The organism is Flagellimonas chongwuensis (assembly GCF_013376415.1).
Classification (GTDB): Bacteria; Bacteroidota; Bacteroidia; order Flavobacteriales; family Flavobacteriaceae; genus Flagellimonas; species Flagellimonas chongwuensis.
This window is the reverse complement of sequence record NZ_WYET01000007.1, coordinates 288,358-399,076: the sequence shown is the minus strand read 5'-3', so window position 1 is coordinate 399,076 and position 110,719 is coordinate 288,358. Positions and strand designations below refer to the sequence as shown.

Genomic DNA, 110,719 nt, shown 5'->3' with positions numbered 1-110,719 from the left:
GGGCGACATGGGCCTGGTGTTGCCCGTTCTTATTTCTTCGCTTCCGATGTAAAGCGGAACGTCCACTTCACTGTCGTAAAACGCCTTGTATTGTTTGAGTACTTCTTCTCGTTCGGGAGTGCCCGGTGCGTAGCTTTTGACCGGCTCATTTATAGCGGTCGGAACATGAAAAAATCCTTTTCCCATACTTGATTAAATTAATTTTTGAATATTTATTTTACAGTTGAAGCAAAGTTACTAAAAGGGATATGCATTTTAAACTTTATGGAGTATCAATTGAAGGTCAAAGTCTTTATTTTTAAGGGAAAATCGGGGATGAAATGAATTTATTTTGTAATTTGTTGGTGTAATGAATTATGACTGTAAAAACCTTTCAATTGATTGGCCTCAATTGGTTTTTTAGTCAGGGTAAATCGAAATCAAACTAAATATGACACTACAGAAAAACACCACCTAAGAATAGTCTTTTACTTAGGGTATTCAAATTTTAAAAAATAAAGGTTTAGATGTCACAATACTTATGTATTGATGAATCATTATCTATTGCTTTGTACCTCCGTATTGCATCAATTTTGCAATGCCGATGTTCGGTACTTGGTAACTTGTGAAAATTTTAAAAAAACCAACCAAAATTCAACCTTATCAAATGAAAAATCAGTTTTTTATATTGCTCTGTATGGCAATATCCTTTTCGACCTTTGGACAACGAAAAAAGCCGGGCAGCGGTATAAATGAGCGGCTCTACGAGTCGATGGAATATAGAAATATTGGGCCCTTCCGTGGAGGAAGAGCAACAACGATAGAAGGCATTCCCGATGATATTTTCACCTATTACATGGGGGCCACTGGAGGGGGCGTATGGAAAACCGAGGATGGCGGCGAAACTTGGAACAATATCTCCGATGGCTATTTTAATACCACAGGAATCGGGGATATCACCATAGCTCCATCTGACCATAACATTATCTACGTGGGAACCGGTGAATCCTGTATTCGTGGTGTAAAAACATCTCATGGGGATGGTATGTACAAATCCTTGGATGCGGGAAAAACGTGGGAACATATCGGCCTTAAAGAGACACGACATATTGGTGAAATTTATGTTCACCCTACCGATCCGGACAAAGTTTATGTTGCGGCACAAGGTAATCCATGGGGAACGGACGAATATCGGGGATTGTACCTATCAGAAGATGGAGGGAAAACCTGGGAAAAAATACTGTATGTAAACGATCACTCAGGAATCGTGGATATGACGGTTAGTGAATCCGACCCCAATTTTATGATGGTAACCTCTTGGGATTTCCAAAGAAAACCTTGGGTTGTACAGAGTGGTGGCCCTGGAAGTAAGGTTTTCAAGACCACAGATGGTGGTAAAACCTGGAAGGAAATCAACAAAGGTCTTCCAAAGCTAAAGGGAAAAATGGGCATCGATATTAGTCCGGCCAATCCAAACGTGGTATACATGGCCATTGAGGCAAAAGAACGTGAAGGAGGGGTGTATCGTTCCAATGATGCAGGTGAAACATTTTCTCAAAGCACTAATGATGCAACAACCTATGCAAGGGCTTGGTACTACATGCACATTATTGCCGATCCTAATGATGAGGACGAGCTGTGGGTAATGAACAGTCATGCCATGAAATCCATTGATGGTGGCAAAACCTTTACCGGTAACCCGGGAAGCCATGTAGATCATCACGATATGTGGATCAACCCAAATAATAGTGCCATTATGGCAAATGCGAATGATGGAGGTGCTTCCATCACCTATAACGGAGGTAAGACTTGGTCTACCGTAATGAATCAGCCCACAGGACAATTTTACAGGGCCATAACCGATAATGGTCATCCCTACAGAGTGTATTCCGGCCAGCAGGACAACAGTACCATCGCAATAGATAGCCGGGTTATGGACAGTGGAATTGGGGAAATGCACTGGGATATTATGCGTGCAGGGGAGTCCTCGACTGTGGCTCTGGACCCGAACAACCCACGTTACGTGTACTCAACCTATTTTGCAAGTAATTTTGTGGAATGGGACCGTGATATCGATAATACACGGATGGTTCGCCCGTATCCAGAACGAATAAGTGGGGAACAACCAAAAAATCTTAAGCTGAGGGCGAATTGGAACGGGCCGGTAATGGTTTCTCCCCACAATCCAAATGTAATTTATTATGGTTCCCAATACATTATGAAATCCACCGATAGGGGGGTAACATGGGAAACAGTAAGTGAAGATCTTACCAGAAACAATAAGGACCATCAAGGAAAAGGTGGAATACCCATTTCCAACGAACAGATTACCGCGGAGAGCTACAATAATATATTCAATATTGAAGAATCTCCTGTTAAGGAAGGTGTGGTCTGGGCAGGTTCCGATTGTGGCCTGGTGCACGTTACCCAAGATGGGGGCGCTACATGGACCAATGTCACGCCAAAAGGTTTGGAGGAAGGTATCATAAATGTAGTGGAACCCTCCCCACACGATGCAGGTACAGCTTATTTTGCCATGGCCGGCTATAAGATGAACAATTTTACCCCACAGATATATAAAACTACTGACTACGGAGCATCCTGGGAAAAAATTGTAAATGGAATCCCGGAGGACACTTTTGCCAGAACGGTTAGAGAGGATCCGGACAGAAAAGGATTGCTGTATGCTGGTACGGAAACGGGAATGTTCGTTTCTTTTGATAACGGTAAACAATGGCATTCGCTACAGAACAACCTCCCCGAGGTACCTATAACCGATTTGAGGGTACAACGTAAGGATTTGGTGGTCACCACACAAGGTAGAGCCATTTGGATTTTGGATAATCTTACCCCTTTGCACCAAATTTCGGATGAGGTGGCAAAATCGGACTATTTCTTGTACCAACCCAATAATGCCCATGCGGAATTATCAGTCGCTTATAGTTCCGATGGCAGTGGTCAAAACCCTCCAAAAGGAGTTCAAATCCATTACGTGAACAACAAAGAAGTTTCTGCGGATACAAAAATGTCCTTGGAGATACTGGACAGCGAAGGTGGGGTAATCCATGCTGAATTCACCAATGTTGAAAGAACTGAATGCGATAGCTTGATTAAGCCACAATTAAAAAAGTCAATCGGAACACACCGATATAAGTGGAACATGCGGAAAGGAATGTTTGATTGCCTAACTGAACTGTATACCACCAATCGAGATTTAAGTGCTTATGATGCGGCTCCCGGTGATTATAAAGTAAGATTGACCATAGGTGATGTTGTTATGACCCAAGATTTTGCCATCACTATTGATCCAAGAATCAAGATGAGTGTCAATAATGTGGAAGAAGCATATGTGGAACGAGATGGAATTTTCAGATCAATTTATAGAGCAGGTACCGAAATGACCCAAGGGGTAAGGGACCTAAGAAAGGTAAAGCAACAGTTGAAATTTGTGATGGAAGAATCGGATTCGCCGGAATTAAATGCCAAAGGAAAACTCCTCGAAGAGCGCATTGATGACTGGATAGCGAAAATCTTGCAAAAGGAAATGCGGACCTATCAAAGCAATTATATGTTCGAGGCCAGATTGTTGATCAAATACAAAGACTTTCTAAACCGTATTGGGAAAGGAAACCTGCCCGTTACCGAAGGGGTTAGAGAGGTGACTAAAGATTATCTTGATCAATGGAACAAACTAAAAACTGATTTACAGTTCATAAAGAGCAAAGAAGTTGCTGAATTCAACCAGCTTATTGCGAATACGGAGCTTCCCCAGATTTATACCCCTTAATCATTTTTTGCTTCATAGTTGTGTGTTTAGTCGAGAAGGCCTCTTTATTGGGCCTTCTTTTTTGTTTTGTATACATTCTGATGATTGTTTTGGATAGAATGGAATGTTTTGATGAGGTTATTAAACCAGTTTAAGTAAAATCTGTTGCGATAACCGTAATTTTGAATAAAAGGTTATTGGAATGGAAAACAAGCAAAAAGTTGTGGTCGTAGGAGGGGGATTTGCAGGTCTTGAACTTATCAAGGGATTGGGCAATTCCAAAAAATACGATGTCATTTTGGTGGACGTAAACAACTACAATTTTTTTCCTCCATTGATTTATCAAGTATCTACAGGTTTCATGGAACCTTCCGCAATAAGTTATCCGTTTCGAAGAATCCTTCGAGATAAAAAAAATGTTCGTTTTCGATTGGGCAGTTTGGAAAAAGTGGTGCCTTTGGAAAACAAAATAATCTTGAGCAATGGCGAGTTGCATTATGATATTCTGGTAATGGCCACTGGGGCGGAAAGCAATTTCTTTGGAAACAGGAATATCGAAAAATATAGTCTTCCGATGAAGACCATCAGCGATGCATTATCCTTACGTAATACTATTCTAACACGATTAGATCGTGCCACCCGTTTGCAAAAAGCAGAGGCGCGTAAACATTTGTTGACCTTTGTAATTGCCGGGGCAGGTCCTACGGGTGTTGAGTTATCGGGGATTTTAGCTGAAATGAGCTCTTCAATCCTCAAAAAAGACTATCCTGAACTAGATCGGGAAGATCTAGGAGGTATTTATTTGATCGATGGTCAAAACGCGGTATTGTCGGCTATGTCCATCAAATCACAGAAATACACACATAAAAAGCTTGAACAATACGGAGTTAAAATTAAATTGAACACCTTCGTAAAAGACTTTGACAATGAAAAAGTATTGTTGTCCGACGATACAGAAATCTTTACCAAGAACCTGATTTGGGCCGCAGGAGTCTCCGCAAAGACTTTTGATGGATTCAACAAAGAAAGTTATGGCAGTGGCAATCGTTTAAAAACAAATGGGGTCAATCTGGTAGAAGGCTATACAAACGTTTATGCTTTGGGAGACTGTGCGCTAGTATCGGGCGACGAGGCATTTCCTAATGGACATCCGCAATTGGCGCAACCAGCAATACAACAGGCCGAAAACTTGGCCAAGAACTTGGAAAGGAAAGATGGGAGTTGGCAGAATTTTACCTATAAGGATAAGGGGTCTTTGGCCATTATAGGCAGAAACAAGGCCGTTTTGGACATTCCTGGTCAAAATTATTCCGTCAAAGGCTTTTTGGCTTGGCTTATTTGGATATTTGTCCACATCATGGGCTTGGTCAATTTTAAGAACCGAATGCGTGCGTTTGTTGACTGGATCGGATATTATATCCACAGAGATCAATACTTCAGAATGATCATTAAACCTAAGGAGCGAGAAGTTTAAAAATTGCTTAGAATTTAAAATGCTTTCGCTTAGTGCTTGAGCCAAGGGATCTTAATTCATCATACGGTACTCATTGGGCGAGTATCCTACCTTGTTCTTAAACAAGCGAGAGAAATGTTGAGGATGTTTAAACCCGAGTTCGTAAGCAATCTCACTTACTGTTTTTGAAGAATCAAAAATACGTTCCTTGGCCACTTCGATTAACTTGGCCTGGATTATCTCCAAAGCACTTTTGCCCGTTTCCTTTTTGATGAGGTCTCCAAAATAATTCGGGGATAGGTCCTGTTCCCTGGCAAAATAGCCAACGAATGGGCATCCTAATTCTCGAGCTTTACCTGAATGGATGTAGTTGTGCAGGGACTTTTTAAATTGATAAACCACACCATCGTTCACCGCATCACGGGTGATAAATTGGCGGTCATAAAAGCGTGAACAGTAGCGAAGAAACAGTTCAATATTAGATACAATAAGTTCTTTGCTATGCTTATCTATATCTCTTTCCAGTTCAAATCGGATTTTTTCCAGGCAGTCGATAATAATTTGACGCTCTCGTTGAGATAAGTGGAGCGCCTCGCTCAATTCGTAAGAAAAGAAAGAGTATTTAGAAATGAATTGTCCAAGATTGGTTTTGAGCAATAAATCGGGATGGAACAATAGGGCATGGCCAGATGGTATATAATCATCACTATTTTCAATTTGGACAATCTGACCGGGACCTATGAACACCAAAGTGCCTTCTTGAAAATCATAATATTTTCTACCGTACTTTAGAATACAATCGGGGTTTTGCTTTAAGAATATCCCATAAAAATTAAAGCGAAGGGCCTCTATCCCATGCTGGGAGTTTCTTACTAGGTCGTGGAGATTCATAACACTGACCAATGGGTGTTGCGAGCTTTGATTAAAGCGATTGCAATAATCGTTCACTGTTTCCAAATTGATGACCTTGCTCATAGCCTAACAATGTAGGCAAAACAACCAATAGAAACAATGGTTCTCTTACATCAGATGAGTGAAACCGTAAAAAAGGTAGGCGTTTCTGTAAAATGGGTAAGAGCAGATGCTTTTCTACTGAATATCTTTGAGGTGAGCGGTGGAAAGACAAACGAAAAAATGTGGATGATGATTAAAGCTGAAAACGAAGCCGTATTTTAGATTAAAACAAAATATATTTTATTGAAGACAATGAACATTTTTGAAAGAATGATGCAAGGAGAGGAGATTCTCATGAACGACCCTGATTATACAAAAATTGGCATTGAGGTCAACAATACCATTGCGTTGTCCACAAAATTGAACGCTTCCCAGAATGTAAACGAAACTAGAGAAATATTGAGCAAGATTATTGGTTCTCCTGTTGATGCGAGTACCACGTTGTTCACACCTTTTTATACCAACTATGGAAAGAACATTTCATTGGGAAAAAATGTGTTTATCAACCATGCCTGCAGTTTTTTGGACCTTGGGGGAATTACTATAGAAGATGACGTTATGATCGGCCCGCGTGTAAGCATCACTTCGGAAAACCATCCAACCGACATCAAAACCAGGAAGACCATGGTGCCGAGCTCCGTTCTGATTAAAAGGAATGTTTGGATAGGAGCAAGCGCCACGATTCTCCCCGGCGTAACCGTTGGAGAAAATTCCGTAGTGGCAGCAGGAGCGTTGGTCAATAAGGATGTGCCTCCCAATACAGTTGTTGCCGGAATCCCAGCTAAAGTTATCAAGCATTTGGATAATTAACAGTACCTAAAGTGAAAACGTAATCTTTAATTACTATTTTCAAGAAAATAAGGCCAGTCAAGATATGTTAAGGGATTGATTGGCCGTATAAACCTTTAAAAACTATACCATGGCTACTACCAGTACTCAAATGAACAGACGTTTATTCTTAAAATCATCCACTTTGGCCGGAGGAGGTTTAATGCTTGGTTTTAGCTGGATAATGTCTTGCAAGGATCAAAAGAAAACGGTGGGAGAGGTAATGCCTGAAGATTGGATAGAGGTTAACGGGTATATTAAAATAGCCGAAAATGGTATGGTCACCATAATGTCCCCCAACCCGGAAGGCGGTCAAAATGTGAAGACTTCCATGCCCATGATCGTGGCAGATGAGTTGGATGCCGATTGGGATATGGTAGTGGTAGAACAGGCTCCCTTGGATACGGATAAGTATACCCGTCAGTTTATCGGGGGTAGTCAGGCCATTCGCCAAAGTTGGAAAAGTTTGAGACAGGCAGGAGCTTCTGCAAAATATATGCTGATGCAGGCAGCTGCGGAAAAATGGCAAGTGCCCGTTGATGAGCTATCAGCCTCAAAAGGAGAATTGTCCCATGCAGGAAGTGATAAAAAGGCGGGTTATGGAGAGTTTGCCACGGCGGCATCACAGTTAGAAGTTCCTGCCCCCGAGACCATCACACTAAAACAGTTATCCGATTTCACTATAATAGGTACCTCTAAAAAGAATGTGGATACCCAAAAAATTATCACGGGAAAACCATTGTTCGGACTGGACCATATTCAAGAAGGTATGCTCACGGCCATGATAGTACACCCGCCGGCCTTTGGTTTAACGGTTAAGGATTTTGATGCGTCTTCTGTAAAAAATATGCCAGGTATAAAGGATGTTTTTGCCATCAATACCTATGCAGATGATTACGAGTGGCAGTTTTTTGATACCAATTCGTTTTTGGATTTGGTAGTAGTTGTGGGCGATTCTACATGGGAGGTGATGAACGCTAAAAATGCACTTTCCTCCAATATTAATTGGGAGCCTCGACCGGATTTAACAGTGGCCCAAGACATGTTTGGTCGCAAGACCTCTACAAAGTTTCCTGCAGGCTTGGAAAGCACCTCGGACCATGACAGAAAGATGAAGGAGATGTCCAATCAAAAAGGAAACGAACGTAGAAAGGACGGTAATCCTGAAAAGGCATTGCGAGAAGCGAGCCATGTTCTGGAACGTTCGTACACAGCACCTTTTCTGGCCCACAACTGTATGGAACCGATGAACTTTTTTGCCCATGTGACCCCGGAAAGAGCGGAGTTTGTAGGACCCTTGCAAAAACCTGAGTTCACAGAAAAAACCTTGTCCGCCAGATTGGATATTCCCTTGGAGAAGATAAACATAAAAATGACCCGTTTAGGTGGTGGTTATGGACGCAGATCATACGCCCATTGGTTGGTCGAAGCAGGAATAATTTCCCAAAGAATGAACGCACCGGTAAAACTGATGTATACCCGGGAAGATGATATGACTTCAGGAATATATAGACCGGCGTACAGAGCAACTTACAAAGCGGCTTTGGATGAGGATAAAAACCTTACCGGGCTTCACGTAAATGCGGGTGGAGTTCCGCAAAGTCCATTATATGCCAATAGATTTCCTGCTGGAACCTTGGATAATTATCTGGCTGAGGATTGGACGATACCTTCCAATATTACAGTGGGTTCTTTTAGAGCTCCCAGTTCTAACTTTATGGCCTGTGCCGAACAGTCATTTTTGGATGAACTGGCAGAGGTAATGGGGAAAGACCCTATTGAAATGCGATTGGAACTATTGAGCAGGGCCGAGACTAGCCCCGTTGGCGATAGAAAGGACTATGACCCTGCAAGGTACAGAGGTGTTTTAGAGTTGGTCAGGGATAAATCGAATTGGGGCGAGGAAAAACCTGGTATCCATAGGGGAGTGGCAGCATATTTTTGCCATAATTCCTATGTGGCCCAAGTTCTCGATCTGGTGATGGAGGACGGAAAACCAAAAGTGGAAAAAGTATATTGTGCCGTGGATTGTGGCATTGTTATCAATCCCGATGCTGCCAAGAACCTCTTGGAAGGTGCTGTTGTGGACGGTATAGGTAATGCCATGTTCGGTTCCTTGAGTTTTGAAAACGGTAAACCCAACAAGAAAAATTTTGACGACTACCGAATGATTCGCATGCTTGAAGCACCCAAAAATATAGAGGTGCATTTTGTGGACAACCAAATGGACCCAACGGGCTTGGGCGAACCTGCCTTTCCGCCCATTTTCCCGGCTTTGGCCAATGCTATGTACAGGGCTACCGGAAAACGGTATTACGATCAGCCTTTTGTGTAGGATTAAAAAATGCTTTAGTACAGCATAATCATGATTTGAATTTCTTAATTTTGCGGCATGCAAACAAAAACTGAGAGATCCGTATCCCCGTTCAATCAAGAATTAAAGTTGAAAGGGTTCAATGTGTTCAAGATTGAAGAGGATAGTAGTGCTACTAAAATATACAGTCGAAAGGATTTTTATAAAATTTGCTTGACGACAGGGAAAAGTATCATCAACTATTCGGATAGAAGTTTTGAACAGGAAGGCACCATTTTGTTTTTTGGAAATCCTCACATCCCATATTCTTGGGAAACCATTTCTACTAGCTATGTTGGTTATACCTGTTTGTTTTCGGAAGAGTTTTTAAATATGTCGGAACGCTCCGATAGCATCCTTAAGTCACCTTTATTTAGTTTTGGCGGAACTCCGGTTCTAAAACTGACAGAAGACCAACGGTTGTTCTTGAACAGTATTTTTGATAAGATGATTGAGGAACAGTACACGGACTATTCCTTTAAGGATGAACTGATTAGAAACTACATCCATTTAATTCTTCATGAGGCGCTAAAAATGCAGCCATCTGAAAAATACGAACAACATCAGAGTGCCGCTTCTCGTTTGACCAATGTGTTTTTTGAACTGTTGGAAAGACAATTTCCTATCGAGACGGCTGACAATCCATTACAGTTAAGGAGTCCTCAGGACTATGCGGACAATCTTTCTGTACACGTAAATTATCTCAATAAATCCATTAAGGAAGTAACGGGCAAATCTACAAGTGCGCACATTTCCGAAAGAATAGTCACTGAGGCCAAAGCTTTATTACAGCATACCAATTGGAACGTAAGTGAAATCGCATATGCCCTAGGATTTGACTACCCGACCTACTTTAATAACTACTTTAAAAGATTAACAGGGACCACTCCCAAAGCTATTCGATCATATCGGTCATAAAATATTTGATTTTCTTAATTTTTGATGTGATTATCGTTATTCGAGGAGTCAACCCTCGCAATACCTTTGTGCCATATTCTTTAAACAATAAAGAAAATGAAACGCATATTATTTTTTTCAATCACAGCGATGCTTGTGTTCGGCACGGTGGTCGGTCAATCAAATCAAAAATCAAGTAAAATGAGTAGAACAGCAGAAGAATATACCTTTGAGTTGAGCGATAAGGTATCTAGACAAAGTGTAACATTTACCAATCGTTACGGGATAGCACTAGCAGGAGATTTATACGTTCCCAAGGCTTCGGAAAGTAAAAAGTTGCCTGCTTTGGCCATTAGTGGTCCATTTGGAGCAGTAAAAGAACAGGCTTCTGGATTATATGCCAATCAAATGGCCGAAAGAGGGTTTGTGGTTTTGGCATTCGACCCTTCTTACACTGGAGAAAGCGGTGGTGAGCCAAGGCATGTGGCATCTCCGGATATCAATACCGAAGACTTTAGTGCCGCCATCGACTTTTTAGGACTACAGGAAAATGTAAACCGTGAAAAGGTGGGAATCATCGGAATCTGTGGTTTTGGTGGTTTTGCCTTGAATGCAACAGCAGTGGACAAACGGGTGAAGGCCGTTGCTACGACCAGTATGTACGATATGTCCAGGGTAAATGCCAAAGGTTATTTTGATTCCACCACACAGGAAGAACGTACACAAATGTTGGAGCAAATGAGCCAACAACGCTGGATAGATGCCGAAAATGGAACACCAACGCTTTCTGGAGCAGGTTTGCCGAATGAAATCAACGGAGATGAACCAGAATTTGTACAAGGCTACTTTGATTATTATAAAACCGATAGAGGCTTTCACCCAAGGTCTATTAACTCCAATAGTTCATGGACGGTTATAACCCCGATTTCTTTAATGAATATGCCCATAATGTCGTATATTAAAGAGATTTCACCACGACCTATATTGATCATTGCCGGAGAGAACGCCCACTCCAAATATTTTAGTGAGGATGCGTATGAAGCTGCTAGTGAACCTAAGGAACTGATGATTATTCCAGGAAAGGTCCATACAGATTTATATGATCAATTGGATGTAATTCCTTTTGATAAATTGGATACATTTTTTTCAGAAAACTTATAATTTGAAAAGGGATTGTTTGCTGGTGCCACGGTCGGGTTTATACCGTGGCACTTATTCGCATTCAAACCAGTATCACACGGGCCATTCTATAAAAAATGAATTAAAGAAACATGAAAATATTCTTTATTACAGCAATTGTTTTGGTTTTTGGATGGATGTACTGGTTGTCAATCGATTCTAATAAATCAACAATTAAAGCACAGGATCAAATTATGGATACGAAATTGAAAATATCATTTGGCGAAACCCAACTTACCGCCACTTTGTTCGATAACCCCACATCACGGGATTTTATCTCCATGCTTCCTATAACCACGGAATTGGAGGACTACGCCAGTAATGAGAAGATATTTTATCCAGAACGTAAATTGGCAGATAGTGGGGCTCTGGCCGGATATAAACCATCAAAAGGAGATATCACCTATTATGCCCCATGGGGAGATGTAGCCATTTTTTATAAAGATTTTAGTTATTCAACTGGACTCATTAGCCTAGGGAAGATTGATGAAAATGGTGTTGATAAACTAAAAAATGCGGATGGCCCAGTGACCTTTGCTTTGATGGAAGAATAGTATTTCGGTCAAAACTTTATCCAAACCGGCTAAACTCATTAAAAGAAGAATACTAATTTTAAAGGTAAAGTAGTTTGAAAACAAGTTCTTATGAAAAATCTTTTAAAGGTTACAATATGGTCCATAGGTATTGTTTTGATGTTGGTAATGCAACAATCCTGTGGTTTGGATGATGGGACAGACCCAACTATAGAGGGGCCTGAAGGTTCTGAACAGGGAAGTGATGATGAGGAACCGGAAGCTCCAGAGGAAACGTTGGACCCGGTGGAGACCAATGAACCCAATACGGATTATTCACCGGCCTTTGAGGGACAAACACGCGTTTCAGGTGTTCTTACGAAAGCAACGTTTACAACTACGATTTTTGCAACCGGATTGTCCAGTCCTTGGGGGATGGCGAATCTTCCTGATGGTAGAATTTTAGTGACGGAAAAATCAGGAACCATGCGATTGGTATCTGCTTCTGGAACGGTAAGCGGTCCGATTATGGGTGCCCCCGCGGTAAATAGCTCTGGTCAGGGAGGTCTTTTGGATGTGGCAGTAGACCCAGATTTTGAGGAAAATAGAATGGTGTACTGGACATTTTCCCAAAATGGGCCCGATGGTACGGCAACTGCTGTAGCCAAGGGAAGATTATCGGATAGTGAGGACGAACTGGAAAACGTTGAAGTGATCTACACCGCCATTCCAGAATTTGAAAGTACGGCGCATTATGGTTCACGGCTGGCATGGGATGGGCAAGGAAATTTGTTCGTGAGTACAGGCGATAGGTCAAGTGCGGTTACTAGACCAGAAGCACAAGAACTTGATGCTGCTTTGGGCAAGGTGTTACGGATAACCACCAATGGAGAACCCGTTGCCGACAACCCGTTCGTCTCACAAGCTGGAGTTTTACCGGAAATTTATTCTTACGGACATCGAAACGTTCAAGGTCTGGCCATTCACCCTGTAACCGGTGACCTTTGGGAGTCCGAACTCGGACCAAGGGGAGGGGATGAGGTGAACTTGATTGAAGCAGGAGTAAATTACGGTTGGCCGACCATTTCATATGGTTTGGAGTACAACGGTGAAGCTATTGGTTCGGGAATCACCCAGCAAAATGGAATGGAACAGCCTGTCTATTATTGGGACCCTGTGGTATCACCAAGCGGAATCGATTTTTACTCGGGCAATGCAATTCCTGAATGGACAAACAATCTGTTTTTGGGAGCACTCAGCGGTCAGCATATAGTTAGGTTGGTGATAGAGGATAACATTGTGGTAGGTGAAGAGCGACTGCTGGAAGATGAGGGTCAACGGTTTAGAGATGTTCTTGACGGTCCAGATGATGCACTTTATGCCCTAACCGATGGTGATAATGCAGTGATTTACCGCATAGGTCTCTGATAAAAAACTGAAAAAAATAAATTGTAAAAGGAAAAAGAAGAAATGAAAGTAATTATAATAGGAGCAAACGGGAAAATAGGAAGATTGATAGCGCAAAAAATGAGCGCATCCGATGAATTTGAACCCACAGCTCTTATACGAAAGGAAGAACAGAAAGCATATTTCGATTCGATAGAAGTTCCGGTAATCGTGGAAAGCATAGAAAATTCAGAAGAAAAGATCGCAACGGCCATTAAGGGATTTGATGCTGTAGTATTTTCCGCAGGTTCTGGAGGTTCCACAGGACCCGACAAGACGATAGAGGTTGATTTGTTTGGCGCTGTCAAAACCATTGAGGTAGCCAAAGCGAACGCTATCTCACGTTTTGTAATGGTAAGTGCCGCATTATCGGATGATCCTTCAAGCTGGACAGCGCAGGGTATGAAGCCTTACTATATTGCCAAACATATGGCGGACAAAGAGTTGAAGCGAAGCGGTTTGGACTACACGATTCTCCGTCCGGTAATGTTAACGGATGACGAGGATGCAGGTAAAATAACCATTCAATCCGACCCTCATCAGTTAAATAAAGAAATTCCAAGAGCTGCCGTAGCTGAGACAGTTCTTAAAGTTCTTCCTAACAGCAATACCCATTCAAAGATTTTTGAAATGAGCATGGGCTCTTTAGGTATTGGCGAAGCAATAACAGAATTTGTCGCCTAGTCAACCCGTATGAATCATGGTGCCCCTGTTGATCCGAAGTTTGATGCTCCTAACTTTTGATTGGATTTTAATGAAGCTTTTTAATCGAGGGAGGACATACCCATTGAACTTTGATTTAGGAATACTGGTCCACAATCATGTAAGCCGTTTGAGCAGTTCCTCTTTACGTCTTATTGCGACCTCTATCTGGTTGCCATCGACTAAGGAAATGTGGCCACCTTTCCCCTTACTATAGGACTCAACAAATTTCAAGTTCACCAAATGTGATTTATGAACTCTGAAAAAGTCATTGCCCTCAAGCATTGATTCAAAAAATTTTATGGTTTTGGAAGCGGTTATTTTTTTTCCTGCTGAGGTATATATATTCGTGTAATTGACATCCGATTGAAGTCGTATGATGTCCTTGGCATCTAGCATGGTATATCCATCGACGGTTGGAATGGCTATTCTTTTGGATGTTTCGCTACCTTCCTTAAAATTATGAAACAGGATATCTATTTTTTTCGATGTATCCTTTAGTCCCCTCTGCTGTCTTAATCTTTGTAGGGAACGTCTTAGATCATCTTTATCAACGGGTTTCAGGAGATAATCGAGCGCGGAGAATTTAAAGGCTTTTAGGGCATAGTTATCATAGGAGGTAGTAAAGATGATTTCAAAATCGATTTTCTTCATTGCTGCCAAAAGATCAAAACCTGTCTGGTTTCCTAGTTGAACATCGAGAAAAAGGATATCAGGAGAGTTTTCGGCAATAATTTGTTGTGCGTTTTCAACAGTTTTGCAACAAGCAATTATTTCGATATCGGGCGCTTCGGCCCCCAACTGTTTTTGTAAACGGTTGATGCAATGTTGCTCATCATCCACAATAATGGCCTCTAACATATCTTTTTAAAATTGGAGCTCTAAAGGAAGCTTTATTTCCACACGGAAACCTTCTGCTTTGTCCATTAGTTCTATAGAGCCTTTAGTGTTCTTTAAATGATTTATTATATCGATCCTACTACTTGTGATCTTGATTCCGTATGAGTCTTTTGTCTTCTTCTCTTCCCTATTTTGTCCTGACCTTCCGACCCCATCATCTTCCACTATGTATTTTAACATTGTCCCGTCTTTTGCGATTCTAATATCAATATTCCCCCCTCCTTTTTTAGGGGCAATGCCGTGCCAGATGCTATTTTCAATAAAGGGTTGTAAAATGAGCGGGGGAACTAGGACATTGTCCGGTTCCAAACTGTTGTCCATAGAGACATGGTACTTTAACTTATTATCGAACCTTAAGCCTTCAATCTGCATGTATAGTTTCATTAACTCAATGTCCTCCTCAAGTGTTATCCATTTTTTTTCCGAATTTTCAAGTATGGACCGTGTCAATTTGGAAAACTTGACCAAATAGTCATCTGCCTGCTCAATGTCGTTTTTTGATATAAAATCACTGATAGAGTTCAGGGAGTTAAAAATAAAATGGGGGTTCATTTGAGAACGGAGCGCCTTCAACTCGGTCTCGGCCACTTTTGCATTAAATTCGGCCAATTTTCTCTTTTCCAGTGCATCCCTTCTCCTTTTGTACAGCAAATATCCCATGATTGAGAAGACTAATAAAAGTATGGCTCCAATCAGGTATCCGTTCTTGACCAGTTGTTGTCTTTTGATTTCTTCCTGTGCCACCGCTTGTTGGCGCTCCATTTTAAACTGCATCTCCTTTCGGGTCAATTCCGATTTTTTTTCCTCGTTTACTACACTGTCCCGTAGTTGTACATGTTTTTTGAAGGCATCGAGCGCCTCTGGTAATTTTCTGTTATGCTCATAGACTTCGCTAAGGACTTCCCAAGAGTCGGATTGCCACTCCACAGCATCAATCTCCTTGGAAAGAGCCAATGCTTTATTTGCATTTGTTTCGGCCAGGTCATAGTCATTGAACAAAAGGTATATCTTACCTATGCTGTTCAAAGCTGAAGCCTCAATGTATTTATTGTTTATTTGCTCGGCTAATTCGGCAGCTTCCAAATAAAGGGAAAGCGCTTTTTCGTTTTCATCAAGTTTTTTATAGGCCAGAGCAAGATTGTTTGTGATTGCAGCTATAAATAGATCGTTCTCTTCAAGTTTGGACAGGGACAATGCCTTTTCCAAATAGGAAACCCCTTCTTCGAACCTTTCGGTATCGTTGTAGATTATGGCGATGTTGGAAAGTGCCTTGATTTCATCCGCCCTATTTCCCATTTCCTGTGATGTGGTGAGATAGGAACGATAATTTTCCAAGGCCAGATCATATTCTTTTAGATCAGCGTGTATATTTCCGATGTTGCTCAACAAGCTTGATTGTAGTTGTCGGTCGTTAGTTTTGTGACTAATGGCCAATGCTTTTTGATATTGATCGAGAGCTTTGATATTATCTCCAAGAACATAATGTAGGTTGCCCATTTGACGATGGGACAAAGCTTCACCCAATGCCCAATCGGTTTTTTCGGAAATTGATATTGCCTCTTCCATAAGTGGAATGGCCTCATTGGGGTCAAAATAAGTTAATTTGTTGGCCAGTTCAATGAGTAGTCCTGCCCGGATTGTATCCATTGTGGAATGTCCCTTCAATTCATTTTTTAGAGAATCGATTTCATTTCCCTGTCCAAATGCTCCAAACGGTATTAAGAGAATAAAGAGTAAGTAGAATGCAATTTTGTTTGGTTGAAGCATGTGATGAGGTTAGTTGAAACCAAATTTAAGCCATTTGTTACATTAATCCGCTGTTATGCCCTGTTTTACGGATATTAAAAAAAAGGTGACGGAAAAATTAAAAATATGCACGTTAAATAATTGGTCTTGGCATGGTGGCTTGGTTCTATATAGTTTAGAGCTAGCTATATCATCAAACCATTGACTATAATGAAGCATATGTTTTCAATTTTTCTGTACCTCCACTTAATTTTCCTTGTCGTTGGTTGCAGTTCAGATGATGGGAATTCATCAGAGGAAGGTAATCAGAACGAGGTTCAGGGCACCATACGACTATCGGGAGAGGAAACCTCGGAACTTGGGGAATCCTTGAAAGTTGGCAATATCGAAGTAGCCAATGCCACTCTTTCCGGTACGGACAAATCGGTAATATTATTGTCCGAGAACATTACTGTAGTAGATAACGAATTTGTGTACAGCGATGATCAGAATGGATTTGTGATTGTAGCAGCGGATTTTTCCACCGGAGGTTCTCCCGATGTGGACAAGACCGTTTCCATGACCATTGTGAGGAACGGAGAGGAGTTTAGACATGCCTGCACCTCGCCCTATCTCAGTTTTTTTACGGATTGCGGAGAGGGATTCGGTGTGGATTTTGAAGGGAAAAAGGTCACTTTTGAAAATACGACAGTGATCAATACCGAAGATGAAGCCATACTTACCTTGGATGGTACCGTAACATGGGAGTAAAATTCACAGGATTTAGAAGCAGGATGAAATTCAAGGTGATCATATGTTTATTCTTGGGTTTGGTGTCCCACGCTTTTGCACAGACAAAAGGTTCTATTGTCTACGCGCCGCCTTCTGATGATTTTGTTTCCATCGAGCTCCAAGAATTTAAGGGACTTCCACGGCTGGGCGTTATGGACAACTATGGCGCCCGGAATGTAAACCCAAGGGGAGGCGTGCGTGTAGGGGGTAGGAACTCCGCACAGCTTGAAAAAAGCAAAATGGTGGCCGATGGCAGAAATGCTTTTTCACTTCTTGTCAGTTTAAAATATGTAAAGCCATTTATGGGTGATCTGGACAAGCAAAGTTTAACGACGGTAAAAGGCAATATGTCTAAAACAGAGGCTAATTCCGCTTTACTACAGCGATTTTTATTGAGCCAAGTAGCTCCAAACCTATGCTTGAACGATGATTGCAGAAATGCAGGCCGCGGCAGCAATGAATTTGAGAGACTCCGAAACTACAAGACTTTTGTAGACAAATTTTTAGAACCGCTTCTAAAGTGGAGCCAGCAGGTTTTTATGAACGGAGAATGGTTGATCTATCATGTTTCCACGCTTAACATTGGCGGTAATTATGACTTTGATAGGGGAGGTTATTGGGTATATCACTCCTTGGTGCTCAATGATATTTTTCCAATGCGGCAAGGTGTGATGAAACGGGTGGTATTTGAACCTTTAAGCCCTTATGAACAAGCACTTGTAAACAAGTTGGAAAATCCTAAGGGCGCTCCGTTTTTTCTACAAATGGATGCGCAAACGGCCGAAGATTTCAAAAAGAAGGGAAACAATCGATTATATCTGGTCAAAAAAATCAAGTTGAGACCTTTGGATAAAGAGTTGGGGGACCCAACAGAGCCAATCGAGTTCGGATACAGCCATGAAACTCCAGACTTAGAAATTTATACGGACCAAGGATTGACCGAGCATTACAGAACACTTCTCATGAATGACCTCACTCTTAAAAATTAATGTATGGAGCAGCGTATATGGATTGTTCTTTTGCTTTTGATACAAATAGTCGTACACGGACAGTCGCCAGAAATGGTGTTTGAGCCACCTTCGCCTGATTTTATATCCCTTTCCTTACAGACGCACGAGGGAGAGCTTCGTTTTGGCAATCAAGATGAATATTTTCTGAAGTCCGATGGAACCTATTTCAAACTTGGGGATGATGGTTATTTTGAAACGGACAAACGCTCCAGCCATAACAGGGCCAGTAGACACGCTTTTGTGGAACTGCTTAAAATGAGGTTTAAAAAGGAAATGTTCAATGCAATGGACAAGACCTATTTTACCGAAAGAAAACAGAATATGTATGAAGAGGAAATTAAATCCCATACCGCCCAACAACATACACTGACCTTGGCCAATGCCCTCTGCAACAAAAAACAATCCATTCGCTTGTTTTGCAATCCAAAGGAGGAGGACTGTACCTCTGCTTTTCCAAAGGATGGGTATTATAATGAACCGAGGAATATTAAAGGGTGGGGAGGAAGAGGTGCTTCGGAATTTCAAAAATTAAGGGCATATACCACATTTGTTGAAGAGTTGTTCCCATCCGTGGAACAATGGGCGGATACTTTGTATCCGGATAATACATTGGAAGGGTATTATGTGGTAAAGGTGCAATTGGAACAATACGATTTTAAGGCTGGAGGATATTGGTTTCACACCCACCAATTTCATAACCGAGGTTTTTTGTTGTCATGGTATGATCTACAACCGGCCAATTCTTCCGAACGTAAATTGCTGCATCCCAATGGTTCTTCCCTATTGTTGCCAATGGCACCGGACAAGGCAGAGGATTTTTCCGAAAAGCACCAGCAAATTTTTCTAGTGTTCAAGGTATCCGTATCCCTAAATGGGTTAGAAAATTATCGTGCCGACCAACTCAAAACCACTTTTAGTTTAAGCAGCCCGGTAATTACAATATACGGTGATGATGCCCTTACAAAGAAAGTGGCTGAAATGGATATTGGTTCGGTGGAGATTAAAACACGATAATTTGCAGATATGAAAAGATTAAGAATACACATGATTCTGGTGATGGGACTTGGTTGCATGATAATGCCCATATCCCTCCAAGGTCAGTTTTTAAAAAAGCTGAAGAAAAAGGTAGAGGACAAGATTGTCAATAAAGCCAGTGAAAAAACCGATGAACTTTTAAATGGGGAAGGTGCCCGGAATGATTCGGGCAATGTCAAAAATACCAAGGAGACAGAAAACGGCACTATTGGGGATAATGCATCGGCAAATGGTTCAAAGCCCACTATCCAAGACAATAATATTATCACCCATAAAGCCCCGAACAAAGACTTTATTGATATTGTGATACAGTCTCACAAGGGATTGCCCAGATACGGCGACGTCTATTATTTGAGAGGTAAGACAGCATCTACCAATAGCAAAGCCTATAAAGCTTTACTGGAGCTGAAATATATGAAGGAATTATTGGAGCAGATGGACAAGTCCAAGTTAACAACGTACAACTATGCGCAAGATGATACAAAGACCAAGTATTCCAATAAAGCACAACATCATTTGTTGATGCTCGGTAAGGATGTGCTTTCCGATGAACGTCTGCAAGAATACTTTTGTGATGCTGAGGCCAAATCGCCTTGTAACTTCTACAATACCGCCGGAGAAAGAAGCTTGGTGCCCAGTTGGGGAGGTACAAGAAACAACGAATTTGCTCAAAACCGAAGTTATACGGCATTCATACAAAACCATCTTGAAGCCTTGGAAGCATGGAGCAATACGTTTTTCCCCAATGATGAGCAAATCGCCTATTTTGTTGCGCGGGGCGCTGTCAATGGAAAGTATGATTTTAAGAATAAGGGGTATTGGATACAAAACATATTTTCCATCGGGGGTGATTTTATTTTGCACAATACCAATTTTATGCCCTATACCGAAAATGAGAAAACTTTAAAGCACAGTTCCAAAAGTCTCTTCTTACCGGTAGAACCTTCAAAAGCAAAAGAGTATGCCCTTACCCATGTTTCTCCTGTTTTTGTGGCTTTTAAAGTGAAGGTCTTCCCAAAAATTATTGCACCGGACCAAATACAATGGGAATTCCAATTGGAAGATAGCAATGTGGAATTTTATAAGGATGGTCTCCTAAGTCAAAAATTAGGTGAGGTTGATATGAAAACTGTAACATTTAAGGATTAGAAGATGAAAATTATTCGTTCCAAACAAATTCGACCGTTGATGGTGATGGTATTCATACTGGTAATGCCACAGTGTACCAATGCCCAGTTTTTTAAAAAATTGAAAAAGCAGGCCGAAGAAAAAATAATGAAAAAGGCCGATAAAAAAGTTGATGATCTATTCAACGGTAACAAGAAAAGCGAAGATCAGGAGGTATGGCATCAATCTGGAAATGTGGACAACGGGAGCAAAGGGGGGAATGCACAAGAAGCGAACAAACCGGAAGAAAAAATCTTGTACGACCATTCAGATTACCTTGTTTACAAATCGCCAAATCCTGCGGCGTTCAAGGATATAGTGATTCAAAAATTTAAAGAGCTTCCAAGATTCGGGGCCATTGATTCATATATGGACAGGGACAATCCCAAAAAAGTGGATCTCTCCAAAGATGCTGCGGATAAAAGAAATCTCACAGGTTTGGGGTATTCCGGATTCCACCACTTGGTACGCATCCATATGTTAAAAGAACATTTTAAGGTTATGGATAGGACCGCGCTTACTGTTCGTACCAAAGGGAAAATCATAGAAAAGGAGGCAAAATCCAGTTTGGCCCAAAAAGTATTAAAGGAGTTTGCCTTTACCATGGGTACGGATGCCCTTAAAAAGGAATACTTTATGAACGATTGGAGCGGAACCGGAAAAAGTGCTTTGGTGAGGGAATGGGGAGGCCATCAGGCTGATGATTTTACCGAAAACGAACGATATGTCGATTTTGTAGAAAAGTATTTGGATGAAATATTGGAATGGAGTTCGGATTTTTTTTCTGATGGTTCACAGGATTTTCAATTGGTGCATGCCATTAAGTTTTATGGTCAATACGATTTTGACAAAGGAGGGTTCTGGGTACAGCTTCCCATTGAACGACAGTCCATGGAAGTTTCGTCCTTGGGCTATTTCAACGAGTTTTCTCCCAAGACATCTTACGGGAACCAAATAGCGAACACTATGGCCCAAGTAGAATATATCAATGGATACGTATTGTTTAAAATGGACCCAGGTAAGGCCGAGGCCCTCATCAACGACAAAAGTGTACTTCTTCAACTCACCATGAAGGTTCGGTCGGTATTTAAAGCATTTGAAACAAGCAATCCATTTGTTTATGGAGCCGATTATACCTATCATTTCTTGGATCCGACCTTAGAATTGTACTCAGATGCATTATTGACAAAGAAGATAGGCGAAATAGACCTGGAGAACTTGATTTACAAAGAACCTGATTGAGTTAACTCCAGAAATATTTCAAAACCACGAAAGCACAATTATTTACCATTTCTTGTTATATACCTCGGTTAAGATTTCGGCCAATTTTTCTTCGAATACTGGTTTTACAACATATCCGGTTATTTCTTCAAAATTCTGAGCCCTTTTCAAGTCACTGGGATCGTCGGAAGACGTTACCATAAATATATCCACATTTTGACTGGGAAGGGAGGGTTTCATTTTTTTAAATTCCGCTAAAAATCCCCATCCGTCCAAAAAGGGCATGTTTATATCCAATAGGATTACCTCGGGCAAGGGTACGTTTTCTTTTAGGCACATAGAAATGTATTCAATGGCCTGTTCCCCATCCGTAAATGTGTTTATGGCAATTTCTTCTGATAAATTGCTCAATATCTTTTTGGTTACAAATAGATAGACTTCATCATCATCGACTAATAAAATTCTAGGTTTTTTCATATCCTTTTAAATGTAATTTTAAACGTTGTTCCCACGCCTTCTTCACTTTCTACCTCCAATGTGGCGTCCATGGCCTCTAATTGGGATTTTATTAAAAATAGCCCCATTCCCTTGCCAGAGATATTCCGGTGGAACCTTTTATAGAGCTTAAAAATATTTTCCCCGTGTCTATCTAGATCAATACCGAGGCCATTGTCCTTTACATAAAGCACTTTGTGGTCGTTTTCCCAACTGCTTTCAAAGATTATATGGGATCGGGTGTCTGGTTTTCTATACTTAATGGCATTGGACAGGAAATTCTGTAAGATGCTCTTCATATAAAATTTGGAGGATTTGATGGAATGCCATGCATCCAGCTTGTAAACGGTCTCAAAATTTTGTGCTTCATCATCCAAAAGGGTTTCCACAAAATCTTTCTTGACCTCTTGTAGCAATAAAAGGAGGTTTACATTTTCTACCTGTAATTCCTTATTGTTCAAAATAGAAATATAAGTGCTTACATCCTCTGTAAGTGTATTGATGTTATTGGAAATGGTTTGCAACTTGGGAAAAAGTTCCATAAAGGTTTGCTGATTTTTGGACTTGTTCAACAGATCTACAATTATGGACATGCTGGTTACCGGTGCTTTTAGATTATGGGCCACAACATAGCTGAAATCTTCCAGTTGTCGGTTACGTACCTGAAGACGTTCATTGGAAAGCTTTACAAGCTCATTGGTAGATTTTAACTGGGCCTGACTGCTCAATAATTGTTTGTTTTTTTGCTGAAGTTGGGTGACGAAATTCTTTTTTTCTCTCTGAGTTCGGGCATAAATCAAAGCAATCAAGATGATTACGATTAAGGTAAGGATGTTGAATAGAATCAGATTCTTTCTAATGGTCTGCAATCTGCTTCTTATATAAGAAGGAGGGATTTCCTGAATTATGGCCCAATCGTTATCGGTAACAATCTCTGCCATATCGGTGTAGCGGTTCATTCCAACATCCTTTTCAAACCCCGTTCTTACATTTTGATGTACCCATAAACTGCCATTTTCCATAAAGAAAGTATCTCTCGGAAAAATCAATTTTTTGAGTTCTAGTTTCTTTTTGATTACGGAGTCTACATGGCTCATACTGGCCTGATGAGGTAAAACATTATCAGAAAGATTGGTGGTGATTATGTTTCTATTATTATCCAGTAGATAAAAATTGTCGCCGGAAATCCTGGTCTTAAGTAAATCAAAAATTTTGTTCATGTTAAAATTGATTACTGCCAGACCAACTTGGGCATTGTTGATGTCATATATAGGGGTCACTCCTCGAATAACTGGTTTATGTGGAGTTTCCAAGACACCATTTTCCCTGTTGAGTTCTATGGATGAAACATATACTTGCCCCTTTCTTAAAGAAAGCCCTGCCTGAAAATAACCTCTATCCACTTTATTTTGCAGGTCGGAAGGGGCCATACTATCTTGGTCTACTTTTTCATACCTCACTAGTTCGTTGCCATGAAGGTCGATTAGCCGGAACTGTTCGTACACATCCAACCCCTGCATGGTTCTTATGTAATTATTTAAAAAATCAGGGTTTAATTGGTTTTTATTAGAGAAGGATGCTGGAAATGTAACACCCGACCAAAAAGAGGTGATATCTATCAAAACCATGCTTTGATCTATCAAATTATAGCTTTTGCTCAATATATTTCGTTGCTGTATTTGGCCCATATTGGCAATGAGGCTTTTCTTTTGGAGATTGCCCCAAACAAGTGTAAATATTAAGAGGGGGATATAAAGTGCCGCGGCTGTTTTAATAATCCTATTCCACATAAGAAGGTATTTTAAACAAATTGATCAAATCAACTCATTGAGGTGTTGTATTTGTAAAAATTTATCTATGTTTTTTGTAGGAGAACTATAATCAAGATACATAGATTTTATCTTATACTAAAATTTCACGGATATATTTGGTTTTAAAATGAAGTTGTTTCAAGTATTTCGAAAGAACCGATATAGTCTATTTTTATTTGCGATTACCTATTGCCGTTGAGGTAGGCTATAATTGGAATTGGTGATGCCCAAAGTGGTATTTGATGTTTTTTTATACTGATATCCAAGATTTCCCAATGCAGGTCATCGAATCTTTCTTTTGTTCATCCACTTCAATTAGAAACACTATGCTAAACCAAGCACCTTTAAGTAAGTACATTGATTTACTTTAATTCCAGTTTAACATTTTATTATACAACGTTTTGGTGAGGGAATCTGTTCCTTTGTATATTTTCGATTTATAATACATTTAGCGTATGACGGTTTGGATTATCTTCCTGTTGGGCATTCTTGTTTTTTTAGCTTTGGATTTGGGAGTTTTCAATAAAAATGCCCACGTGATAAGCGTTAGGGAGGCATCAATATGGACTGCGGTCTGGGTTTCTTTGTCCATGCTGTTCTCGGGAGTTATCTATTGGCTATACAATACCGGTAAAATAGATAATGTTGATGGCCTCGAACCTATGGAAGCCACAATAGATTACATTACCGGTTACCTTATTGAACTTTCCTTGAGCATTGACAACATTTTTGTTATTGCTGTAATTTTCACTTCTTTTCAAATACCACAAAAATATCAGCATCGTGTTTTGTTCTGGGGAATTCTGGGTGCCATAGTTTTTAGGGCCCTAATGATATTTTTTGGAGTGGCGCTCATCAAAAAATTCAGTTTCACGACCTATATTTTTGGAGCGTTTTTAATATTTACGGCCATAAGAATGGTTACTTCCAAAGAAAAACCTTTCGAACCCAAAAAATCTTTCCTCTATCGGAATCTTCGAAAAATTATGCCCATCACTTCACACATGGATGGACAAAAGTTTTTTGTTAAACTACGACACATTACGGCGGCCACCCCGTTGTTCATGGCATTGATAATTATTGAATTTACTGATGTTTTGTTCGCCTTGGACAGTGTTCCGGCTATATTGGCCATTACGTCCGATCCTTTTTTGGTATTCAGTTCAAATATATTTGCCATTTTGGGTCTTAGGTCCATGTACTTCTTTTTGGCTCACATGATCAATAAGTTCCAATACCTTAAATATAGTTTGGTCGCTATCTTAAGTTTTGTGGGGATTAAAATGATTTTGGCGCACCATGTTAAATTTCCTCAATGGATTTCATTAGGGTTTATAGGAGTTGCTTTGGGACTGGGGATTTTGGTTTCTTTCCTAAGGGAAGATAGGGCAGATTAAAAAGGTCTTTTTAAGAGATTGAGCACAAAAAAGCCCCCAAATAAATTTGAGGGCATGTCTCAAGAATAATTGAAAACGGTTATAGTCTTTCTATTTCCTTTTTCAAAGCTTCTTTGGAATTTCCTGTCTTTTCCTGAAGTTTTCCCAACATTTGGTCAAACTTTCCTTCGGAATATTTCAGGTCGTCATCGGTAAGCTCACCATATTTTTCTTTGAACTTTCCTTTTACCTGTTTCCACTTGCCTTCTAATTGATCATTGTTCATATCTGTATAATTTAAATTAATAATTATACATCCAATGTATTTCTTTCCATCGCGGGAGATCGCCCCGGAAACTTAAAATATTAACGCAATAAAAAGTTTAGCTTTTCTACTGTTACTAAAAGGCTGATGATGTCTTTAAAGACAATAAAAAAGTCAAATGGGGCAAGCGTAACGCCTTGATTTTTTAAATTTTGAAGAGGTGGGATATGAAATCTTACAACAAATCAAAAATTAGTGTTATGCCAAATCCACAAATAAAAAATGAAGAACAATATGAAGCTCTGAGGGATAAGGGTTATAGTAAAGAAAAGTCGGCCCGAATCGCAAATACACCAGATGCCGGAAAAAAAGGGGGCAAAGCAAACCCTTATGAAGAATGGACCAAGCAAGAGCTTTATAAAAAAGCCAAGATGATAGGTATAGAAGGCCGTTCAAAAATGTCGAAGAAAGAGCTCATAGGTGCTTTGAGAAACCACTGATAAAAGCGATTTCAATTTAAATAAGTTTATGAATTATATCCACCCAAAAATAATCCGCCAGATTTTTATTCTCCTTTTAATTATATTGATTGGAGGATTGATCATGTTGGAAATGGCGCCCTATTTTTCGGGAGTGCTCGGAACCATAACTTTGTTCGTATTGTTGAAAAAGCCCATGAAAAAAATGGTGGACAAAGGATGGAATCCAGTACTGTCTGCCAGTTTATTAATGGTAATGTCCTTTTTCATTATACTGTTACCGATTTCGGGAGCCTTGCTCATGTTGGGAAACAAAATCAGCAAGGCGTTGGATAATTCGGAAAAGCTCACATCCATCATAAAATCGCAAATACAGTATTTTGAAAATTTAGTGGGGTACAAATTCAGCTCACAAGTAGATGCTTCCGCTGTATCCGAATGGCTATCGGGAAGCCTACAAGGTTTGGTGGGCGGCACGTTCAATACCGCAATCGCCATATCCATAATGTACTTTCTCCTTTTTTATATGCTCACCAATCAGAAAAAATTATATAAAACTCTTTACGATTATATTCCGATAAGCAATAAAAACTTAAAGGTAATAGGGTGCGAGATAAGGGATATCGTTAGAGCAAATACATTGGGTATCCCGTTGGTGGCATTGGCCCAAGGGGTGGTTGCTTTGATAGGTTTTTTAATATTTGGAATCGAAAACCCATTTTTTTGGGCTCTCATGGTTACCATTGGCTCCATGATTCCCTTTGTAGGTAATTTTTTAGGAACCCTTCCGGTCTTTATACTCTCCTTGAGCAATGGGGAAACCTTTCAAGCTTGGGGGATTCTGATATATGGGATTGTTGTGGTAGGCTTAACGGATAACCTCATTAGATTGTACGTGCTCAAAAAACTGGACGATGTGCATCCACTGATTACCTTGATAGGGGTTATTGTGGGAATACCGCTGTTTGGATTCATAGGCCTGGTTTTTGGCCCTTTGCTGATCAATCTGTTTTTAGTGATCGTAAGGATATACAAAAGGGAGTATGGCAAAGAAAATCTTTGATAAAGTGTAAGTTAAAAATCAGAAAATTCACGATTCCTCATAAAAAACGATGGGAGTTCTTAAACGCAATAGCGTCAAAATAATAAGGTTTAGCAACAACCGATTTGAATTGATAAAAGTATACTTAAATAAAAAAAGAGCAATGAAAAAAGAATTGGAACAAATCAGACTAGGTAACATAGCGGATACCAATCACGAAATTTTTGCTTTGCTAAAGCAAAGATACAGCCCCAGAACATTTAGGGAGGAGAAAATTAAAAAAGGCCAATTGAATCAACTTTTTGAAGCTGCACGATGGTCCGCCAGTTCAAATAATTTGCAACCATGGCGATTCATTTATGCCGAAAAAGGGGCCGAAGCTTTTGACAAGATTGTGGACTGCTTAAGTGATTTTAACAAGAAATGGGCTCCAGAAGCCCCTTTGCTAATGTTGGCCATTTACAAAGAAACAACGGATGAAGGAAAAGAAAACTTCCATGCGCTGCACGATTTGGGGCTTTGTTTGGGAAGTATGTCCGTACAAGCCCAATATTTGGATATAGGACTGCACCACATGGCCGGTGTGGATTGGAAAAAAGCCGAGAAAGAATTCAATGTACCGGACGGATACCATGTTTCATCCGCTATTGCTGTAGGATATTATGGTGGACAACTGGATAAGCTGCCCAAAAAACTTCAGGAAAGCGAGCAGGCCGACCGACAAAGAATACCTCAAGAAGATTTTGCATTTAAAGAGGTTTGGGAAAGTTGAATCCAGGTTAAGCCGGCCAAAAGTAAAACATTATACCAGTACAATGCCTAGGCAGCAAAGTCCGGTGTTTCAAAAAAGAGCCCCGAAAGAACAATTCCAAATATGATGAGTATGAGTATAGCCAATATGATTACAAATCCTAGCTTGGTAATACCGCTTTTTTGGAAAATATAGTTTCGTTTGGGGCTGTTTTCATCTTTAACCAGTTCCGTATTTTCTTGAGGCTGTTTTTGATCTTTCTTATTCATAATGAGTCATCTTAAAGTTGATGGCTAGGTTATTCCAATAATAATTATTGGTAGGGTGAAGCTATATGTTTTTGTTTTTTTAACTTAGCATATTCAAAAAAAATATTGACTCAAAAAGAGGAGAGCAACTCAGTGTTCTTCCATTGAAAGGCAGTAAAAAGTGTATTTTGGTGTTCTTTGTACGGATATTCTGATTAAATGGGTCAACAATCATTTTTTCTGAGATAGTCTCCGAACTTTATTTTGAAGTATCTTTAGTTAAAAGGATGAATTCTTGCTCCCCCCAATAAAGCAATCTCCTAGATCTTAAAATCAAAAGGAAATGGACTATTCGCAATTACTGGGGAAGAAACTTAATGATCTTCTGGAAAAAATATACGGAGCCGAAAACGGATTCGAAAGAGTAGGGAAATTGGCCGATAGTCCCTCTTTAAAAAACTTTTTTTTAGAAAAGGCGAAGGAACGCTGTCATTTTGGGCATGAGCTGAAAATAGAGATGATGAAGTTCAATCAAGAAATAAAGGAAAACGTAGGGTCTGCAGGAACATTGCAACAGGGATGGATGGATTTTTCCATGAACAGAAATGAGTCTGTTTTTGGGGAAGCGATATTGGCTGAGGGAGCAGCACTTGATTGTTATAGGGAAGTATTGCAGGAAATAGATTTGCCTTCCAGCCTAGAGGCAATTATTCGGCAACAAATGAACAAAATCTCCAATGACCTAAACATCATAAAAAGATTGGGGAAGATTGCACAATCATAAAAATCGCATAAGAATGGTTAAATCAAAATGGTAAAATTATTTTGAATGGCCATTTTTGACCTGAGTGTGGTATTCTTTTGGTGTGATATTGTACTTTTCCTTAAAGAGCTTGGAAAGATAGCTTCTGGAATTTATCCCTACCTTATAACTTATTTCAGTAATGTTCATATCGGTATTTTCCAGATATTCTTTGGTCTTTTCAATCCTGTAATTTCGGATGTATTCGTTTACCGATGCATTGTAAAGCCGTTTGAACCCAAGCTGTAATGTGGTTTGGTTTAGTCCCACTCTTTTTGCCAAACTAACAATATTGTCCATTCTGTTGAGCTCATCATGGATTATTTCCGCAGCTTTTTCAATTTTGGCCAAGGTGGCCTGCCTTAGTATTTTATGTTCCCCAGACCCGTTCAGATCATCTAGATATTGTTGTAACTGATGTGAAAGTATTTCACATGCCTTGCCTTCCTGATATACAGTCTTCATAAAATCAGTTAGATCACACTCTGTAAATTCTTCCATAAACTTTGCAATTTCCAGACTGTAATGGGACTTGTGATAAAACAGTTGGGTACCGTTCAGGTCACGGAAGAGATCCATCAAATCTGTATTCATTTCGGAAAGAAATTCACTGATCTTATCCTCAAAAAGTTTCCTGTTGATTTCCAAACTATAAACACAAATGGGTTGATTGGCCGGAAAACGGAATATATGGTTGTTGTGTGGCGTGCTCGATAAAATAGCGTTCTCCAATCGTTGTATTTCATGCTCACCATCGGTTCCTTCAAACTTATGCAGAATTGGGCACTCTCTGTTAAAAATCAATTTTAAAGGGTGTACCAATCCTTTTTTTAATTCCAGTACCAGCTCTTTTTTTAGGCGGAAATCAAATTCCAAAACACCCACTCCGTTTTCAAAACAAGTACCCTTAATAAATCCGGAACCCAATTTGGACGGTAACCGTATACAGTGTTCGTTGTTTTCTTCCTCGACCCCTATTTTAAGATTATCGGCCAGGTCGTTGATGAATTCTTTGGTGTCCGTATCACGTATTTCAAATGTAACGCTCATTGCTATAATCTGTATGGCTAGGCTATGGCCGGGCTATTATCAACTTGTAAAAAGAAGATTGCCAAAGACCCTATTATTTAGTTTTAAACTGTTAATTACGTATATTTTTCAATTATGTGCCAATTTTATTTTTTAAATGGGTCAAGAATGTTAGTTTCTGTGTCAACTAAAATAGTTGTATTTTCTCATATTTGATGAAAATGACATGAGGTATGGAAAATGAAAACGCAAAACATGAAAAGGATTATATAAAAGCATATCAGGAAAAGGGATATACTGCCAATTTTAGGTTCGAGGAAGGAAAATTGATTGCTTCCGATTCCAAAACAACCTATTCACCGAATGACATCCATATTGTTGCTGATCATCGTTATGAAGGCATGAGCAACCCTTCGGATATGTCGATTTTATATGTTTTGGAAACCAATGATGGAAAAAAGGGTACCCATTTATTAGGGTATGGCCCCAATGCCGATCTGGATGCTGCTGAATTCTTCAAGGCTATCCCTGAAGAGAATGTTTCCGATAAGGCAAGCATTGATTTCTAAACCCCTCATTTAACTATAATAGTGTATCATCAAAACCTTCCCATAATACGTTACCATACTTACACTACTTATTTTTCTTCTAAAATGTATGGTGTGAACATTAGTTCCGATGAACAGATGTATTTTCTAGTAAACATAGTGTATTAAATTATTAAATAGGACTTCAAGACATCTTCCCTCCCTCTATACGGTAAGTTCAATATTGGCCAAAAACACCGCAATTGTGTTAAATAATTATTTAAATTTAGTCTATACTTGCAATGGCTTGCCCTGGCCTTAAAGAGACTTTGCCAAATTATGCAAGAGAAAGATGAAAATTAGTGTCAAATATGATTTAAATATCACTTGTAAAACCATTTTAAAGGAGCAATTGGATAAATTGAATATTCCTCACGTGCTTCATGGTACAGGTGAGATAGAGATAAAGCGGGCAATTTCCGATGAAGAGATGCAGGAATTGTTCAATAATTTGAATGCATATGGCATTTATGTCCTGAACGACCAGAAAACAGCCTTGGTGCAACGAATAAAAAATACCATAAACGAAATGTTGGAAGATGATCGGTTGAAATCGCAAAAGGTTTCCGAGTATCTTGCCGATAAATTGAACTATTCCTATACCTATCTCTCCAATCTTTTTTCTGAAACAACCTATACATCAATAGAGAATTTTGTGATTCTCAGAAAAGTTGACCATGCCAAAGACCTTATGGCCGACACCGACCTAACATTAACAGAAATAGCCTATCGTTTAAACTATAGTAGTGTAGCGCACTTGTCCGGACAGTTTAAGAAAATAACGGGATTGACACCTACCAAGTTTCAAGAAATATTGGAAAGACGAAGGGGTACTAGAATACAACAAACTATATGAATAAAATTCCTGCCAATTCAGGCAAACAGATTTTAAATGTAGCCCTTGCCGATGATGATGAGGACGACCGCTTGTTTTTCCAAGAAGCTATTGAGGATATTTCCATCCGGACAAAACTATCATTATTGAGCGATGGACAGGAATTGATGGACTATCTGAACCTTCCGAACATTATTCTACCGAATTTGATTTTTTTGGACTTGAACATGCCCATAAAAAATGGAATGCAGTGTTTAAAGGAGATTCGTTCAAATCCAAAACTCAATGATGTGTGCATTGCCATATATTCAACTTCATGTTCCGAAAACGATATTGAGGAAACTTTTGTCAATGGAGCCAATGTTTATTTGAACAAGCCCAATAACTTTAGTAAATTGAGGGATTCCATAGAGAAGGTTTTGCAGATCAATTGGCAGTACCATACCTCTAACCTCAATCGGGATAATTTTTTGTTGCGATTGTGATCAAAATTGAGCAGCATATATTTTAATTATGTGCTACTTATAATAAAACCTTAAAATAGGTTACTGCAACTACTAATGGATTTTAAGATTTTTCGTCGCATAGCCCAATCACCCGTAGTGGACAGAATCGCCTTGGCATTGGCCATAGTATTGCTTCTTTTTATTACCACCGTATTGTTCAAACAGATAAGGGATTTGGAGGTTTCCGCAGAGATGGTATCCCATTCCTTAACGGTGGACAAAGAAATAAATAAGTTGTTCACCCAATATGACTTGATGGAGTCTGCAGAGTTCAGATCTGTGATTTTAAAGGATTCAACTTTTGAAGAATCATACATAGACCATAAGTTGCAGAATGATAGAACCTTTGATAGGTTGTATGGACTGGTCAAGGAGATGCCCTACCATCGGAGAAATTTGGATACGGTATCAAAGTTAAAGGATAGCCTACATACGACCCTGACCGCATTACACGGTAAGGTAAAACCAATGGAGGCAGATTCAACCGCCATGGTGTATGTGGAGAGAGCAGCTTCCATCCTAAAAAAACTTAGGGGATTCAAGAGGAATATGCTGGCGAATAACGAGAACTTTCTTCAGGACAAATTGGTGACCTATAGGAGGCTTACCTTTCTTACGCCGCTAACCACATTGTTCCTTGCCCTGTTTTCCATTGTTATGTTCACTATAGCATTTTTCAGGTTACGGAGGCACAAAAATAAAATTCAAACCTCTGAGGCTTTGTTGCAGAACATTGTTCAGAGTACCGATAACATCATGAACTATTATGAGCCCATTTACGATTCCAATGCAAAGGTAATCGATTTTAGGGTAGCCTTTGCCAATATATGCAACAGGGACTATTTGAACCTAGAACCAGATGAACTTCTCGGAAAGCCGATAACCGAGGTTTTTCCGTTTATTCTCAAGAACAACGAACTGCATCGAATGATAGATTGTTTTCTTGAAAACAAGACCATAGATTTCGAACGTCAGGTTACTGTGGAGGGCCAACAATTTTGGTTCCACACCTTTGTTAGGGCAATGGATGGGGGAATATTGGAAGTAGTGCGAAACAATACAGAGGAGTACAATGCCAAGGAAAAACTACTAAGGGCCAACCAAGAACTGGAAGTTCAGAACTTTATTATGTCCGAGGCCAAGAAGGTGGCAAAAATTGGAAGTTATACATGGTATTTAGATACTGGGGAGGCAGAAATATCCGAAAACTACTACCGAATATTGGGGTGCGAACCAAACGAGTTTAAACCATCACTGGAACGATACAGGAGTTTTGTGCATCCGGACGATTTGAAGCAATATGATGAATACGGGGAATGGCATAGGGCAAAAAAAGAACCACGGGACCATACATACAGAATCATATCTAAAAGCGGAGAAGTAAAACACATACGTACCAAGGGCCAGTTTATACAAAAGGATGGTAGAACTGTAATGATCGGTGTAGTACAGGACGTATCCGACCAGATAGCTGCAGAAAATACATTGCGGATAAAGAATTTTGAACTAGAGCGTAGCAATGTGGAGCTGGAGTCATTCAATAGGGTGGTAAGCCATGATTTACAGGAGCCCTTGCGAAAAATCCAAATGTTTATATCCCGTATTGATGGGGAGGAAAAAAATAAATTGTCCGAGAGGGGAAGAGTATATTTTGATAGAATAGACAAAGTAGCGGCCAGGATGCAATCCTTGATCCGTAACCTATTGAACTATTCTCGAATAGATAGTACCCACGATGATTTTGAGGTAGTGGACCTGAACAGTGTTATGAAAAAGGTCAGCGAAGAAAATGCAGAACGCATTAAGGCTGAGGATGCAGAAATTGTTTGGGATAATCTGCCCATGGTACATGGAGTAGGCTTCCAACTTGAGCAACTTTTCGGCAATTTGGTGTCCAATTCCTTAAAATATCGAAATCCCAAAGTGGCTCCCAAGATAAGGGTTGCATCTGAAATGGTTGGCAATGACCAGATTGCTGAAGAGTTCTTGAAACCTTCCAAACATTGCTTTAAAATAACTTTTTCCGATAATGGGATAGGCTTCGATGACACCAATGCAAAGAAAATATTTGAAGTGTTTCAGCGTCTTCACTCCAAAAACCAATATTCCGGCACGGGCATAGGATTGGCCATTTGCAAAAAAATAGTCGAAAACCACCATGGCTATATCCAAGCTTCAGGTAAGAAAGGCAAAGGCTCCGTTTTTACCATCTACCTCCCTGCTTAGTCCGGTACACACTCTAAAACTCTCCCTAAAAGCTCGTTTAAGAGCTTTTTAACACAATTTCAAGGCATATCAAAAAGTTCTATAACAGAATCCAAAAGTTGTATAAAATAGTTTGTGGCTTGGTTGATGATCTTTACAAAACAAGATTTTTCATTATCAATCAGTAATAGAAAAAAACAACCTAAAACACAATAAGCCATGAAAACGATATCCCTAAAAACAGCAAAAATCCATCAAGTATTCGAACAATTGCAAGTAGATTTTGCAGGTAACCTAACACATGATGCGGAGGAGCATATTCTCGAAATAGACAATCCATTAGGGCAAGGTCTCATAAAAGGCATTTCTTTTAAAGGAGGCATATCCTACATGGAGTTTGACATGGAATTCACGGAAGATGTTATGTTAGTGGCCAGTTCTACCCAATATACCCCAATTTGTTTTGCCTATTGCTCACAAGGTCAAGTGTCGCACAGCTTTGGACCCAATGGCGAAAGACATGAATTGGAAAATTTTCAGACAGGTATCCTAACAAGCAAAACGTTACAGGACAATGTTCTCTATTTTGAGAAGGAGATGCGCCTTAAAATGATACTTGTTATTGTGAGTCCTACCAAAAGAGCGGGAAACGAAAATCATTTAAACCATGAGCTACAAAAACTGTTCTTTAAGAATAATGTTGTGGACAATTTTGCATACATAGGTTCTTACAACCTAAAAGTAGCGGAAAAGGTACGTCAAATAAACACCGTATCCGTGACCGGAATTGCAAGAAAACTAATGATTGAAGGATTGGTGCATTTAATCTTGGCCCTAGAGATTCAGCAGCATTCCGATGACCTTAAGAATGCGACGGTACAAGAATCTTCATTGACCAAAAAGGAAAGAGAGGTTGTAAGGGAATTGTCCGTCTTTATCAACAACTATCCCGAAAAACAACTATCTGTAGCATATCTCTGTAAAAAAGGAGGTTTATCGCCTTCCAAATTGCAAGAGGGCTTTAAAATGATGCACGGAACCACGGTAACGGACTATATAAGGGATGTTAGGGTACGATTGGCAGAGAATCTAATCAAGACCACCGATATGAACATCTCCGAGGTTGTTTACAGCATTGGTTTTATCAGTAGAAGTTATTTTTCAAAAATCTTTAAAGCAAAATATAACTGTAGTCCCAAAGAGTATAAGGACAAACAGAGAAGCTTTGCTATTTCAGCATAAAATAATTACAACATTAATGTTGTATCTCTATATATTCATAACATAACTATGTTATCCATTTATTATTAAAGTATCCTTGCGGGACTTATTAACATTAAAAAAAGCTCTCTTTACGAGAGCTTTTTTCTTAACCTACTAACAGTTATTTTTATTATTCTTTATTCTGCTGTTTTTTAATAGTATTCTCATCAATATCAAATTTGTTCGTATCGATATTGGTGTTACCAGTAGGGTTTGTTGGATTATTCTGTTTTACTTTTCGTTTAAATTTTCTTTTATCTGCAATACTCATAACTATTTTTTTAAAGGTTAAAAATTCATTTGGATGGTACCGCTTCCCAGTACCGTTGAGCATTAATATAAAGCACAGACGACGGACTTTTTGACGTTACTGGTTGAAAGATTGCCGTATATGGTGGATGTATGTCGGCAAAATCATGAATGTGAACACATTGAATCGGGAATGGGAATATCGCGATTTAATTGATTACGTCCAACATCTTATCTAAAGAGCAAAGCCAACAGTTGTATTTCGGTTAGATTTATGAAATCATCCATATGCAATGACCAAACTAAAGTATAGGATGATGGTCGGAGCAAAGCCAGTAGATAAAATATGGTAAGAAAACTTTTTGACCGGATGATATAACTGAATCAATAATACATAAAAATAAAAACAATGAACAAGAGAAATTATATGAAGAATGAGGAAGGACTCCGAAAAGTACGGACTTTGATAGATGAACAGAAAACTGTGATGATGGCCAGTAATTTAAATACCATACCATTTTCGGTATGCCCGATGACCGTCCAACAAATGGATGAAAAAGGAGATCTTTGGTTCTTTGTTTCCAAGGATAGTGGACTTTTTAAGGATATTGAGAAAGACAACCGGGTTCAGATAATCTATAATGATGATAACAAGCAGCAATACTTGTCCATTTTTGGAAATGCTACACATATTATAGCCGAGCAGAAGAAAGAGGAACTATGGAACCATCATTTGCTCAATTGGTTCGAAGGTAAGGAAGACCCCGACCTTACACTTATCAGTGTTAATATGGAAAATGCCTTTTTTTGGGATAATGAGAACAGTAAGTTAGTACCTTTCTTTAATGCCGAGGAAAGCAATGTGTCCTCCAGTTCCGGTGAAAAAGGATTTGTGAACTTATAGAACGTATATTCGGATGCCAAGATCAAACCATAAGTTTGATTCTAGGTAAAAAAAAAGGTCGGTAGAAATACCGACCTTTTTTGATAGCTATGTGTTACATCCTATTGAAAAGGAACATATTCAAATTTCTGCCCACCGATAGAGGCATCTGCCATAAGTCCCGCTTTAGGCATGGCAAATACGACCACGCCATCGTCATAATCTGCGTTTTTGGAAACCCCGGATTTTACGGCAATGGCAGAAAGGTCGCCCGAAAAAGCATAGCTTCCGGTTTTAAACTCGTTTAAAGCGTCTTCTGTTTCAAAAAAGATAACTTCGGTCAAAGCCTGGCCTCCTGCTTGGAGCCCAACATCAATCTTTTTCATGTCGGCCATTCCTACTTTCTTCCCGTTCTCATATACCACTCCGTTTCCCGAAGCACCTCCTAAGATAAATCCACCTTCACCAACATTTGGGAAAATTACATACCCTGTGGATGTCTCAAAGAACTTTTTAAGTCCAGCATCTTTTGCAATGAGCTGTTTTTTAGCCTTTTTGGCATCTTCAATAATTTGTTTGTCCTTGCTGTTTTGGGCAAAAGTTCCGAAAGCAACTAAAAAAGCTGCCAATACGGTTATTGTTTTCAAAGTTTTCATAATGTGTTTTTTTGTTAATACTTCTTTTAAAATAAAACTGGAAACATCCAGCTCTTGTTACAGTTTCAAGGTACTGGAGATTGAAGGGAAATAGTTGCTTTTTCCAAGAAAAAATTGATTCATTTCTAATTGATTAACAGTAGTTTATGTAGTTATTTGAATCAAGATAATTTTCGAACGGATAAGAACCATGTTCAAGAGAAAGACATATTATTTTTCTGTAGAATCCTAAAAAACAAAATGATGAAAAAGTATGGTTTATTGCTCGCATTATCCATTTTGATGGCTCTTGCCACTTCCTGCCGGGAAAAAAAATTGAATCACCCAAAACAGGGAGAGGAGCTAAGGGAGGTCAAAGAAAGTCAAACCGAAAGCATGGAAAAGTACAAGGAGTGGTCCGAATCCGATAAAGCAACAGATAGTACCGCCATAAAGACTGATTCCACGAATCAAGACTCCATTGATTAAATGGCAACCTGTTTACCCCAAAAAGTGGTTGTTACGCTTATGCCGTGCTGTTTGCTTTATTGATTAGAGGTGACTATTTCCCCAGTATCATTACGTTTGGAGACTTTACTGGCAACAATACTGATGATGAAAATCTGTGTCACGTGAAAAAGCATCAACGGCAATAAAATTATCCCTATCGAAAAAGAAGCGGGAAACAAGATACTCGAGAAAACGGTTCCATGTACCAAGGATTTTTTGGTGCCGCAAAACTGTGCTGTAATGGTGTCCTCTGTAGAAAACTTAAGTAGTTTGGAAGCCCGGCCTATGACAAAGTAAACCAAGAAGAATAGGACAAGTACACCTGAGTAGATTAGGACCAGTTGCTCCAATTTCACCGAGTTAAATATTCCATCTTCAAAAGAGTGCACAAAACTTTTATATATGATCAATAGAATCACCAACTTATCAAAAAGGGTCAGATAACCATTATATCGTGTAGCAAACCCGCCCAAATATCGATGTAGTAACAATCCAAGAAATACGGGCAATAGAATCTGTAATATCAAACTGGTATAGACATCCAATAGGCTAAAATCACCTGATTGATGTTCCAAGAAAATACCCATCCACAGTGGCGTTACCACAATGCCGATCAATCCTGATATGCTTGCATTGAAAATTGCCGCAGGAATATTCCCCTTTGCAATGGAAACCATCACCACCGAGGAGGAAACGGTAGAGGGAAGTGCGGCCATAAACAAGAAGGCAAGCCAGATATGTAAATAATCGCTCGACTTGAACAGTGGGTAGAAAATAATCACCAATAATGGGAAAATTAGGAAAACGAAGGATTGCACCATAATGTGCAAACGCCAATTTTTTAATCCGTGCCTTATTTTTTCGGGATTGAGTTTTAGTCCATAAAAAAAGAAAATGAGCGATATCCCGATTCCTGAAATAGTATCTAACGGAACCGCACTTTCACTATTGGCAAGACCAGGGAAAAAGTAGGCCAGTAGTATTGCGAGGATTATACCTACCACAAATTTGTCAATTTTGATCAATCTTTTCATACGTTCTCTTTGGAATGCCGGCTATTGATGCTTGTCTTTTTAATGGTTGGTTTCAGTATACGTTATAAAAAAGGAAAGCTATTCTTGGCCAAAAAGCTAAAATGAAGATGATGTTTTGGCAATTTCGGCATTTTCATTGATGTCCTTCATGATCTCAGCAAACAATCTTGCCGATTTTATACGGTCATCGCTATCATACATCATGGAAGAGACAATTACTTCATCGACCTGGGTTTGCCCAATAAATTTTTCTACCTGCTTTTTTACGGTTTCCTTGCTTCCAACAAAACTGTAGCGAGTCATTTGCATAATGGCAGGATGCTGTCGTACCTCCTGTAAACTAGTGCTCATCTCCGTAGGAGGTTCTATAAACTGCGTTTGCGTGCCGGACAATATATTTATGACCATTCTTAAGGCAGAAGTGTACAAACGCTCTGCTTGCTCATCCGTTTCAGCGACTACTGCGTTAATTCCAGCAATAACGTAAGGCTTTTGCAATGCCTCCGAGGGTTGAAATTGATCTCTGTAAATTTCGAGCGCATTGAACAGTTGTGCCGTGGCAAAATGACTTGCAAATGCATAGGGTAACCCTTTCTGGGCGGCCAATCGGGCGCTACTGGTGCTTGAGCCTAAAATGTAGATGGGTACATCCATTCCCTCGGCCAGCGGAACTCTAATTTTTGAATCTTGGTTAGTGGGCGAAAAATATTGTTGGATCTGTTCAATATCCTTGGGAAAGGAATGAGTGGCTTCAATAAAACCGGGATTTATGGCATGCGCCGTAGGTTGGTCGGTGCCGGGAGCCCTTCCCAGACCAAGGTCAATACGATTTGGGTATAGGTTTGCCAATGTCCCAAAACGTTCAGTTACCACAAAAGGGGAGTGGTTGGGCAACATGATACCTCCGGAGCCCAATCGAAGACTTGTAGTGGCTTCGGCCACATGGCCGATCAATATCTCAGGGGCGCTACTGGTAATCGCTGGCATATTGTGGTGCTCTGCAAACCACATTCTTTCATAGCCCAACCCTTCCGCTTTTTGGGCCAATGCGACGGTATTTTTATAGACTTGGTTGATGGTGCTTCCTTTTGGGAGAACAGCCAATTCTAAAATAGAGTACGCAATTTTTTTTGAATCCATATATTTATATGTATCGATATATTTTTGAAATAAAATTATAGCTTTTTGAGTGATGACAAATAACTTTCCATAACCTCATGGTTTAGGGTATAAAAGTAGAACCTACCTTCTTTTTGGGGCTCTATCAAATCGGCATCTACCAATTTTTTTATGTGATGGCTTACGGATGGCTGCGATAGGTTCAAAGAGGCGGTGATAGTACTGCATTCCAGTTTGCCATCGCAAGACTGGATGGCCTGGACAATTTTTAAGCGATTAACATCACTGAGCGCTTTCGAAATCCGTTCTATTTGTTTTAAGTTCAAAATGCTATAATATATTGAAACATGCAAATATATCAATAAGTTGGAGGGCAACAAAGCTTAGTTAAGGTTTTTAGTATAAAAATAACTTTTGGTGAAGACAATAGGCTAATCCAAACAATGATAAAACAATCCGAGATACCAATGAAAAACTATCCTATTGCCTCCTTTTTCTTTCCAAAAGATGGTGGGGAAATTATTTTATACCAATTTCATTTTAAGGGGATCCCAGTGCATAATCTTCTTATCAAAATAGCTGGTATTGCAGGCTAGGGCAGGTGCAGCGGCCCTAAAACCAAACTCCGCGTCTTCCACCACCTTTTTACCGTCTCTTATGGCATCAAAGAAATTGGTAAAATGATCTAAATGGTCGCTATATCCATCTGGCGCTTTGTGGATAACGTCGCCTTTTGGATGTCTTTTTTGCTGTGCTTCAGTCCATTTGGAGTTGTATGCGGCTTGCATGCGCTCTTGCATGGCTTCCGGAAAGGTGAATACGGAATCGTATCCTCCAAAACCTGGAGCCTCGGGCATTTTGCTGTAACTGACAATAATATCATTACGGTCAATGGTGATGGTGCCTTCGGAGCCTATCAATTGGATAACTTCTTGACCTCCCGTACCACTGATAAAGTTTACCCGTAGGTTTAATTGAAACGCCGGGTGCTCTTCGCTTTTTGGATATTGCATTACCCCGGACATAACATCGGGCATGTTCCTACCATCGTTCCAATAGCTGAACTGTCCGGTACTGTAGATATCTTCCGGTCCTTTGGAATTAGTGATAAAATGTGTGCCGCTCAATAAATGAATGTAGAGGTCACCGGCCACACCTGTTCCAAATTCTTTATATGCTCTCCACCAGAAGAATTTTTTTGCATCGAACTCCATTTTTTCCGTAACCTCTGTGAATGTATCCCAATCTGTGGTTTCCGCGCTGGCATCATCCGGGATGGTGTATTCCCAAGACCCTATGGAACTTTGGCGGTCCCAGGCAGCTTGTACCATATTTAGGTCGCCAATTTCACCGGCCGCCAAAAGCTCTTTGGCCTTTGCATAGCCCACGCTGCTCACTCGTTGGCTCCCCACCTGAAAAACTTTACCGGATTTGTCCGCGGCTTTCATCATTGGGTAACCTTCCTCAATTTTGTGCATCATCGGTTTTTCCAAGTAAATGTGCTTGCCTTTGGCAAGGGCATCCAATGTAATTTGGGAGTGCCATACATCGGTAGTACAGATAAGAACGGCATCAATATCTTCCTTGTCCAAAAGGTCCTTGTAGCTTCTAGTGACATACAGGTCCTTTCCGAACTCTTCTTGGGCCCGTACCAATCTACTTTTATAAATATCGCAGATACCTGCAAGTTCAACACCGGGAACCTGTAGGGCAGTTCTTAAATCAAAATGACCTTGTACCCCGTATCCTATTACCCCGATTCGTACCGTATCGTTATTGGAAAATGTTCGGTCATATCTCAAAATGCGTTCCTCAGCTTTAGCCTTTGCCGCAAAGGATGCAAATGGTGTGGCTGCCGAGGCCAAAGTTGTGGCCCCGATTTGCCGTAAAAATTTTCGTCGTTTGTTTTGATTGTTGTTTTTCATGTGCTTTGATAATTAGAGGTTTTTTTAGTTGACGGAATAGCTTACAAAGGCCAATTTTTTGCTGTCTGGACTCCAAGAGGGTACATTTATGGTGCCTTGTCCACCAAAGAAAACCGGTGTAATATCCTTTATGTCCTTTGTTTCAACGTTCATCAACCTTAGTTTGACCTGCTTTCCAAATAGATGGTTTTGTTTTTGGTCAGAAGTGTATGCAATATACACAATCCATTTTCCATCAGGAGATGGGTGCGGGAACCAATTTGAGTTTTCGTCAAAGGTCAACTGCTCCTGTTTTTTGCCATTGGTGTTCATGCGCCATATCTGCATATGACCAGATTTGTAGGAGTTGTAGTAGATGTACTTTCCATCGGGTGAATAGTCCGGGCCATCGTCCAAACCTTCGGCCGTGGTCAATCTTTTTTCTTTACCGCCATCAACGCTTATGGAATACACATCGTAATTACCGTTTCGCTCGGCACAATAGGCCAATCGTTTTCCGTCCGGCGACCAACCATGCCAAAAGGACATTACTTCGGAGGTAACCCTTCTAGGTTTACCACCTTCAATAGGAAGTACATAAATAGCTGACTTATATGGCTTTGGGGAGGGGTCGTTTATATCGTTGTGGCTAATGGCCAACCATTGGCTGTCTGGGGAAATACCATGGTCGTTATTGCTCTGGTCGGCAAAATCGGTGTCCAATTGTTGTAAATCCTTTGTTTCGAGGTCCAAGGTATATAGTTTCCCTTTGCTGTTGACAATTAAATAATTATCTGGATGCCAGTTGGGTGCTTCAAAATGATCGTTAATAGTGAGAACGGTCTCTATTCTACCGGTTTCAATATCCACTGTTTGAATATAACTGGTGGTGTCGATTTTGTTTTCTGGTGGATGATTGTAAAAGTGGTTCGACTGTCCTACCAACTTCCAATCGCCATCAAATTTTTCCAAAAATCTTATTTCATTGGAAAGGGTCTCTTTACCATCTGTACCGACCGAAACTTCATCGTGTGCTACCCAGGCAATATTTTTGTCAATTCGCATTTTGTGGTTGGTATGGAATGCAAACCCGCCCTTGCCCGGCATATCCGATGGTGGGTCTATAATCGTTTTTGTGGGAACGTCGATTGTACGTCCATCCGCAGTGGATACCAATATGCGGCTGTAAGGTCGCTCCCTCCAACAATCGGCATGGGCCTCCTTGTCGCCCATACGCCAGGTAAGCCCTTCTTTTTCAAGTAGCTTGATGATGGCAATGGAATCGTTCTGGGCATAGATGGATGAACAGAGGAAAAGTCCAAGAAAAAACAGGGAATACTTTTGGAACAGATGCAGTATATTGCCCAAAGTGTATTCCTGAAGTTGAAAAAAGTGCTTCATGATTACTTTGTTTAGTTTTGTGTGCATGATAAATATACATTTTATTTTCTAAATAAAAGATAATAGGTTTAAATTGTGATAGTGTAGCATCGTTATGCCGCATAACTAATAGTACTTTTGTATATGTACAGGCTGCCTCAATAGCATAATTATGGATAAGTTTCGAACAGGGGATTATATAGCACAACTATCGATTGACTGTGTGATCTTTGGGTATAAAAACAAAGAATTAAAGGTGTTGATCTCCAAGCTAAGTTATGGAAAGGATTTATGGAGCCTTCCTGGGGGCTACATTCTCCAAACAGAAAGTATCGATCAGGCCGCTTCGCGAATCCTAATGGAAAGGACGGGATTGGACAATATTTATTTAGAGCAGTTTAGGGCCTTCGGAGGTCCTGATAGGATCATTGGAAGTGGGTATAGGGAAGTGGTAAGGGCCGGACTAAAGGATTTTGATCCTAAAAAATTTGATGATGAGGCCATTGATTGGGTAACAAATCGTTTTGTTTGTATTGGCTATTACGCCTTGGTGGATTTGAACAAGGTGGACCCTAAAATCGGAGAGTTTGAGGAATTTCTAAAGTGGGTGAGCATAGAGGACTTGCCCGAAATGACGCATGATCATAATACGATTGTTGGTGAGGCCCATAAATCCCTTCGACAAAACCTTGATGAGAAATTAATCGGTTTTAATCTTCTTCCTGATGAATTTACCATGCGGGAGGTCAAGGAGCTTTACGAGGCTGTTTATGACAAGGAATTTCCCATGAACAATTTTCAAAAGAAAATATTGGGCCTTGATGTATTGGAACGACTGGGCAAAAAATATACAGGAGCCCAGAATAGGGCTCCTTATATTTATAGATTCAAAAGTTAGTGCAGTTACTTTTGCAATAGATACTTCTTTTAATTTTCTTTCGGAATCAAAGTGTTTTTAGCTTCGTTTTTTGGACATCGCCAAGAACAGCACGCCGCACAATAACCAAGCGGGCAAGGTCATAAAGGATAAAAAGACATCAAAGGTCACCGAGATAAAATAACATAGTCCAAAACTGATGGCCCAGGCCCAGAATACGGCCCTGTTAAATTTTACGTTCATTTTTTCGGCATAATCTATTATGATGTTGGCCTTTTCTCCGTAGAAGTGCTCAAATACAATTATGGCTCCCATTGGTGCCAATATAAACCCGTACAGTGCCACAAAATCCAATAGCTTCATGGCAAAGGCGGGGAAAAGTCCGGCCAACGTGGCCACACTGCCCGCAATGATGGTTACCCAAAATGTAGATGTTTTTGGTATAATGGCCTGGAAAGCCAGACCGGCCCGATAAATGGTCGGATTGGCCGTTGTCCATCCAGCCAAGACCACGGCAATGGCACCAAAAATTCCCAAGGCGTTGTAGGCCAATGGTCCGGGTGCAACATTGGGGGCGCTTCCTCCGGCCAATGCGGCCTGAGCTTCTGGGGATTTAAGGTAAACGGCATACCAGACTATTTTCTTTTAAGTGTTCTGTACTGTTAAGTATAATTGCCAAAAGAACCAAGAACTGGACTTATTGTACATTCCCAGACCTCTTATGCCACTCCATTGAATTTTAATGTGTTCAGCGAAGAGAATAAACCCAAGGCCGAAGCTTTATTGGCTGGATTGGTCGCTCAACCGTCAACCAGTAATACAACTGCAGATGGCACACGTGTGGTGTATCCGGGCAGGCAAGGTCCTTTGGGTGGTTTTGGAATGAACAACGAACAGGTTACCGAAGATTTTCTACCCTACACCATAACCACAGGTTTTTTGGGCACACCGAATATTTTACCATCATTGAGCCGAGGAGGCAAGGTTGTTGAAGCGTACAAATTGTTTTCAAGTACCGATTACACTTCCTGGTTGTATCCCGTTACTAAAGGGGCAACTTCTATTTGGGAGCGTTGGAACGGGTTTAAGGCCGCTTTCAAGGAAAACAACGAAAACAGGATGAATTCCTTCAACCACTTTGCCCTGGGTGCAGTTGGCCAATGGATGTACGAGTTTCAATTGGGCATCACTACCGACCATCAAAATGGAGAGGCTGGTTATAAGCATTTTGTTTTACAGCCACAGGTAGCCGGTACATTCGAATCCCTATCAGGTAGTTATGAATCAAATTATGGGAAAATATATAGCAGTTGGACTTCTGATGGCCAAGGAAACATGCTATCTTACAAAGCAACTGTCCCGGCCAATACAAGTGCAACGCTTTATTTGCCAATGGGAACAGAAGGAGAAGATTCCTTTAAACCGATTAAAGGTGTTGAATTTAAAGAAATAGGGCAACGCCATGGAATCAAAGTCGGCACCTATGAGCTTAGTTCCGGTACATTTGAGTTTAATTTGAAGGATGGGGCAGTAAAAGTCAAGACTTTTTAGGATATTCGGATAACCGATCAGGCCAACATTGGTATAAGGTGAATGTGGTAATTTTAATGTATTCACCTTATACGATGTACATATTGAAAGGTTTGGCATACTGACCAAATACATTCCTTTACCAAAAAAAATCTTTAGTAGTAGACCTATTTAAAGATTTTTTTATAATTTGTTAACGTTTTTTGGTACAATTTCAATTGGTTTTTTACTAAATCCAAAAGGTGAAAACAATTCTTCTTTTATAGAGAAGGCCTCTTTGGGGGAGGTTTACATCATATGGCACTTTCGCGTTTAAGGTATTCGCTACTTGATTTAGTTTAATCTGTAGCGTTTCTGTGGAGAAATAGAAAAGGCATATAAATAAGTTTATGTTGATTCCTTTTTGCTTTTCCACATTAAAATGAGAGGCGAAAAAATGGACCAAGACAATTTCAAAAATGAATCTTACCTAATTGCGCAGTTAAAGAGTGGCAGCAAAGAGGCCTATGGTCACCTTTTTAAATTGTACCATGGGGAGCTTTGTAATTATATGACAGCGATTTCCGGGAATCCAAAGATTGCTGAAGATATAGCGCAGCAAACCTTCATTAAAATATGGGAGAACAGAAAAAAACTTTCCTTATCCAAAGATAAACTGAAAAGATACCTCTTCAAAGTAGCTTATAATCTGTTCATTGATTCCCAAAGAAGAAAGAAAAAAGAGTTTGAATTGCTCGAAAACCTTAAACAAGAAGCCTATTTAGAACTGGTCAATGCAGATACATCCCTTTTTGAGGAACGACTCAAAAGAGTTGAGATGGAAATAGATAATCTGCCCGAGCAGTGCAAAAAAGTCTTTATAATGAGTAAAAAAGAAGGGCTCAAGTATAGGGAAATTTCCGAGCAGCTGCATATTTCAATTAAAACGGTAGAAGTACATATGGCTAAGGCCATGAAACGCTTGAGAGCACAACTCACCTCATTTTTATAAGACTTTCCCTGCCCAAAATATGCTCGGCATGTAACATCTGTTGTCTAAAAATTCTTCAAAATAGCAGGTTACTTCATATTTAAAATGTTAAAAAAATAAATTTATGTAAGGGTTTTTTGAAAAAGTTGCGTCTCTTCTAAAAGTGACAATATTTTTCAAATGACCAAAATTGATATCAGAAGAATAATTACCAGGTATATCAACCAAGAAGCTTCTCAAGAAGAATTGGCCATTTTATATGAATGGGTAAAGAAGGGAAACAATAAAGAGGTTTTCAAAAAATTAGTACAAGCAGATTTTTTGGTCAACTATGAGGATAAATCTTGGCAAACTGAAGAAGCTTTTGAAGACTTCCTACATACAATCAAGAAAAAGGAAACCGTGAGGGTTCGGCCCTTATATGCCCAAAATCATATATGGAAGTATGCAGCGGTTATAATGATCACTGTCGGCTCCTCATTGTTCTTTTTGTTGAACCAAGAAACAGTTGTTAACGTCCCAGTGGATGATGCCCCTGACCAGATAACACTGCAATTGGACAATGGGGAAGTACTTACCATTGACCCTGAATCCGATGCCACTATACAGAGTAAAAATGGGAACACGGTGGTATCTATGGTGAAGGGTATGCTGTCCCAAAAGCAAGAAAAAGGAAAGAAGGATAAGGTTAGTAACAATACAATCAGGGTGCCATTTGGGAAAAATTTATCCATAACCTTACAAGATGGTTCGGTTGTAATGCTCAATTCAGGGTCTAGTATCACTTATCCATCAAGTTTTGAGGGAACCGATACCAGAGAGGTGAAACTGAATGGCGAGGCATTCTTTGAAGTTGCCAAAAACCCACAAAAACCATTCATCGTAAAAACGGAGGGCATGTATACCCAAGTATTTGGGACTGTTTTCAATGTTTCCGCATATGAGGATGATGGTCGGGCAGAAGTGGTTCTGGTAGAAGGTTCCGTAGGTGTGGGCAATCCGGCCAACTTAAATTCAAGGGATATACAAATGCTCAAACCTTCGCAAAAAGCAACCAGTGTTGTTGGCGGAGACACGGATTTTATGGTCGAAGATGTTGATGTTGCCTCATATATATCATGGACCAAAGGAATTTTAGCATTTGAAAATGAATCCATGGGACAAATCATAAAAAGGCTACAGCGCCAATACAATATAAAAATTTACAATACATACAAGGAGTTGGATGAGCGGAGGTTCACCGGAATGTTCGATGAAGAAAATATAGATCATGTGCTAAGAACCATACAGGCCCATACCCACTTTAGCTATGACAAGAACGATAATGTAATAACAATTAAAAATCCTAATAAACAGTAGTGCCTATGATGTGAAAACCAATTAAACCAAAAAACAATTACTAACTAACTAGACTTTTCAATTATGAAAAAAACCAAAACTAAACCTGCCATTGTACCAAGGCTGGGCAAAAGATTACTGTACGGATTTTTCTTGCTTTTCATGTTTGGCCAAGTAAATGCCGCATCCTGTGCTCAATACGATAAGGTGGAGAAGAGCTTTTACCAAATAAAAATGGGCGAGGTGTTCGAGACCGTTACTGAGTCCACTGGCTATAAATTCTTTTATGAAGCCTCTGAGGTGGATGTTGACCGAAGAGTGACCATAAACGGTAAAAACCTTTGTATACAAGATTTTTTAAAGGAAATATTCAAGGGGACCGACCTGTCATTTGAAATCATCGCTAGGCAGATTGTTATAAAGAAGAACAGAAAGTCACTGCCAAGTTTAACCCCACAGAGCAAGGTAAATGCAGAAAATCCTCAGGCCAATCTTACGGGAACGGTATTGGACGAAGCAGGAATACCGCTTGCCGGGGCCACAATAATAGCCAAAGGCACAAGTGAAGGGACAACCACTGATTTTGATGGAAACTTTGCCATTACACTGCCTGCGGGAGTTACCGTGATCCAAGTGACTTATATTGGCTACAAAGCAAAAGAAGTAAATGTGGCGGGGCAAACATCCATAACCGTGACCATGGAGCAGGATGCTGCTGCCTTGGAAGAGGTTGTGGTAGTAGGTTATGGTACCTTGGCCAAGAAAAAGGTTACAGGTTCCGTAGTTTCCATTACCCCCGAAACCATCACGGAAGTACCAGCACTTACACCGGAAAGTGCACTTATTGGCCAAGTAACAGGGGTACAGGTACAAGAAGTTTCTGGTGAGCCAGGAGCTGCACCGAACATTCGTGTGAGGGGTTCGGGTTCCATATCTGCAGGTAACGACCCATTGTTCGTTGTGGATGGAATCCCAATTTCCCGTAACCTTACCTCTTCAAGTCAATTAGGAGGTATTAATAACAGGAGTGCTGCTTTTCAACCACCGACTATTAATCCATTGGCCACATTGAACCCGAACGATATTGAATCCATTCAGGTTTTAAAAGATGCCAGTGCAGCGGCTATTTATGGTTCCCGTGGTGGTAATGGGGTTCTTTTGATCACTACTAAGAAAGGTTCTAATGGGGAAGAAGGTGTTTTTTCTTTTGACTCTTATGTGAGCATGCAATCCGTGGCCAATAAATTGGATTTGATGAACGCACCTGAATTGATTGATTTTACCAGAGATGCCAGAAACAATGCATATCTCCAGGCAGTAGATGGAGCCTCGGTAGACGACCCTATTGGGCCTGGCGACAGGGGCAACGCCAACTATGAATTGCCAGAATCTTTCTTGAACTGGGATGGGACAGATACTGATTGGCAAGACCTCATGTTTCAAACAGGAATAGTGCAGAGCTATAATTTTTCATATGCTTCGCCTATCAGGAACAAGACAAGCTTCTATGCATCAACAGGGTATTTCTCTCAAACAGGCGTTATTGATAAGGCAAAGTTTGAGCGTTACTCCATATTGTTGAATCTGAATTCCCAATTGACCGAAAGATTGAACTTGGATCTGAGATTGGCGCCGACCGTTACCGAGAATCAAAGGGTACCTGCCAACTCTCCATATTTTGGAACGCCTCCGGGAATTGTTTATTCGGGAATAGTCCATTCGCCTACGGTTAGCCCGTACAATCCAGATGGAACCATCAACCAATTGAACAACCAATCCTATTTGGGAGGCGGGACCACCACGGCAAGTAACCCATTGGCCATTATTGAGGCAGTGGACGATAAGATTTTCCAATTTCAGACTAGGGGAAACCTTGGGCTAACGTATGATATTCTTCCCGAGTTGAGCTTTAAAACTTTTGGAGGGGTGTACATCAACCTATTCAACCAAGATTTTTACAGGGCCAACACGCTTTTGTTCAGAAACTCGGCGGATGGAAACCCTTATGGTCAGGCCTCTTCCTCAACAGAGACCAATTGGCTTTGGGAAAACACACTTAATTGGACAAAGGAGTTTGGTGATCATTACATAGATGCAGTTTTGGGCTATACCGCCCAGAGGGACAATTTGTCGCTACAACGCGTTCTGGCAAACAACTATCCGGACGATCTAGTACCCACAGTTAGCGGGGGGCAAGTATTTGGAGGAACATCTGTTAAGGAGCAATGGTCCTTGTTGTCGTCTCTTTTTAGGGTAAATTATAGTTATAAGGATAAATACCTTTTTACGGGGACGTTCCGTTCCGATAAATCATCAAGATTTGGACAGAACAACCAAACAGGATACTTCCCATCCTTTTCGGCGGGATGGAGAATGAACGAGGAGGAGTTTTTGGCCGACTCTGAAACCATATCTGAACTTAAACTACGTGTAAGCTGGGGACAAACAGGAAATTTTGAGATTCCAAACTATGGTGCCGTAGGATTATTATCACCTCAGAACTATAACCTTGGAGGAAACGAAATCAATGGACTTGTACAGAGCACAATTCCGAACCCGAACCTTACTTGGGAGAAATCTGAGCAAGTTGATGCAGGTATTGAGTTGGGTCTTTTCAATAACAGAGTATTCCTTTTGGCAGATTATTACGATACAAGAACAAGAGACCTGTTGCTGAATGTGGCCATATCATCAGTATCCGGATTCGAGACAACTTTGCGAAATTTGGGAGAGGTGAAGAATACAGGTTTGGAGCTTGCATTGAGCACCAAAAACTTTGTAGGTGATAACTTCACTTGGAATACGGATATCAACTTTTCTACCAACAAGAATGAAGTTCTTTCCCTAAATGAGAGCAATGAACCGATTTATTCTTCTGGAAGTGCGGGCGTAAGGCACGTAACACGGGTTGGAGATCCCATAGGTAGTTATTATGGCTATGTAGTGGACGGTATCTATCAATCTCAAGAAGAAATAGATAATGCTCCGTTGGATACCCAAGCGCCCGATCCGGCACCAGGAGATTTTAGATTTAAGGATATTGATGGTGATGGAGAGATAACCCCAGATGATAGAACAGTTACAGGAAGTTACTTCCCAGACTTCACATGGGGAATCAACAACCGATTGACCTTTAAGAACATCGATTTTAGCTTTTTGATCCAAGGAGTTGAAGGCAACGAGATTCTCAACCTTACTTCAAGGCACATGAAAAACGGAGAGGCCAACTTTAATTCCTATGCAGTTTTCAACGAGCGTTGGAGATCTCCATCAGATCCTGGTAATGGATACATACCAAGGGCAGATAGGGAATCAGGAAACCATGGCAACAACAACAGGCCCTCCTCTTTTCAAGTGGAAGATGGATCTTATATACGCTTAAGGAATGTAACATTGGGCTACACCTTGCCGACCGACAATCTTTTTGGAAGCAAAATCCAAAAACTTAGGTTCTATGTTACGGGAACAAACCTCTTTACCATTACCGATTATCTCGGTTATAACCCAGAGGTCAGTAGCATTACCACGAATAGTTTAACACCTGGAGAGGATTATGGAGCGTTTCCGCTCACCAAGTCTTTCACACTGGGATTAAACCTAAAGTTCTAACCTAAAAACGGAAAAAAATGAAACGAATTCTATATATAATGCTATGTACGGTGCTAGCTACCGGGTGTAGTGAAGACTTTACAGATCTCGCACCAATTTCCAATAGAAACGAGGCGGACTTTTACAATGAGCCAGAAGATTTTGAAGTGGCCATAAATGCCAGTTATGCCGGCTTGCAGAGCACAGGAACTTACGGACGCGGATATTGGACAATGTTCGAAATGCGAAGCGATAATACCGACCAAGGACCCGATGCCACTGGATTGGCCCGTCAGTACACCGAGATAAATTCCTTTACAGAAGATGCGTTGAACGAGCAGATAACCTCTGCATGGAGCGACTCCTACAGGGTAATCTCCAACTGTAACGTAATCTTGGATCGTATATCGGAAATAGAAATGGACGCTACTTTAAAGAACCGGGTAACCGGTGAAGCCCTGTTTATCCGTTCTTTGGTGTATTATCACTTGGCCATTGGCTTTGGAAATATACCATTGCAATTAACTCCCTATGTATCTGGTGACGAGCTTGTTCAAGTGGACCAAAACACTGTATTGGAGCAATTGGTAACCGATTTGACCACTGCAGAAGGCAACCTTCCCGTGTCATATTCAGGAAGTCAGGTAGGCAAGGCAACAAAAGGAGCTGCAGCAACCTTATTGGCCAAAGTATTGTTGACCATGGGAGATAATGGTGCCGCAGAAACCGTTTTGAGACGAATCATTTCCGATTACGGTTACGAATTATTGCCTAACTATTCGGATTTATGGGGCGTTTCCAATGAAAATAATGCAGAATCCATTTTTGAGGTTCAGTACATCAGTGGAGGTATTGGCCAAGGTAGCCTTTTTACCAACGATTTTTCTCCCAGTACTGATTTACAAACAGGTTCCGGATTTGGAAGAAATCGTCCAACAATTTCTATGTTAGAAGCTTACGAAGATGGAGATTTAAGATTTGAACCCTCTATGGGTGCTACGTACGTAAATCTTGAAGGAGAAGTTGTCGAAGCAAGACATGTCAGAAAATACCAATCCGATTTGGCGGTAGAAAACGATTCCGACATCAATTTTGTGGTGTTCCGCTATGCCGATGTTCTACTTATGCTAGCAGAAGCCTTAGGTGAAACACCAGAGAGTTATGACTTGATCAACGAGGTAAGAAACAGGGCTGGGTTACCGGATATCGATGCTACTACACCAGGCACTTTTGAGGAAAAGCTGTTACATGAAAGAAGAGTGGAACTTGCCTTTGAGAACCATAGATGGCCCGACCTAAAGCGCTTTGGTGCTACGGCAAAAGTTATAGAGGCAGAGGATTTTATAACAAGTACGAAAGAGTTTTTCTTTATCCCGCAAAGGGAGATGGATATCAATCCAAATTTTAATCAGAATTAGTATCAAAAATTAATGTTTTCATTCATTAGGTTAGTTTGATTGATCAGTGCACCCACACCATGGATTTCCTACTTATCACTATGTGCGATAACTGACCTGTAAATGGAATGTTTTTAATGCAAAAGTTTGGTTGCTTCACAAGAGGTGGCTAGGACCAGAATTGTAAAATTTTAAAGAAACCATATAATAAAATAGAAAAATGAGAAAGTTAGTAATGGCAGTTTGTTTATGCTTTGCATTTACAACAATTCAAGCACAACAGAAAAAGGCCTTGAATATTCTGGCAATTGGTGCACATCCCGATGATTGTGATTCCAAGTTCGGGGGAACGGCGGCACTGTTTGCCCAAATGGGGCATAATGTAAAGTTCTTGGCTTTGACCAATGGAGATGCAGGACATTATGCCATGGGCGGTGGCGTTCTTGCCAAAAAGCGCCGGCAAGAAGCCAAGGATGCGGCAAAAGCACTGGGCATTGCAGAATATGAAGTGTTGGACAACCACGATGGGGAGTTGTTCCCAACCTTGAACGTACGATTGGAGGTAATCCGCAGAATCAGGGATTGGGATGCTGATATTGTTTTGGGACTAAGACCAAACGATTATCACCCAGATCATAGAAATGCCGGCTCCGTAGTACAGGATGCCGCATACATGAACATTGTTCCCAACGTAGCACCTGATACGCCACCATTGAAAAAAAACCCGGTCTTTCTTTATATGAGCGATCATTTTAAAAAACCATATCCTTTCCAAAAAGATATAGCTGTGATCGTAGACGATGTAATTGATACCAAGGTAAAGGGCTTGGCTGCGCACGATTCGCAAATGTTCGAATGGTTGCCATGGACCAATGGTGTAGATGTTTCGACCATTCCAACGGGAGAACAGGAACGGTTGAAATGGCTAAAAGAAAGGTGGATGAACAGAAAACCAGATGCAAGTACCTTGGAAGCTGTCAAAAAATGGTACCCCAATGTAGATACCTCAAAAGTAAGCCAAGTGGAGTTCTTCGAAATCTGTGAGTATGGAAAGCAACCTACGGATGAAGAAATCAAACAAATGTTCCCAATGTTGGGGTCCAAATAAGTACATACCACTGACCACCCAGGTAGCATCCAAATTAAATAACCAACCAATTATATAATGGAGACTAGCAAGCCCAAGACCAAAAGATACATCCACATTATAGGACTGGTAATGATCGTATTCTTTGTGATTTCGTTCATAACCAATATCCTAAATTCAATAATCGTGGACGTTAAGGATAGTTTTGACCTCAGTCTTACCTTAACAGGCCTATTGCCGTTTACTTTTTTTATAGCGTATGGCATTATGTCCATACCGGCAGGCTTTTTATCCGAAAAGTATAGTGAGAGGACATTACTTTCAATATCGTTCTTGGTCATGGCGCTTGCTTCCCTGGGTTTTGCCCTATTGCCACAATACGGCGTTTTTAGCATAACCTTGTTTGTGTTGGGATGTTGTATGGCGGTGCTTCAAGTAATTATAAATCCAATGTTGAGGGTGGCAGGAGGCGAAGAACACTTTGCGTTCAATTCCGTGTTGGCTCAATTGGTTTTTGGAGCGGCATCATTTTTAAGTCCTTATTTATATAAATACCTGGTAAGCAAGAATAACATAGGTGACACATTTGCGGAAATGTTGCGCGGATGGGTGCCACAGGATTTACCATGGGCATCGCTTTACATTGTTTTTGCAGCGATATCGTTGGTGTTGTTTTTCTATGTCTTTTTGACCAAATACCCAAAATTTGAAAAGACCGAGGAAGAAAAGGCAGGAGATACCAGTTCGTATTGGGATTTGTTGAAGAATAAATGGACTATACTTTATTTCTTGGGAATCTTTTGCTACGTGGGCACAGAGCAGGGTGTTGGAAACTGGATATCGCAGTTTTTGAACCAATATCACGGACTGGACCCACAGACAGTCGGAGCCAACACAGTATCCTATTTTTGGGCCATGTTGACTGTTGGTTGCCTATTGGGCTTATTGTTGTTAAAGTTTATGGACAGTAGAAAGCTATTGATTTTGGCAACTTCCATCACCATCATAAGTTTAATTTTGGCACTTACCGGCTCGGAGCAAATGGCGTTGATAGGTTTCCCAATGGTAGGATTCTTCATTTCCGTAATGTACTCCATAATCTTTTCCTTGGCACTCAACTCCGTAAAGGAACATCATGGTTCGTTATCCGGTATTCTTTGTACCGGTATTGCAGGAGGAGCAGTGATACCATTTATCGTGGGAGGCTTGGGCGAACTAATGTCATTAAAATCAGGAATGTTCTTTTTGATAATTCCCTTGGCGTTTATCCTATCCATAGGATTTTGGGCCAAACCCTTGGTGAACAATAAAACCATAAGCTTAAAAAAGGATTAGTGGAGAAGAGGGCAAAAACGGTTTTGGGGGTTGATATTGGTGGAACCAAAATCAAAACAGGGAGAGTCTTTGGTAAAGAGGTAGTACGGACCAGTCTTTCCAAAGTAAACCAAAGCGATTCTTACGAAAGATCACTATCTAGATTATTGACGACCATTGATGAAGTCATGACCACTGACGTCGAGGCTATCGGTATAGGGGTACCCGCCGTAGTGGACCCGGATTCCGGCATAGTGTACGATGTGCAAAACATTCCAACATGGGAGAAAGTACCTCTAAAAGAATTGGTACAAAAGCAGTTCAACGTCCCCGTATACCTGAACAACGACGCCAACTGTTTTGCATTGGGCGAAAAATACTTTGGCAAAGCCAAGCCATATAAAAATTGTGTGGCACTTTCATTGGGAACAGGACTGGGCATGGGCATTTTAATAGAAGACAAACTCTATAATGGAGTTTTGTGCGGTGCAGGGGAAATAGGTATGCTACCCTACAAAAACGGAATCCTGGAACAATATGCAGGAAGCTTCTTTTTTGATGAAACTTATGGGGAATCTGCCAAGATACTGTATCAAAAAGCCATGGACAACGATACCGCTGCATTGTCTGCTTTTAAAACGTATGGTGTTCATCTGGGCATTGCCATAAAGGCAATTCTCTATCTGTATGCACCAGAATGTATCGTTCTTGGGGGGTCTATCAGTAACGCGTATACATTTTTCAAGGCTTCGTTGGATGAGGCCCTGGATTCATTTGCCTATCAAAAACAATTGGAAAACTTTAAAATCGAAACATCAGATTTGGTGGATTCGCCCATTTTGGGTGCAGCTGCACTATGTCTGTAAAAAAAATAACCTTACTACACAAATGAGAATAATACTATCATTACTGCTGGCATGTTTTCTGCTAAAATCCTGCTCCCAACCCATAGAGAAAGGGAAACAGGTGGCCATAACGGTAGAGAACAATAAAAAGGGCGCTCCCATAACCTTGGGAATACCTTTCCCAAAAGGAGAGTTGAATTCCGTAGATCATCTACGTTTACTCACCGCCGATGGCACGGAAATACCTTGTCAGACCACGGAAGTAAGCAATTGGGGGCCAACGGACGACAGTATCAAATGGGTATGGGTGTTCTTCTTTTCCGAAGATACACAGGACTATGTGCTGGAGTATGGGGATGGCGTGGTGCCCATCCTTCCAGAGAAGAAGGTGGTTTCCATGAACAACATGAGACCTCAAGGCGGAATAGATGTAAATACAGGACCGCTATCATTTTCAATACATAAAAAAGGAAACGGTTTTTTAGATGAGGTCTTTCTTGATTCCAACAAAGATGGAAAGTTTACCGAAGAAGAACTGATCGGTTCATCACCAGAGAAAAACAGAGGATCTTTCTTTGACCTTTTGGACGATTCGGGAATTGATGCGTCCAAAGCAGTGATTAACGAAGTTTTTAGGGAAAAGGGTTCCGGCCCCTTGCACACCATTTTCCGAATAGAAGGGACCTATACCTACAATAGGGAAGATAACAACCTATCACCATTTACCATTTGGTTGCATGCCTATGCAGGCAAGAGCTATATAAAAGTATTGCATACCATGACATATACCGGTATTCCCGACAAGCATAAAAAACAAAAGGGAGAGCACGCGAACATTGCAACGCAGAACAGCGAAATTATTTCGGAGAGTACAGAAGACGATATGGGCTGGACAGAGCCGAACGATCAGATTGCCGCCATAGGACTCCAGTTAAAATATCATTTGGATGATAACGTAAGCGTTTCGATGCCACTTTATGAGGGATCTTGGAAAAATGATGAAGCGGATACCGTTATGGAGGAAGTTGCCGTAAATGATGAAACACCAGTTCAATTATTGCAAAAAGGACCGGATAGACGTAAAAGCATTAGTTTAAGAAGTCTTTATCTTAACAACTTCAGCAAGAAAGGAAAGAACAGTGATTCCGAAGCAGAGTTGGATTTTGAGGCAACCGTCTCCAAAGGTGAAACCAATGTGGCCCAAGCTCAAAAAGCCAAGGGATGGATTAATGTAACCGATGGAAAAAGAGGTGTTGGCCTGGGCATTAAGAATTTTATGAAAGAATACCCAAAAGGTATTGAGGTAGATCCTGTCAACAACATCTTGTTGGGAAGTATCTGGCCCAAAGAAAATGGCCCAATGAACTTTGCCAGGCACAATACAGAGCCAGATGGGGGCATGTTGGACAATTTTGCCCAAGGTATAACCAAAACCACAGAGTTTGTTTATTATTTCCACGATAACGATGCCACAGAATCTGTGGGCGACAAAATGGAGTATATTACCGAAAGCCCTGTGGCACATGCTGCTCCGGAATGGTACACCAACTCAAAGGTTTATGGGAATATGGCACCAGCTTCCCAAGCACACCCAGAGTTTGAAAATGCATTGCAGTATAGATATCAGTGGTGGGCCTATAACCAAAAGAACGAGCCTTGGTATGGCATGTTCAATTATGGTGACGGAAAAAGCTATTTCTTTGATGGCAAATGGGTGCAATGGACCAACAATGAGCCTACTGTAGATTTTATGCTATGGACCAACTTTATGCGTACCGGTAATCCCAAATATTTTAAAATGGCACAAGCCATGAGTAGGCATACCATGGATGTGGACAACATCCATTGGCCTAAAAAACGAACGTATTACGGAGAGATCAATGATGCCATTGATTTTTGGAATTATGAAGATGAGCCAGAATCCACACCATACCTTGGTATAGGGCGAAGACATGCCAATGAACATTGGTATGCACTCCTGAGTGCCCATGTTTGGATTCAGGGATGGATAGCGGATTATTACCTATCAGCTGACCACAGAGCGTTGGAGGTGGCCAAAATGACAGGAGACACTTATATCAACCGTATTTGGGGAGAGCACGACCTTAGGGGTAGAAGACTATATCTATCTGTGTTAAATCTAGTAGAGTTGTACGATGCGACTAAATTGAAGAAATACAAGGAAGAGCTAGATGATAGGGTTGGTTTAATGTTGGAACTTCAGGAAAGACAAGGGGGCAATTTACTATTGGATAGATATGGATACAGTCAGACCTATGTGGCGCAAGGACTTTATAAATATCAGCAAATAACAGGTGATGAAGAAGTAAGAAAGGCATTGTTGAAGCATGCCAGATGGGTCAGGGACGTACCTCCATTGAACCACGAAATGGAATCTTATTTAGCCACTATTTATCCTTTGTTGCTTGGTTATGAGATAAGTGGTGAAAAAGTATACTTGGACGAAGCATTGGCCAGGGCCGAATTGTTGAAAATAGGTGAGCTTCCAAAGTCACCGGAAGACTATGAAAATGCAGAGGCCTATAGCGAGGACCTTTTGGAAATCTCCAATTTGCCTATGAGCAAGGGACGATTTACCAATTGGCAAACCAACCAAGGGCTCAGGGTATTTGGTTGGACCCACGCATATAATATTCCTTATTTATTGTACTGGATAGACAAAGAGAATATCGATTAAATCTAGTAATCTTCAGAAAGGGATGGTGACGCCGCACATTGGCCGCCGTCCTTTTTTTTTGCACACAACTAAACAACAACAATATGTCATACAAGCGGTTTGGGGCTATTCTTGGCCCTATTCTATTTATTTTGATTCACTACTTTTTTAATGGAGAAGGGCTTTCGCCACAAGGACGGGACATATTGGCTGCAACCGTTTGGATTGGGGTTTGGTGGGTTTTTGAAGTACTTCCGATAGCAGTTACCGCATTGTTGCCCATTGTCCTCTTTCCACTATTGGGAACCATTCCATTAGGTGACACAACCGCGAGTTACGGCCACAAATATGTGTTTTTGTACATGGGAGGTTTTATGTTGGCCATGGCCATAGAAAAATGGAACCTGCACAAAAGAATAGCCCTCCAAATTATAAAGACCATAGGCACAAATATGTACACCATAGTCTTGGGTTTTATGGTCGCGACCGCTTTTCTGTCCATGTGGATTTCCAATACAGCGACTACCGTAATGGTGTTGCCCATGGCAATTTCGATAGTAAAACAATTCAAGGACAACCCCGACACACCCGAAGATGAGAACAAGATATTCAGTAAATTATTAATGCTGTCAATAGCTTATGCCGCATCCATCGGAGGAATCGCCACGTTGATTGGAACACCGCCAAACCTGGTCTTTGCAGGGTTTGTTCAAAAAACTTACGGAGTGGACATCAGTTTTTGGCAATGGATGAAATTTGGTTTACCGGTAGCATCCATACTTTTAATATTGGCGTGGTTATACCTTACTAGACTTGCCTATCCATTGCGTAGATCACGTTTCCCCGGCGGTAAAGAAGAAATCAATAGACTTTTAAAGGAACTGGGACCTCTGGGAAAGGAAGAGAAAATGGTATTGTTTGTTTTTGTTTTGACAGCTTTCTGTTGGATAACCAGATCTTTTCTTTTACAAAAAATCATTCCGAACATCGATGATACCATTATAGCCATTGGGTCCGCCATCCTACTTTTTATTATCCCTGCAAACAGGTCTGGCAAACCACTTATTCAATGGGCAGAAGCCGTACAGATTCCATGGGGGATAATCTTATTGTTCGGAGGGGGGATGGCCATCGCCAAAGGATTTCAAGAAACAGGGCTGGCTGGCTATTTAGGAGGACAAATGGCATTTTTTGAAGGATTGCCCCTCTTTTTATTGTTATTGTTGGTAATCACGTGCGTTAATTTTTTGACAGAAGTTACCTCCAATTTGGCCACCACGGCAATGATGCTTCCAGTTTTAGCTCCACTGGCCTTGACTTTGGGAATAAATCCTTATTTACTGATGGTAGCATGCACTTCGGCAGCATCATGCGCGTTTATGCTACCAGTGGCCACTCCACCCAATGCAGTCGTTTTTGGCTCAGGATACCTTCGGATTCCGGATATGGTACGGGCCGGGTTTTTAATGAACCTTATTTCCATTGCGATTATGTCATTGGCCGTATTTCTATTATTGCCCTTGCTTTGGGATTTTTAAGCGGTGGGTTATTCTTGAGACCGCCTACAACATTGGCTTTAGCACCTCCCAAACATTTTCAGCTACTAATTTTTGACCCTCAACGGTAGGATGGATACCATCTCCTTGATTGAGCTCGGGAATTCCTGCAACATTTTCCAATAGAAAGGGGATTAGGGCAATATTTTCCTGATTTGCCAATGTTGGGAATATGTTTTCAAACTCCGATGTGTATTCCGGGCCCATGTTTGGTGGAATCTTCATTCCGGCCAATATGATTTTGGCATTTGGAAGATCGTTTTGTACTTGATTTATCATTTCCTGAAGGTTCTTTTGGGTCTCTGAAAGCGGAACTCCCCTGAGACCATCATTGGCGCCTAATTCTATAATGACGATATCCATATCGTCCTCTAGAACCCAATCCAAACGGTTTTTGCCACTTGCCGTGGTCTCACCGCTCAACCCAGCATTGATTACGGTATAGTCTAAACCTAGGGAATCAATTCGTTGTTGGATTACCGACGGGAATGCTTGACCAAGCTCCAGACCATAACCGGCAGTTAAGCTATCCCCAAAAAAAAGGATTTTTTTACTCGACTCCGTTGTCTCCTCGACCACTTCTTCCTCAACAGAAGCTTGGTTGTCCTCTTTTTGCTGTTTCTTTTCCCCGCAGCTTGCGAGTATCAGCATCAAAAAATAACATAACATTAACGAATTGTTGAGGGCAGAGTTTTTCTTGATCATGGACAATTTTAGTATTTTGAGAGTTTTAACCAAAAGTATGGTATGTCAAAGATATTAAAAGTTCAAAACCTCTCTAAAACATATCGGAGCGGTGAACACGACCTAAATGTACTGAACAATGTGTCGTTTGATGTGGATAAAGGTCAAAGTTTTGCCATTGTCGGGCCTTCTGGCAGTGGGAAAACCACACTGTTGGGCCTTTGTGCCGGCCTAGATACGACCGATGAGGGTGAAATATGGCTCTGTAATGAAAATTTGATGGGATTGGATGAAGATGGAAGAGCACTTTTAAGAAACCAGAACGTAGGATTTGTATTTCAGGATTTTCAATTATTGCCCACCTTGACCGCCTTGGAAAATGTTATCGTCCCCTTGGAACTTCGAGGGGTGAAAAATGCTTACGAACAGGGTAGGGAACTCTTGGAAAAGGTAGGTTTGCTGAACAGGGCCGGACATTATCCATCCCAATTATCCGGTGGGGAGCAGCAACGCGTAGCCTTAGCTCGTGCATTCTCCAACAAGCCATCCATTCTTTTCGCCGATGAGCCCACAGGCAACCTTGACGACGATACCGGAACCCGAATAGAAGAGCTGCTGTTCGAACTGAACAAGGAGCAGGGCACGGCACTGGTTATAGTGACCCACGATTTGGAATTGGCCAAAAAAACCGATAAAAGTATCCGGTTGAGGTCTGGGAAAATAGAAGAAACCGTAGGTTGATTATGGGAAAAAACAACGCTGGATTCTTATGGCTTCTAAAAATGGCCTGGCGCGATGGAAAAGCAAGCTATGGTAAACTTCTACTGTTCGTTTTTTCCATTACCTTGGGAGTGGCCGCAGTGGTCAGTGTCCATTCTTTTAGCAGGTTGTTGAAGGAAAATATAGCATTACAATCCAAATCCCTATTGGGCGCGGATTATGTCATAGAAAGCGATAAACCTGTAAACGATAAAGTTCAGGGCATAATGGATTCCTTGGGCGGCTCCGATGCCAAGGAAATCAATTTTTTGTCAATGGCCGCTTTTCCAGGTAACAATGGCACCAAGTTGATGGAAGTCAGGGGAGTGGAAGGAGGTTTTCCGTTCTACGGGGATTTGGAGACCGATCCATCATCGGCGAAGAATAGTTATCTGGACAATGGAGCTTTGGTCGATGCCACCACCATGCTACAGCTCAATCTGAAGACAGGGGACAGCATCAAACTGGGCGCCGTTACCCTTCCTATTGCAGGAGCATTGGAAAACGTTCCGGGCAGCACTTCTGTTTTCGGTGCGATTGCGCCTCCTGTGCTTATTCCTTTTCAATTTATTGAAAATACAGGTTTGGTACAGACTGGAAGCCGTATCGAGTACAAATATTATTTTAGGGCAGATGAAGGTCAGGATATGGCCCTTTTGAGCGAGAAAGTGGAACCAGTGCTGGATGCAGAAGAAGCCGACCTGGATACCCACTTGTCCGAAGCTAGGCGTCTGGGCAGACGATACGAGAATTTTGGAAAGTTCCTTAATCTGGTTGGTTTTATAGCGCTGTTGTTAGGGTGTGTCGGTATTGCCAGCGGTATGGGCATCTATGTTCAAATGAAGATAAAATCCATTGCCGTACTCAAATGTTTGGGAGCTTCAAAGAAACAGAGCTATTTGATTTTCTTTGTACAGATAGCCTGTATGGGTATTATCGGAGGGCTTTTGGGTACCCTAATCGGTTATGGACTGCAACAATTGTTCCCAGTACTATTGGGCGATTTGATTCCGGTTGAAGTAGAAATAACTTTGTCTCTTCAAAGCATTGTTCTGGGATTGTCACTCGGGTTGGCTATGTCTGTACTTTTCGCGCTCTATCCCTTGATGAAAACACTATATGTATCTCCCCTGCAGGCTCTACGTGTGGTACAAGAGACACAAACCCGCTCAATAAGGGCCACGGCATTAGTAGGCTTGGGAATCATACTTTTTGTGTTCGGGTTTTCCTATTGGTTATTGGATGATTTGTTAAGGTCACTCTTTTTCGTTGGAGGTCTACTGGTGGTGTTTTTGATTTTGACCGCTGTGGCCCGATTCTTTATGGCCCTATTGAAAAGGTTTTTTCCGTATTCTTGGGGGTTTGTTCCCCGCCAAAGTCTGAAAAATTTGTTCCGTCCCCAAAATCAGACCTTGGTATTGGTACTGTCAATAGGTATAGGCACATTTTTGATAAGCACTTTGTATTTTACCAAGGACATGTTGCTGGAAAAAGCAGCCATTGAAGATAGTGCGAACAGTGCAAATATGATTCTTATGGATATCCAAAGTAAACAAATGGAAGCGGTATCCAATACTATTGAAGCTTCGGGTCTGCCCATAATAGACAAAATTCCCATCGTGACCATGCGTGTAGAAACTTTGAACGGTAGACATGTGGAGGATATCCGAAAGGACACGACTTCGCAAGTGGGAAGATGGATATTGAACCATGAATTCAGGGTAACCTATCGCGACAGCCTTATTGGTTCGGAAAAAGTACTGGAGGGAGAATGGGTGAACAATTTTAACTCAGAAGGTGATATTCCGATTTCTGTAAGCAGTGATTTCGCCAACATGGCCAAGGTCAATATCGGGGACCCGGTCTCCTTTAATGTTCAAGGTAGGATTATGAATACGGCCGTGCAAAGTATTCGAGAAGTGGATTGGAGTCGATTGCAACCCAATTTTTCGGTGGTCTTTCCTGCCGGGGTCTTGGAAAATGCACCTCAATTTGGCGTGATGACCCTTCGAACACCTGATGACGATACTTCTGCCACGTTACAACAGACATTGGTAAGGGACTATCCCAACGTCTCCATTTTGGATTTAAAGCGAATTTTATCCCTTTTGGAAGATATTTTGGCCAAGATTGGTTGGATAATCAACTTTATGGCCTTTTTCAGCATATTTGTTGGTGTCGCAGTGCTTATGGGAGCCATATACAGCAGCAAGCATCAGCGCGTGAAGCAAGGAGCATTGCTAAGGACCCTTGGCGCCAAAACCTCCCAAATATTAAAAATGATAGCCATCGAGTATACCGTTCTAGGATTTTTAGGTGCTTTTATGGGCGTTGTACTGGCGGTTTTGGGAAGTACCTTACTGGCTTGGATGCTGTTTGAGACTACATTTGTACCCTCGGCCATACCATTTATTGTTATACTGCCGGCAATTACATTTTTGGTTTTTGCTTTGGGCGTCGGTAACAGTATTGGAATTGTTAGAAATTCCCCGTTATCCGTACTTAAAAAGGAAAAGGAATAATTATTCGGACATTACCGTTCTAAACCCTAAATGTTCCTGTCCCGAATCGGGACTGGTGGCCATACGTGCCGAAATTCGATAACTTGCACAATAAGAGGCGCTACAAAGAAACGAACCTCCTTTGATTACCCTTTCTTCCGCGTACGGATTGTTCGGATTAAAAGCGCGGGTCGCCCCTGTTGGATTTTGGGTGGTCTCATTGCTTGAGGCCAGTTCTTCGTAGTAATTGGTGTTGTACCAGTCACTGGTCCATTCCCAAACATTCCCGGCCATATCGTACAATCCAAAATCGTTCTTGGGATAGCTCATCACGGGCGCCCTGCGCTCAAAACCATCTTCCATGGTGTTTTCCACCGGAAATTCACCTTCCCAAGAATTGGCATGGGAGCTCAATTGTGAAATATCGTCCCCCCAGAAAAATTTGCTATCGGACCTACCGGCCCGGGCAGCAAATTCCCATTCGGCCTCGGTGGGCAATCTGCGTCCGGCCCATTCACAATACGCCAGCGCATCTTCATACGCTATATGGACAACGGGGTGGTCATCTTTGCCCTCGATGTTGGTATCAGGTCCATTGGGGTGTCTCCAATCGGCGCCGATTTTCCACTCCCACCATTGTGAATAGTCGTATAGATTAGGAACACTGGACTTTGTCTTTTTGAAAATCAATGAACCTGGCTGTAAAATGGAGTCATGGGGTTTTTCCGTACCCGCAGGTAACTGTTTTTTCATTTCCTCCCAATCAATTTCCCTTTCGGCTACGGTGACATAGCCTGTTTCATCCACAAACTTTGCAAATTCATTGTTGGTCACTTCATGGATGTCCATAAAAAAGCCATCGACATATACTTTGTGAGCAGGCTTTTCGTGTCCCATGGCCATTCTGTCGTTGGGGACGGCACCTTGCATAAATTCCCCACCGGGAATCCATACCATACCCTCCGGCGCTTTTGCTGGAGGTTTTTGAGGGCTTTCGGTATTGGAATTTGCTGAATTATCCAATTTTTCAGTTTTTGATTTGCAGCCCAATATCAACATAAATGATACGAGGTAAATAAAATTTAAAGGTTTGGAAATCATCAATTTATTTTCTGGAAACTCAAACTATTTTTTTTAGGACGTATCACTACAGCGGAAAAAAATTATTCCCATTTGTTTTTCATGTATTCTTCGAACATCTTAGCCCGTTCTTCAGGGGCGATTTTCCAATATTCGATCAATGGGTTGTCCTTTACTTTTTCATTATACTCCTCGATGAATTTCTGGTTCAAAGAATCGTTGTCCTCATATTTTGCCCTTAGCTTTTCAAGATCTTCATGCAATTTTGCTTGAACGTCTGCATAATCTGGGTCGCCATAGATATTGTTCATTTCGCTAGGGTCATTTTTTAGGTCATACAATTCCCATTTATCAAGGTCGTAATAAAAATGAATCAACTTGTACCTGTCGGTGGTTATACCGTAATGTCTGCGAACATCATGTTCCGAAGGGTGCTCGTAATAGTGGTAATAGTGTTCGTTTCTCCAATCTTCAGGGGTTTCACCTTCAAGAATCGGGACCAAACTTTTACCTTGCATATCACCGGGGATATTGGTCTGGGCAATGTCAAGAAACGTTTCTGCAAAGTCGATATTGGAAACCAAATCCGTGTTTATGGTGCCTGGTTTTACCTTGCCGGGCCATTTGACCAATAGAGGAGTACGTAAAGATTCTTTGTACATCCAACGCTTATCGAACCAGCCATGTTCTCCCAAATAGAAACCTTGGTCGGAGGTATAGATAACAATGGTATTTTCATCCAAACCTGCCTCTTTCAAATAATCCAGAACATGTCCAACACCTTTATCGACTCCCGCAACACTTGCTAAATAATCTTTCATATAGCGCTGATACTTGAAACGTGTCAGTGCATCTCCCGTTGGTTGGTTCTTGTTGTATTCTTCATTGATGGGTCCATAAATGGAATCCCACATTTTTTGTTGTTCCTCGGTAAAGCCATTCTGCGGTTGGTCGGTAATTTTAAGGTCTGGCCCCATTTTCATGGATTCGGAAATGGACATGTAGTTCATGCCCGCTACTTCACGGCCACCGGAATAATCATCGAACAGGGTTACCGGTTCAGGTATTTCAACGTCTTCGTACATACCCAGTTCGTTTGGCCCTGGCTGCCATGGTCTATGTGGTGATTTATGGCCCAAAAACAGCATAAAGGGTTGTTCTTCCGACTTCACCGAGTCCATCCATTCAATGGCTTTTTCCGTGATAATTTCGGTAGTGTAACCTTCGAGTTCATATTGACCTTGTTCGTTTATAAAGGTTGGATTGTAATATGATCCCTGACCTGGTAAAATATCAATGTAATCGAACCCTTTGGAAGGTGTATCCCCCAAATGAAGTTTACCCAAGACACCGGTCTTATATCCTGCTTGCTGTAACAATTCACCAAAGGTCTGTTGGTCAAAATTGAATTTAGAACCAATAGTGTTGTCGATAAACCCATTTAAATGACTGTACTTTCCGGTGAGGATGGCAGCTCTTGAAGGCCCACAAATAGAATTGGTGACCAAACAGCGTTCAAACAACATGCCTTCCGCTGCAATTCTATCGATGTTGGGGGTAGGGGCCACCTCGGCCAGCCTGCCGCCATATGCGCTGATGGCTTGGTAGGCATGATCGTCGCTTATGATAAAAACAATATTTGGCCGTTTGTGGTGCTCTTTTTCTTGCTCCGCAGTTTTCTCTTTGTTGTCCTTGCAAGAAATAAACAAGCAAAGGCCCACTAAGGCGTAAAATAAGTATTTCATGATAATAAAGTTGTTTAGTTTTTTAAGGCGGTATAATATACCAACTTATTTGGAATATTAACTCTGACCCCCTCAACTTCAAGCTAAGTATTTTGTTATGTATTGTTCATTAGCGGCCATCACCTCGATAAAAATTTCTTTATGGTAGAAACGGCTTGTTAGTATAAACTTGACGTTGAGAGGTGTGGTAGTGTAGTTGGAGCAGTTTTATTTTTAAAATCCATTGAAATTCACGAAATTATATAGGTAGAGTTTTTATTAAACTACGTCCATCAAATCAAGGTAATGGTAAAAAACAATATGGTACGGGTGAATCCCAAAATTGGCCGTTGGCAAAACCTTTGGATTTTTGTCTGTATTCTTTCCGTAGGGGCACTTTACTTTAATTGCTCCCCCAAATATTCGAATCTATCACCTCCAATAGAAGATTTTCAGGAATTTAGGGCAAGTGGCGACACATTGGTGTCCGGCAAATGGTGGGAGGTCTTTAACGATGAGAAATTGAATACGTTGATAGATACCGCCATGCAGTCCAATTTAAATTTGGCAGCGAGTTGGCAGCAGTTTATTGCTTCGAGAGCATCCATAAAATCACAGGTTTCCAACCGATGGCCCACACTGGAAGCATCCGCCCAAACAGCAAGAACGCTTCCCGAACCCGATTTTGTGGGTGGTGAGAATACACAGTTGGGATTTTTTTCCAGTTATGAAGTAGACCTATGGGGACGAATTGGTACTGCGATAGACGCAGAAACATTTAGGTCTGAAGCCAGTTATTTTGATTACGAGGCACTTTCCCTGTCCCTTTCTGCGGAAATAGCCACCACCTGGTATCAATTACAGGCGGCAAAAGAGCAGTTACAGATTACAGAAGATCAAATTAAAACGAATGAGGCCATCATCAAATTGATTCGGTCAAGGTTTGTGGGAGGCCAAATCAGGGCTGTTGATATTTTACGTCAAGCCCAGCTCTTGGAAAGTACAAAGGAGCAGAAAATAATTTTTGAGACTAATGTTCAACTATTGGAAAACCAGTTGTCTGTTTTGTTGGGCAAGCAACCACAAATCGGAATTTCAATGGAAGAATCTACCATGCCCAATATACCAGAATTGCCCGATACCGGTCTGCCCTTGGAATTGGTACGGCGACGACCGGATGTGAAACAGTCCTTTGCATTATTACTGGCAGCGGATAGGGATATGGCCTCAGCCGTGCAGAGCAAATATCCACGACTCTCCTTGAGTGGTAGGGGGCAACTGCGTTCCAATAATTTTGATAACCTTTTCGATAATTGGGCGTATTCCTTGGCGGGAAATCTTTTAGCACCGGTTTTTTATGGAGGAAGGCTAAATGCAGAGGTAGATAGGACAACTGCCATTAAGGAACAACGCTTGTATGAATATGGCCAAGCCACTCTAGTAGCTTTTAGAGAGGTAGAAGATGCCATGGTGCAAGATGTTCAGCAAACCGCGAGATTGGAAAATATCCAGCGTCAACTGGAATTGGCCGAAAAAAGCAACAAGCAACTACGTGTTGAATTTTTGAACGGCTTTAGCCCATATTTGGATGTGTTGTTGGGACTAGATCAAGAGCAACAGCTCCGAAGAGATCTGGTATTCGCTCAATTGCAACACGTTCAAATCAGAATTGCTCTGTACAGGGCATTGGCCGGAGGATTTGATACCGGTAGAAATATAGAAGACAAACAAAGTAAAGTAGACGAATTATATGAGCAATAAAAAAGTAATTTGGATATGTTTGGCCATAATTGTTGGTGGAATTTTGGTCACCACACTTATCTTCTCCACCGAACCGGAGGCAGAAAGCGAAGGGGCGACCATTGAAACCGCGATTTTGGTAGATGTGGTGACTATGGAGAAAGGAACCTACGCACCCATTATCTCGGCTACGGGCACGGTACAGCCTGTGGAAGACGTAACCTTGAGTCCGTTAGTGCCCGGACAGATTGTTCGCCGAGACCCAGCCTTTACCCCGGGAGGTTTTGTAAAAAAAGGAGAGGTGTTATTGCAGATAGACCCATCGGATTATCGCAATACTTTGGAACTTCGCAAAAGTGAGCTCCTGCAATCCGAAACAGCATTGGCCACAGAGATGGGACGCCAACAGATAGCCGAACAAGATTTACAGCTCATCAATAACGACTCCCTGTTCGGGGATAACCCATTATCCGATAATGAGACACAATTGGTACTTCGTAAACCGCAATTGAATGCAGTAAAGGCCAATATAGAAGCTGCTCGGGCCTCAAGGAATCAAGCACAACTTAATTTGGAGCGTACGACCATCCGTGCCCCTTTCGATGCACATATTCTAAGTCAAAATGTAACCGTTGGCTCGCAAGTTACCCAAGGGGATGACCTTGGAAGAATTGTGGGAACGGATAGCTATTGGGTAACGGCGACGGTACCCGTTTCTCGTTTGCAATGGTTAAAATTCCCCGAATCCGAGGATGAAAAGGGTTCAGTTGTCCATATCGAAAACTCATCCGCATGGCCATCCGGCGCACAACGCGAAGGCGCTTTGGACAGACAGATAGGCGCTTTGGACAATCAAACCAGGTTGGCAAGGGTACTGGTACGCGTGAACGACCCTTTGGCTACAAGTAAGGAACTAGAGGGAGCTCCCAAATTGATGATCGGAACTTTTGTCGAGGTAAATATCCAAGCGGATTCTATTCCAAATGTGGTTCGGTTGGACCGTGATCTGGTGCGGAGCAATCAAACGGCATGGGTAATGAAGGACAACCTTTTGGAAATCCGTGAACTGGACATTATTCTGACCGACAACGAATATGCTTATGTGAAATCAGGACTCCAAGATGGAGAGAATGTGGTGACCACAAATTTGAGTACGGTTACCAATGGTGTGGAACTCAGAACACGTTCGGAAGAAATCACAGATAACGAAAACGACTAAAAGCTGCTATGATGGACGATAAGGAAAATGATGGAAAAGTAAGGAAGGAAGGGGCCATAGGTTATATGGCCCGAAATTCAATCGCCACAAATCTATTGATGCTGATACTTTTGGGTGGTGGTATTTTTACCATGTATACAATCCAAAAAGAAGTTTTTCCTGAGTTCCAGTTGGATTTTGTTGATGTATCCGTGGCCTATCCGGGTGCTTCGCCAGCAGAGGTGGAACAAGGCGTCCTTCAACCTGTGGAAGAAGCCGTACGAAGCGTTCAGGGCATAAAGGAAATCGTTTCACAGGCCGATGAGGGGTCGGGTCAAATCAGTATAGAACTTATCGCAGGCTCCGAACGAATGAAAGCCTTTCAGGACATTGATCAGGCCATCAACAGAATTCGAACTTTCCCTGATGATATAGAACGGCCAGAGGTTAGCCTGCGGTCCAGACAACGTGATGTACTTCAAATCGGTCTTTATGGAAAGGCGGACATTTGGACGCTTCGGATACTGGCCGAACGTTTGAGGACCATTTTATTGAGCAATCCGGCAATCACCCAAGTGGAGCTCAACAATGTTCCCGATTATGAGACACGTATCGAAATTAATCGCAACAACCTTCAAAAATATAACTTGACCCTTGGCCAAGTGGCGGACATAATAAGGCAGAGTAGTAACGATGTTCCTGCAGGAGCAGTACAAACACAGAGTGGTGAGATATTGCTGAGGATGAAGGAACGTAAACAATGGGCGGACGAATACGGAAACATTACCATCGTATCCGCACCTTCAGGGGCCAAGGTAAGCTTAAGCGATATTGCGACCATTACCGATGATTTTGAAGAAACCGGATTTCACGGACAGTTTAATCAACAAAATTATGTGGAACTCCAAATATTTAGGATAGGCGACCAATCCCCAATGGAAATCGAGGATGTAGCTTTAGGCATACTTGAGGATTTCCAGTTGCCACCCGGTGTAAATTACCGTACCGATAGCAATAGGGCGTCCGACTACCGTGAACGATTGTCCCTATTGACAGAAAATGGTGTGCTGGCCATCATCATTGTTTTGCTGATACTCACCTTGTTCTTGGAATATCGTTTGGCCTTTTGGGTAATGATGGGGATGACGGTCTCTTTTATAGGTGGAATGATTTTTCTTCCTCTAATCGGAATCAGTGTAAACATGATATCCATGTTCGGGTTTTTGGTCGTGCTTGGTATCGTGGTGGATGATGCCATCGTGGTCGGGGAAAACGTGTACGAATACAGGAAAAAAGGGCTAAGTCCCATTAAGGCGGCCATTGCAGGAACCAAAGATGTTTCTCTTCCGGTGGTCTTCAGTATCACCACTACCATTATTGCTTTTGTACCACTGCTTTTTATGCCAGGGGAAACAGGTAAGTTTTGGCAACCCCTTCCAGCGGTGGTCATTGTAATATTGGCGGTTTCTTTGTTAGAGGCATTATTTATTCTACCATCGCATTTGGCCCATTTAAAAAAGGATCCGAGCAAGAACAAATGGGTGCATAAACTTGAAAGTTGGCAAGGTGCTTTTGCCAACAAGTTCAATGAGCTGGTCGATAAATGGTACCGCCCATTACTGGACAAGTGTCTTAAGCATAGATATATTACCCTGTCAAGTGCTGTAGCACTTTTATTGATAGTAGGAGGATATGGCTACAGTGGGCATATGGGAATGATCATGATGCCGGAAGTAGCGGCGGATGAAATAGAGGCAGGTGTCCGCTTACCAGTAGGAACAACTCCGGACCAAGCTGCCAAGGTAGCCCACGATATCTCCGATGCTACCCAAAGAATGTTCGAAGAACATAATTTATACGAGGTTGCCGAAGGAATCAAGACTAATGTGCGTGGACAAAATTTTATTGATGTGGAAATCGTAATGTTGCCGCCGGACCAGAGGGATATTACCGCCGGGGAGGTAATTGCTCTTTGGCGTGATAATATTGGGGACATAGAAGGTGTTGATCAAATTACCTTTGAAGCCGAAAGAGGTCCCGGAGGTGCCCGACAGGCAATCAGTATAGATTTGAGCCATACCGATATCAATGTGCTAGAAAAAGCAAGTACGGCATTTGTTGAAAGAATGGAGATGTTTTCCAATACACGGGACGTCACAGACAATTACAATAAAGGAAAATTACAGTACGATTTTAAGCTCTTGCCACAAGGTAGAAATTTGGGGCTAACCTCAAATGAAGTGGGAAGACAGGTAAGGAACGGGTTTTTTGGTGCATTGGCCATGAGACAGCTCCGGGGTATGGATGAAATTGAGGTCCGTGTAAAACTCCCGATGGAAGAGCGTAAGGATATCAAAAACCTCGAAAACTTTTTGATAAGAACGCAGGATGGAGTGGAGGTACCCTTAATGGATGTGGTCGAGGTTCAACAACGAGAGGCATTTACCAGTATCAACCGTAGGGACGGCCGTAGGGTCGTAAATGTTGGAATGGATGTGGAACCAGCTAATGCTGTCAACAGGGTAATTGCAAAAGTCCAAGAGGAAACACTGCCACAACTACGGGCCGATTTCCCGGGCATTACCTGGACCTTTGAGGGAAGCCAGGCCGATATGCGGGAAAGCACCAGTACGTTACGCGCTGGATTTGCCATAGCCATGTTATTGATCTATGCCCTCTTGGCCATAGCTTTTAGCAGTTATGTACAACCCTTGATCGTGATGACGGCCATTCCCTTTGGTATCGTTGGCGCGGTAATCGGACATATTTTGTTGGGTTACGACCTCTCCCTGGTCAGTTTGATGGGAGTTATCGCGTTGTCCGGAGTGGTTGTGAATGATTCTTTGATCATGATTGATTATGCAAACAAGCGTAGGAAAGAAGGCGACCTTATATACAAGTCCATTCACGAAGCCGGGCTGAGAAGATTCCGACCTATAATTTTAACTACCATGACCACTTTTGGTGGTTTGGCCCCCATTATTTTGGAAACCTCAAGTCAGGCATTTTATCTGATACCCATGGCCATTTCACTTGGATTCGGTATTGTGTTTGCCACGGCGATCATATTGGTTATAGTGCCATGTCTATACCTGATTCTTGAAGATGCGAGGTTGTCCATTCAAAAAGGAAGAACGGTCAAGGAAGTGGACGTGTCGGAGAGTGCGATTTGATTTTATAATTTTAACCCGTAGCTCAAATCACCGGCATCGCCCAAACCTGGAACAATATAACCTTTGCTGGTAAGCCCTTCATCCACAGCTGCAATCCACAACTGGGTATTATCGGGAAATGTTTTAGCTACTTTTGCCACACCGGTTTTGGAACCAATGACGGAAATAATGTGAATCTGTTTTGGCGAACCATGACCTTTTAGGGCATTGAGAACATTTTCCAAAGTTTTTCCCGTGGCCAGCATGGGGTCCGTTAGCACCAAGATTTTATTATCAAGCGGAGGCGCTGCAAAATAATTTACAATAACTTCAAAATCATCATCATTATTGGGATGGTTACGGTATGCCGAAATAAAGGCATTTTCGGCCCCATCAAAATAACCCAAAATTCCGTGGTGCAAGGGCAATCCTGCTCTAAGCACGGAGCAAAGCACCAATTTATCAGAACATGAAAAGGATTTTTTGGTGCCCAAAGGAGTTGTGATTTCCTTTGGTTTATAATCCAATGTTTTGCTCATTTCGTAAGCCAGAATCTCTCCAATGCGTTCAATGTTGCGGCGAAACCGCATGGCATCTTTTTGGATATTAACATCCCTTATTTCAGCAATAAAACTATTCAAGATGGAATTGGTCTGGTCGAATTGATGAATGATCATGTATTGGATTTATCAACTTAAAGATACTTCTTGTAGCTTAGATACGAAAATCAAAAACTTTCGAAGGCAAAGTGTGGTGTTCTGACAAAGGTCATTGTGAAGAAAGAAGATTTTAGCGAAATTTGATAAGGTAGTTTACGGTTCAACCTAACTCAGATTTCTAGATTGACTTATGGATTTTATCGATTATTATAAAGTATTGGGGGTGGACAATAAAGCATCCACTGATGAGATTAAAAAGGCTTATCGGAAATTGGCAAGGAAATATCATCCCGATCTTAACCCTAACGATTCGGAGGCGGAAAAGAACTTCAAACGTGTGAATGAGGCCAACGAGGTGCTTTCCGACCCCGAAAAAAGAAAAAAATATGATGAGTATGGTAAGGATTGGCAGCATGCTGAGGAGTTTGAAAAAGCAAGGCAATCACGTTCACAACATGCTCGTCAAAATACTGGTTCGGGGTATACGTACAGCCGTTCAGGAGGTTCAGCCCAGGATTTTTCGGACTTTTTTGAGTCGATGTTCGGAGGCGGAGGTGCCGGGTTCGGTTCCGGTGGCCAACGGGTACGGTTTAGGGGACAGGATTACAATGCTGAATTAAAATTGTACCTAAAAGATGTCTACACAACCCAAAAGCAAACGCTAACGGTGAACGGAAAAAATATCCGTTTGACCATTCCCGCAGGTGTAGAAGATGGGCAGACCATTAAAATCAAAGGGCATGGAGGCCCTGGTATCGAAGGCGGCCCAGCAGGAGATCTCTACATTACCTTTTCCATCGTCAACAATACAACTTTTAAACGCGACGGGGAAAATCTGTACAAGACCATTGAAATTCCTTTGATCAAAGCTGTTTTGGGCGGAGAGATACAGGTGGAGACGCTAACAGGAAGAGTGAAATTAAAAGTAGCTCCCGGAACCGATAACGGTACACAGGTAAAACTTAAGGGGAAAGGGTTTCCGAAATATAAAAAGGAAGGACAGTTTGGCGACCTGTACCTAACGTATGTGGTAAAAATGCCCAAAAACCTGACCCCGGAACAAAAGTCGTTGTTTGAATCCTTGGAAGAAACCAACCTAACATAGTACAAATGAAGGAAGAACATTATATATCGGTAAAAACATTTTGTGAACACCATGGAGTTGGTGAATCTTTTGTTCGTTCCATGTGCGAATATGAGATTCTACATGTAGATTTTGAACAAGGAGACGGACAGCTACATTTGGAAGATTTGCCACTTTTGGAAAAAATGGCCCGTCTACATAACGAACTTGATATAAACCCTGAAGGAATCCAGGTCATTCACCACTTGTTAGGTCAAGTGGAAAGTCTGCAACAAGAGGTGGCAGCTTTAAAAAGAAGGCTCAATACATTAGAATAAGTATGTTTTTTTGACATGACAGGCGTCATAGGAAAATAATCGTTCAGAGATTATTTTTAAGGATAAGTTGGTTTGGAAACATTCCACCCCCCTAAAATTTGATGTCATGAAAAAAATATTGGTACCCGTCGATTTCTCAAAGCATTCCGAATATGCCCTTGAAGCAGCATCAAAAATTGCGAAGCAACATAAGGCCAAAATTGTTTTGCTCCATATGATCGGAATATCCGATTCCGTTTTGGCCAATTCCGAAATAGCCGAAGAGGCAGAAGCCAAGTATTTCTTGAAATTGGCAAAGGATAAAATCAATGAATTTACCAAGAAGAAATATCTCGAAGGTATTCCTGTGGACAGTATTATCCAAAATTATAAGGACTTTGAAGAAGTAAATCAAGTGGCCCTTGAACAAAACTGTGATATGATCGTAATGGGTTCGCATGGAACCAGTGGACTGAAGGAATTATTTGTTGGGTCCAATACGGAAAAAGTGGTGCGTTCCTCTGAACTTCCCGTTATCGTAATCAAGGCAGGCTCCAGTGGATTTGATGTTAAACGAATGGTGATGGCGTGTGACCTGGAGAAGGAAGCCATTCCGGTGTATCGCAAAGCCGAGGCTTTTGCCCAATTGAACAACGCTTCCTTGGAAATGGTATATGTGCACAGTGCCGGCGCCAATTTTATGGGCAGGGATGATGTGGTCGAACGGATGGAAAACTTTAAAAAGGAATTGGGCAAGGAAATCGATATCCATTTTTATGACGATAATTCCGTGGAGCGGGGCATACTGCGTTATTGTTTTGAAAGAAACGCTGACCTATTGGTAATTCCAACCCATGGCCGCAAGGGATTGGACCACTTTGTTGTTGGAAGTTTGGCCGAGAATGTATCCAATCACGCCAAGATACCGGTAATGACCATCAAAATTTAATTATTCTTCGAAGAGTAACTGGAGGCGACCCAATAAGATAAGTTCCGATTTATTGCTACCATAAAATGCAGCGGCTATAGCTCTTGAAGTAGACATGGCCAAATGCTTGATTTTTGGGGTGAACAGAATTTTATGCTCCATATAGAATGCTTCAAACTCCTCATAGATTTCTTCACTGTCCTTTTGATATTCCAATAACCAATCAAAAACAGAAATAATTTGAAAAGCAGAATCAGTTCCATATTCATCTTCAATATCATCAACCTCCAGCCAATGGTCGCGGACCACTTCGTTCAGTTTTTCCATTTCCTTCATATGGACACTATGGTCTGCCATGGCCACGGCATAAAAGAGTTTTCCTAGGTTTTGGTATAATTCGTTCACTTGTTTTTTTCCAGATTCCAACATTTTCTTAATTTTTAACTCAAGATTAAATATACTGATCCAATTGACATGAATGCATGATCAAAATCAGTAATTTTAGTAATTGTTTTGAAAACATTCGAAGAAAGTAACGTCTTGGGTATGTTTTCGGAGGTTATCTCCGAGGGCATAGTCATTGTCAATGCCCAACAGCAAATTACTGCGAGCAATAAGGCCGCCAATAAAATGTTCGATTATAAAGAGGGAGAGCTTATCAGCAAACCTTTGGACATTTTAATTCCACAACGTGCAAAGCACAAACATGGCAAACTGGCCGATAAATTTATGGGCGAGGGCAAGGCCAGACAAATGGGAAAAGGGTTGGACTTGGTTGGAATCCGCAAAGGTGGGGAAGAGTTCCCATTGGAAATAAGCCTTAACCCGTTCAAGATTCAAGAAAAACAATATGTTTTGGCCCTGATCATGGATATCACTGAAAAAAAGAAGGCCGAACAGACCATAGATTATTGGTTCCAGATTTTTGATGAGTCCCTGAACGAAATCTATGTGTTCGATGCGGAATCTTTTATTTTTATCAATGTGAACCGTGGTGCCCAAATGAATTTGGGGTACAATATGCAGGATTTGGGAAAGATGTCCGTAATGGATATTAAACCAGAGGTCACCAAGGATGTGTTGGAACGTTTGATATCGCCACTGCTATCGGGACGAAAGGAAAAGGTGATTTTTGAAACCATCCATAAAAGAAAGGACGGTTCCCTATATCCGGTTGAGGTACACCTTCAACTCTCCTTTATTGGGAAAAGAAGGGTATGCGTAGCGATTGTTCTGGATATTACCGAGAGGAAAAATTACACGCAGCAACTGGAAAATACCGTAGAGGAAAGAACCCAACAATTAAGGGAGGCGCTACAGGCCGAGAAAAAGCTCAACGAGCTAAAGACCAAATTCCTTTCCTTGGTGTCCCATGAGTTTAAAACACCGCTTTCCAGTATTTTGACCTCAACATCCCTTTTGAAAAAATACACTACATCGGAACAGCAGGAAAAGCGGGACAAACACATTACAACCATTAAATCCAAGGTAAGGTATCTGGATAATATACTTACCGATTTTCTTTCCATAGAGCGTTTGGATCTTGGTAAGGTGAATTATTCCATTACCTCCTTTCCGCTGAGCAAGTTGATAAATGAGGTGGTGTACGACGCCAATATGCTCTTAAAAGAAGGCCAACGGATACAGTATCCAAGAGATATCGATGGGATTGTAGTAGAATTTGATGAAAAAATTATGGGGTTGGCCCTTTCCAATTTAGTTCACAATGCCATAAAGTATTCTCCTGAGCATTCAGATATTGAATTAAGGGTATCCCAAGAAAATGACCAATTGAAAATTGATGTCGTGGATAATGGATTCGGAATACCGCTCGAGGACCAGCCATTTATTTTTGACAGATATTTTAGGGCCACCAATGTGCTTACCGTTCAAGGGACGGGAATAGGCCTCAATATTGTGCGCCAACATATGAACAACCTAAACGCTAATGTAACTTTTAAGAGTGAAATGGGGACAGGCTCTACGTTCACTCTGTTCATACCAATAAATAACAAGGAAAATGAAAAAAATTTTACTGGTTGAAGATGACACCTCGCTACGCGAAAATGTAGCAGAATTGTTGGAATTGTCCGGTTTTAATGTGTGTTCTGCATCAAATGGAAGAATAGCTGTGGATATGGCAAAAAAGGAACTTCCCGATTTGGTGCTTTGTGATATTATGATGCCCGAACTGGACGGATATGGGGTTTTGGAAGAATTATCGTCTGACAAAAGCACGCGCCATATCCCTTTTATTTTTGTTTCTGCCAAAACCGAAAAACAGGATGTGAGAAGGGGCATGAACCTTGGTGCCGATGATTATTTGACCAAACCATTTGAAGAAGAGGAACTTTTGTCTGCCATTGAGTGCCGCTTAGAGAAGGCAAAACAAATGGATACCTTGCTCAAAGAACGGCCTGAACAAGTAAGGGAGGATGAGATTCGTACCTTGAACGAACTGAAAAACTTCTTTGATGATCATGGAGAACAGTTCTCTTTTAAAAAAGACGAGGTCATCTATAATAGCGGAGACCATTCAAACATGGTATTCCTTATCCTAAAAGGCGTCGTCAAAGGTTGTAGTCTGGATGAAGAAGGAAAGGAATTGATTACATCCATATATGCAGAGGACGATTTTTTGGGGTTTACTTCATTGACCGACCATCTACCGTATCAGGAATATGCCATTGCTATCGATGATGTGGAACTCGCGGGTATATCCAAAGAAAAAGTCAAGGCCATTTTAGAGGACAATAAAAGCATTTCCTTGGAATTGATGGATGTTATTGCCGGCAACCTCGCAGAAATAAAAAAGCAGTTGTTGCAAATGGCCTATAGTTCGGTGAGAAAAAAAACGGCGCAAACGCTTTTGCTGTTTTCCAAAGCAATAAACAGGGATAAGCAACAGGCCTTAAAAATTACGCGAAGCGACTTGGCGGGCCTTGCTGGCATTGCAACTGAGAGTTTAATACGAACGTTGTCGGATTTTAAACAAGAAGGACTTATTGCCATCGAAAATAGAAACATTTTGGTACTCGACAAGGAGGCTCTGGAGCAGGTACATTAACTAAATCAATGTTATAAATAGTGTAAGTGATATTTATCATTCCTTATTTTTTTGTGAATGATAAACTTGTGCCCACAATTTATGACATAATGAAGAATATTCTGGTACCGACCGACTTTTCCCAGAACTCCATCAGGGCACTCAAGTATGCACAGATGCTGTTCAGCTCTTTGGAATGCAACTTCTATTTGCTCTATGTTGGTACGCTCCTAGATACAAAAAACGATGCTGGACTTTACATAAAAACCGATAAGGTCACCGAAAGCACCAAAAAGGAACTGGCTGAACTGGTCAAGGAAACAAGGGAGCACAGTTTGGAGGCCAATCATTTCTTTTTCCCTTTGCACGAATATGGGTTTTTTATCCCCACCATTAAAAAGCATCTACAGGAAAACAATATCGACCTTATTGTGATAGGGACCAAGGGAGCATCTGGCATCAAGGAAAAGGTAGTGGGAACCCATACTGGAGATGTCATCACCAAAGTCCAATGCAATACCTTAGTGGTCCCCGAGGATGTTGAAATCTCCAAACCCAGGGAAATTGCCTTTCCCACAGACTTGAACATTTTCTATTCTTTAAAAATCCTTCGACCTATGATGGAAATGGTGAAGCTGGGCAAGTCGCAATTTCGTATTATGCATGCAATACAGGAGGGCGACCACCTGACCGAGGAACAAAAGAACAATAAAGAATATCTTTTGGACTTTATAAAGGAAACCCTCCAAGAAGGTCATAGCTTTCACACCATTACCAATAAAAAAGTGAAGTCTGCCATTCAATGTTTTGTGGAAAGCCGGGAAATTGATATGATGTTCATGGTGGCCAAGAATATCAATTTTATACAACAGGTTTTGTTCGATTCCATTGTGGAACAAATCAGTTTTCATACAAAAATACCCTTCTATGTGATACATGAATAAGGGGTGGAAGATTATACTTTTGATTTTTTGGAAACCATGTGATGCAAATCATATCAGGACTGGGAAAGCTTGTGTAACTTTGATATGATTAGTATCTTAAAATCAACTGAGTAATGATCAAAGTCGTATTGCCCACCGATTTTTCTGAAAATGCGTTCCATGCCATTGCCTATGCCTTGAAGTTATTGCATAACCATACATGCAGGTTTTATTTAGTGCATACATACACACCGCCCATTTACAGAGTGGATTATACACTGGGCAGCCCTGGACAGTTGGGATTACCGGATGTTCAAAGAAATAGTGCAGAGGAAGCTCTGGAAGATACCATAGAAAAAATCAGGCCCCTGTCCAATCCCGCCAAGCATACTTTTGTGTCCCATGCCGCTTTTAACACACTGGCAGAAGAGATGGATTCCATTTCCCATAAAGAGGGTATCGATTTTATTGTGATGGGAACACAAGGAGCCACAGGTGCTATGGAAATTCTCTTTGGGTCCAATACGGTTCAGGTAATCCAAAAATCTGCAGTACCTGTTTTGATGATTCCAAGCGATTTTGAATATGAACCGCCAAGAAATATCTTGTTTCCTACCGATTATGAAGTGGATTACCAAAAGGCCCATCTGGATTTTCTACTCAAATTCTCCAAGCTAGAGCATTCCAAGTTGCATATATTGCATATATCCTCACCAGAAGGACTCGATGAAGGACAAGTAAACCAAAAAGTACGATTGGAAGGAAAACTGTTGGAACACAACCATGAATTCTACGACCTGCCCGACCAAGAACTGATAGCGGCCATCAATGCCTTTCAGGAAAAACAACCTGTTGATTTGCTGGTCATGGTTAAGAACAAACATTCATTTTTAGAGCGTCTTTTTTTGGAACCCGTCATCAAAAAAATAGGCCTGTACAGCAAAGTCCCTTTTATGGTACTTCCTATACCTCTTGAGTAAAATAGTCTCCTTCAGGTGATATAAATCATTGCAGAGAAGTATGAATCCTTGTATTTTCTAGCAAAACCGATATACTGGTTAAGGGAGAAGAACACCCATGTTAAAAGGAATTATAATTAAAAAGGATGATGGTATGAAACAAGTAGGGATATGGATGGATAAGCAAGAAGCCAAAGGAGTGGTGCTTAACAATAACAAGGAAAGTTTTTTTAATATTTCCTCAGAACTTGATTTTTTTAACCCCAAGGGAGGTGCGCGTTCCAAAACTAAATGGGGTCCACAGGATGTGGTGCAGGACAGCAAATATCTTGAAAGGGAGAAACACCAATTAAAAAAATACTTTGAAGAGATAGCCGAGCAAGTTTCAGATGCCGACGAAATAGTCATTTTTGGCCCTGCGGAAACACCGGATAAATTTTTGGACGCTCTAAAAACAAGACATTCCCGTATAGCCGAAAAAGTAAAGAAGAAAGAGACTGCGGACAGCATGACCGAGAACCAGATAAAGGCATTGGTTAAAAAATCCTTTGGAAAGGACGGTCGAAATTGAGAATCCAGATAATCATCGTTTGATATGATTTAAATCATTATACATCAAATGATTGTGGTCTATTTTTGATTGGCCAGGAATTTGGCAATACATGACATGTAACAATGTTTAAATTATCGTTATGGAAACAAAATCAAACAAAAGGAGGCTTAAAGAGTGGTTCAGTGCAGAGGAGCTGCACGAGGAATCAAAGAAGTGGTTTTCTGAATTGAAATTTGCCAGAGATGAGCAAAAATTTCTGAATACCATGGTGAAGGATTATACATTGGACATTATTGATTCGGATATGTTCAAAAGTGTACAGCCCCTGGTGCAATCCTTGAACCAATCCGAAAAGGATTTGGTGGACTTGTTCAAAAGGGTGCAATTGCATGAAAATCAGCTCCAGATCATGGTAGATGATATTAATCAAGAAAAAATGGAAGCAGCCTATCTGGATACCCACAACGATTTGTCCATGGATGTGTCCGATTACTTTATGAAGTACAGGCACACCAAGAACCTCATGTTCGATATTATATCCAAAGTGATTAAGCGCAAAAAGCAAAAACGATTGTTGAATTAAATTGAACAAAATGAAGGTATTGGTGTACAGCGCCAAGGATTTTGAGATAAAAAACTTGGAAAAATTCAATAACGGCAAGCATAAAATGACCTTTGTTCCGGAAACATTGGACTCCTCAACGGCTGTTATGGCCGCAGGTTATGATGCCGTTTGTGTCTTTTCAAACGATGATGCCTGTCTGGTTGTTCTGGAAATCCTCCATGATCTGGGGGTTAAATACATCACTTTAAGGTCAACGGGCTATAACAATGTAAGCGTTAAATCAGCAAAAAGAATCGGACTAAAAGTGGCTTATGCACCGGAATACTCCCCCCATGCAATTGCAGAACATGCCGTAGGTTTATTGTTGGCGATCAACCGTAGGCTCATTCAGGCAAATGCCCAGGTAAAACAATATGATTTTACTTTGGATAATTTAATGGGCTTTGATTTGAACGGAAAGACGGTCGGTATTTTTGGAACAGGAAGGATAGGTTCTATTTTGGTGAAAATTTTCCATGCTTTTGGGTGCAAGGTGGTGGCCAATGATGTAAGACGTAACCATTATCTGGAAAGCCACTACGATGTGGAATACCTTCCCTTGGAAGAACTGTGCAGACGATCCGATGTTATCAGTATCAATGCGCCGCTAACCTATGAAACACACCATATTTTTTATGAACCCATGTTCTTGGCAATGAAACAGGGAGCCATATTGATCAATACGGCGCGAGGAGGTATCGTAAAAACAGAAGATCTAGTCAAGGTGTTAAAGGACGGACACCTTGGGGGATATGCCACGGACGTTTATGAGCGTGAAAGAGGAATCTTTTTTAAGGATAACAGCAAAACGGGCATTACCGATGAGCTGCTTCAAGAATTGATCGATCTGCCCAATGTACTTTTGACGCCACACCAAGCATTTGCCACAAGAGAAGCGTTGTTGAGGATCGCCGAGACCACCATTTACAATTTGGATTGTTGGGAAAAAGGAAAAACCTGCAAAAACGAACTGGGTTTCCAGACCGTAACACTATAGAAGGGGACTCAATAATTTGGCAAAGCCCTGAATCAATTTTTGGATCCAAGGTCTTTCCTTGTATTGGTTGTAATCGTTCAAAATCAATGATTTTTCACAATCCTTAAAAAAATCTGATTTCATCCTTTTGCACAAGTCCCTGTCATAAACGAACACTTGTGCTTCATAATTTTGCTGCAGACTCCTATTGTCTAGATTGGCGGTTCCTACACTGGCGATCTCATCGTCGCACAACATGACCTTACTGTGCAAAAAGCCGTCGGCATATAAATATATTTTAATGCCAGCCTTGAGATAGGATTCAAAATAGGCCCTAACGCACCAGTCCACCAATTTGATATCGGTGGTGGTCGACATTAGAATCCTGACATCCACACCGCTCAGTGCGGCGGTCATGAGCGCCTGCAGTATGGCATGGTTTGGAATTATATATGGATTTACGATGTATAGGTATTTTTGAGAACTATTGATAATGGAAAAATAGACCTGTTCCATTACATCAAAATCATCGTCCGGACCACTGGGTACAATTTGTAGTGAAGTTTTATGCCTATGGATCGCTTGGGTTTTAAAATTGGAGGCTTCCACTTTTTTGCCACTGGCCAAAAACCAGTCCGTGACAAATAATCGGTTCAAAAAGTCAACGGCCTCACCTTCTATTTTTAGATGGGTATCGTGCCATTTTCCCAATGTTTGGTCGCCCCTAAGATACTTGTCCGAAATATTGATGCCACCGGTAAACCCTATTTTATTGTCGATCACGATTATTTTCCTATGGTTCCGATAGTTTAATGAAGCCAGAAACCTCCCAAACTTAAAGGGAAGGAACTGTGCTGTTTCAACACCTATATCTTTGAGTTTTTTGAGGTATTTCTTACTTAGTGAATAACTGCCGATACCATCGTAGAGCAATCTTATGGTTACGTTGCTCGCCACCTTCCTTTCAAAAATATCCAGAAGTCTATCAGCCAGTTCGCCATCTTCAAAAATGTAATATTGTAAATGTATGTGCTCTTTGGCCCCTTCGATGGCCTCAAATATGCTTTCAAAGGTAATTTTTCCATCCTTCAACAACTCTAGATCGTTATGGCAGGTTATGCCGCAATGGGTTGTTTTGTTGATCAAATGGGTTATTTTGAGCTTATCATCTGAGATCTGGGGATTACAATTTGCGTTTTCCAATGGTTGAATGGGGGCAAACTGATTTTTCAAGGAAAACATCTTGGACCTTCTCCTGTTCCTGCCAAACAAAATATATAGCAGGACACCTGCTACGGGGATGGTAAAGATGGCCAACAGCCAAGCCAAGGTCTTGCTGGGCCTTACCCCGTTCAATAACAAGCTTACGACCATGGTCAGTGCAATCAGTATGTAGAGCGCAATGAGGATAGGTATGAGCATGTGGTCCATATAATCCACGTTTGTTTCAAAGATAAGATTCTCGTCACATTATAATCAATTTGGAATGTACTGTAACAAAATGTAGAAAATCAATACAGATATAATGGTCGATGCCATTGTGAGGTAAACCTTGTACTTTGCTTATTCATTCGGTTGTATAGTCGCGAATAAACAATACCGGATTTTAAGGTATTCGCAATTATGGTTGGTCGTTTGGGGCCTATAGCCTGTTGTTCAAGGATTTTAGGTTAAAATTAACATAAAACTAAGTATGCACTACTTAATTTTAAAAGCATGGATTTGAATCGATCATTATTAAGATATCCTTGCCTATTATTAACTCAAAATAAATCAAATAACTAATCAAAATGAAAAGAAGAGATTTTGTACAGTACGCCGGTATGGGTGCAGGGGCCATGATGATGCCCTCGCTTCTTTTGGGAAACGACATTCCTGCGGAAGCATTGCTCGAACCGGGTATGGATACCGTTCTTAAAAAGAAAATGGCAGATGTTGCCCTAAATACCGCTAAATCCATGGGAGCCACCTATGCGGATGCCCGAATAGGAAGGTACCTGAACCAGTATGTCTTTACACGTGAGGACAAAGTCCAAAATGTGGTGAATACCGAATCCTTTGGAATTGGAATCCGTGTTATAGCCAATGGTACTTGGGGTTTTTCCTCTACCAATGATGTGACCGAGGATGGAATCAGAAAAGCAACACAGCATGCTGTTTCCATTGCCAAGGCCAATTCAAAGATTCAAAAAGAACCCGTTGTTTTGGCACCGGTACAGGGACATGGCGAGGTATCTTGGAAAACCCCGATAAAGAAGGATTTTAAAGAAGTGCCTATTTCCGAAAAAGTGGATTTGCTTTTGAGCGCAAACTCCGCCGCTATGGAGAACGGCGCCAATTTTGTGAACTCTGCCCTCTTTATGGTGAACGAACAAAAGTATTTTGCTTCTACCGATGGATCTTATATTGATCAGGATGTGCATCGAATTTGGCCAACCTTTAACGTTACGGCGATCGATCGTGCAGAGGGTAAGTTCAGAAGCCGTCAGGCCTTGAGTGCGCCAATGGGCATGGGCTATGAATATATGGACGGTCTGGAATCTGAAAAACTAGCAGGTCCACAGGGCATCAAACTATACAATAGAAGCTACGATATTGTAGAAGATGCAACAATGGCCGCAAAACAGGCCAAAGAGAAATTGTCCGCGAAATCCGTGGAAGCCGGTAAATACGATTTGGTACTGGAGCCCAACCACCTGGGATTGACCATTCACGAATCTGTGGGACACCCATTGGAATTGGATCGTGTCTTGGGTTACGAGGCCAACTATGCAGGAACCAGTTTTGCAACTTTGGACAAATGGGAATCCAAGGACTTTAACTACGGCAGCGATATCGTGAACATTGTGGCCGATAAGACCCAAGAAGGTTCTTTGGGTGCCGTTGGTTATGATGATGAAGGAGTAAAGACCAAAAAATGGGATTTGATCAGAAACGGAACCTTGGTGAACTACCAGGCCATCCGAGATCAAGTTCATATGATCGATCAAAACGAATCACATGGATGTTGCTATGCCCAAAGTTGGGAAGATGTGCAGTTCCAGCGAATGCCCAACGTGTCTTTGGAGCCAGGTAAGGAAAAATATTCCTTGCAGGACATGATCAAAGATGTGGAAAAAGGTATCTACATTTTGGGTCGTGGTTCTTACTCCATTGACCAACAGCGTTACAACTTCCAATTTGGGGGAACCTTGTTCTACGAAATCAAGAACGGTGAGATAGTAGGTATGCTCGAAGATGTGGCCTATCAGTCCAACACCCAAGAGTTCTGGAATTCCTGTGCTAAAATATGTGATAAGGACGACTATAGGTTGTTCGGTTCTTTCTTCGATGGAAAAGGACAGCCATCTCAGGTAAGCGCCGTTTCGCATGGTAGTTCCACATCCCGGTTTAACGGAATCAATGTAATCAACACAGGTAGGACCATTTAAGGTTTATTCAAATTAAATAATAAGACAATGGCTATATATACTAAAGAAGAAGCAAAAAAGATTTTGGAAAAAGCATTGAGCTTTTCCAATGCCGATGCCTGCGAAATAAACCTAAGTGGAAGTAATAGCGGCAATATCCGATATGCTAGAAATACCGTGTCCACCGCAGGATATAGATCTACACAGAGTTTGGTGGTACAATCAAGCTTTGGAAAAAAAGTAGGAACAGCTACCATTGATGAGTTTGATGATGCATCGCTCGAAAAGGTAGTGAAAAGAGCGGAAGAACTCGCTCAACTATCTCCTGAAAACCCTGAATTCATGCCCCCTTTGGGGCCACAAACCTATGATGAGGCCATCACGTACAAGGAATCTACCGCCAATGTAACACCAGAATACAGGGCAGAGGTTGCCAATAAGAGTATTGTTCCAGCAGCGGCAAAGGATGTTACCGCAGCAGGTTTTCTGGATGATTCGGCCCAATTTTCGGCCATGATCAATTCAAACGGTCTATTTGCATACAATCAATCCACTGATGTTGACTTTACGGTAACCATGCGTACCAACGATGGTACAGGTTCCGGTTGGGTGACCAGGGATTATAACGATATCGATAAGTTCGATGCTTCCGAAGCATCAAAAGTGGCGATAGACAAAGCGGTAATGTCCAGAGAGGCACGTGCCATTGAACCGGGAAAATATACGGTGATCTTGGAACCTGCCGCGGCATCCGATTTGTTGAGAAACATGTTCCGTTCTTTGGATGCAAGGTCTGCAGACGAGGGAAGGAGTTTTATGTCCGCAAAAGATGGAGGAACCAAACTCGGTCAAAAAATTGTAGATGAGCGCGTGAATATTTGGTCCGATCCGTTAAACCCAGATGTGCCGACATCTACATGGAACGGTTCGGGACAGCCACTTAAAAAGACCAGTTGGATAGAGAACGGAGTGGTCAAAAACCTGGCTTACGATCGTTATTGGGCGGAACAAAAGGGAGTAGAACCAGTTCCATTCCCCAGCAATTCCATTATGGAAGGTGGCGATGAAAGCTTCGAGGATATGATCAAAGGAACCAAAAAAGGTATTTTGGTAACCCGTTTTTGGTACATCCGAAGTGTGGATCCACAAACCTTATTGTACACTGGTTTAACAAGGGACGGAACGTTTTATATCGAAAACGGACAAATCAAATTCCCTGTCAAAAATTTCAGGTTTAACGAGAGCCCGATCATTATGCTGAATAATCTGGAATCTCTTGGGGAACAAGTTCGTGTCAACGGAAACTTAATACCTTATATGAAGATCCGTGACTTTACGTTCACAAGTCTTTCTGACGCGGTATAAACAGAAGAATCAAAACAAACTGGTGGTCAGGTTATCCTTGATCGCCAGTTTTTATTTTGACAATGATTTTAGCCTACCACCCAAATGGCATTGGATAACGAATTCTTTTTTACAAGGTTACAGTACGAATCGGGAGATTGGGATGTGGACCAGCGCATGCCTTCCAATTTACTGAATTCTCTAGTGGAGTACACTACCCTAAAAGTGGATACCCAAGAAAAAATCATTACCCTGTCCAGCGAAGATATTTTTAAAAGTCCGTTCTGCTATATTTCCGGGCATAAACTGGTCCAGTTCACCAAAAAGGAACGCGAGAACTTTGAAAAATATGTGCGTAATGGCGGCTTTGTCTTCGCAGATGACTGTAACCATGATATTGACGGACTGTTTGCCAAATCGTTCGAACGGCAAATGGAAGAAATATTCGGTCCGGGTGAACTAAAGAAAATTCCCAACGACCATGAGATCTACACCATTTTCTTTGAATTCGATGATGGTCCGCCGACCACTTCACAAGAACTGAACGGCTGGGGAGACGACCTTGTGCACGAATACCTCAAGGCCATTGTGATCGATGGAAGAATCGGGGTGCTCTATAGCAACAAGGATTATGGTTGCGAATGGGACTATGACTTTAGAAACAAACGCTGGTATAAAATAGACAATACCCGATTCGGGGTGAATATTGTGTTATATGCTTTAACCTCTTAATGGAACTAATTTGGATAAAGAACTACAACAAATTGCAAATGAAGTAGAAGGGCTCTCCGAAAAGCTGACCGCCCTTAAAAAAGAAATTGGCAAAGTAATCATTGGCCAAGAGGATACCGTTTCACAACTGCTCATTACGTTTCTTGCAGGCGGACATGCCCTGCTGGAAGGAGTTCCGGGATTGGCCAAGACCTTAATGATCCGCACACTTTCCAATGCTATCGATTTAAAATTCAAACGGATTCAGTTTACGCCCGATTTAATGCCATCGGATATTATCGGAACCGAAATATTGGAAGAAGACCATACCACGGGCAAAAAATTCTTCAAGTTTAACAAGGGACCTATTTTCTCCAATATCATTTTGGCGGATGAGATCAACCGTACGCCCCCTAAAACGCAAGCAGCTCTTTTGGAGGCCATGCAAGAGTTTGAGGTGACCTATGGGGACAAAACCTATCCTTTGGACAAACCTTTCTTTATACTAGCTACACAAAACCCAATAGAACAATCGGGGACCTTTGTATTGCCGGAAGCGCAACAGGATAGATTTTTGCTGTACATCAAAATAGGCTATCCAACCGATAAAGAGGAGACCCAAATTTTGAAGGCCACCACGGGAACCAAAAAAGCCCAACTAAACAAAGTATTGTCGGGAGAGGATATTGTTAGGTTACAGCAGTTGGTCCGAGAGGTATCCATCAGTGATGGATTGATTCAATATGTAAGCGATGTTATCCGAGCTACCCGACCCGATACCACCTCGGTGGACTATGTGAAGCAATGGGTGGATTGGGGCGCAGGCCCACGTGCAGGACAAGCAATGATCTTGACCGCAAAGGCTAACACACTCTTGGAAGGCCGTTTGGCCGTGACCTTGGAAGACCTACAGAGAGTTGCCTTGCCCGTACTGAGACACAGGGTGCTCGTAAACTTTAGGGCTGATGCGGAAGGAATCACCTCGGATACGGTTACAAAAGAGATATTGAAGGCAATTCAATTAAAAGATAGATAATGGCCTCAAGGGACTACCACGACCTTTTAAAACCTGAAGTCATCAATACCGTATCGGGCCTTAGCCTGATTTCGCGTATTGTGGTGGAAGGATACACCTCTGGTCTGCACCGGAGCAAGAGCGTGGGCCCCGGTATGGAATTTAGTCAGTACCGAGGTTATGAACCTGGAGATGACCTAAGGCTGCTCGATTGGAAAATGTTGGCCCGATCAGGTCGGTACTACATCAAACAATCCGAAGTGGAAAGCCATGTCACCGTCAAATTCATTTTGGATGCCAGTGCTTCCATGGAGCACGAAGAAAACGGAATTTCCAAATTGGAGTTTGCCCGCGTTATGGTAGCGTGTTTATCTCATTTAGCTCAAAAACAAGGTGACTCGGTCGGCCTTTTTGCGCTCAATGAAGATGATTTTGTGAGCATTTATCCCAAAGCCGACCAAAAACACTTCAACCGTTTGCTATTGGAATTGTTGAAAATATCCACCAAAGGGAAATGGCCGGAACTTTCCATTGCTTCCAGAAGGATTCACAATAAAGGAGAAAAGGAGCTGGTCTTTTTCCTGACCGATATGTACGAGGATGTTTCCGAGCTGTCCGACTTTGTGAAGAATTTGAAAACGGCACACAATGAAGTGGTGGTGCTACAAATTATGTCCGGTAGTGAAATGGATTTTGATTACAAAAAGTCTGTCACTTTTGAGGATTTGGAAACCGGTGCCAAAATAAAAGTAGATATCAACAAGGCCAAGGTTGCCTATTTGAAAACCTTGGAGGAGAAAATAAATCAAACCAAAGAGCAATTGCTCTCCCAAGGAGTTCATTATCATCTGTTCCGGATGGACAATGACCTTGGTGATGCTTTACAGCTCTTTTTAAAGAAACGAATACGACTGGTGTAAATGGTTTTTGCAAATCCGTCATATCTGTGGGCACTTTTGGGACTTTTAGTTCCCTTGGCCATCCATTTGTGGAGCAAGAAGGAAGCCAAGACCATTAAAATTGGGAGTATCCAATTGTTGGATGAATCCAATTCAAGGCAGTCCAGTAGCATACAATTGAACGAGTGGCTCTTGTTATTGCTACGAATGTTGATTATTGCCCTTGTCGTAGTATTGATGGCCGGTCCACAATGGCGAAACACAGGAGATAGGGAGCATGTGACCTACCTTGTGGAAGCTAGCCTTGCCAACGATGCGACGATAAGTAAAATATTGGATAGTGTACAGGATAGTTCAACGGTTCTCCTGTTAGCAGATGGTTTTCCAGATTGGGTGGCGGACCGGGATTATCAAATGGATGGGAAACAGGCCAACTATTGGCAATTGGTGCAAAAAATGGATTCTTTAAGTTCGGATAGTGTGGTGGTCTTCGCCAAAGCATTGGCAAAAGGTTTCCGGTCGATGCGGCCCAATACCCAAAAGAAAATCCATTGGGTGGTCATGGATTCGGAAGAGACCTTGTCCCAACCTTTGATGGCCCTTATGCGTGATTCCGGAGTGGAATTGGTGACAGCTTCCAGTAATAGTTCGGCAACGCAAATTAAAACGGAATCTCTGGTAGATGGTTTTGAGATTATTGCCGAGGGCGACAGCCTTAGATTACTTTCTGATGCTCTGCAAATTATTCCAGTAAGAAAGTTGGACACCCTTCATGTTAATATGTTTGTGGAAAAGGAATTTGAACGGGAAGGAAGCTATATCGAAGCATCTTTCAAGGCATTATCTACATTTTTGAAACAGGAAATACGTATTCATAAACAAGGTGATTCAATGAGTAATCAAGCCGATTTGAATATTGTTTTGGGTACTGCGCAGAACGGTCAATCGGATGGTAAACAATTAGTGTATCAGGAAAATCCATTGGCAGATGAATTGATTGAATCCGGGAAGGAGAAAAATGTATTTTATCTAACATCAAGGCTGAACCCAAAAAATACGCTGGAACAACGTTTACCGGAGCAATTGTTGCAAATATTGGATTTGGATGAGGATGTTAAGAATTTATTGACGAGTGCCGATGTGCGTCAATTGGATGAGTCACAACTCAAACCGAATTACGTGGAACCTAAGCGAAAAAGGGAAAGAGCGTCCTTTTTGGATATTTCTCTCTGGGTATTTGGAATCCTTGCCGTGCTGATGATTGTGGAACGGGTGTTATCAAACTATAAAAAACAATGATGGGAGCGGCATCTATAGAACGGTTTCAAAAGCGATGGCAGCAATCCAAATATATGGAGGCGCTTCTGTACGTAATTGGATTCGGTGGCTTTGTTTACCTACTTACCCATAATCTGTTTTACGGGATCATTGGCTTTATGGTATCTGCCGGGATTGCTTTATTTGTTCTAAAACCATGGAGCATCAGTTCCAAAAATGCAGTGGGCTATATCGATGCACATTTGCCCCAAGCGGGATTTAGTAGTGGACTTTTATTGTCGCCCTCTAACGAGCTATCCGATTTGTCCAAATTGCAGCAGTTTAGGGTAGCATCGCAGTTAGAGCCGGTTTTGTCCCGATTGAAACCGCCGCACAACATTTTTAAGGCGACTTTGGTTATGTTCGGTTTGATTCTTTTAGGCCTCGCAGGTGGTTTTATTTTGACAAGATATGGAGGTTCACCGGGAGGTAATTCTTCAACGAAGAAGCAAATCACTTTTGCACCAAAGGACAGTTTATCCAGTGCCACAAAAATTCCAGAGTTGATCAAAACCACGATCACTGTTCAATATCCAAACTACACCAGAAAATCGATTTTGAACACCACGGACCCCAACATTAAGGCCGTACAGGGTTCCAATCTCATATGGAATTTGGAATTTGACGGTAATGTGCAAGCCGTTCGGATGGACTTGATGGGAGAACGGATTGATTTTACAAAACGGGATGCATCTTATCAACTGACCAAGAATTTGGAAGCATCCGGATTTTATAGTTTTACTTTTAAAGATGCCAACGGAAACGATTATGTAAGTGATCTGTATTCTTTGGAAATGGTCAAGGATGAACCTCCCCTGGTCCAGATTGAAGGATTGGACAGTTACAGCTATTTTGAGTTTGATGACGACAAACGATTGATGCTCAACGCTAACATTTCTGACGATTTTGGAATTGATGATGCCTATATCATTGCAACGGTGAGCAAAGGCTCTGGTGAATCGGTAAAGTTTAGGGAAGAAACCATTCGATTTAAAGGAAGCGTTCCCAAAGGGAACAAGCAAATGAATTTACGGCAACCTTTGGATTTGGACGCCCTAAAAATGGACCCTGGGGATGAGCTCTATTTTTATGTGGAGGCATTGGACCAAAAAACACCTTTGCCAAACGTTGCGCGCAGCGAGACTTACTTTGCGGTAATCCGCGATACTGTGACCGATATGTTCGCAGTAGAGGGCAACTTGGGGGTGGACCTGATGCCCGACTATTTTAGGAGCCAGCGCCAATTGATCATCGATACCGAAAAACTGATTGCAGAAAAACCCAATATTTCTGAAAAGGACTTCAAATTTAGGAGCAACGAACTTGGATTTGACCAGAAACAGCTACGCTTAAAATACGGTCAGTTTATGGGGGACGAGACCGAAATGCAGGCGGCGGCCGGAGCGGTGTCCCACGAGCAGGGCGAAGCGGACCATGGTTCTGAAGAAGGGGAAGCCGATTTGCTGGATGAGTACAGCCACAAGCACGATAGCGATAACGAGCATAATTTAGTGGAAGAACATGGCCATGAAAACGAGGAAACCGAAGAGGAGGAGGACCCGCTTCATGATTATCTCCACAACCACTCGGATCCCGAAGAATCCACCTTGTTCGAGAAATCCTTGAAAGCAAAGCTTCGTGATGCCTTGAACATTATGTGGGATGCAGAACTTCATCTACGTCTATACGAGCCAGAAAAGTCATTGCCGTTCCAGTACGATGCCCTGGCAATCATACAAGAAATTAAAAACAGTGCGCGGATTTATGTCCATCGGATTGGTTTTGACCCTCCACCCATCAAAGAAGAAAATAGGTTGAGCGGAGATGTTGAAAATATCACCAATTACGATAAGCGACAGGAATTCGAGTATCAAAAGTCCTTTGCATCAACAAGGCAGGCGATCTCCCGTTTAGAAACTCTCATCCAAGAGAAAAAAATATTTGATGCCAATGACAGCGCGCTTTTTGTTGATGCAGGAAACGAACTGGCACAAAAGGCCATTTCGCAACCCTTAAAATACATTAAAATTCTACAGGGACTGCGCGATTTGGAAAAAGCCGTCAATAGGTCCAAAGAAAACTATATGGAAGTACAAAAAGGACTTTTATCGGTTTTGCCCCCTTTGGAGGACATTCCCATGAAAAAGACCAAGTATGATAGTGAAATCAATTTGTTGTACTTAAAAGAATTGGGCGTTTATGAATGATGGTGTGGTGTTTTTGAACCAGAATCTTTTTTGGCCCGTGATTATTGTAGGACTGGTCCTTATGGCAGTTTTTGTATGGAAGGAATGGTCACAACGAAAAGAACGACGGTTTTATGTGAAACTGATTGCATCATTTCTGGCCATCGTATCGCTCTGCATGATTATATTGAAACCAAGTACCTATCAAGATTCCATGCGCGGAAAGGGAATTGTGTTGACAGATGGGTATCGCTCTTCGCAGCTGGATAGTTTAAAATCAATCTACAAACGCATCAAAACCGAAGAATATACAAAAGGACGAACATTGTTCCTTTTAACGGAGGTGGATTCCATTTTTCTGTTGGGACATGGAATGGAACCATTTGATTTTTGGCAGGTAGAGCATAAGTCGGTCGCTTTTTTGGGAGGCGATGCCAATCAGGGGGGGCAGGATATCTCCAACAAGAGTGAACTGATTTTGGGAGAACCTTTGGAACTTAGCGCTACTTATGCCAATCCTGTAGCCGGAAATTGGGCCGTATTGGCCGATAATGGAGGTAATCCTTTGGATTCCATCCCTTTGGAAGAAACGGAAAGTCAGTTGATACAACTTAGTGCCGAACCCAAGGCCAGCGGACAGTTTGTGTATCATCTCATGGAGCAAGACCAAGATGGACAGGTTGTATCCAACGAACCTATACCCATACAAGTAAAGGAGGGAAGACCCCTAAAAATTTTAATGGTCAATACGTTCCCCACTTTCGAGACCAAATACCTCAAAAACTTCTTAACGGAAAAGGGGCATGAAGTTTTGGCGCGGACGCAACTCACCAAGGGCAAATACAAGTTTGAATATTTTAATGGGGCATCGGGGACCATTTATGGTTTCACTTCTGAAAACTTAAAGGATTACGACCTATTGATTATCGATACGGATTCGTACACCGGTTTAGGACGTACCTCAAAAGAAGCGATGGAAGAGATTTCTGCTTCGGAAGGTCTTGGAATTTTTATTCAGGCTGATGAAGGTTTGTTCAGGCTTTCGGAAAGTCAATCCCCGTTCAGGTTCAATAAGGATTATGTTACCGAAATCGCATTGGGTCAGCCCATGCAGACCTTACCAAAATATCCTTACGCATTCCAAGAAAACTTGCGTACCCAAGAGATTTTATTGGATTACGTCACCGTTGCATCATATATACCGGTGCAAAAAGGAAAAGTGGGGACAACCTTGCTTCAAAACACCTATCAATTGCTATTGGATGGTCAAGAAGCACTTTATACCCGAATCTGGACCAAAATACTCAACAATATAACACGGAAGCAGGAAACTGTGTTAGAGTGGAAGTCACTTACCCAAATTCCAAGATTGGATGAGCCCTTTGAGTTTGAATTACAAACGTTGCTAACGGATGTTGAGATTACCACGGAAGAAGGTGCTAGAATTCCGTTGCTTCAAGATATTTTGATACCGGGTAAATTCACGGGTACGGTGTATCCTAGAAAAACGGGATGGAACCAGCTTCAGGTTGCCAATGACTCCATTTCTCCATGGTTCTACTTTGTGTATGATGACGGTCAACTTCAAAACATCCATCAAACCCAATTAAGGAATGCGAATTATCAAAAATTTGGTTCAAGCAGCACTTTTGATGATTCAAAGTCGGTCTCAAAAAAAGAACTGCAAACCATAACTCCAATTTGGTTATATTTCATACTTCTTTTATCGTTGGGCTGGCTATGGTTGGAGCCCAAATTATCGTCCTGATTTACCGCTTTTAGAGGAAGTCGAATGCGGTAAACCCCAAGTTTTTTAAGGGATTTCATCGATTTAGAATAGTTCTAAACACCAGTATACGTATGGTTTGCAACATTTTGTAAGCCTTCTACAACATAAGATTCCTCACGTTTTCTTCTTTGGATAGATTTGATACCGCAGTTAAATAACCAAGCACTATCCAAAACCTCAAGCATGAAATATAAGTTCTTTGCTATGAACTCAAACAGGGCCCTATCCCTGTTGTTTTTTATAGCTTTTGTATCGCTGTCCCAAGCACAACTTTCCGTACCATTCGAACCTAGATTGCCAGGTGACAATATGAAGGTAAAAGGAGATTTGGTATATGTGGCCAATAATATTGTGAGCATTGCCAGTAATCCCAATGCGGATTATAATGGTAGTTCCAGTAACCAGAATGTTACCATGAACTACATCGATATTGATGGCGATCCATCCACTTTTAGTTCCAGTAGTGCCGAGTTGAACGCACCAAGCTGTTCTGCGGTGGTATATGCAGGCCTATATTGGGGTGGTATTTACAGGGATACTAACAGGGACGACCCATACAAACAGGTAAAATTTAAAATTCCCGGAGGTTCTTATGTGGATATAGGCCCCAACAGTGATCCAGAGTTTCAGTATGAACAAATCTATGATAAGGATGGTGACAGGGACGGAGACGGTGTAACGGATCCGGGCATTGTGGATGTAGATTACTTAAGCGGGGTCAATATGACGTCTTATCTTAATTACGCGAATGTCACACATCTACTTTCAGGATTGAGCGACCCTAATGGGGAGTATACCGTGGCCAATGTGGTTGCATCTACGGCAGAGAGCAATGTAAGTGCTGGCTGGACCATGGTGGTTATTTATGAGAATCAGAATTCAACAAGTAAGTATATTTCCACTTTTGATGGGTATGCAGCAATGGGCAGTACCTATTCCCAAACAAACGTGCCTTTCAGCGGTTTTAAAACTGTTCCGGCACCTTTACCGGTCAATGCTGTAATTGGGGCCAGTACAATCGATGGTGACCGCATAAATGGACCAAGTATGCGTTTTAGGGCCAATCCAACCGATAGCTGGACTTATTTGAGCGATGCCATTAACCCTAGCAACAACGTTTTTAACAGTACCATAAGTCACCTCGGAAGCTGGGTTGACACCCGTACTCCCGCCAGTAGGAACACTTTGGGCTGGGATGCGGATATATTGAACCTGCCAAACGCAGGAAATTCTGTGTTGCCCAACGACCATGATAGCGGTGAAGTATTGATCAGTACGTCCAGCGAAGGAGTAATTCTTTTTCTTACCACAGTTGCGGTTGAAATCATCAACCCGGAAATTATAGTAGAGAAAAAGGTAAAAGATCTGGTCGGAAACGATATCACTGGAGATGGTGTCAATCTTGGACAGTCCTTGGAGTATGTTTTACGATTTTGGAACCGTGGTAACGACGATGCTACCAATTTTACCATTCGAGATGTACTTCCTGACAACGTCAATTTAAATAATATTGACCTCTCTGGTGCTCCCGGTGTAACTATGACAACCAGTGGAACGGACCCAGAGGAAATCATTTTCCAAGTACCTGATGGATTGGTCACTCAAGGAGGAAATACTTATGAAATAATCATTCGTGTGGAGGTATCCGATAATTGTCACGACTTTGTCGCAGCCTGTAGTTCTACCATTCATAATACAGCTTACTCAACATATGATGGAGTTACAAGCAACCAGACCATTTCAAACGACCCGAGTGTATCCAATGTGAACAGTTGTGGTTTTGTCACCAATGGGGCAACCAATTTCCTTTTGGATGATTTAACAGATTGTGTTTTTGAAAGCGAGATTCAAATCTGTGGTGCTAGCGCTGAAATTACAGCGGGACAGGGTTATGATACCTATACCTGGTACCGCGACCTAAATGAGAATGGACAAATTGATGCTACCGATACAGTGTATACCGACGGAGACGCCGATAACGACCCAACAACGGTAACTGTTACCGAAACAGGCTTTTACTTGGTTAGAAAGGAGTCAGCCAGTTGTGGAACCAATATAGAATCGGTAGAGGTTACCCGTTTTGGAACCACTCAGGTAAACCCGATAATAACGTATTTTAATACCTTAAATGGTGATGCGGATATCACCAATGATATACAAGGTGAAATTGTAACCTGTGCAAACGATGGTTCCCAACTACCACAGATATTTCTTTGTGGAACAAACGATACCCAGGATATTGTCCTAAATATTACCGATGCCCAAGCCATTAGATGGGAAAAATTGGATGAGGCCAGTTGTGCCGCAACCAATCCGGACTGTCCAAATACCCAAATGGGATGTACATGGAACCAAGTGGATTCTGGTAATTCCTTTACCGCTGATACTGGAGGTAGATATCGATTGGTGTTGTCCTATGCCGGAGGATGTAACAGTATCTTCTATTTTGATGTGTTTCAGAACAATCTTGATTTTGATTACGATACCCAGAACATATTCTGTTCAACAGATGGTCATATAAGAATTAAAAATGTAGGATCAGGATATGGTTACCAATTGGTGGATACATCATCGGAAACTGTATTGGTTTCCTACGCTGATAACAATGGACCCAATTTTAATATCTCAACCCCCGGAACTTACCGTGTTGATTTTACCCAATTGGATCCTATAACTGGAGATCCGTTGGACGGCAGTTGTGTTTTTAGTACCGAAGAGATAGGTATACAGCGCAGGGACCTTAGCATCAACCTAACGACAAATCCAGTAACTTGTTTAGGACAGGGAAGTGTGAGGATACAGGCAACTCAAGCAAGGGCCAACTATGGTTATGTATTATATGAGGATGACGGTTCCGGCAACCCTGGCACCTTTGTCAACCAGAACTTGGCCAATGCCAATAGTGATTTTACTTTTGCAAACCTGAATGCTGGCGACTACGTTGTAGTTGTTCGAACCGATGATGGTTGTGAAGAAACCGAGTCGTTCACCATAGATGAAATTCCCGATCCGGTAGTTACCGCATCAACCACCAAACAAATAACCTGTACAGATGGAACCATTGCTTTGAATGCCTCACAGGGCGACCCAAGTCCATCTTACTTGTATGCCATTTGGGAGAAAAACGGAAGTACATCATACAGCGATATTTCAGACATTCCTTCCATTGAATTTCAAAGGGATACCATAGCACCGGGAGTTTTTAACTTTCCATCTGGCGAACAAGGTACATATCGTTTTGTGGTAGTGGACGGAAACAACTGTTGGTCACTATCCAATGAGGTTGCCATTAATGATTTAGGAGGTCTGACCGTAGCAGCTCCAACTATTGACTCCGAGATTACCTGTGAAGGATCTAATACAGGTCAAGTAACCATGAACGTATCAGGGTCTCAAACCCCATACACCTATAGTATCGATGATTGGGCGACGCAGCAAAGCGACCCGACCTTTGTGAATTTATCACCAGGAACCTATACCATTAGAGTGAGAAGTGCTGATGGTTGTGAAGATAACACAACATTTACGTTGGACGATCCGGAAACTTTTAAGGCCAATGCTGGTATTTCCAGTACGGGAACTTGTGATGTTAATGGAAACTCCGAAGTACGATTTACCAATGTCGAGGGAGGTACCGGACCTTACGAATTCAGTTTTGATGGAGGAAGTTCCTTTATCGCTGACGATCCTATGGATCCATCGGTAAGAATTGGCCTATTGCCACCAGGGAATCATGTTTTAGTGGCCAGAGATGCCAGAGGTTGTCAAATTACATTGCCGATAACCATAGATCCACCATTGCCAATTCCAAACTTTGATTTGGATTTAGCTTATGATTGTGATGGTAATGGAAACGTGGTACTGACTCCGGACCAAGGGGTTTACGATTATAGCTATACCATAAATACATCGCCCAGTGCAACAACATCTACCGATGGAACTTTTACTGGTATTGCCCCTGGAACCTATACTATTACGGCAGAATATGCAGAGAGTGACCCGCCAAACCCAAGCGTATTGTTGCTAGAGGACTTCGGGAGCGGACCTACCGTTGATAGTCCTTACGTATTGGGCTATACTTATGAGGATCAGGTTGGTAGTAATACACAAATCAATGATTTTGAATATTCCATAACTAGCTACATCGTATCTCCTTTTGGCCCATGGATAAGGCCAACAGACCATACTTCTGGAGGCTCCGATTCCAATGGTAGATATTTGGTAATCAATGTAGGTTCTCCAGCACCGGGTCAAATAATCTATCAAAAACCAATTAAGGACATTATACCCAATCAAGATATGCGTATTTCTTTCGCGGCAATCAATTTGTTGGGAAGCGGAAGTCAACTAGATCCAGATATCTATGTGCAGATGAGAATACCTGGCACAAGTACTGTAATAGGTGAGGTTCAGACCAATGATATCCCAAAGAACCGAATTTGGAACACCTTTGATTTTACCATAAACCCAGGAGTTCATACCGAACTGGATTTCATTCTGATTTCCAAAAAAATAGGCAATAGCGGTAACGATGTGGCCATCGACGATATTTTGGTAGAACAGGTACCAGAATCTTGTCCAAGAACTATGGATATTCCCGTGGTCATAGAAGCGGGAAATGGCTTTGGCGCCACGGTAATCGGTCATACAGATATTTCTTGTAACGGAGCAAATGATGGCTCCATCACGTTTGAAGTGGAAAATTTTGATGCCACAGCAGGTTTTGAATACTCCATAGACGGGGGTAGCAACTGGATTGCATCAACAACATCGCCGGTAACTACAGCAACGACATTGTCAGGCGGTACCCAAAGCGTAATTGTACGAAAGGCGGATGATACCAGCTGCTCCATTACACTTAACCAAGATATTGACGAGCCAGCAGTGCTTGCCATAAATGCCAATATTCTTCAAAATCCAAGTTGTAATGACCCATTGGGAAGTATTGAAGCCACTGTAACAGGAGGTACACCAACCTATCAATACGCTTTGGAAGATGGTGTTGGAGGGTCTATTGTAGCTTTTCCAAACCCAACAGGAAATACGTTTAATGGTCTGGCCGCTGGGGATTATGTGATTGTGGCACGTGATATTTCCGGTTGCGAGGTCAGAAGCGCAATCATAACCTTGGATGCTCCTGATACATTGGCTTACGATGTAGATTACACAAGTTGTTATGATGGCGGCAATAACGCGTCCATCGATATTACGGTAACTTCTGGAAATGGAGGATATCTATTCCAGATTGATGGCGGTCCGTGGCAAAGTCCCGACCCTAGTACACCAGATTCCTATACCTTTTCAGGATTGGCCAATGGCACCTACGATATTAATGTAAAAGATGCTTTCGGCTGTGAGGATGTAGTAACCCAAGTTACCATTGATGCACAGTTATTGGTAAATGTTACTGCAACGGATGTTAGTAGCTGCGCGGATGGTGCTATCGAAGTTTCAGCCTCAGGAGGTACACCGACTTATGAATATGCTTTTGTACCGACGGGCGGAGACCCAACTGGTTTGTTCTCTTTAACGGATAATTTTTCGGTAGCTTCGGGTAATGAAGGTGATTATGATGTATATGTAAGGGATAATTCTGGTACCGGTCTATATTGTGAATATATAGAAACAGTGACCATAAATCCTGCAACACCATTGACCATGTCAGCAACACCGTCCGACCCTCAATGTCATGATGGGAAGGGTAATATATTGATTGATATAACTTCAGGCATAAGCCCTTATACTATTCAAATTATCGATGTGGATAATGGAGGAGCTTCAAATCGTACCGATACAAATGTGTTGGCGACGAGCAGAACATACTATAATCTTTCACCTGGAAATTATACCATCAACATAACCGATGCCACGGGTTGTACCATTACCGATACGCAGACGCTAAACAATCCTGATGAATTGACTGCGGACACCTTACCTATTTTGCCCTCTAATTGTGATCCAGACCCGAACCTCTATGGCTTTGAGTTTGATAATTATCCTTTGACACTTGATGGAACTCTTGAATTTAGTGGAGATGGAGGTTTGACATGGCAGACGAGTGACACTTTTATGGGAGCAGCCTTTGCATCCGGGACAACTGTAAACCCAGCTATTCGTACCGTTGATGGGTCGAACAACGTAATTTGTGAAAGAGATTTGCCCTCGTTCATTATGCCTTATCCTTTGGATGATCTGGACATTACCATTTCTGCCATAATAGTGGATTGTAATGAGCTTCAGGTAACTGTGCAAGGTGAAGAGGGGCTTGCCCCCTATGAATATGCCTATTCCGAAGACCCGGCAAATTTTGACCCCACAACAGCCACATGGATTCCAGGTGAGAATATTGATAATGAAGGTTTTTCGGTTCCAGCAGGACATGGAAAATTTACATGGACGGGGCTGGTACCCGGACGAACCTATGTCTTCTATGTAAAGGATGACTCCGGTACAGATGGTTGTACAAGGCAAAGTACGGTTAATGTAAATAATATTGCCCCTCCCCCTGTGTCTATCACGAGTGAGGTAACACCTTCTTGTGGCGGTCTTGACAACGGACAAATCACTTACACCATCACAGAAGATACACCTGGACAATTGGGTGGAACATTTGATTGGGAACTTTTCGAAATTTCCAATACTTCTGTACCTGTTAGTTCGGGAACAGTCAGTGGATTCACTTCAGGAGATTCCTTCACCACACCTACAGCTCCATTGTCTGGTCTTGCACCTGGCACATATTATGTAGAAATCCAAGGTGCAGCTCCAAATAATTGTTTTGTTGGAAGTGAAAATGCTATTTTGGCTGAACTTGATCCCATGACAGGCACTTTGAACGTACTGGAAGATATCAGCTGTAATAATCCGGGACTGATTGAAGTACAGAACCCAACTGGCGGCGGTGGTATCTATACCTATACAGTTACAGGACCTGGGTCCTTCTCGACCATAACAGCTACTTCGGACAACCCAATTGAAATTCCTGCAAATTCGCCTGCCGGAACATATACTGTTGAAATCAATGACCAATATGGTGATTGCCCAGTAAGTTTGGGAACAGTGCATTTGGATTTGGCCCCTAATCCAGTAATAGATGGCGTAAGCGTGGAAAATTGCACCATGCCTGCTATGGTTAGGGTAAATAGCTCATCACCAAATATTTTGTATTCCATAGATGGTGGAACCACATATCTCAATAATGGTGGAGTTTTCAATGGAATTACTCCTGGCACCTATATTGTTGCCATAATAGATGACAATGGCTGTTCAGCCACACAATCTGTAACGGTTCACCCGTCCCTCCAAGCAAATGCGCAATTGACCAAACTTATCGATTGTTCCAGTACACCGGATGGCACTATTGAAATCAAAGCGTTACAAGGTTCGGGCAGTTACGATTATTCAGTGGAAAACCTGACCACATCCTTGATGGAGGTGTCAAAGACATCCATGGGAGGTAATTCCATTGAATTCCATCCAGCGACCGCAGGGGATTATGAAATCAAAGTGTACGTGGATGCCACAACAGACCACGAAGCTTGTGAACGTACATTTACCATTGTGGTTCCAGACCCAATAGAACCGGACTTCACCGCCACACCTACAGATGTTAGCTGTAATGGTGCAAATGATGGAAGCATTGCGGTAAGACAGACCGATAATGGTATCACACCATTGACCTATGAACTTTTAGATAGCGGATTGACACCAATACCTTCAGGTGATTTTTCATGGGATTCCGCCACAAGGACATTCAACGATTTGGCCCCAGGTGATTACGTGGTAAGGGCAACAGGTACCAACGATTGTACTACGGACATCGTTGTTCCGACAATCAATGAGCCAACACCAATCACAGTGACCATTCCAGCCGCCGATGTGGTACAGTTTGGATGTGCAGCAGGGAACAACCCCGATAATGCGAGCATAACAGTGAATGCAACATCAATTTCGGGAGGGACCGGAACTTATGTTAGATATGAGTTTGTTAACCCGTCCAGCAATGTGGTGCAAGACGGAAACAATAACCGATTGATCATTTCCAATAGAACAGGAGGTGTTTATACCATCAATGTATACGATAATACAGGTTGCGTGGGAACTACCACGGCAACTATTCAACAGTTTGATGAGTTACAGGATGCGACCATCAATGTGGATTACGATATTTCTTGTGCCAACGGAGGGGAAACCATCACCATAACCGCACAAGGCTTGTTGTCGGATTCCACTACAGGGCCCCACGACTATGAATTTGAAGAGATCTCAACTGGAAATACCAACGCTGTCGGAACTTTCACGGGACTACAGGTAGGGTTACACTCTTTCAGGGTAACCAATACAGATACGGGCTGTTCCATGGTTGTGACGCACAATGTGGAAGAAATCGAACAGTTCCAGATCAATATGTTCGAAGATGCACCGGTGGTATGTGCCGGTGACGATGCCCAATATCGTTTTGAACTAACAGGAGGATACTCTGGAGGATTCACCTGGACCGTTTTCAATACCAATGGCACATTGAGTGATACAAGTGACGATACGCAGTATGGTCCTCTAGGTAGTGGAACCGGAACAACTAGTGGTAACATTGATTTGCCCAAGGGTACTTATCGTGTTGAGGTCGTTCAGACGGACTTCCCATTCTGTACCGAAGAAACCACGGTTACCGTTGGCGGAGCAGATGCCGTCTTGGATGCGGCCATCACCGAGATTGGTAATGCATCCTGCGCGAACGACCAAGGAAGATTGTCGGTCACACCAACGGGAGGTATTGCTCCGTATACGATTTCCATACCCTCATTGGGAATATCGCAGACCAATGTGTATAGTTATGTGTTCACCAATTTGACTGACGGAACTTATACCATCGAGGTTACCGATGCTGCAGGTTGCACCAACGCCACGCTCAGCGGAACCATTCAGACCGTAGATCCTTTATTGGCGGATATTACACCGGCCACCCAAACATTGGATTGTATCGGTGATTCCGACGGTAGCATTACCGCTACCTTGACCTCAGGAGGCGTAGGAACCGTATTGTATAGCTTGAACAGGATTGAGAACGGAAGCACCGTTTCAACCTCTTCTACTCAAACTTCAAGTACCTTTAACAATTTAAGTGCAGGTACATATTCCATCAATATCAGTGATGATGCAGGATGTACCGTTACAACTACCGAAGTTGTAATTAATGATCCTACCCCGGTGAGAGCGAATTTGGTCATGTCACGTAGTCTTACATGTGATACCGATGCCCAGTTGACCCTTACGGTAACCGGAGGAACTCCTTTTGCTGGAAATGTGTATCAATTTAGTACATCAGAATCAGGTCCATATACGGCTATGTCTGGTGGAAACACTCACGTTTTTGATGTAAGTGCCAGCACCGACCCGTATCAATATTATGTTATTGATGCCAATGGTTGTGACCCCGTATTAAGTAGTGGCGTTACCGTAATCGATGTGGTTCCATTGACCGCCGTGGTCGATGAGAATGCAGCCTATGTAACTTGTAATGGTGAAAGCACCGCATCCATTTCCGTAGATGCGGATGGAGGTCTAGGAAACTACGTTTATGGACTGTATCAAGATAGTGCCATGACCATTCCAGTGGCACCGACCAATTCGAACGGCTATTTTGATGGACTTGCGCAAGGCACGTACTATGCAGGAGTGATCAGTGGAGATTGTGAATGGGTATCCGGAGCAATAAATATTACGGAACCAGCACCTCTTGCAATAACCAGCGATGTTACCGATGTTACCTGTATGGGTGCCGATGATGGTAGCATTGTTCTTAATGTATCGGGGGGGACAGCAGGCTATCAGTATGCCATTTCACCAAACCTGAATCAATTTGTTGATGAAGGAACATTCACAGATCTTGCGGCCGGTGATTATACGGTGATAGTACAAGATGCCAACGGGTGTTTTGAAGTATTGGACTTTACCATTACCCAACCGGATGCATTGACCGTTACATCCACTGCAGAACATGAGATTTGTTTTGGCAGTGAAGATGGTTTGATCAACTTAGAAGTCCAAGGTGGAACAGCCCCATATAGCACAAGCTTGAACTCTAGTCAAGATGAGAATTTTGTAGAGGGACAGATGAGTTATGGCAACCTGGCCAGTGGTGACTACGTAGTATTCATAAGAGATGCGAATGGTTGTATGACGACCGAAATCGTTACCATAAACCCAGGGGTAAACTTGGAAGGTACCGTGGAGGTAGTTTACGAGTGTGATGGCGATTCACCAACGAACTATCTAGATATCAATTTTGAAGACCAAAGTGTTGTTGCAGATCTATTGTACGGCTTGGATTCCAATGATCCTAACGATATGGTATTGACACCCGATTTCACCAACTTGGCACCAGGGCAGCATACCCTTACTGTGGCCCACGCCAACGGTTGTGACCGAACCTTTACTTTTGAAGTGGAAGGGTTTGATCCATTGACCTTGGAATTGAGCAATGACAATATCAACGAGATAACTGCCACCGTCACAGGAGGTAATCCAGACTATACCTTTGAGGTAGATGGGGTGTCTTATGGAAATGACAATACTTTCTTGATTCGTGAAACAGCTACCTATGCTGTTACGGTTACAGATGAAAACGGGTGTAGTGTTACCCAGGAAATTTTTATGGAATTCATAGATATTGAGATTCCAAATTTCTTTACACCAGATGGTGACGGATTGAACGATACTTGGAAACCAAGAAACATCGAAGTATTCCCGAACATTACCATTTCCATTTTTGATAGGTACGGAAGAACCATTTATAAAATGTTGCAGGATACCGACCCTTGGGACGGATTCTATAACCAGGCCGATTTACCAACTGGTGATTACTGGTACATCATAAAACTAAATGGAGATGAAGATACACGTGAATTTGTTGGGCACTTTACTCTGTACAGATAACCACAACTACATATCCAATCAAAGAAATGGGGGCTTTTTCGCCCCCATTTTTTATTATTTGTACCTCCAGCTGGTTAAATCTGCTCCCTGCGGAGCGCTTTCGGTAATACGCTTCATGATTTTGGGCACGTACATAGAATTGTACCTTAAACGGCTGATCGCGTTGGGTTGGTCGGGGTCTCCGTTCCAGCAATGTTCCGCCCTGTCCCCATACAGAACTTCGCCATCATAATAGGGTTCGGTGGTGCTCTCTAAAAAGTCCTCCATCAAATAGACGGCATTGTTCAGATAATAATTGTCCATATCACCGCAATAAATATGGATTTTACCTTTGAGCTGTGGTCCGAGCTTGTCCCAATCCCTTTCCAGTATATGGCGAAGGTCATAGTTCTCTTTCCAATATTCCGCCACTTCGTGGTCGATTTCACCTGTCATTTTATCCCAAATTCGAACAGGATAACCATCATCGCCCTGCGGGGAATAAGTGGCTTCCCAAATATCCCATTGTTGTCCGGACCTTGATTTATCACCCAAAACGAGTTCCAAATGGTTGCCCTGTCTTAATGTGGACTGTATATCGCCCAAATAGTTTCGATGGGAGGGAGTCTCCAGCTTTTTGTGAGCGGAATCATAATAGTAAGCATTTTCATCTTCATAAATGTTGGTAAGGCAGTATGCCCTAAAATCGATGGGATCCGGGCAGGCAGCAAAGCAACCGTTGTATTCCTCCGGATATTTGACCTGAACGGCCAACGCTTCCCAGCCACCTGTGGATCCTCCATATAAAAATCGGGACCATCCTTCGCCCATGCCTCGGAACTGTTTTTCGATTTCCGGGATGAGCTCGTAGGTAATGGCATCGCCATATGGGCCTTGACTGGCCGAGTTTACTGCGTAGGAGTCATCATAATAAGGAGTGGGATGCTGTATCTCGATAATAAGGAAGCGGGGAAAATCGGGCTCGTTCCATCTTTGATAAAAATCATAGGCTTCCTGTTGTTGAATAATATTATAACCCTCCAAACCAAAACGGGCGGAATACTCCGGTTCTAGGTCCGGGTCGGGAGGTGTAGTCCTAAAACCTCCAAAATTACTGGGAAAATGCCCGTGAAATACCATTAATGGGTATTTGGCCTCTGGATGTTCATCAAAACCTTTGGGCAATAATACGTGTGCGCCCAAATACATATCCCTACCGTAGAATTCCGATAATTTTTCCGACTTGATTTTAATATGTTTTATCCACTCGGTATCTTCAGGTTCGGGGATGGCAGGAATTTCTTGATCCATGACAACCGAAACATTTTCAATACCGTTCTCACCAACCGTTATTTTAAACGGTTTACTGTATAAATTCCCGGGAGAAGTGTTCCAATGCTGTCCTTCACCGTTGTCCATAGGAAGTTTTACGGTATGTCCTGTGGATAAATTAAAAGTTTCGTAGACATGCAAAAGGGCTTGGACATTGTACTCACCTGAAGGGACATCTGATAAACTAGGGTAGGGATAGCCAAAAATGGATTCATCAAAAGTAATGGATTGTCCTGGAGTCATATTTTCAACATTCATCCCGAAGATCAGTTGGGTATTTAGACCATCGTTGATTTGAAAACGAGGTTCTTTACTATCATCGGTTGAAAGCATCAACAACAATCGGCCGTCTTTGTTTTCAGGGCTAATGGATTCATTAAAACTAACAGTAATATCATATTTTGATTTTTCGGGTTGATTGCAGGAGGTCAATACCAATGCACAACTACAAAAGAGAAGCAGATATTTATTCATATAGGTTGGTTTTTAGATGATTAAGGTACTCCATTTTCGACATAAACGAAAGGTTGCCGACTTTTTACTGATGAAATTCGGGAATCAAAAAATGGAAGGGTGAGACCGACCATCAAACCCCTTTTTGATTTTCTACTTTAAAAAGGGATTTCTATCATGCATGTTTCTCGCCGAATATTCCCATATATCCTCATCTTTTTAAAAAAACATCTCCTTTTTTCCCTTAGATATCAGCCCTTTAAGAAAAACCTGACATATATCATCTTTTAGGAAAACCCTGTAATAGATCTTTGACCTAACAAAAACCAAAAACTATGCAATATCATACAACACATCGACAATCGCTTTTAAAAGCAGTTATCCTTTGGATATCATTTACTCTGGTTCCCTTGGCACTTTCAGCACAAAATTTTAAGCTGAACAATGGAGAAGGAGAAGTTAAAGTGACAGGAACTTCTACCCTACATGATTGGGAAGAGGTTGCGGAGCAAAAATCGGGAACAATCGTTTTGGACAACACTGGAGAGTTGCCAAAAATCAGCTCCCTAAAGTTTACAGTGGAGTCCGAAAGCCTAAAAAGTGGTAAGGGTACCATGGACAAGAATACCTATAAGGCTTTGGAGACAAAAGATCACAAGGAAATAGTATTTGAGCTCAAAAGCGTGAAGAGTATATCTCCGGTGACATCAGCTTCCAACAAATACAAAGCGGTCGCTACCGGTAGCTTGACGATTGCCGGAAGCACAAATACGATAGATCTTCCTTTCAATTTGACCATCCATGAAGGAAAGATATTGTTGGAAGGTAAAAAGGGTCTTAAAATGACCGATTATAAAATTGAACCTCCAAAAGCTCTTTTGGGCACCATCACTACCGGTGATGAAATAGAGGTTCACTACAACACAGTTTGGAAATAATTTAATCTTAATACTCAACTAATAAATATACAACGATGAAAAAATACGCAAAATACGGATTATTGGCTGCTGCTTTCTTAGTGGGCCTTATGGGATATTCCCAAAACCGAAATCTTGACAACTTCCGTTCACCCGATAAAGATGGAGTGAATGTATTTGAAGCCCCAAAAGATACCGTTTCCACTTTTGATGGAATTAAGGTAAGGGTAGGAGGGTCATCTACACTTCAATTTCAAGCTATTGATCATGAGAACTCTGGATCTGTGGAACTTATCCCGATTGGCGACAACTTTAACTTGGCAACCGCCAACTTGGATTTGGACGTGGCATTGGCCAAAGGTGTGAGAATGCACTTAAGAACTTATTTATCATCTCGTCACCACCCAGAACCATATGTTAAAGGAGGTTATTTTCAAGTAGACAACTTGGATTTCATCAGCCCTGGATTCTTGGAAGAAACCATGAAGTATTTGACCATTAAAGTGGGTCATATGGAAAACAACTATGGTGATGCACACTTCAGAAGAACCGATAACGCCCAAGCGATGCACAACCCATTTGTTGGTAACTTGATCATGGATGCGTTTACTACTGAGGTAGGTGGTGAAGTTTACTTCAGAAAAAATGGATTCCTTGCCATGTTCGGACTTTCCAATGGTAAGTTGAACCAAGCGGTGAACAATCCAGAAACCACCGGAGCTTCCATCTTGGCAAAATTGGGATACGATGCCCAAGTTAGTGAGGATTTGAGGTTGAGACTTACAGGTTCTATGTACAGTACAGGCAAATCAGGTAACGTTTACCTATACAGTGCAGACCGTTCAGGATCCAGATACTACTTGGTGATGGAGGATACAGAGGCGTCAACCTCTGGTAACTTTAGATCAGGTAGATACAACCCTGGTCTTAGAAATGAGATTACCGCCTTTATGATCAACCCTTTTGTAAAATATAAAGGATTGGAGTTCTTTGGAACCTTTGAGACCGCTTCAGGAAAAGCTGATGCCGAAACAGAGGACAGAACCGCCACGCAATTGGC

The 110,719-nt window shown here is 41.6% G+C and carries 87 protein-coding genes and 1 pseudogene (1 of these 88 cut by a window edge); 64 read left to right on the top strand and 24 right to left on the bottom strand.

Features of this window, described 5'->3' with window-relative positions:
- Positions 1 to 186 (bottom strand): annotated as a pseudogene (locus GUA46_RS14465) (L-glutamate gamma-semialdehyde dehydrogenase); the annotation flags it as partial.
- Positions 187 to 646: 460 nt separating this feature from the next.
- Between GUA46_RS14465 and GUA46_RS14460 the strand changes: the two are divergent.
- Together GUA46_RS14460 and GUA46_RS14455 are read left to right on the top strand one after the other, a co-directional pair.
- Positions 647 to 3,766, top strand: coding sequence for a WD40/YVTN/BNR-like repeat-containing protein (locus tag GUA46_RS14460; RefSeq protein WP_176621079.1), 3,120 nt, complete (start codon positions 647 to 649; stop codon positions 3,764 to 3,766).
- Between the two features lie 181 nt (positions 3,767 to 3,947).
- Positions 3,948 to 5,219, top strand: a complete 1,272-nt coding sequence (locus GUA46_RS14455) for an NAD(P)/FAD-dependent oxidoreductase (RefSeq protein WP_176621078.1) — start codon at positions 3,948 to 3,950, stop codon at positions 5,217 to 5,219.
- A 51-nt stretch (positions 5,220 to 5,270) separates the two neighbouring features.
- Here GUA46_RS14455 and GUA46_RS14450 read toward each other — a convergent pair whose 3' ends face one another.
- On the bottom strand, positions 5,271 to 6,173 hold the full coding sequence (locus GUA46_RS14450) for a helix-turn-helix domain-containing protein (protein WP_176621077.1): 903 nt from the start codon (positions 6,171 to 6,173) through the stop codon (positions 5,271 to 5,273).
- 36 nt (positions 6,174 to 6,209) lie between these two features.
- On the opposite strand from GUA46_RS14450, the gene GUA46_RS14445 reads away from it, so the two are divergent.
- The 8 genes from GUA46_RS14445 to GUA46_RS14410 all read left to right on the top strand — a co-directional run bounded on the left by GUA46_RS14445 (position 6,210) and on the right by GUA46_RS14410 (position 14,051).
- Positions 6,210 to 6,374 (top strand): hypothetical protein, encoded by a 165-nt coding sequence (locus GUA46_RS14445; RefSeq protein ID WP_159075733.1) that lies wholly within the window; start codon positions 6,210 to 6,212, stop codon positions 6,372 to 6,374.
- A gap of 30 nt (positions 6,375 to 6,404) precedes the next feature.
- A complete protein-coding gene (locus GUA46_RS14440; RefSeq protein WP_229418520.1) occupies positions 6,405 to 6,962 on the top strand; it encodes a sugar O-acetyltransferase in 558 nt (185 codons plus the stop codon).
- Between the two features lie 109 nt (positions 6,963 to 7,071).
- Entirely contained in the window at positions 7,072 to 9,315 is a 2,244-nt protein-coding gene (locus GUA46_RS14435; RefSeq protein ID WP_176621076.1) for a xanthine dehydrogenase family protein molybdopterin-binding subunit, read from the top strand.
- A 57-nt stretch (positions 9,316 to 9,372) separates the two neighbouring features.
- Complete coding sequence (locus GUA46_RS14430) at positions 9,373 to 10,251, top strand: helix-turn-helix domain-containing protein (protein WP_176621075.1); 879 nt, start codon at positions 9,373 to 9,375, stop codon at positions 10,249 to 10,251.
- Positions 10,252 to 10,431: 180 nt separating this feature from the next.
- Entirely contained in the window at positions 10,432 to 11,391 is a 960-nt protein-coding gene (locus tag GUA46_RS14425; RefSeq protein WP_229418518.1) for an alpha/beta hydrolase, read from the top strand.
- Between the two features lie 212 nt (positions 11,392 to 11,603).
- A complete protein-coding gene (locus GUA46_RS14420; RefSeq protein ID WP_176621073.1) occupies positions 11,604 to 11,963 on the top strand; it encodes a cyclophilin-like fold protein in 360 nt (119 codons plus the stop codon).
- A 90-nt stretch (positions 11,964 to 12,053) separates the two neighbouring features.
- Positions 12,054 to 13,349 carry a PQQ-dependent sugar dehydrogenase gene (locus GUA46_RS14415; RefSeq protein WP_229418517.1) on the top strand — a complete coding sequence of 432 codons (1,296 nt, stop codon included), beginning with the start codon at positions 12,054 to 12,056 and terminating at the stop codon, positions 13,347 to 13,349.
- 42 nt (positions 13,350 to 13,391) lie between these two features.
- Complete coding sequence (locus GUA46_RS14410; protein WP_176621072.1) at positions 13,392 to 14,051, top strand: SDR family oxidoreductase; 660 nt, start codon at positions 13,392 to 13,394, stop codon at positions 14,049 to 14,051.
- Positions 14,052 to 14,186: 135 nt separating this feature from the next.
- Here the strand turns inward: GUA46_RS14410 and GUA46_RS14405 are convergent, their stop codons facing one another.
- On the bottom strand, positions 14,187 to 14,930 hold the full coding sequence (locus tag GUA46_RS14405; protein ID WP_176621071.1) for a LytR/AlgR family response regulator transcription factor: 744 nt from the start codon (positions 14,928 to 14,930) through the stop codon (positions 14,187 to 14,189).
- Positions 14,931 to 14,936: 6 nt separating this feature from the next.
- Positions 14,937 to 16,736: a tetratricopeptide repeat-containing sensor histidine kinase gene (locus GUA46_RS14400; RefSeq protein ID WP_176621070.1), complete on the bottom strand. Its 1,800-nt coding sequence runs from the start codon at positions 16,734 to 16,736 to the stop codon at positions 14,937 to 14,939.
- A 189-nt stretch (positions 16,737 to 16,925) separates the two neighbouring features.
- Here GUA46_RS14400 and GUA46_RS14395 point away from each other — a divergent pair, with 189 nt between their 5' ends.
- From GUA46_RS14395 to GUA46_RS14375, 5 genes are read left to right on the top strand one after another with little or no spacing between them, the layout of a single operon-like run.
- Positions 16,926 to 17,465: a hypothetical protein gene (locus GUA46_RS14395; RefSeq protein ID WP_176621069.1), complete on the top strand. Its 540-nt coding sequence runs from the start codon at positions 16,926 to 16,928 to the stop codon at positions 17,463 to 17,465.
- Complete coding sequence (locus GUA46_RS14390) at positions 17,456 to 18,475, top strand: hypothetical protein (RefSeq protein WP_176621068.1); 1,020 nt, start codon at positions 17,456 to 17,458, stop codon at positions 18,473 to 18,475. Before GUA46_RS14395 ends, GUA46_RS14390 begins: the two co-directional genes overlap by 10 nt.
- A gap of 3 nt (positions 18,476 to 18,478) precedes the next feature.
- Positions 18,479 to 19,510: a hypothetical protein gene (locus GUA46_RS14385; protein WP_176621067.1), complete on the top strand. Its 1,032-nt coding sequence runs from the start codon at positions 18,479 to 18,481 to the stop codon at positions 19,508 to 19,510.
- 9 nt (positions 19,511 to 19,519) lie between these two features.
- On the top strand, positions 19,520 to 20,680 hold the full coding sequence (locus GUA46_RS14380; RefSeq protein ID WP_176621066.1) for a hypothetical protein: 1,161 nt from the start codon (positions 19,520 to 19,522) through the stop codon (positions 20,678 to 20,680).
- Between the two features lie 3 nt (positions 20,681 to 20,683).
- The gene (locus GUA46_RS14375) at positions 20,684 to 21,940 is read left to right on the top strand and encodes a hypothetical protein (protein ID WP_176621065.1); all 1,257 of its coding nucleotides are present in this window, start codon (positions 20,684 to 20,686) and stop codon (positions 21,938 to 21,940) included.
- A gap of 42 nt (positions 21,941 to 21,982) precedes the next feature.
- On the opposite strand, the gene GUA46_RS14370 is transcribed toward GUA46_RS14375, so the two are convergent.
- Both GUA46_RS14370 and GUA46_RS14365 read right to left on the bottom strand, forming a co-directional pair.
- Positions 21,983 to 22,396, bottom strand: a complete 414-nt coding sequence (locus GUA46_RS14370) for a response regulator (protein WP_108244418.1) — start codon at positions 22,394 to 22,396, stop codon at positions 21,983 to 21,985.
- The gene (locus GUA46_RS14365) at positions 22,393 to 24,204 is read right to left on the bottom strand and encodes a sensor histidine kinase (RefSeq protein ID WP_176621064.1); all 1,812 of its coding nucleotides are present in this window, start codon (positions 24,202 to 24,204) and stop codon (positions 22,393 to 22,395) included. Before GUA46_RS14365 ends, GUA46_RS14370 begins: the two co-directional genes overlap by 4 nt.
- 476 nt (positions 24,205 to 24,680) lie before the next feature.
- Here GUA46_RS14365 and GUA46_RS14360 point away from each other — a divergent pair, with 476 nt between their 5' ends.
- Positions 24,681 to 25,622: a TerC family protein gene (locus tag GUA46_RS14360; RefSeq protein WP_176621063.1), complete on the top strand. Its 942-nt coding sequence runs from the start codon at positions 24,681 to 24,683 to the stop codon at positions 25,620 to 25,622.
- A 79-nt stretch (positions 25,623 to 25,701) separates the two neighbouring features.
- Here GUA46_RS14360 and GUA46_RS14355 read toward each other — a convergent pair whose 3' ends face one another.
- Positions 25,702 to 25,887 carry a CsbD family protein gene (locus GUA46_RS14355; protein WP_108244415.1) on the bottom strand — a complete coding sequence of 62 codons (186 nt, stop codon included), beginning with the start codon at positions 25,885 to 25,887 and terminating at the stop codon, positions 25,702 to 25,704.
- Between the two features lie 239 nt (positions 25,888 to 26,126).
- On the opposite strand from GUA46_RS14355, the gene GUA46_RS14350 reads away from it, so the two are divergent.
- The 3 genes from GUA46_RS14350 to GUA46_RS14340 all read left to right on the top strand — a co-directional run bounded on the left by GUA46_RS14350 (position 26,127) and on the right by GUA46_RS14340 (position 28,159).
- A complete protein-coding gene (locus tag GUA46_RS14350) occupies positions 26,127 to 26,366 on the top strand; it encodes a DUF7218 family protein (protein ID WP_108244460.1) in 240 nt (79 codons plus the stop codon).
- A 28-nt stretch (positions 26,367 to 26,394) separates the two neighbouring features.
- Complete coding sequence (locus tag GUA46_RS14345) at positions 26,395 to 27,408, top strand: AI-2E family transporter (RefSeq protein ID WP_176621062.1); 1,014 nt, start codon at positions 26,395 to 26,397, stop codon at positions 27,406 to 27,408.
- Between the two features lie 142 nt (positions 27,409 to 27,550).
- On the top strand, positions 27,551 to 28,159 hold the full coding sequence (locus GUA46_RS14340) for a nitroreductase family protein (RefSeq protein ID WP_108244413.1): 609 nt from the start codon (positions 27,551 to 27,553) through the stop codon (positions 28,157 to 28,159).
- A 47-nt stretch (positions 28,160 to 28,206) separates the two neighbouring features.
- Here GUA46_RS14340 and GUA46_RS14335 read toward each other — a convergent pair whose 3' ends face one another.
- On the bottom strand, positions 28,207 to 28,407 hold the full coding sequence (locus GUA46_RS14335) for a hypothetical protein (RefSeq protein WP_108244412.1): 201 nt from the start codon (positions 28,405 to 28,407) through the stop codon (positions 28,207 to 28,209).
- A gap of 322 nt (positions 28,408 to 28,729) precedes the next feature.
- On the opposite strand from GUA46_RS14335, the gene GUA46_RS14330 reads away from it, so the two are divergent.
- Positions 28,730 to 29,170 carry a DUF2383 domain-containing protein gene (locus GUA46_RS14330; protein WP_108244411.1) on the top strand — a complete coding sequence of 147 codons (441 nt, stop codon included), beginning with the start codon at positions 28,730 to 28,732 and terminating at the stop codon, positions 29,168 to 29,170.
- A gap of 36 nt (positions 29,171 to 29,206) precedes the next feature.
- On the opposite strand, the gene GUA46_RS14325 is transcribed toward GUA46_RS14330, so the two are convergent.
- Complete coding sequence (locus GUA46_RS14325) at positions 29,207 to 30,238, bottom strand: helix-turn-helix transcriptional regulator (RefSeq protein ID WP_176621061.1); 1,032 nt, start codon at positions 30,236 to 30,238, stop codon at positions 29,207 to 29,209.
- Between the two features lie 212 nt (positions 30,239 to 30,450).
- Here GUA46_RS14325 and GUA46_RS14320 point away from each other — a divergent pair, with 212 nt between their 5' ends.
- The 5 genes from GUA46_RS14320 to GUA46_RS14300 all read left to right on the top strand — a co-directional run bounded on the left by GUA46_RS14320 (position 30,451) and on the right by GUA46_RS14300 (position 35,592).
- Positions 30,451 to 30,786, top strand: a complete 336-nt coding sequence (locus tag GUA46_RS14320) for a hypothetical protein (RefSeq protein WP_108244409.1) — start codon at positions 30,451 to 30,453, stop codon at positions 30,784 to 30,786.
- 310 nt (positions 30,787 to 31,096) lie between these two features.
- Positions 31,097 to 31,660, top strand: a complete 564-nt coding sequence (locus GUA46_RS14315) for a helix-turn-helix domain-containing protein (RefSeq protein WP_108244408.1) — start codon at positions 31,097 to 31,099, stop codon at positions 31,658 to 31,660.
- Positions 31,657 to 32,124 (top strand): response regulator, encoded by a 468-nt coding sequence (locus GUA46_RS14310; RefSeq protein ID WP_108244407.1) that lies wholly within the window; start codon positions 31,657 to 31,659, stop codon positions 32,122 to 32,124. The genes GUA46_RS14315 and GUA46_RS14310 overlap by 4 nt, the downstream gene beginning before the upstream one ends.
- A 75-nt stretch (positions 32,125 to 32,199) precedes the next feature.
- Positions 32,200 to 34,371, top strand: a complete 2,172-nt coding sequence (locus GUA46_RS14305; protein ID WP_176621060.1) for a sensor histidine kinase — start codon at positions 32,200 to 32,202, stop codon at positions 34,369 to 34,371.
- A gap of 198 nt (positions 34,372 to 34,569) precedes the next feature.
- Positions 34,570 to 35,592, top strand: coding sequence for a helix-turn-helix domain-containing protein (locus tag GUA46_RS14300; protein ID WP_176621059.1), 1,023 nt, complete (start codon positions 34,570 to 34,572; stop codon positions 35,590 to 35,592).
- A gap of 151 nt (positions 35,593 to 35,743) precedes the next feature.
- On the opposite strand, the gene GUA46_RS14295 is transcribed toward GUA46_RS14300, so the two are convergent.
- Complete coding sequence (locus GUA46_RS14295; RefSeq protein WP_176621058.1) at positions 35,744 to 35,884, bottom strand: hypothetical protein; 141 nt, start codon at positions 35,882 to 35,884, stop codon at positions 35,744 to 35,746.
- Between the two features lie 387 nt (positions 35,885 to 36,271).
- Here GUA46_RS14295 and GUA46_RS14290 point away from each other — a divergent pair, with 387 nt between their 5' ends.
- Positions 36,272 to 36,766, top strand: a complete 495-nt coding sequence (locus tag GUA46_RS14290; protein WP_176621057.1) for a pyridoxamine 5'-phosphate oxidase family protein — start codon at positions 36,272 to 36,274, stop codon at positions 36,764 to 36,766.
- A gap of 101 nt (positions 36,767 to 36,867) precedes the next feature.
- Here GUA46_RS14290 and GUA46_RS14285 read toward each other — a convergent pair whose 3' ends face one another.
- Positions 36,868 to 37,401 carry a lipid-binding SYLF domain-containing protein gene (locus GUA46_RS14285; protein WP_108244401.1) on the bottom strand — a complete coding sequence of 178 codons (534 nt, stop codon included), beginning with the start codon at positions 37,399 to 37,401 and terminating at the stop codon, positions 36,868 to 36,870.
- A gap of 240 nt (positions 37,402 to 37,641) precedes the next feature.
- On the opposite strand from GUA46_RS14285, the gene GUA46_RS14280 reads away from it, so the two are divergent.
- A complete protein-coding gene (locus GUA46_RS14280; RefSeq protein WP_176621056.1) occupies positions 37,642 to 37,869 on the top strand; it encodes a hypothetical protein in 228 nt (75 codons plus the stop codon).
- A 56-nt stretch (positions 37,870 to 37,925) separates the two neighbouring features.
- Here the strand turns inward: GUA46_RS14280 and GUA46_RS14275 are convergent, their stop codons facing one another.
- The 5 genes from GUA46_RS14275 to GUA46_RS14255 form a co-directional block, all read right to left on the bottom strand.
- Positions 37,926 to 38,924 carry a bile acid:sodium symporter family protein gene (locus GUA46_RS14275; protein WP_176621055.1) on the bottom strand — a complete coding sequence of 333 codons (999 nt, stop codon included), beginning with the start codon at positions 38,922 to 38,924 and terminating at the stop codon, positions 37,926 to 37,928.
- 96 nt (positions 38,925 to 39,020) lie between these two features.
- Positions 39,021 to 40,064: an LLM class flavin-dependent oxidoreductase gene (locus tag GUA46_RS14270; RefSeq protein WP_176621054.1), complete on the bottom strand. Its 1,044-nt coding sequence runs from the start codon at positions 40,062 to 40,064 to the stop codon at positions 39,021 to 39,023.
- 35 nt (positions 40,065 to 40,099) lie between these two features.
- Positions 40,100 to 40,369 (bottom strand): ArsR/SmtB family transcription factor, encoded by a 270-nt coding sequence (locus tag GUA46_RS14265; protein WP_108244459.1) that lies wholly within the window; start codon positions 40,367 to 40,369, stop codon positions 40,100 to 40,102.
- A gap of 198 nt (positions 40,370 to 40,567) precedes the next feature.
- Entirely contained in the window at positions 40,568 to 41,968 is a 1,401-nt protein-coding gene (locus GUA46_RS14260; RefSeq protein WP_176621053.1) for a Gfo/Idh/MocA family protein, read from the bottom strand.
- Positions 41,969 to 41,992: 24 nt separating this feature from the next.
- Complete coding sequence (locus GUA46_RS14255) at positions 41,993 to 43,348, bottom strand: TolB family protein (protein ID WP_176621052.1); 1,356 nt, start codon at positions 43,346 to 43,348, stop codon at positions 41,993 to 41,995.
- Positions 43,349 to 43,499: 151 nt separating this feature from the next.
- Here GUA46_RS14255 and GUA46_RS14250 point away from each other — a divergent pair, with 151 nt between their 5' ends.
- Positions 43,500 to 44,225, top strand: coding sequence for an NUDIX hydrolase (locus GUA46_RS14250; RefSeq protein WP_176621051.1), 726 nt, complete (start codon positions 43,500 to 43,502; stop codon positions 44,223 to 44,225).
- A 57-nt stretch (positions 44,226 to 44,282) separates the two neighbouring features.
- On the opposite strand, the gene GUA46_RS14245 is transcribed toward GUA46_RS14250, so the two are convergent.
- A complete protein-coding gene (locus tag GUA46_RS14245) occupies positions 44,283 to 44,795 on the bottom strand; it encodes a purine-cytosine permease family protein (protein WP_313790875.1) in 513 nt (170 codons plus the stop codon).
- A gap of 81 nt (positions 44,796 to 44,876) precedes the next feature.
- Between GUA46_RS14245 and GUA46_RS14240 the strand changes: the two genes are divergently transcribed.
- The 10 genes from GUA46_RS14240 (at position 44,877) to GUA46_RS14195 (ending at position 60,488) form a co-directional block, all read left to right on the top strand.
- Positions 44,877 to 45,755, top strand: a complete 879-nt coding sequence (locus GUA46_RS14240) for an alpha-L-rhamnosidase-related protein (RefSeq protein ID WP_176621050.1) — start codon at positions 44,877 to 44,879, stop codon at positions 45,753 to 45,755.
- Between the two features lie 415 nt (positions 45,756 to 46,170).
- Entirely contained in the window at positions 46,171 to 46,725 is a 555-nt protein-coding gene (locus GUA46_RS14235) for an RNA polymerase sigma factor (protein WP_176621049.1), read from the top strand.
- Positions 46,726 to 46,884: 159 nt separating this feature from the next.
- Positions 46,885 to 48,063 carry a FecR family protein gene (locus tag GUA46_RS14230; RefSeq protein ID WP_176621048.1) on the top strand — a complete coding sequence of 393 codons (1,179 nt, stop codon included), beginning with the start codon at positions 46,885 to 46,887 and terminating at the stop codon, positions 48,061 to 48,063.
- 63 nt (positions 48,064 to 48,126) lie between these two features.
- Positions 48,127 to 51,651 (top strand): TonB-dependent receptor, encoded by a 3,525-nt coding sequence (locus tag GUA46_RS14225; RefSeq protein WP_176621047.1) that lies wholly within the window; start codon positions 48,127 to 48,129, stop codon positions 51,649 to 51,651.
- A gap of 17 nt (positions 51,652 to 51,668) precedes the next feature.
- Positions 51,669 to 53,048, top strand: a complete 1,380-nt coding sequence (locus tag GUA46_RS14220) for a RagB/SusD family nutrient uptake outer membrane protein (RefSeq protein ID WP_176621046.1) — start codon at positions 51,669 to 51,671, stop codon at positions 53,046 to 53,048.
- 199 nt (positions 53,049 to 53,247) lie between these two features.
- Complete coding sequence (locus GUA46_RS14215; protein ID WP_176621045.1) at positions 53,248 to 54,135, top strand: PIG-L deacetylase family protein; 888 nt, start codon at positions 53,248 to 53,250, stop codon at positions 54,133 to 54,135.
- Positions 54,136 to 54,192: 57 nt separating this feature from the next.
- On the top strand, positions 54,193 to 55,449 hold the full coding sequence (locus tag GUA46_RS14210; RefSeq protein ID WP_176621044.1) for an MFS transporter: 1,257 nt from the start codon (positions 54,193 to 54,195) through the stop codon (positions 55,447 to 55,449).
- Complete coding sequence (locus GUA46_RS14205) at positions 55,449 to 56,294, top strand: ROK family protein (protein ID WP_176621043.1); 846 nt, start codon at positions 55,449 to 55,451, stop codon at positions 56,292 to 56,294. Before GUA46_RS14210 ends, GUA46_RS14205 begins: the two co-directional genes overlap by 1 nt.
- Positions 56,295 to 56,316: 22 nt before the next feature.
- On the top strand, positions 56,317 to 58,971 hold the full coding sequence (locus GUA46_RS14200) for an exo-rhamnogalacturonan lyase family protein (protein ID WP_176621042.1): 2,655 nt from the start codon (positions 56,317 to 56,319) through the stop codon (positions 58,969 to 58,971).
- An 83-nt stretch (positions 58,972 to 59,054) separates the two neighbouring features.
- Entirely contained in the window at positions 59,055 to 60,488 is a 1,434-nt protein-coding gene (locus GUA46_RS14195; protein WP_108244370.1) for an SLC13 family permease, read from the top strand.
- A 24-nt stretch (positions 60,489 to 60,512) separates the two neighbouring features.
- Here GUA46_RS14195 and GUA46_RS14190 read toward each other — a convergent pair whose 3' ends face one another.
- A complete protein-coding gene (locus GUA46_RS14190; RefSeq protein WP_176621041.1) occupies positions 60,513 to 61,211 on the bottom strand; it encodes an arylesterase in 699 nt (232 codons plus the stop codon).
- A gap of 42 nt (positions 61,212 to 61,253) precedes the next feature.
- On the opposite strand from GUA46_RS14190, the gene GUA46_RS14185 reads away from it, so the two are divergent.
- Both GUA46_RS14185 and GUA46_RS14180 read left to right on the top strand, forming a co-directional pair.
- Positions 61,254 to 61,931 carry an ABC transporter ATP-binding protein gene (locus GUA46_RS14185; protein WP_176621040.1) on the top strand — a complete coding sequence of 226 codons (678 nt, stop codon included), beginning with the start codon at positions 61,254 to 61,256 and terminating at the stop codon, positions 61,929 to 61,931.
- A 2-nt stretch (positions 61,932 to 61,933) separates the two neighbouring features.
- Entirely contained in the window at positions 61,934 to 64,471 is a 2,538-nt protein-coding gene (locus GUA46_RS14180; RefSeq protein ID WP_176621039.1) for an ABC transporter permease, read from the top strand.
- On the opposite strand, the gene GUA46_RS14175 is transcribed toward GUA46_RS14180, so the two are convergent.
- Positions 64,472 to 65,551 (bottom strand): formylglycine-generating enzyme family protein, encoded by a 1,080-nt coding sequence (locus GUA46_RS14175; RefSeq protein WP_176621038.1) that lies wholly within the window; start codon positions 65,549 to 65,551, stop codon positions 64,472 to 64,474.
- 62 nt (positions 65,552 to 65,613) lie between these two features.
- A complete protein-coding gene (locus tag GUA46_RS14170; protein WP_176621037.1) occupies positions 65,614 to 67,275 on the bottom strand; it encodes a sulfatase family protein in 1,662 nt (553 codons plus the stop codon).
- A gap of 285 nt (positions 67,276 to 67,560) precedes the next feature.
- Between GUA46_RS14170 and GUA46_RS14165 the strand changes: the two genes are divergently transcribed.
- The 3 genes from GUA46_RS14165 to GUA46_RS14155 are packed head-to-tail and all read left to right on the top strand — an operon-like array spanning position 67,561 to position 73,365.
- Positions 67,561 to 69,015: a TolC family protein gene (locus GUA46_RS14165; RefSeq protein WP_176621036.1), complete on the top strand. Its 1,455-nt coding sequence runs from the start codon at positions 67,561 to 67,563 to the stop codon at positions 69,013 to 69,015.
- On the top strand, positions 69,005 to 70,213 hold the full coding sequence (locus tag GUA46_RS14160; protein WP_176621035.1) for an efflux RND transporter periplasmic adaptor subunit: 1,209 nt from the start codon (positions 69,005 to 69,007) through the stop codon (positions 70,211 to 70,213). Before GUA46_RS14165 ends, GUA46_RS14160 begins: the two co-directional genes overlap by 11 nt.
- Positions 70,214 to 70,221: 8 nt before the next feature.
- Entirely contained in the window at positions 70,222 to 73,365 is a 3,144-nt protein-coding gene (locus tag GUA46_RS14155; RefSeq protein ID WP_218109563.1) for an efflux RND transporter permease subunit, read from the top strand.
- Between the two features lie 2 nt (positions 73,366 to 73,367).
- Here the strand turns inward: GUA46_RS14155 and upp are convergent, their stop codons facing one another.
- A complete protein-coding gene (gene upp, locus GUA46_RS14150) occupies positions 73,368 to 74,021 on the bottom strand; it encodes a uracil phosphoribosyltransferase (protein ID WP_176621034.1) in 654 nt (217 codons plus the stop codon).
- Positions 74,022 to 74,193: 172 nt separating this feature from the next.
- Between upp and GUA46_RS14145 the strand changes: the two genes are divergently transcribed.
- From GUA46_RS14145 to GUA46_RS14135, 3 genes are all read left to right on the top strand, one after another.
- Entirely contained in the window at positions 74,194 to 75,108 is a 915-nt protein-coding gene (locus GUA46_RS14145; RefSeq protein WP_176621033.1) for a DnaJ C-terminal domain-containing protein, read from the top strand.
- Between the two features lie 5 nt (positions 75,109 to 75,113).
- On the top strand, positions 75,114 to 75,404 hold the full coding sequence (locus GUA46_RS14140) for a chaperone modulator CbpM (protein ID WP_176621032.1): 291 nt from the start codon (positions 75,114 to 75,116) through the stop codon (positions 75,402 to 75,404).
- A 106-nt stretch (positions 75,405 to 75,510) separates the two neighbouring features.
- Positions 75,511 to 76,332, top strand: coding sequence for a universal stress protein (locus tag GUA46_RS14135; RefSeq protein ID WP_176621031.1), 822 nt, complete (start codon positions 75,511 to 75,513; stop codon positions 76,330 to 76,332).
- Here the strand turns inward: GUA46_RS14135 and GUA46_RS14130 are convergent, their stop codons facing one another.
- Positions 76,333 to 76,740, bottom strand: coding sequence for a hypothetical protein (locus GUA46_RS14130; RefSeq protein ID WP_176621030.1), 408 nt, complete (start codon positions 76,738 to 76,740; stop codon positions 76,333 to 76,335).
- An 84-nt stretch (positions 76,741 to 76,824) separates the two neighbouring features.
- Between GUA46_RS14130 and GUA46_RS14125 the strand changes: the two genes are divergently transcribed.
- The 7 genes from GUA46_RS14125 (at position 76,825) to GUA46_RS14095 (ending at position 83,393) form a co-directional block, all read left to right on the top strand.
- Positions 76,825 to 78,354 carry a sensor histidine kinase gene (locus tag GUA46_RS14125; protein WP_313790873.1) on the top strand — a complete coding sequence of 510 codons (1,530 nt, stop codon included), beginning with the start codon at positions 76,825 to 76,827 and terminating at the stop codon, positions 78,352 to 78,354.
- Positions 78,332 to 79,378, top strand: a complete 1,047-nt coding sequence (locus GUA46_RS14120; RefSeq protein WP_176621029.1) for a response regulator — start codon at positions 78,332 to 78,334, stop codon at positions 79,376 to 79,378. The genes GUA46_RS14125 and GUA46_RS14120 overlap by 23 nt, the downstream gene beginning before the upstream one ends.
- Positions 79,379 to 79,467: 89 nt before the next feature.
- Positions 79,468 to 80,301 carry a universal stress protein gene (locus tag GUA46_RS14115; protein ID WP_176621028.1) on the top strand — a complete coding sequence of 278 codons (834 nt, stop codon included), beginning with the start codon at positions 79,468 to 79,470 and terminating at the stop codon, positions 80,299 to 80,301.
- Between the two features lie 113 nt (positions 80,302 to 80,414).
- Positions 80,415 to 81,260 carry a universal stress protein gene (locus GUA46_RS14110; protein WP_176621027.1) on the top strand — a complete coding sequence of 282 codons (846 nt, stop codon included), beginning with the start codon at positions 80,415 to 80,417 and terminating at the stop codon, positions 81,258 to 81,260.
- 133 nt (positions 81,261 to 81,393) lie between these two features.
- Positions 81,394 to 81,810: a hypothetical protein gene (locus GUA46_RS14105; RefSeq protein WP_108244452.1), complete on the top strand. Its 417-nt coding sequence runs from the start codon at positions 81,394 to 81,396 to the stop codon at positions 81,808 to 81,810.
- 121 nt (positions 81,811 to 81,931) lie between these two features.
- The gene (locus GUA46_RS14100) at positions 81,932 to 82,375 is read left to right on the top strand and encodes a hypothetical protein (RefSeq protein WP_176621026.1); all 444 of its coding nucleotides are present in this window, start codon (positions 81,932 to 81,934) and stop codon (positions 82,373 to 82,375) included.
- 10 nt (positions 82,376 to 82,385) lie between these two features.
- A complete protein-coding gene (locus GUA46_RS14095) occupies positions 82,386 to 83,393 on the top strand; it encodes a 2-hydroxyacid dehydrogenase (protein WP_176621025.1) in 1,008 nt (335 codons plus the stop codon).
- On the opposite strand, the gene cls is transcribed toward GUA46_RS14095, so the two are convergent.
- Entirely contained in the window at positions 83,388 to 84,794 is a 1,407-nt protein-coding gene (cls, locus tag GUA46_RS14090) for a cardiolipin synthase (RefSeq protein ID WP_176621024.1), read from the bottom strand. The two genes, GUA46_RS14095 and cls, sit on opposite strands and share 6 nt — an antisense overlap.
- Positions 84,795 to 85,162: 368 nt before the next feature.
- On the opposite strand from cls, the gene GUA46_RS14085 reads away from it, so the two are divergent.
- From GUA46_RS14085 to GUA46_RS14045, 9 genes are all read left to right on the top strand, one after another.
- Positions 85,163 to 86,803, top strand: coding sequence for a TldD/PmbA family protein (locus GUA46_RS14085; protein WP_176621023.1), 1,641 nt, complete (start codon positions 85,163 to 85,165; stop codon positions 86,801 to 86,803).
- A 27-nt stretch (positions 86,804 to 86,830) separates the two neighbouring features.
- Positions 86,831 to 88,147, top strand: coding sequence for a TldD/PmbA family protein (locus GUA46_RS14080; RefSeq protein ID WP_176621022.1), 1,317 nt, complete (start codon positions 86,831 to 86,833; stop codon positions 88,145 to 88,147).
- A 90-nt stretch (positions 88,148 to 88,237) separates the two neighbouring features.
- Positions 88,238 to 88,858, top strand: a complete 621-nt coding sequence (locus GUA46_RS14075; RefSeq protein ID WP_218109566.1) for a DUF4159 domain-containing protein — start codon at positions 88,238 to 88,240, stop codon at positions 88,856 to 88,858.
- A 10-nt stretch (positions 88,859 to 88,868) separates the two neighbouring features.
- On the top strand, positions 88,869 to 89,873 hold the full coding sequence (locus GUA46_RS14070; protein ID WP_176621020.1) for an AAA family ATPase: 1,005 nt from the start codon (positions 88,869 to 88,871) through the stop codon (positions 89,871 to 89,873).
- Positions 89,873 to 90,772, top strand: a complete 900-nt coding sequence (locus GUA46_RS14065) for a DUF58 domain-containing protein (RefSeq protein ID WP_176621019.1) — start codon at positions 89,873 to 89,875, stop codon at positions 90,770 to 90,772. Before GUA46_RS14070 ends, GUA46_RS14065 begins: the two co-directional genes overlap by 1 nt.
- Entirely contained in the window at positions 90,773 to 92,050 is a 1,278-nt protein-coding gene (locus tag GUA46_RS14060; RefSeq protein WP_176621018.1) for a BatA domain-containing protein, read from the top strand. It abuts the gene before it with no gap.
- On the top strand, positions 92,047 to 94,275 hold the full coding sequence (locus tag GUA46_RS14055; RefSeq protein WP_176621017.1) for a tryptophan-rich sensory protein: 2,229 nt from the start codon (positions 92,047 to 92,049) through the stop codon (positions 94,273 to 94,275). The genes GUA46_RS14060 and GUA46_RS14055 overlap by 4 nt, the downstream gene beginning before the upstream one ends.
- Positions 94,268 to 96,022 (top strand): hypothetical protein, encoded by a 1,755-nt coding sequence (locus GUA46_RS14050; protein WP_176621016.1) that lies wholly within the window; start codon positions 94,268 to 94,270, stop codon positions 96,020 to 96,022. The genes GUA46_RS14055 and GUA46_RS14050 overlap by 8 nt, the downstream gene beginning before the upstream one ends.
- Positions 96,023 to 96,226: 204 nt before the next feature.
- Complete coding sequence (locus GUA46_RS14045) at positions 96,227 to 106,978, top strand: T9SS type B sorting domain-containing protein (RefSeq protein ID WP_176621015.1); 10,752 nt, start codon at positions 96,227 to 96,229, stop codon at positions 106,976 to 106,978.
- Between the two features lie 54 nt (positions 106,979 to 107,032).
- On the opposite strand, the gene GUA46_RS14040 is transcribed toward GUA46_RS14045, so the two are convergent.
- Positions 107,033 to 108,763, bottom strand: a complete 1,731-nt coding sequence (locus GUA46_RS14040) for an alpha/beta hydrolase-fold protein (RefSeq protein ID WP_176621014.1) — start codon at positions 108,761 to 108,763, stop codon at positions 107,033 to 107,035.
- 314 nt (positions 108,764 to 109,077) lie between these two features.
- Here GUA46_RS14040 and GUA46_RS14035 point away from each other — a divergent pair, with 314 nt between their 5' ends.
- Entirely contained in the window at positions 109,078 to 109,680 is a 603-nt protein-coding gene (locus GUA46_RS14035; RefSeq protein ID WP_176621013.1) for a YceI family protein, read from the top strand.
- A 35-nt stretch (positions 109,681 to 109,715) separates the two neighbouring features.
- A protein-coding gene (locus tag GUA46_RS14030) for a hypothetical protein (RefSeq protein WP_176621012.1) crosses the window boundary here: on the top strand, positions 109,716 to 110,719 show its 5' portion. It continues 259 nt past the right edge of the window; only the first 1,004 of its 1,263 coding nucleotides appear in the window; its start codon is at positions 109,716 to 109,718; its stop codon lies beyond the right edge, outside the window.

What these genes read in the sequence shown, in the direction of transcription:
- GUA46_RS14055 (WP_176621017.1), top strand. Translation starts at nt 92,047, where the DNA reads ATGATGGGAGCGGCATCTATAGAACGGTTTCAAAAGCGATGGCAGCAA.
- GUA46_RS14320 (WP_108244409.1), top strand. Translation starts at nt 30,451, where the DNA reads ATGGAAAATGAAAACGCAAAACATGAAAAGGATTATATAAAAGCATAT.
- GUA46_RS14440 (WP_229418520.1), top strand. Translation starts at nt 6,405, where the DNA reads ATGAACATTTTTGAAAGAATGATGCAAGGAGAGGAGATTCTCATGAAC.
- GUA46_RS14190 (WP_176621041.1), bottom strand. Translation starts at nt 61,211, where the DNA reads ATGATCAAGAAAAACTCTGCCCTCAACAATTCGTTAATGTTATGTTAT.
- GUA46_RS14345 (WP_176621062.1), top strand. Translation starts at nt 26,395, where the DNA reads ATGAATTATATCCACCCAAAAATAATCCGCCAGATTTTTATTCTCCTT.
- GUA46_RS14165 (WP_176621036.1), top strand. Translation starts at nt 67,561, where the DNA reads ATGGTAAAAAACAATATGGTACGGGTGAATCCCAAAATTGGCCGTTGG.
- GUA46_RS14430 (WP_176621075.1), top strand. Translation starts at nt 9,373, where the DNA reads ATGCAAACAAAAACTGAGAGATCCGTATCCCCGTTCAATCAAGAATTA.
- GUA46_RS14080 (WP_176621022.1), top strand. Translation starts at nt 86,831, where the DNA reads ATGGCTATATATACTAAAGAAGAAGCAAAAAAGATTTTGGAAAAAGCA.
- GUA46_RS14370 (WP_108244418.1), bottom strand. Translation starts at nt 22,396, where the DNA reads ATGAAAAAACCTAGAATTTTATTAGTCGATGATGATGAAGTCTATCTA.
- GUA46_RS14035 (WP_176621013.1), top strand. Translation starts at nt 109,078, where the DNA reads ATGCAATATCATACAACACATCGACAATCGCTTTTAAAAGCAGTTATC.
- GUA46_RS14405 (WP_176621071.1), bottom strand. Translation starts at nt 14,930, where the DNA reads ATGTTAGAGGCCATTATTGTGGATGATGAGCAACATTGCATCAACCGT.
- GUA46_RS14460 (WP_176621079.1), top strand. Translation starts at nt 647, where the DNA reads ATGAAAAATCAGTTTTTTATATTGCTCTGTATGGCAATATCCTTTTCG.
- GUA46_RS14285 (WP_108244401.1), bottom strand. Translation starts at nt 37,401, where the DNA reads ATGAAAACTTTGAAAACAATAACCGTATTGGCAGCTTTTTTAGTTGCT.
- GUA46_RS14445 (WP_159075733.1), top strand. Translation starts at nt 6,210, where the DNA reads ATGGTTCTCTTACATCAGATGAGTGAAACCGTAAAAAAGGTAGGCGTT.
- GUA46_RS14395 (WP_176621069.1), top strand. Translation starts at nt 16,926, where the DNA reads ATGAAGCATATGTTTTCAATTTTTCTGTACCTCCACTTAATTTTCCTT.
- upp (WP_176621034.1), bottom strand. Translation starts at nt 74,021, where the DNA reads ATGATCATTCATCAATTCGACCAGACCAATTCCATCTTGAATAGTTTT.
- GUA46_RS14040 (WP_176621014.1), bottom strand. Translation starts at nt 108,763, where the DNA reads ATGAATAAATATCTGCTTCTCTTTTGTAGTTGTGCATTGGTATTGACC.
- GUA46_RS14065 (WP_176621019.1), top strand. Translation starts at nt 89,873, where the DNA reads ATGGCCTCAAGGGACTACCACGACCTTTTAAAACCTGAAGTCATCAAT.
- GUA46_RS14300 (WP_176621059.1), top strand. Translation starts at nt 34,570, where the DNA reads ATGAAAACGATATCCCTAAAAACAGCAAAAATCCATCAAGTATTCGAA.
- GUA46_RS14120 (WP_176621029.1), top strand. Translation starts at nt 78,332, where the DNA reads ATGAAAAAAATTTTACTGGTTGAAGATGACACCTCGCTACGCGAAAAT.
- GUA46_RS14215 (WP_176621045.1), top strand. Translation starts at nt 53,248, where the DNA reads ATGAGAAAGTTAGTAATGGCAGTTTGTTTATGCTTTGCATTTACAACA.
- GUA46_RS14255 (WP_176621052.1), bottom strand. Translation starts at nt 43,348, where the DNA reads ATGAAGCACTTTTTTCAACTTCAGGAATACACTTTGGGCAATATACTG.
- GUA46_RS14380 (WP_176621066.1), top strand. Translation starts at nt 19,520, where the DNA reads ATGAAAAGATTAAGAATACACATGATTCTGGTGATGGGACTTGGTTGC.
- GUA46_RS14315 (WP_108244408.1), top strand. Translation starts at nt 31,097, where the DNA reads ATGAAAATTAGTGTCAAATATGATTTAAATATCACTTGTAAAACCATT.
- GUA46_RS14170 (WP_176621037.1), bottom strand. Translation starts at nt 67,275, where the DNA reads ATGAAATACTTATTTTACGCCTTAGTGGGCCTTTGCTTGTTTATTTCT.
- GUA46_RS14305 (WP_176621060.1), top strand. Translation starts at nt 32,200, where the DNA reads ATGGATTTTAAGATTTTTCGTCGCATAGCCCAATCACCCGTAGTGGAC.
- GUA46_RS14230 (WP_176621048.1), top strand. Translation starts at nt 46,885, where the DNA reads ATGACCAAAATTGATATCAGAAGAATAATTACCAGGTATATCAACCAA.
- GUA46_RS14385 (WP_176621067.1), top strand. Translation starts at nt 18,479, where the DNA reads ATGGAGCAGCGTATATGGATTGTTCTTTTGCTTTTGATACAAATAGTC.
- GUA46_RS14340 (WP_108244413.1), top strand. Translation starts at nt 27,551, where the DNA reads ATGAAAAAAGAATTGGAACAAATCAGACTAGGTAACATAGCGGATACC.
- GUA46_RS14110 (WP_176621027.1), top strand. Translation starts at nt 80,415, where the DNA reads ATGATCAAAGTCGTATTGCCCACCGATTTTTCTGAAAATGCGTTCCAT.
- GUA46_RS14295 (WP_176621058.1), bottom strand. Translation starts at nt 35,884, where the DNA reads ATGAGTATTGCAGATAAAAGAAAATTTAAACGAAAAGTAAAACAGAAT.
- GUA46_RS14085 (WP_176621023.1), top strand. Translation starts at nt 85,163, where the DNA reads ATGAAAAGAAGAGATTTTGTACAGTACGCCGGTATGGGTGCAGGGGCC.
- GUA46_RS14450 (WP_176621077.1), bottom strand. Translation starts at nt 6,173, where the DNA reads ATGAGCAAGGTCATCAATTTGGAAACAGTGAACGATTATTGCAATCGC.
- GUA46_RS14220 (WP_176621046.1), top strand. Translation starts at nt 51,669, where the DNA reads ATGAAACGAATTCTATATATAATGCTATGTACGGTGCTAGCTACCGGG.
- GUA46_RS14115 (WP_176621028.1), top strand. Translation starts at nt 79,468, where the DNA reads ATGAAGAATATTCTGGTACCGACCGACTTTTCCCAGAACTCCATCAGG.
- GUA46_RS14140 (WP_176621032.1), top strand. Translation starts at nt 75,114, where the DNA reads ATGAAGGAAGAACATTATATATCGGTAAAAACATTTTGTGAACACCAT.
- GUA46_RS14200 (WP_176621042.1), top strand. Translation starts at nt 56,317, where the DNA reads ATGAGAATAATACTATCATTACTGCTGGCATGTTTTCTGCTAAAATCC.
- GUA46_RS14155 (WP_218109563.1), top strand. Translation starts at nt 70,222, where the DNA reads ATGATGGACGATAAGGAAAATGATGGAAAAGTAAGGAAGGAAGGGGCC.
- GUA46_RS14335 (WP_108244412.1), bottom strand. Translation starts at nt 28,407, where the DNA reads ATGAATAAGAAAGATCAAAAACAGCCTCAAGAAAATACGGAACTGGTT.
- cls (WP_176621024.1), bottom strand. Translation starts at nt 84,794, where the DNA reads ATGCTCATACCTATCCTCATTGCGCTCTACATACTGATTGCACTGACC.
- GUA46_RS14250 (WP_176621051.1), top strand. Translation starts at nt 43,500, where the DNA reads ATGGATAAGTTTCGAACAGGGGATTATATAGCACAACTATCGATTGAC.
- GUA46_RS14310 (WP_108244407.1), top strand. Translation starts at nt 31,657, where the DNA reads ATGAATAAAATTCCTGCCAATTCAGGCAAACAGATTTTAAATGTAGCC.
- GUA46_RS14270 (WP_176621054.1), bottom strand. Translation starts at nt 40,064, where the DNA reads ATGGATTCAAAAAAAATTGCGTACTCTATTTTAGAATTGGCTGTTCTC.
- GUA46_RS14225 (WP_176621047.1), top strand. Translation starts at nt 48,127, where the DNA reads ATGAAAAAAACCAAAACTAAACCTGCCATTGTACCAAGGCTGGGCAAA.
- GUA46_RS14350 (WP_108244460.1), top strand. Translation starts at nt 26,127, where the DNA reads ATGCCAAATCCACAAATAAAAAATGAAGAACAATATGAAGCTCTGAGG.
- GUA46_RS14105 (WP_108244452.1), top strand. Translation starts at nt 81,394, where the DNA reads ATGAAACAAGTAGGGATATGGATGGATAAGCAAGAAGCCAAAGGAGTG.
- GUA46_RS14375 (WP_176621065.1), top strand. Translation starts at nt 20,684, where the DNA reads ATGAAAATTATTCGTTCCAAACAAATTCGACCGTTGATGGTGATGGTA.
- GUA46_RS14045 (WP_176621015.1), top strand. Translation starts at nt 96,227, where the DNA reads ATGAAATATAAGTTCTTTGCTATGAACTCAAACAGGGCCCTATCCCTG.
- GUA46_RS14235 (WP_176621049.1), top strand. Translation starts at nt 46,171, where the DNA reads ATGGACCAAGACAATTTCAAAAATGAATCTTACCTAATTGCGCAGTTA.
- GUA46_RS14135 (WP_176621031.1), top strand. Translation starts at nt 75,511, where the DNA reads ATGAAAAAAATATTGGTACCCGTCGATTTCTCAAAGCATTCCGAATAT.
- GUA46_RS14195 (WP_108244370.1), top strand. Translation starts at nt 59,055, where the DNA reads ATGTCATACAAGCGGTTTGGGGCTATTCTTGGCCCTATTCTATTTATT.
- GUA46_RS14160 (WP_176621035.1), top strand. Translation starts at nt 69,005, where the DNA reads ATGAGCAATAAAAAAGTAATTTGGATATGTTTGGCCATAATTGTTGGT.
- GUA46_RS14425 (WP_229418518.1), top strand. Translation starts at nt 10,432, where the DNA reads ATGAGTAGAACAGCAGAAGAATATACCTTTGAGTTGAGCGATAAGGTA.
- GUA46_RS14420 (WP_176621073.1), top strand. Translation starts at nt 11,604, where the DNA reads ATGGATACGAAATTGAAAATATCATTTGGCGAAACCCAACTTACCGCC.
- GUA46_RS14100 (WP_176621026.1), top strand. Translation starts at nt 81,932, where the DNA reads ATGGAAACAAAATCAAACAAAAGGAGGCTTAAAGAGTGGTTCAGTGCA.
- GUA46_RS14210 (WP_176621044.1), top strand. Translation starts at nt 54,193, where the DNA reads ATGGAGACTAGCAAGCCCAAGACCAAAAGATACATCCACATTATAGGA.
- GUA46_RS14365 (WP_176621064.1), bottom strand. Translation starts at nt 24,204, where the DNA reads ATGTGGAATAGGATTATTAAAACAGCCGCGGCACTTTATATCCCCCTC.
- GUA46_RS14280 (WP_176621056.1), top strand. Translation starts at nt 37,642, where the DNA reads ATGATGAAAAAGTATGGTTTATTGCTCGCATTATCCATTTTGATGGCT.
- GUA46_RS14275 (WP_176621055.1), bottom strand. Translation starts at nt 38,924, where the DNA reads ATGAAAAGATTGATCAAAATTGACAAATTTGTGGTAGGTATAATCCTC.
- GUA46_RS14415 (WP_229418517.1), top strand. Translation starts at nt 12,054, where the DNA reads ATGAAAAATCTTTTAAAGGTTACAATATGGTCCATAGGTATTGTTTTG.
- GUA46_RS14175 (WP_176621038.1), bottom strand. Translation starts at nt 65,551, where the DNA reads ATGATTTCCAAACCTTTAAATTTTATTTACCTCGTATCATTTATGTTG.
- GUA46_RS14180 (WP_176621039.1), top strand. Translation starts at nt 61,934, where the DNA reads ATGGGAAAAAACAACGCTGGATTCTTATGGCTTCTAAAAATGGCCTGG.
- GUA46_RS14185 (WP_176621040.1), top strand. Translation starts at nt 61,254, where the DNA reads ATGTCAAAGATATTAAAAGTTCAAAACCTCTCTAAAACATATCGGAGC.
- GUA46_RS14360 (WP_176621063.1), top strand. Translation starts at nt 24,681, where the DNA reads ATGACGGTTTGGATTATCTTCCTGTTGGGCATTCTTGTTTTTTTAGCT.
- GUA46_RS14330 (WP_108244411.1), top strand. Translation starts at nt 28,730, where the DNA reads ATGGACTATTCGCAATTACTGGGGAAGAAACTTAATGATCTTCTGGAA.
- GUA46_RS14355 (WP_108244415.1), bottom strand. Translation starts at nt 25,887, where the DNA reads ATGAACAATGATCAATTAGAAGGCAAGTGGAAACAGGTAAAAGGAAAG.
- GUA46_RS14060 (WP_176621018.1), top strand. Translation starts at nt 90,773, where the DNA reads ATGGTTTTTGCAAATCCGTCATATCTGTGGGCACTTTTGGGACTTTTA.
- GUA46_RS14390 (WP_176621068.1), top strand. Translation starts at nt 17,456, where the DNA reads ATGGGAGTAAAATTCACAGGATTTAGAAGCAGGATGAAATTCAAGGTG.
- GUA46_RS14435 (WP_176621076.1), top strand. Translation starts at nt 7,072, where the DNA reads ATGGCTACTACCAGTACTCAAATGAACAGACGTTTATTCTTAAAATCA.
- GUA46_RS14050 (WP_176621016.1), top strand. Translation starts at nt 94,268, where the DNA reads ATGAATGATGGTGTGGTGTTTTTGAACCAGAATCTTTTTTGGCCCGTG.
- GUA46_RS14095 (WP_176621025.1), top strand. Translation starts at nt 82,386, where the DNA reads ATGAAGGTATTGGTGTACAGCGCCAAGGATTTTGAGATAAAAAACTTG.
- GUA46_RS14325 (WP_176621061.1), bottom strand. Translation starts at nt 30,238, where the DNA reads ATGAGCGTTACATTTGAAATACGTGATACGGACACCAAAGAATTCATC.
- GUA46_RS14130 (WP_176621030.1), bottom strand. Translation starts at nt 76,740, where the DNA reads ATGTTGGAATCTGGAAAAAAACAAGTGAACGAATTATACCAAAACCTA.
- GUA46_RS14410 (WP_176621072.1), top strand. Translation starts at nt 13,392, where the DNA reads ATGAAAGTAATTATAATAGGAGCAAACGGGAAAATAGGAAGATTGATA.
- GUA46_RS14290 (WP_176621057.1), top strand. Translation starts at nt 36,272, where the DNA reads ATGAACAAGAGAAATTATATGAAGAATGAGGAAGGACTCCGAAAAGTA.
- GUA46_RS14145 (WP_176621033.1), top strand. Translation starts at nt 74,194, where the DNA reads ATGGATTTTATCGATTATTATAAAGTATTGGGGGTGGACAATAAAGCA.
- GUA46_RS14400 (WP_176621070.1), bottom strand. Translation starts at nt 16,736, where the DNA reads ATGCTTCAACCAAACAAAATTGCATTCTACTTACTCTTTATTCTCTTA.
- GUA46_RS14260 (WP_176621053.1), bottom strand. Translation starts at nt 41,968, where the DNA reads ATGAAAAACAACAATCAAAACAAACGACGAAAATTTTTACGGCAAATC.
- GUA46_RS14455 (WP_176621078.1), top strand. Translation starts at nt 3,948, where the DNA reads ATGGAAAACAAGCAAAAAGTTGTGGTCGTAGGAGGGGGATTTGCAGGT.